Source organism: Brevundimonas sp. FV1ye7S (assembly GCF_058680995.1).
On record NZ_CM178726.1, the window covers coordinates 391,201 to 502,722 of the forward strand.

Here is a 111,522-nt window from a genome sequence, read left to right on the forward strand (position 1 = left end):
CTGGACGATGGCGTTGTCGTTCTCGCCCGAGTCGATCCAGGCGCCGTCTTCGCGCAGGGTGTGGGCCAGGGCCTCGAACCGGTCCTTGTCGGTCTTTTCGACGGCGGCGGCGGCGGGCACCAGCTTGGCGCCCGGCGTCATGCCCAGCTCCAGGAAGGCGTCGCGCGTGCCCGAGGTGGGCGGCGGGCCATAGACCTGGATCCGCTGGTTCGGCAGGCCCTTGTTGACCTCGTTCCAGGTCTTGGCCGGGTTGGCGACGAACTGGCCGTCGGGGCCGGGCACTTCCTTGGCCAGGCCTTCGTACAGGTCGTTCAGTTCGAAGTTGAAGCCGTTGCCGTTGCGGGCCGTGGCGACGACGATGCCGTCAAAGCCGATCTTGATCTCGACGATGTCGGTGACGCCGTTCTTCTGGCACAGGTCGAACTCCGACGCCTTCATCTGACGCGAGGCGTTGGCGATGTCCGGGGTGTTCGGGCCGACGCCCTGGCAGAAGGCCTGGATGCCGCCGCCGGTGCCCAGGGATTCGACGCGGGGCGCGGCGCCGCCGGCGGTGCGGGCGAAATTCTCGGCCACGCGGGTGGCGAAGGGGAAGACGGTCGACGAACCGGCCGACCAGATGCCCGAACGGGCGCTGGAGCCGCCGCCGGAACCGCCGTCGCCGCAGGCCGCCAGGGCCAGAAGGGCGGCGGCCGCCGTCGCCAGTTTCAGTGTGCGGATCATTTGAAGATCTCCCTGAGCATCGATTTCACGACGGTTAGACCAGACGAGTGTGACTGTTTTTCCTGCGTCCCGGGCACGGCGCCCACCGTTACAGCAGGCGTTTGCGCATGACCTGGGACAGGGTGTCGATCAGGGTCACGGCGACCACGATGACGATGGCGATGGCGGCGACCCGGCTGTAGTCGAAGGCCTGGATGCTCTCGAACAGGGTCTGGCCGATGCCGCCGGCCCCGATCAGGCCCAGCACGGTAGCCGCGCGGCTGTTGGATTCGAACCGATACAGGGCGAACGAGGTCCACAGCGGCGCCACCTGGGGGAAGACGCCCCAGACGATCTCGTGCAGCTTGCCGGCGCCGGTGGCGCGCACGCCCTCGACCGGCCCCTTGTCGATCGACTCGACCGCTTCGGAGAACAGCTTGGCCAGGACCCCGCCGGTGTTCAGCGCCAGGGCCAGCACGCCGGCCAAGGGGCCCAGGCCCACGGCGACGATGAACAGGGTGGCGATGACCAGGTCGGGGATCGACCGCAGCAGGTCCATGAACCGGCGCACGATGAAGACCATCCAGCCGGGCGCGATGTTGCGCGACGCCATCAGGCTGAGGGGCAGGGCGATGAAGACGGCCAGGAAGGTGCCCCACAGGGCGATCTGCACCGTCAGCCACATCTGGCCCGCCAGACTGGTCGTCGGCTGGGTGAAGACATGGGTGAACGACGTCCAGAAGTCTCCCGGCGGGAAGATGGCCCCCCAGTCGGGCCGCAGCAGGTCGGCGCCATAGGTGGAGATGTTCGACGAGCCCGAGAACAGCCGGCCGAAATTCTGCATGTCCACCTTGCCGAAGCTGGCGATCAGGATGATCGCCAGACCGCCCCACAGCATCAGGTCGAACAGGGTCGCCGACAGCGACTTGGTCGGCGCCGAGGGAATGGCGGTCGGGGCGACGCCCCCTTTGGCCGCCATGTCGAGGCTGGCTTCGGTCAAGGCTGGACCTCACGCTTGGCGCGCAGGGCGGCCAGGTCGCGTTCGGCGGCGGCGACGCCGGCCTGGTCGTTCTTGGCTCTGGCCTCGCTCAGCTTCTGGTCGGCGACCATTTCACGCACCGGGTCCAGGTAGGAATCGTCGGCGGCGCGGAACATCGAATAGTTCAGGCCCGCCAGCACCTGACGCTGGCGCTCGGCCTCGGGGCCCTGGCCCTGGCCGTAGGTCAGGAAGAAGCTGCGCAGCTTCTCCTTCAGCGCCGGATCCAGATCCTCGCGGATGACGATGCCGGATTCCGGGATCGGCGGCGACACCCAGATGTCCTCGATCTGCGACGCCAGCTGCGGGTTCTCGCGGCGCATGAAGACGGTGTTGACCGAGTTGGAGGTGGCCACGTCGACCACGCCGGTCGCGACGGCGAAGGCGTTGGCCTGGTGGCTGGCCGAGCGCACGGTCTTGAAGCACTGGGCCGGCACGATGCCGCGGGGATTGAACAGGAAGGTCAGCGGGGCGAGCGTGCCCGAGGTCGACTGGGCGTCGCCGATGCCGAAATCATACTGCTTGCCGCAGGCCAGCACCTTGTCCAGCGTGACGCCCGAGCCTTTGCGCACGATCAGGGTCGAGGTGTAGCTGTCGCGACCCTCGGGATCGACGATGCGGGCGATGACCTCGCCCTGGGCGCGGTCCACGGCTTCCAGGGCCGGCTTGGCCGAGAACCAGGCCACCTGGGTCTGGTTGAACCGCATGGCCTCGATCAGGACATTGTAGTTGCCCGCGAAGAAGGGCTTCACCGGCACGCCGACGGCCTTGGACATGTCGTCCAGCAGCGGCTGCCACAGCGGGCCCGAAGAGGCCTGGCCCTCGGCCGAGAGGATGGAGAAGGTCAGTTCCGACGGCATGGTCCCGGCCGCCGGCTTCTCGTCGCCCCCGCCGCACGAGGCGAGGCCCAGGATCATCGCGGCGCCCAGGGCGGCGACGCCGGCCTTCGCTACGAAGCGACGCGCCAAAGAAGCTTGAAACGGGCTCATGCCTTGGTCTCCCAGAACGCGTCCTCGAATTCAGGACCATAGATATCGATCAGGCGCTGTTGATCCAGGCCCGTGGCGGGACCGTCATAGACGATCTTGCCGCCCTGCAGCGCGATGACGCGGTCGCAGTAGCGGATGGCGTAGTCGACCTGGTGCAGGGTGACGATCACCCCCATGCCGTCGCGGCGGTTCAGCTCGACCAGCAACTCCATCACTTTGCGCGCGGACACGGGGTCCAGCGAGGCGACGGGTTCGTCGGCCAGGATGGCCTTGGCCCCCTGAACGATGGCGCGGGCGATGGCGCCCCGCTGCTGCTGGCCGCCCGACAGGGTGTTGGCGCGCTGCCCGGCGTAGTCGCTGACCCCGACCCGGTGCAGGGCCGCCATGGCGCGATCCTTGTCGGCCTGGGGCCACAGGCCCAGCAGGCCCTGCCAGGCCGGCAGCCGCCCCAGGGCGCCCAGCATGACGTTGGAGAACAGGCTCAGCCGCCCGACCAGATTGAACTGCTGGAAGATCATGCCCAGCTTGCCGCGCGCCTGGCGCACGGCGCCGGTGACGCGCCCGTCCTTCTGGACGGTTTCACCAAAGACGCTGATCGTCCCCTTGCCGGGATCGATCGACTGCAGGCCGGTGATGGAGCGCAGCAGGGTGGACTTGCCCGATCCCGACGGGCCGATCAGGGCGACCATCTCGCCCGAGGCCACGGAGATCGAGACGCCGTCCAGCGCCTTTCGCGATCCGAAGGTCTTCGACACGTCACGCGCCAGGACAAGCCCGGGGGCGACGGCGGCTGCGGATGAGGTCATGAACTCGCTGGGAGGCTGTGGCGAACGGGCGCCGCATGACGCGACAAAGGCTTCTGGGCAAGTCTTAATCGCACGGCAGGCGCAATCTCGTCCAGACCCGACCCGTTCAGCCGACCTCGGCCGCCGCCTCGACCCGTGCGACATCGGCGGCGATCGGCAGGGCGACGCGCGATCTGTCCAGCGCCTCGCGGGCCAGAACCTCCACCGCCCCGGCCAGGGCCGGCGTCGTCGCCAGAGTCTTCAGGCCCTTCTGAAGCCGCACGGCGACGGCGACGTCTCCGGCTCCGTAACGGGCCACCGGTCCGAAAACATCGTCAAGCAGGTCCGCGTCGGCGATTCCCGGCACGAACAGCCGGTCGCGATGCGGGGGCTGTTTTTCGGGACAGGCGTCGCCCGTCCAGACGTCCAGCAGGCGGACGCCCGCGCCGATGATCTGGATCGCCGTTCCGGGGTCGTTGACGCCGGGAGACAGGGCCTTGGCGGCGATCTCCCCCAGCACGATCAGGCCGAAACGCGGATCCTGATCATAGGACCGGGAATCGCCCAGGGCGAAGGCCGAGCAGAAGTCGGCCTGCGCCGTGTCGTCGCAGGCGGCGAGGCTGATGCGCGCCAGCACCCCGCCGCGCCGCACGAAGGCGCCCGGCGCAGCCACGACCTCGACCTTACAGTCGCGCGCCTCGGCCAGGGTCTGAAGCCGGTCGGGATCGACGTTCTGGACATAGCCGGTGGCGGGGGCGACGACGACGGCGCCGTTTTCCAGGCCGCCCGCCCGGCCGCCCAGTCGCGGCAGGTCACGGCGCTGTTCCAGCGCATCCCGCGCATAGGACTCGACCAGCTCGATCATGTGCCCGACCCGCGCCAGGCTGGACAGGCGGTTGATCCAGGCCAGCAGGCGAAACGCCACCAGCCCGACCATGGCCAGGCTGAACAGGAACAGGATGGCCCGGCCGTTCTGGCCGTAGTAATGGGCGTTGATCGCCGTCACCGACACGATGGCGTACAGGAAGGCGCCGACGAAGGTCGCCAGCGACTTCTGGGTTTCCTCGTCGCTGGTCACCAGGGCCGCGACCCTGGGGCTGGCGGCGGACGACACCGACGTATAGGCCGTCACCATGGCCCCGACCGAAAAGGTCGCGACGCCCAGCAGGCTGGACGCCAGTATGGTCAGGATGGATTCGACCGATTCTCCGCCCAGGCGCTCGGCCATGTCCTGGGGCACCCAGGGCGACAGGGCCGCCGCCAGCAGCGAGGCCGCCAGGCCGAAGACGGCGTAGGCGGTCGCCCGCACCCACAGTTGGCGCCGCGTCTTGCGCCACAGGAACAGCCATCGATTCATTCACGCCTCCCGTTCATCAACGGCGTGAAAAGGCCAAGGTTGCGCCCCTGGGGGGCTGTGACACTGTCGCGGGGGATTTGTGACAGTCCAAACCCAGGCCCCGCCACGAAAAAACCCCTTTACATGACAGTCCGATGCCCCCATATCGCGGCTTCCGGCGGACCCCGTGGTCTAACCGTTAAGCGCTGCTAACGCCGGTCTGGGTTTCACAATTAGCAGGGGGTTACGTGAATTGCGCACGTATCAGCTTCCCCTGGACCTGGTCCGTGAGCGGTCCCCTGAACGTCCCGTCGCCCTCGTGCGACCGCGTTCGGTATCCGTAGCGGCGCTTTGGTTCCAGGATAATCTAAAAGCCGACGTCTTCTATGCCGTGAAGGCGAATCCGTCGCGTTGGGTCATCGAGACCCTGATCGAGGCCGGGGTTCGCGGCTTCGACGTGGCGTCCATCGCCGAGATCGAACTGGTGCGTTCGGTCAGCCATGACGTTCGCCTGGCCTTCATGCATCCGGTCAAGAGCCGGTCTGCGATCACCAAGGCCTATTTCGAACACGGCGTTCGCACCTTCTCGCTCGACTGCGTGGATGAGCTGAACAAGATCCTCGACGCCACCGGCGGCGCGGACGACCTGAACCTGATCGTGCGCATGGCGGTTTCGGCCGACGGCGCCGCCTATACCCTGTCGGGCAAGTTCGGCGTTCCCGCCGACCAGGCCCCGGCCCTGCTGCTGGCAACGCGCCAGGCGGTCAAGGACGGGCTGATGGGCGTCAGCTTCCATGTCGGCAGCCAGTGCATGCGCCCGACCGCCTATCAGGCGGCCATGGCCCAGGTCGGCCGTTCGATCAGCCGCGCGGGCGTCATCGTGGACATCGTCGATGTCGGCGGCGGCTTCCCCTCGGTCTATCCCGGCATGGTGCCGCCGGACATGAGCGAATACGCCGACGCCATCCATCGCGGCTTCAACGAGATGCCGGTGTCGGAAACGACCGAGCTGTGGTGCGAACCCGGCCGGGCCATCGTCGCCGAATCCTCGTCGATCCTGGCCCGTGTGGACCTGCGCAAGGGCGACGCCCTGTATCTGAACGACGGCTCCTACGGATCGCTGTTCGACGCGACCCACTCGCGCTGGCCCTTCCCGACCAAACTGGTCCGGGACGGCGAGGCTGCGTCCGAGCTGAAGGCGTTCCAGTTCTATGGTCCGACCTGCGACTCGATCGACCATATGCCGGGTCCGTTCTGGCTGCCGGCCGACATCCGCGAAGGCGATTTCATCGAAATCGGCATGCTCGGCGCCTATGGCGTCGCCATGTCGACCGGCTTCAACGGCTATGGCGAACACGACATCGCCATCGTCGAAGACGCCCCGATGGCCTCGCTCTACGGCCTGGCGCCGCGCTCCATCCCCACCGTGCGCACCACGGCCGAGGAGAACGCCCGCAAGGTCGTGCGTCTGTCACGTCCGAAAGGTAAGGCCGGTCAGAGGAAGAAGTCGCGACGCTGATCGTGAGAGGTGAATCGTGAGTCGTGATTGTCAGCCATGACCGACTTGCGAACTCACCGCGATCTAGACGTCTGGAAGCTCTCGGTTGATTGGGTTGAAGCCGTTTATCGTTGCTCGGTCTCCTGGCCGTCTGACGAGCGGTTTGGCCTGATCCGTCAAGTTCGTCGTTCAGCCGTCAGCGTGGCCGCCAATATCGCGGAGGGCGCAGGCCGAAACGGAACGGGGGAGTTCGTCCACTTCCTCGGCGTCGCGCGCGGGTCGCTCGCGGAGGTCGAAACCCATCTCCTCATCGCCGCGCGTCTCGGCTATCTAACGACTGACAATCTCCAGCCTTTGCTTGCCGACATGGAGCGGATCGGGCGTATGCTCTCCGCCCTTTCGACGCGACTGAAGCAACGGCGGCACGACTGACCGCACTTCACCATTCACGCCTCACGATTCACGAGTCACCCATGACTGCCAACACCAAGGCCCAGCTGCTGCAGAATGTCGTCGAGCATGTCGACATCACCAGCTTCGACGCCCGCCCGATCATCGACTCGATGCGCAAGATGTCGTTCTCGAGCCGCGACACCGCCCGCGCCGCCGACATCTTCTCCATGGCCATCGAGGACAAGGACTGCTCGCCTTGGCTGATCCTGGCCGGCTCGACCTCGGCCGGCGGCTGCATGCACGTCTACCGCGACATGGTGAAGTTCGGCATGGTGGACGCGGTGGTCGCCACCGGCGCCTCCATCGTCGATATGGATTTCTTCGAGGCCCTGGGCTTCAAACACTATCAGGCCGCCGGCGAGGTGGACGACAACGTCCTGCGCGAGAACTACGTCGACCGGATCTACGACACCTATATCGACGAGGAAGAGCTTCAGGCCTGCGACCACACCATCCTGGAGATCGCCAACCGGCTGGAGCCGCGCGGCTATTCCAGCCGCGAGTTCATCTGGGAAATGGGCAAGTGGCTGAGCGAGGGCAACGCCAAGAAGCCCGGCTCACTGATCCAGACCGCCTATGAAGAAGGCGTGCCGATCTTCTGCCCGGCCTTCGTCGACTCATCGGCCGGCTTCGGCCTGGTCAAGCACCAGAAGGAACGCGCGGCCGCCGGTCAGCCCTATCTGATGCTGGACGCCATCGCCGACTTCCGCGAACTGACCGACATCAAGATCGCCGCCGGCGTCACCGGCCTGTTCATGGTCGGCGGCGGCGTGCCCAAGAATTTCGCCCAGGACACCGTCGTCTGCGCCGAAATCCTGGGCGTCGAGGCCGAGATGCACCGTTATGCGGTCCAGATCACCGTCGCCGACGTCCGCGACGGCGCCTGTTCCTCCTCGACGCTGAAAGAGGCCGCCTCCTGGGGCAAGGTCCAGACCACCCACGAGCAGATGGTCTTCGCCGAAGCCACCACCGTCGTCCCCCTGATCGGCTCCGACGCCTACCACCGCGGCGCCTGGAAGGCCCGCGACAAGCGCCGCTGGAACAAGCTGTTCGAGAGGGGCTGAGCCGAAGCGGCTGCCCATGAGAGAAAGGCCGGCGGAGCGATCCGCCGGCCTTTTTCTTACCCTCTCCCGCTTGCGGGAGAGGTGGCCCGCCGTTCGCGCAGCGAACCAGGGTCGGAGAGGGAAGTCTTCGTTCAGAAGAGACTTCCCCCATCGTCAGGCGTGTCGCTACGCGCCACGACCTGACACTTCCCCCGCAAGCGGGGGAAGGTCGTTCTAGGCCGCGCAACCCTCGAACCCGGCCCGCAGCGCGGCCTCGTCCAGTTCGCGGCCGATGAAGACGGCGCGGCTCCAGCGGCGTTCGCTTTCGCCCCATTCGCGTTGCAGATCGCCCTCCAGGATCATGTGGACGGCCTGGAAGACCAGGCGGCGGTTCTCGCCCTGGACGTCGATGATGCCCTTGGCGCGCAGGATGTTCTGACCCTGTTCGCCCAGCAGCCGGTCCAGCCAGGCGGTGAACTTGGCGCCGTCCATCGGCCGGTCCAGCGACAAGGAAATCCCCTTGATGTCGTCCTGGTGGGCGTGACCCCTCGCGCCATGGGAATGCGCGTCGTGGGAATGGTCGCCGTGCGAATGATCATGCCCGTGGTCGTGGTCATGATGGTGGTGGTCGTGGCCGCAGTGCTCGTCGTGCACATGGCCGTCCGCGCCGTGCGGCGGGTTGGCGAAGTCCGGCTGGACCTCCAGAATCCGCTCCAGATCGAAGGCGCCCAGGCCCAGCACCTGGTCCAGCGGCACGTTCGACCGTTCGGCGCGCACGATGGGCGCCAGCGGGTTCAGCGCCCGCAGCCGGGCCTCGACCGCGTCCAGCTCTTCCGGGGTCGCCAGATCGACCTTGTTCAGGATGATGCGGTCGGCGAAGGCCACCTGTTCGCGGGCCTCCTTGGAGTCGTCCAGCCGCGCCATCACGTGCTTGGCGTCGACCAGGGTGGTGACGCTGTCCAGCTGGGTCTTGGCCTTGACGTCCTCGTCGACGAAGAAGGTCTGGGCCACCGGGCCGGGGTCGGCGAGACCCGTCGTCTCGACGATGATGGCGTCGAAGGCCGGCTTTCCGGGGCGTTGGCGCTTCATCAGGCCGGCGACGACGCGGATCAGGTCGCCCCGCACGGTGCAGCAGACGCAGCCGTTGTTCATTTCGAACACGTCCTCGTCGGCGCCGACCACCAGGTCGTTGTCGATGCCGATCTCGCCGAACTCGTTGACGATGACGGCGTAACGCTTGCCGTGATCCTCGGTCAGGATCCGGTTCAGCAGCGTGGTCTTGCCCGCGCCGAGATAGCCGGTCAGGACGGTGACGGGGATCTTGCCAGTTGCGGCGGTCGAAACGGGGGCGTCGAGGGTGTCGGTCATAGGCCGCTAGATGGCGGCTGACGCCTCACTTGGGAAGAGGGCTCTATGCCTTCTTCACGAACTCGACGCGCAGGACCAGGCCGCGCACCTTGTCGACATTGGCCTCGATCTCGTCGGTGTCGCCGGTGAGACGGATGTTCTTGACCAGGGTGCCGCGCTTCAGCGTCACCCCGCCCGAGCCCTTGACCTTCAGATCCTTGATCAGGGTCACGCTGTCGCCGTCGGCCAGGATGTTGCCGTTCGAGTCTTTGGTCACGTCTTCGGTCATGGCGAAGCTTCTAGCGAGCGATGCCAGACGCGTCACGCAATATCCGCACTTCCGATGTGGATATGAGCGGTGTCGGGGTCTCAAGTAGCGCGAAGCGCGATAGCCCGAACAGGGAACCGACGCCGTCAGGCGTCGGGGACGTTGGCGTCCAGTTCGTCCAGCCACACCCGCGCATTGCCGTCCGACGGGGCGCGCCAGTCGCCGCGCGGGGACAGGGATCCGCCGGTGACGACCTTCGGGCCGTTCGGCAGGGCCGAGCGTTTGAACTGGGCGGTCTGGAAGAAGCGGATCAGGAACTTCCGCAGCCAGGCCTTGATGGTCGCCAGGTCGTATTCGACCTTTTCGTCGTCAGGGGTATTGGCGGGCCAATGTCCGGCGCCGGCGTCGCTCCAGGCTTGGTGCGCCAGGAAGGCGACCTTGGACGGCTTCAGGCCGAAGCGGCTGATGTAGAACAGGAAGAAGTCGTTCAGCGCATAGGGGCCGACCGTGCCCTCGGTGGACTGAATCACGCCGTCCTTGGCCGGCACCAGTTCGGGCGAAATCTCGGTGTTCAGGATGGCGTGCAGGGTCGGGCTCGCCTCGGCCCCGACCAGTTCGCGGTCGGCCACCCAGCGGATCAGGTGGCGGATCAGGGTCTTCGCCACCCCGCCGTTGACGTTGTAGTGGCTCATATGGTCGCCGACGCCATAGGTGGCCCAGCCCAGGGCCAGCTCCGACAGGTCGCCGGTGCCCAGGACGAAGCCCCGGTTCTGGTTGGCCAGGCGGAACAGATAGTCGGTCCGCAGCCCCGCCTGCACATTCTCGAAGGTGATGTCGTGAACCGGCTCGCCTGCCGCATAGGGGTGGCCGATGTCCTTGAACATCTGTTCGGCGGCGGGGCGGATGTCGATCTCGGCCCCGGTCACGCCCAGAGCCTTCATCAGGGCCCAGGCGTTGGACTTGGTCCCGTCCGAGGTCGCAAAGCCGGGCATGGTGAAGCCCAGGATCTGGGTCCGGGGCAGGTTCAACCGGTCGAAGGCGCGGCAGGCGACCAGCAGGGCCTGGGTCGAATCCAGCCCGCCCGACACCCCGATAACCAGCCGCTCGCCATTGGTCGCCGTCATTCGCCGCATCAGGCCCTGGACCTGGATGTTGAAGGCCTCGTAGCAGTCCTGATCCAGCCGTCCGGCCTCGTCCGGCACGAAGGGGAAACGGTCCAGCGGCCGGATCAGCTCGCTCTCGACCGCGTCCTCGCGCGCCATGAAGGGCACGACCGTCGCCGCCTCGCCCTCGACCCGCGCGCATTCGGAAAAGGTGCCGTTTCTCAGGCGATCCAGGCCGATCCGGTCCACGTCCACGTCGGCGAGGGTCAGGTGGTTCTCCAGGGCGAACCGTTCGCCCTCGGCCAGCTTCGACCCCAGTTCGTGGATGGTCGCCTGACCGTCCCAGGCCAGGTCGGTGGTGCTCTCGCCCCAGCCCGAGGCGGTGAAGACATAGGCCGACAGGGTGCGGGCCGAATGGCTGGCGCTCAGCATGGCGCGCTCGTCGGCCTTGCCGATCACGATGTTCGACGCCGACAGGTTCAGCAGGATCCGCGCCCCCGCCAGGGCCGCGCGGGTCGAGGGGGGCAGGGGCGCCCAATAGTCCTCGCAGATCTCGACCGCGAAGACGAAGCCCGGCCGGTTGACCGCCTCGAACACCAGGCCGGGGGCGAAGTCCACCGTCTCGCCGTTCAGCCGGATCACGTCCTCGGCGCGGGCCGTCGCCGGAGCGAACCAGCGTTTCTCGTAATATTCGCGGTAGTTGGGCAGATAGGTCTTGGGCACGACGCCCAGAACCTCGCCGGCGCCCATCACCACGGCGCAGTTGTACAGGGCGTCGCCGTTGCGGATCGGCGCGCCGACCACCGCGACCAGATCATGGTCGCCCGTCGCCTGGGCGATGACCGCGATCTGGCGCTCCACCTCGTCCAGCAGGGCCGCCTGCATATGCAGGTCGTCGATGGCGTAGGCCGACAGCGACAGCTCCGGAAACACCATCAGGTCCACGCCCTGATCGGCCGCCTGACGGATCAGGGCCAGGTGTTCCTCGGCGTTCGCCTTCGGGTCGCCCACATGGCTGACGGGCGTCGCCGCGGCCACCCGCACGAAGCCGTGGGTCTTGGGGGAATGGAAGGGCAGGGGCTCGGCCATCGGGTCGTCCGTTCATCCCGGCGCGCGCCGGTCGTCAGCGTCCATATAGGCCGGAATGACGACAGGAGAGAATCCCCTGCGCGCGTCGCCGCCTGTCGGCGCGCCTAGACCGCAGGCACGGCCGCGATCTCACCGGCGGTCTGGCGATGCAGCACCGAGACTTCCGTGCCGGGAGCCAGGTCCTTGACGGTGATCGACGCCTCCAACTGGGTAGCCAGGGCCTTGATGATGGCCGTTCCCAGTCCGGCTTCTGAATCGGCGGGGTTCTTGGGCATGCCGACGCCGTCGTCGGAGATCGTCAGATCCCAATCCTCGGACCGCGACTGGAAATCGACGTTGACCACGCCCTTTCGCCCGTTGGGGAAGGCGTGTTTCAGGGCGTTGATCACCAGTTCGGTGACGACCAGACCGATGCTGACCGAGACCTCGGCGTCCAGGGCGCTGGCGTCGCCGCTGACCTCGATCCGCACCAGATCATGGTCCGCGATCATCGAGGCGCCGATACTGCCGCACAACTGCGCCAGATAGGGTTTTAGCGCGACCTCGCCGACCTTGTTCAGGGACAGCTGGCGCTGGACCTCGGCCACCGACATGACGCGGTTGTGCGCCTCGGTCAGATGGGCGCGGCTTTCGATCGATTCCGTCTTCCGCGCGGTCTGAAGCAGCACGCTGGCGATGATCTGCAGGCTGTTGGCGGCGCGGTGCTGGACCTCCTGAACCAGAACCTCCTTCTGCCGCACCAGGTCGTCCATCTTCTTCTGGGCCGCCTTTGCGGCGGTGACGTCCACGATGGTCAGCAAAAGGCGCACGGGCTGGGTGTCGGAAAAGACCAGGCGCTTGGCGTTCAGTTTCAGGCTGCGGGTCGCGGCGGTCCGGAACGGCATTTCCAGCTGATAGTCGGGCACGTCCGCACCGCCGGAACCGACCGCGCCCAGCAGGGAGCGCAGCCGGGGCAGGTTCCATTCCCCGCCGCCCAGGTCGAAGATCGACCGCCCGACCACCGCATCGTCGTCCAGCCCGAATTCCATCAGGAAGGATTGGCTGGCGGCGACGATGTCGAACGCCTCGTCCATCAGCAGCAGCGGTGCGCTGGACACCGAAATGACCGCCAGGGCCAGGGCGGAGCCCAGATCTTCATCTTGAGATACGGGAGCCATGGGCCTCCCTTTCCGATCCCGTCGCGACGCTCAGTGTGAGCATCAAGCCTCGGGTTCAGACGCGTCTGAGCGTCTTTCGCCCCACTCTAGCATGCGGGGGCGCAACTGAGCATCGAAAGTGACGACTTCGCGCTAGGCCGCCCGCTTCTCCTCGGGCCGCAATGTCAGCACCCGCACCCCGTCCCCTGTCACCGCCACCGTATGCTCGAACTGGGCCGACAGCATCCCGTCCGCCGTCACCACGGTCCAGCCGTCGTCCTCGGTCCGCACCGTTCGGCGGCCCTGGTTCAGCATGGGTTCGATGGTGAAGACCATGCCCTCGCGCAGGGTCACGCCCGTGCCCGCCCTGCCGAAATGCAGCACCTGGGGGTCTTCGTGCATTTCGCGGCCGATGCCGTGGCCGCAATATTCGCGCACGACCGAATAGCCGGCCTTCTTGGCGTGCCGCTCGATGGCGAAGCCGATGTCGCCCAGCTTCGCCCCCGGCCGCACGGCCTGAATACCCTTCCACATCGCCTCATAGGTGGTGCGGACCAGCCGTCGCGCCCGGGGCCCCACGGTCCCGATCAGATAGGTCTTGCTGGAATCGGCGATGAAGCCGTCCTTCTCCAGGGTGATGTCCAGATTGACGATGTCGCCGCTTTTCAGCACCTCGTCCGTCGACGGCACGCCGTGGCAGACGACCTGATTGCGCGAACTGTTCAGCACGAACCCATAGCCGTACTGGCCCTTGCTGGCGGGCCGGGCCTGAAGTTCATCGACGATGAAGGCCTCGACGCGGTCATTGATCTCCATCGTGGTCATGCCGGCCAGCGCCAGCCCGTCCAGATGGGTGAAGACCGAGGCCAGCCGGCGCCCGGCCTCGGCCATCAACTCGACCTCGGCGGGGGTCTTGGTCATGCAGCCGCATCCGTCAGGGCCGTCGCGTCCACGCCTGCGGCCTTCAGCTCACGCGCCACCAGGTCCTGAAAGGTCAGGCCCGGATTGGTCTCGCACAACAGGCCGATCCTTATCCAGAAGGCCGCCTGGGCGTTGATGGACCGATAGGAGGCCTTGCTGGCGCGACGCAGCTGTTCGTGCAGCGCGTCCTCGATATTGACGATGCCCAAGGCCTGACTCCGGACTATATGATTCGTATATGCAATGTATATTCGTCGTTCTGGCGCCGCAAGCGGCCGTTTCCGCCGTGTCGGCGCCGCGCCCCATCCGCCAACTGTCACAATGACGCTGGTGATTCATCAGGGATTTCAAGGTCTTGCCGAATTTTCGGGATCTTTTCCCAGCCTGGGCTCCCGTCGGCCTCATAGTCTGCGCTCCAGAGGACGGACACGGCGGAGAGGGCGGATTTCAGACGATTTATACTATCTAGACTCTGTTTTTTTCCGCGAGAGTCTGAAATCCCCGCCCCGGCGCCCGATGACGCAGGCCGCCGTCTGCATGCGAATGCGGATGACGTCGGCCTCCGCCGCCGCTAAAGCCATCCGATGACCGATACGCCGAAAAAGGGCTGGTTCCAGCGCCTGTCCGCGGGGCTCTCGCGCTCCTCCAAACAGATGACCGACCAGGTCGTCGCCAGCTTCGTCAAGGAACCCCTGTCCGAGGCGGCGCTGGAGCGGCTGGAGGAGCATCTGCTGGAAAGCGATCTCGGCCCCGCCGCCTCGGCCCGGATCGTCGAACGCTTCCGCGCGCTGAAGTTCGGCAAGGACGCCCAGGAACATGAGGTCAAGGAGGCCCTGGCCGAGGCCGTGGCCGCCGAGCTGTCGCCGCGCCAGGCGGCCTTCGACCCGCTGAGCGGGCCCAAACCCTATGTCGTCCTGTTCGTCGGGGTGAACGGCTCGGGCAAGACCACGACCCTGGGCAAGATCGCCGCCGACCTGACGGCCAAGGGCGCCAAGGTCATGATCGTCGCCGGCGACACCTTCCGCGCCGCAGCCCGTGAACAGCTGAAGGTCTGGGCCGACCGGGCGGGGGCCGAGTTCGAGAGCCGTCGCGACGGGGCCGACGCCGCCGGCCTGGTCTTCGACGCCTACGCCAAGGCCCGGGCCGAGGGGTTCGACGTCGTCCTGGTCGATACGGCCGGCCGACTGCAAAACAAGTCGGCCCTGATGGACGAACTGCTCAAGATCGTGCGCGTGCTGAAGAAGATCGATCCGGCGGCTCCCCACGACACCCTGCTGGTGCTGGACGCCACGGTCGGCCGCAACGCCCTGGCCCAGGAACAGATCTTTGGCCGCACCGCCTTCGTCACCGGCATCGTCATGACCAAGCTGGACGGCACCGCGCGCGGCGGGGTGCTGGTGCCCGTGGCCCAGGCGTCCGACGCGCCCCTGATGCTGATCGGCGTGGGGGAGGGGATCGACGACCTGCAACCCTTCGACGCCCGCGCCTTTTCCCGCTCGCTGGTGGGACTGGAAGACTGACATGACCGACACGACCGCTTCTCCCGAACCGAAGAAGAACCGCCAGTGGATCCGCCAGCTCGTCGATTTCGGCGCCCTGGCCGCCTTCATGATCAGCTATTTCGTCAGCCGGGACATGATCCTGGCGACCTGGGTCCTGGTCGGCGCCTCGGGCCTGGCCCTGATCATCGGCTATGCGGTGGAGCGGCGGTTCGCCCCCCTGCCGCTGATCACCGGCCTGTTCGCCCTGGTGTTCGGCCTGCTGACCGTCCTCACCCATGACGACCTCTATGTGAAGCTGAAGCTGACGGTGCAGAACGGCCTGCTGGCGGTGATCCTGCTGGGGTCGATCCCGCTGAAGAAATATCCGTTCAAGGCCCTGCTGGGCTCGGCCATCAAGGTCAATGACGCCGCCTGGCGCACCCTGACCCTGCGCTACGGCCTGTATTTCCTGGCGGTGGCGATCCTGAACGAGATCTTCCGCAGCCCCGCCGCCGTGACCGCCCTCTGGCACGCCCTGGGCCGCGACACCCCAAATCCGAACGACGTCTGGACCAGTTTCCGGGGCGTCCTGTGGATCGCCGCCTCCATCTTCGGCCTGTCCCAGGTGCCGCTGATCATGAAGAACATGACGAAGGACGAGGAGCCCGGTCCCATTTCTCCCGACACGGGAATGTAGCGCGCGCACCTGACGGAACCACGGGAGCCTACAGACAGAATGTCGCGGAAGTGACATACGTGTCGCGTCAAATCGTAAAGCGCGGCTGGTACGCATGCGGACGAAAGACACTCGGGGGACGGTCGATATGGTCAAGTCTGGCAAGTCGTTACGCAAGGTCGGGCCTCTGGCCACCTCGCCCAGTCACCTGATGCACCGGGCCCTGCAACTGGCCCTGGACATCTATTCCGAGGAAATGGGCGCCGACGGCCTGACCCAGCGTCAGTTCGCCGTGCTTGAGGCCGCCTCGCTGAAGGCCGGTCTGACCCAGACCGAACTGGTGCGGATGACCGGCATCGACCGCTCGACCCTGGCCGACCTGGTCACCCGCATGACCGCCAAGGGCCTGCTGGAGCGCGAACGCTCGACCCTGGACGCCCGCGCCAAGGCGGTCCGTCTGTCCACGGAGGGCGCCGCCCGGCTTGAGGCCGCCCGCCCGCTGGTCGAGGCCGCCGACAAGCGGATCATGGCCCTGCTGCCCAAGGGCCAGCGCGAGACCTTCCTGGCCCAGCTGGCTGAACTGGCCGCCGCCGCCGACGCCGCCCCCGACGCCGCCAAGGCCGAGGCCAAGGCCGCCAAAAAGGCGCTGAAGATGGCCGAGAAGGAGGCCAAGAAGGCCGAAAAGGCCGCCAAGAAGGCGGTCCGCCCGGCCAAGACCTCCAAGCTCAAGAAGCCCAAACTGAAGGTGGTCGAGGTCGCCTGACTTCCCCGCCCGTCACCCTCTCGTCATCCTCGGGTCAAGCCCGAGGATGACGGCGGAGGATCAGCCGCGACGGTGGTCCCAATCGTGGCGTTCGTTGCGGATCTGGGCCGAGAGACGGTCGAAGCGACGGTCCAGGTCGGTGCGTTCCCAGGCGGTCAGGCCGCCGCGACGATAGTGGGCCTCAAGCCGCAGCAGGCCGTTGAACTCGCCGCGCAGACGGGTGGCCTCGCGGCGGCTGAGCTGGCCGGAACGGACGCCCTGGTCGATGCGGCGGTCCAGATTGGCCTGGCGGGCGTTGATCGACGACCAGTGTCCGTAGCCCGCATGATGGACAGGCGGTCGGGCGTGATGGGACGGGCCATAGGACTGGGCGGCGGCGGGCAGGGCGGCCGAGGCGGCGGCGAGGATCAGGGCGGGCAGGAAGACTTTCTTGTTCAGCATCGGATCGTTCCTTCTGGTGCGGGGCGCCCCGGCGGGGGCTGCGATGTCCCCAGAAAGCCATCTCCAGGCTGAGCCCGATCTGAACGCCGCGTTTCAGTCGCCGTTCATCTTTTCGGCGCAGGAAGACCCGTTCGCGCGATCTCTGTTATAGATGCGATGGACGTGCGGCTTTTCGGCCGTATCGCCCGTTTCCAAACACCCCGTTCAGCGGCTGTTCAGAGCCGGCCCCGTAGAAGCGACTTCATGAACCGCACCCGCGCCCTCCTGATCGCCGCCCTGATGGCCCTGGTCCCCGCGACCCAGGCCCTGGCGCAGTCGCGCGACCAGGACCGAGAGCGTCCGCAGCAGGATCAGCGCCGCGACGCCCCCTCGCGCGACCGACCCTCGGCCGACGGGCCGCGCGCCGATCTGGGCGCCGTGGTGCGCCGGGTCGGGGCCGGACGCGACGGACGCATGCTGGGCGTCAGCCCGCGCGGCGACACGGTGGTGGTGCGCTGGGAGTACCCCGGCGGGCGGGTCGCTGATATTCGCGTGGACGCCCGTTCGGGCCGCGTGGTGGGAGAAGACTGACGATGCGTGTCCTGCTGGTTGAAGACGACGCCGATCTGTCGCGTCAGCTGAAGGGCGCCCTGGCCGACGCCGGCTATGCGGTGGATCACGCCGCCGACGGCGAAGAGGCCTGGTTCCTGGGCGACACCGAACCCTATGACGTGATCGTGCTGGACCTGGGCCTGCCCAAGATCGACGGGGTCTCCGTACTGGAGCGCTGGCGGCGCGAGGGCAAGGCGACGCCGGTCCTGATCCTGACGGCGCGCGGCGCCTGGTCGGACAAGGTGTCGGGCTTCGACGCGGGGGCCGACGACTATCTGACCAAACCCTTCCATACCGAAGAACTGCTGGCGCGGTTGCGGGCCCTGCTGCGGCGCTCGGCCGGCATCGCTTCGGCCACCCTGTCGTGCGGCGGCCTGCGTCTGGACCCGCGCGCGGCCCGCGCCAATGTCAACGGCGAGCCCCTGCGCCTGACCTCGCTGGAGTACCGGCTGCTGCACTATATGATGATGCACCAGGGCCGGGTCATCAGCCGCACGGAGCTGGTCGAACATCTGTACGATCAGGACTTCGATCGGGATTCCAACACCATCGAGGTCTTCATCGGCCGGCTGCGCAAGAAGATCGGATCCGACCGGATCGAGACCGTGCGCGGCCTGGGCTATCGCCTGGCGCCCCTGACGGGCGAGTCCGAGGCGGCGTGATCACGCCGCAATGACCGAAGCGGGGGCTGGGGCGCGGCGGACGCCGCCCGGCGGCTGGGGCCGCTGGTTCGGGCGGCCGGGCAGGTCGCTGACGCGGCGGCTGATCTGGCTGGCCGCCGGCTGGATTCTGCTGGCCCTGGTGGCGACCGGTTTCGTCCTGACCAACCAGTTCCAGGAATCGGCCCTGCGCCGCCTGGGAAACGTGCTGAGCGAGACCACCGACGAGCTGGTGGTGCGCACGGTGACGGCGAGCGGCAAGGTGCTGACGCCCCAGATCATGGACGCCCCCACCCTGCGGGTGTTTTCGGGCAAGTACTGGATGACGGCCGAGCCGACCCTGGCCGGGGGGCTGCGGATCATCACCCGCTCGGACTCGCTGTACGGCGAGGACCTGACGGTGCCGGCGGACCTGCCGGGGCGGCTGGACGACGCCTATGGCCAGACCATCACCTATAACGCCACAGGCCCGGCGGGCGAGCCGCTGCGGGTGGCGGCCAGCATGAAGTCCCTGCCGGGACGGACCACGCCGGTGGTCTTCTTCGCGGCCATCGACCGGTCCAACGTCGATGTGGACACCCGGCAGTTCGCCACCCTGACCTGGGTCGCCCTGCTGATCCTGGGCTTCATCCTGGTGTCGGCGGTCTTCATTCAGGTTCAGGTGGGCTTGCGGCCCCTGTACGATCTGCGCAACGAGATCGCGGCCGTGCGCCACGGCCAGGCGGCGCGGATCGAACGGTCCTATCCGCTGGAGATTCAGCCCCTGGCCGAACAGGTCAACCGGCTGCTGGACCATAACCAGGAGGTGGTCGAGCGCCAGCGCACCCATGTCGGCAACCTGGCCCATGCGCTGAAGACCCCGATCTCGGTCATGCTGGCCGAGGCCGGGACCGCCGAAGGCTCGCTGCCGGAACTGGTGCGGCGCCAGACCCGGGTTATGCAGGGCCAGGTCGACCACCATCTGCGCCGCGCCCGCGCCGCCGCCCGCGCCGCCCACGGCCTGGGCGAGACCACGCCGGTGCCCGAGGTGCTGGACGAGCTGGCGGTCATGATCGAACAGGTCTTCCGCGACAAGGGCGCCGAGATCGACTGGCGCGCGCCCGACGACCTGGCCTTCCTGGGCGAGCGGCAGGACCTGCAGGAGATCCTGGGCAATCTGATCGAGAACGCGGCCAAGTTCAGCACCCGCCGCGTCCGCGTCTCGGCCGGCGAGAACGGCCTGGGCCAGATGGTGGTGGTGGTCGAGGACGACGGCCCCGGCCTGCCCGCCGACCAGCGCGAGACGGTGATGAAGCGCGGCGCCCGGCTGGACGAGAGCGCGCCCGGCTCGGGCCTGGGCCTGTCGATCGTCGAGGACCTGACGCGCGCCTACGGCGGGCGGCTGACCTTGGGCGACAGCGACATGGGCGGGCTGAAGGTCGTGCTGGAGCTGCCGGCGGCTCACGCCGCGCGCGCCTGAGCGCGGGAGCCATCGGCGGGCGGGGGCGTTGAACCGCTCCGCCGCGCTGGAGCCGCCATGTTCGCCCGTCTTCGTCACGCCGCCGCCGCCCTGGGCGAGGCCGTCCGCCGCCGCGTCCCCGCCGCGCGCCGTACGCCCCGGCTGTCGCGCCTGATCGAGGGGGCGGCGCGGGTCGGCTATGGGGCCCGGGGCTTCGTCTATCTGTCGGCGGGGGCCCTGACCCTGCTGGCGGCGACCGACAGGATCGGCGACGCGGTCGGCGCGGGCGGGGCGGCGGGGTGGCTGGCGGAGCAGCCGTTCGGGCGGGTCTGGCTGGTGCTGCTGGGGCTTGGGCTGTGGGCCTTCGTCGGCTGGCGCGTGCTGCAGGCCCTGTTCGACGCGGACCATGAGGGAACCGACCTGAAGGGCTGGGCCACGCGGGCGGGCCAGGCGGCCAGCGGCCTGTTCTACGGCCTGCTGGCGGCGGGGGTGTTCGAGTATCTGGACGAGGCGGGGGAGGCGACCAGCCAGGCGGCGGAACGGGCCGAGAGCATCGCCGAGAACCAGGAGAAGGCGGCCTGGATCCTGGACCTGCCGTTCGGCGGCCTGCTGCTGATCGCGGCGGGGCTGGTGGTGCTGGGCGTCGGGATCGGCAATATCGTCAGGGCCTTCCGGGACGACTTCGACGCGGCCCTGGCCTGTCCCGAGGCGGTGCGCCGGCCGGCGACGGCCCTGGCGCGGGCGGGGTATGGCGCGCGGGGCTTCGCCTATCTGCCGTTGGGGACCTTCGTGGTCCTGGCGGGGCTGCACGCGCGGTCGGGCGAGGTGACGACGACGGCGGCGGCGCTTGACGCGCTCGAGGCCCAGCCCGGCGGGTCGTGGGGGCTGGGGCTGACGGCGGCGGGGCTGATGGCCTTCGGCGCCTTCGCCTTCGTGGAGGCGCGCTGGCGCAGGATCCGGCCGCCGCGCGATCTGACGCTCGGCTGAGGCTTGGCGTCGCGCCCGCCCTCCCTATATTCCAGCAACACTCGCTGTTCCAGAAGGCTCCTCGCCATGACCAAGACCCTGAAGATCGACTTCGTCTCCGACGTGGTCTGCCCCTGGTGCGCGGTCGGCCTGGGCGGGCTGGAGACGGCGCTGGACGCCCTCAAGAGCGAGGGGATCGGCGCCGACATCGCCTTTCAGCCCTTCGAACTGAACCCCCAGATCGCGCCCGAGGGCGAGAACATCGTCGAACATATCGGCCGCAAATACGGCGCCAGCCCGGAACAGTCGGCCGCCAACCGCGCCATGATCCGCGAGCGGGCCGCCGAGGTCGGCTTCGACATGCGCATGACCGACGACAGCCGCATCTGGAACACCTTCGACGCCCACCGCCTGCTGCACTGGGCCCACGAGACGGCCCCTGAGAAGCAGAAGGCGCTGAAACAGGCCCTGTTCACGGCCCATTTCACCGAGAACCGCAACCTGACCGACGCCGGCGTCCTGACCAGCGCCGCCGAGGCCGCCGGGCTGGACCGGGCCGAGGCGGGCGAGGTCCTGGCCTCGGGCCGCTACGCCCAGGCCGTGCGCGCGGCCGAGGACCTGTGGCGGTCGCGCGGCATCAGCTCGGTCCCGGCCGTGGTGGTCGAGGGCAAATATCTGATCAGCGGCGGCCAGCCGGCCCAGGTGTTCGAAGAGGCGCTGAGGAAGATCGCGTCGGAGGTGTGAGGGGAGGGGGATTGGTGAGTCGTGATTGGTGATTGGTGAGCGCAGATCTTGCGCCGGTGCATCGCCCCGCTCGCCCCTTGCTCGCTAATCACCCCTCGCCAGTCACGATTCACCCCTCACGCCTTCGCTCACGCGCACGCCTCACCCGCCCCGATCACGGCGGCCCGGTTTCAGACTCTCCCTGCGAAAAAACACCGTCTGAATCGTCTAATTCGTCTGAAATCCCGGCCGGCTCCAGGTCGTCCAGCGCGTCGATCCGGGCCATCAGGGCGTCGCGGCCGGCGTAGTCGCCGGGCGTCAGGGCGGCGGCTTCCTGGGCGATGACGCAGATCTGCTGGGCGAGGGCTTCGGCGCGCGCGGCGAGGTCGGGTTCCTTCGGGGCGGGCGGCGGCGCTTCCGGCGTGGGGGGCGCAGGCGGCGGGGCCGGCGACACATCCCGGGCCAGGGCCGTCAGCCCCAGGTGCAGGCGCATCCAGCGCGCCGCCTCGACGGCGCGGCCGGCCTCCAGCGCGCGGTTCAGCCGCATCCGGGCCAGATCGGCCATCCGGCCATAGTCGGCCGGGCCGTCCGCCGCCGCCTCGTCCGGGTCCAGCGGATCATAGGGGGGATCGACCTGGTCCATGCGCCGCCAGCCCTTGTCCCGGGCGCGCAGGCGGAAGGTGCTGACCCCCATGCCGTAGCGGGCGCTGACCGTCTCGGCCGTGTCGCCGGCCAGATAGTCGTCGCGCGCCGCCGCCCACGCCTGGTCCGAGGCCCGGCGATAGCCGCCGCCCCGGTCATAGGGATCGCGCACGGGCCGCCCGTCATACAGCGGCCGCGTCGTGTGCGACGCCTCATCCTGCGGCGCCTCATCCCAGGACGACTTATCCCAGGACGGCCGGCCCGGCGGATCGACGAAGTCCTCGTTGGTCAGACGTCGGTCGAAATAGCCGCCCCCGCCCCCGCCGTCGCTCTCGCCATAGCCCCCGCCCTCGCCCTCGTCCCCATAGGGCCGGCGTCCCTCGATCCCATCCATACGCCCCTCCCGGGCCGATCCGCCCCGGAACGGGACCGGGGGATTATACGGCGGCGGGAAACCGTGCTGGGTAGATTGGCGCGTGAGCCGGAAAAGCTGAATATATTCAGAGGTCGGAACGACGGAATTAGGAGCGCAAAGGGGTGATCCCGCCTTCGTGACTCTCGGGCCGCCTCCCTTGCTTTCGTCATTCCGGGCGAAGGGCCGCTTGGCCCGCAGACCCGGAACCCAGCGGCGCGCGAGAGCGCGAACCTGTCGAGGATTCGATCTTCGGACATTCTGCGGCGGATGGATTTCGCCTTCGGCGCCGCTGGTTTCCGGGTCTCCGCTGCGCTGCGCCCGGAATGACGAAAGGAGGATTAGGCCCGTTTCTTCCGGGGCACGGCCGGAACGTCGGCGGCGGTGACCAGATGCCCCTTCCAGCCGGGCGGCGGCAGGAACTTGCCGGACTGTTCCTCGCGCGTGCCGTGCTTGGCGACCCAGGCGGCGCGTTTGCCCGCCTTCAGGATGGTTTCGTGATCGAAAAGCGGCTTGTTCATCGCGGTCCCCAATCTAGCAGTTCGAGCACCTCGCCGCCACTGGCGTAGATCCGCCAGTCGTCGGCCAGCGGCTTGTAGGTCGTCTCCAGGTACTGGAGGCTGAGCGGATAGCGACGGCGCAATGTCTCCTCGGGGATGCCGTGGCCGCCGCGTTCGACCCGATGCGCCACGCGAGCGATGGAGGCCTCGACCGAGGGCAGGCGCAGATAGATCAGTTCGAACCTGTATCCGGCGACCTTCCAGTCGCGGATGCGGCGGGCGTGGGTGCGCGTGGCCAGGGTGGTTTCCAGCACCACATCGGCGCTGGCGGCGATCAGGTCCTCCAACCGTTCCAGCACCAGCCGCCCAGCGGCCAGATCGCGACCCGAACCGGGAGCCAGGGGCCGCGCCACCTCGTCAGGATTGACGAACTGGAAGGTCTCGGCCCGTTCCCGCAGGAACTGGTTGATGAAGGTGGTCTTGCCGGCGCCGTTAGGTCCGGCGAGGAGGACGAGGGTGGGCATAGGGCCGCGAACCCCTGAAACTATGGCCGGACGGAATAGCCGTCCGTGGGGGAGACCCAGATCACCGGCTGATTCAGGTCGGGGCGGGGGTGGCCGTCGATGACGGCCTCGGCCAGCCAGCCCTCGCCCTGGGGCGCATAGCGGGTGCAGGCTTCCGTCCCCAGTTGGGCGAAGGCGGTGCTCACCTGACCCCGGATCATCTCTGCCGTCTGGGGGTCTGCCGGCTGGCCTTCGATGGTGAAGACGGCGTCTTCGAGCCCGGTCAGCGGCCCGCAGACGGCGCCGTCGCGGACCACGACAGGGGATTGGTCCCGCATGACGATGAGCGGCGAGGGGTTCAGCATCACCTCGGCCTGGTTCGAAATCGTTCCGTCCGCCGCGAAGGTGTAACCCGCCAGGGCGGCACAGGTCTTTCGCGCTGGATCGGGCGAATGGCACTGCAACTGACCCTCGCGCGCCGGACCCAGTGGGTCGGCGGGTTGCAGTGGGCCGGCTGCGGCGAAAGCGAGGGTAAGGGCGAGCGTGATCATGGGGTCAGGCTACGCCGTTCGGAGGCGGGCGGCGAGGGCTTGCTGCGCTGGGGTGGTCAGAGCGCGTGGCCTCCCTTCCTTTCGTCATCCTCCGGGCCGCGCAGCGGAACCGGGGGACCCAGCGGCGCCGAAGGCGAAATCCGTCCGCCGTATACTGTCTGAACACCGAGTCCGCGACAGGTTCGCGCTCACGCGCGCCGCTGGGTCCCCCGGTCTGCGCCGCGAAGGCGCGGCTTGCCGGAGGATGACGAAAGGAGAGGATCACGCCCCCGCGTCTGGGTTCACGAACCAAAATGCCTCCGCCCGCTGACGCAGGAAGCGGTTGATGAAGGTGGTCTTTCCGGCCCCGCTGGGTCCGGCGAGAAGGACGAGGGTGGCATGCGTTTACGTTGGGCCGGAAATGGCGAAGCGCGCCTTCCACTTTCTAGGACAGCAAACGTATAGAAGAGGTTCTCGCTATCCTAACCTGGTTTCTAAACAACATTGTTGAGCGCTTCGGACACGCGTCCGTGGTTCACTCCAAAATGTTCCGCAATGTCTTGTTGATGAGCGCGAGGGTTAGCGCGCGCGTAATCTCGAATTTCTTGGGCCAGTTCGGGGGTCAGCTTCGGGCTTCGAACGGGTGCTCGCGCTTTGGCAGGAGGGTTTCGATACATCTCGTCTGCAAGTTCCCGGAGCTCGTCCATATTATGCTGGACAGCCAGTTCACGGAGACGCTCGCGGATTTCTGGTATGCTACGCTTATTCGACGCCATAGATGCACCCTTCCACAACCTCAGAGCAGCGAGGGCTGTCTGGAGTTGTAATCGTTAAGCTTCTCAAGTTGTCTTCTGCAAGGGGGAATCCACACCACACGCGGATCATCTACTCGGTCATGTTCCCAGACCAACCAAGCATATCCCGTCGCGGTTGACGCCTTCTCGTCCAATCTGCCTTTGACCATTGGCACTCGTTCGACGAACTGCGCGAACTTGGTTGGAGGATTGGCCTGAAACAGCCGATTGTATCGCCCAACACTTTCCAAAAAAACGGTGCGCACAAGCATAGCGACGCCCTTGCGCGCTACATCAAACGACCGGTGTACAAAATCTTCTGCTAATCGAAACGGGGGGTTTGTTATTACCCAGTCAACCGCATTCGTCTCGTAAGGGTACGACAGAAAGTCTCGCACTGGCGCATATCCATAGTCGTATGCGTCCGAGCAGCGGACTTCGCCAAAATACTCTTTTAGCACCTTAGCCATGTGCCCAGCTCCACATGCCGGCTCCAAGCAGGTCAGCGTTTGTAGGTCGTTCGTTCCAATCACATGCTCGAGTAGCGCCCGCGTTGCCCAGGGAGGTGTAGGGAAGTCGTCGGGACTGTCTGCAGCTTCTACGCGTTGCGACATGACCGCATGGGATGTATTTTGCATTTGGAACTCACAGGCCTCTAACAGGCCTCTAGCGCGCAAATAACTGCGCCGATTTGGTTGACGCGCTGTTAACCATGCCTTGTGGTGGATTTGGGTCGCTAGACCTTCACCTCCACCACCCCGCCCCCCGCGCGGAACTTCGCGCTCATCTCCGCCATCCCGGCCTCCGCATCCGCCAAGCTCGCCCCCGCATCATTCTGCGCCATCGCATCGCGGCGGATGTCCTGGCTGATCTTCATGCTGCAGAATTTCGGGCCGCACATGGAGCAGAAGTGGGCGGTCTTGTGGGCTTCCTTCGGCAGGGTGGCGTCGTGGTATTTGCGGGCGGTTTCGGGGTCTAGGCCCAGGTTGAACTGGTCCTCCCAGCGGAACTCGAACCGGGCGCGCGACAGGGCGTCGTCATGGAGCCGGGCGGCGGGGTGGCCTTTGGCCAGGTCGGCGGCGTGGGCGGCGATCTTGTAGGTGATGACGCCGTCCTTGACGTCCTGACGATCCGGCAGGCCCAGATGCTCCTTGGGCGTGACGTAGCAGAGCATGGCCGTGCCGAACCAGCCGATCATGGCCGCCCCGATGGCGCTGGTGATGTGGTCATAGCCGGGGGCGATGTCGGTGGTCAGCGGGCCAAGCGTATAGAAGGGCGCCTCGTGGCAGTGTTTCAGCTGCTCATCCATGTTCGCCTTGATCTTGTGCATCGGCACATGGCCGGGGCCTTCGATCATCACCTGGCAGCCCTTGGCCCAGGCGATCTTGGTCAGTTCGCCCAGGGTGCGCAGCTCGGCGAACTGGGCCTCGTCATTGGCGTCGGCGATCGAGCCGGGGCGCAGACCGTCGCCCAGGCTGAAGCTGACGTCATAGGCCCGCATGATGTCGCAGATGTCCTCGAAATGCTCGTAGAGGAAGCTCTCCTTGTGGTGGGCCAGGCACCACTTCGCCATGATGGAGCCGCCGCGCGAGACGATGCCGGTGACGCGTTTCGCCGTCATCGGCACGAAGGGCAGGCGCACCCCGGCGTGGATGGTGAAATAGTCCACGCCCTGTTCCGCCTGTTCGATCAGGGTGTCGCGGAACACCTCCCAGGTCAGGTCCTCGGCTATGCCGTTCACCTTCTCCAGCGCCTGATAGATGGGCACGGTGCCGATGGGGACGGACGAGTTGCGGATGATCCAGTCGCGGATGTTGTGGATGTTGCGGCCGGTCGACAGGTCCATGACATTGTCGGCGCCCCAGCGGGTGGCCCAGACCAGTTTGTCGACCTCGTCGTCCACCGACGACAGGACGGCGGAGTTGCCGATGTTGGCGTTGATCTTCACCAGGAAGTTGCGGCCGATGATCATCGGCTCGACCTCGGGGTGGTTGATGTTGTGCGGGATGATGGCGCGGCCGCGCGCGATCTCGGAGCGCACGAACTCGGGGGTGACGAAGTCGGGGATGGAGGCGCCGAAGTCCTCGCCGTCGCGCTCCAGTGGCGAGTGGCGAGTGGCGAGTGGCGAGGAGGAAGAGGGGACAGGGACCGTCGTACCGTCGGCCAGGGTGATGGTGGAGGCGACGTCACTCGCCACTCGCCACTCGCCACTCGCCACTCCCCTGCGCAGGTTCTCGCGGATGGCGACATATTCCATCTCGGGCGTGATGATCCCGGCCTGGGCGTATTCGTACTGGGTGACGGGGCGGCCGGGCACGCCCTTGAAGACGCGGTGGTGCGAGGTGTCGAACCGGGGGGCCAGGTTCTTGCCGCTGGCGTGGCCGTTGTCCTCGGGCTTGACCTCGCGCGGCTCAGCGACGGGGGCGATGTCGCCGCGATCCAGTTGCCACGACGACTTCACGTGCGGCAGGCCGCGCTTGATGTCGATGGTCACGGTCGGGTCGGTGTAGGGGCCGGAGGAGTCATAGATGGTCACCGGCGGCTCATTGGCCGATGGATGGACGGCGACCTCGCGGAAGGGGACGCGGATGTCGGGGTAAAGCTCGCCGGCGACATAGACCTTGCGGCTGCCGGCGCGTTCGCCGGTGGGGATGGCGCCGGTCTCCTTCATCACCTGCTCGCGCGCGTCCTTGAGGGCGAGCTCGACGTTCGGCTCTTCAGGCAGGACGGGCGGGGTGACTTGGATGTTCATGGCGGCCTCAAACGGTTTGAGGTCCGCCGACGTCGGGCGCGAGGGTCCTGTAACGGGGACCGGAAAGCGTACTCATCCCTTCGCCGGCATGACCCGGATCAGGTTCGACGGGTCAGAGGAGAAACCTCTATCTCAGCCGCTCGATTGCGACCCCCCGGAGAACGAGGCTCAGGGTGACGCCGGGGGAGGCGGACGTCAAGCGGGCGCAAGCGTGGCTGGAAAAGGCGTCGGATTCGCGTGGGATAAGCGGTGAAACGGACTTGCCCGCCGGCGTCCGGAGCGTCAAACGAGGGATGTGTCTATCCAATCCCTGATCATCGATTGCGACCCCGGCGTGGATGACGCCGTGGCGCTGTTCCTGGCCTTTGCGGCGGCCGAGCCGACGCTGCTGGCCGTCACCACCGTGGGCGGCAACGTCCCCGCCCACTTGACCCAGCGCAACGCCCGGATGGTGCGCCAGATCGCCGGCCGTGAAGACGTGCCGGTGTTCGGCGGCGCCGAACGGCCGCTGAAACGCCCCCCGGCGGGCGCGGGCGACTTCCACGGGCCGGAGGGGCTGGGCGACCTGGAGCCCTTCGCGCCGACCGGCATCATCGGCGACGGACCCGCCGCCAACGCCATCGTCGACCTGGTGATGAAACGCCCGGCCGGATCGGTCGCCGTCGCCGTCCTGGGGCCGATGACCAACCTGGCCCTGGCGATGAAGCGCGAACGGCGGCTGGCCGAGCATCTGGGGCCGGTCGTGGTCATGGGCGGGGCGCGGTCGGAGGGCGGCAACATCACCGCCTCGGCCGAGTTCAACATCTGGGCCGACCCGGACGCGGCGGCGGTGGTGTTCGGCTCGGGCTGCGAGGTGATCGCCTTCGGCCTGGACGCGACCCATCAGGTGCGGGCCACCGAGGCCCGGATCCGCGCCGTCGAGACGATCCACACCGACCCTGCCCGCACCGTCGCCGCCCTGCTGCGCTTCTCGCAGCGGACCGAACGGCAGGTCGTGGGATCGGACGCCCCGCCCCTGCACGACCCCTGTCCCATCGCCTGGCTGATGAAGCCGGACCTGTTCACCCTGAAACCCTGCCGGATCGAGGTCGAGACGGGCTCGGACCTGACGCGCGGCCATACGGCGGTGGAGTTCCGCGTCGATCCCGCCACGGCGCGGCACCGCTGGGCGGTGGCGGCGGACGGGCAGGGGGTGTTCGACCTGCTGACCGAGACGCTGAAGGCGAAATGATGCGGATCACCGTCGTCGGCTCGATCAACCTGGACCTGGTCGCGACGGCGCCCCGGCTTCCGGCGCCGGGCGAGACGGTGACGGGGGCCAGCCTGGCCCGTTATCCGGGCGGCAAGGGCGCCAACCAGGCCTACGCCGCCGAGAAACTGGGCGCCGAGGTCAGCCTGATCGGCCGGGTCGGCAACGACTCCCTGGCCGGCGAGGCCCTGGCCCTGATGTCGGACCTGGGCGTCGATCTGGCGGGGGTCGAGACGGATGTGGCGGCGCCGACCGGCGTCGCCCTGATCGCCGTCGATCCGACGGGCGAGAACCAGATCGTGGTCGCGGCCGGCGCCAATCATATGGTCACGCCGGAGCAGTTGCCCCAGCGGATCGAGGGCGCCCTGATCGTCCAGCTGGAGCTGCCGGTCGAGACGGTCGAGGCGGCGGTGGGCCGGGCCACAGGCTTCGTCTGCGCCAATCTGGCGCCCGCCCAGCCGGTGTCGGAAATGCTGCTGCGCCGCGCCGACCTGATCGTCGTCAACGAGACCGAGGCCGCCTTCTACGGCGACGGCCTGCACCGGGGCGGCGGCCGGGTGGTGGTGACCAAGGGCGCCAGGGGCGCGGCGATGTACCAGCGCGGCGTCGAAATGGCCTGGGCGACCCCGCCGACCGTCGAGGCGGTCGACGCCACCGGCGCTGGCGACGCCTTCGTCGCGGCCATCACCGTGGCCCTGCTGGAAGGCATGGAGCCGACGCAGGCCCTGCGCTTCGCCTGCGCGGCGGGAGCGGTCGCAGCCACGCGCGCGGGGGCTCAGCCGTCGGCGCCGGAGCGGGGCGATGTTGAGGCGCTGCTGGCGGGTTGACAGCAACCCGATAGTGTCGCCAGGATTGCACCTGGCGGTTGTGTGTGGGGCGCTTATGCTGACGCGGCGATTTCTGGGTCTGTCGCTGATGGCGACGGCGGTCATGGCGGGACGAAGCGCGGCGGGGCAGGAGCGACTGACGGCGAGCGATCAGTATCAGGCCGAGGGCCGCTATCTGCCCCTCTATCTGGAACTGAAGGCCCAGGTCGAAGCCGGTGATGAGAATGCGCGCTTCTTTCTGCCCTGGTTCGCCGCCTTCGTCGGAGACGAGGCGACTGCGGTCGGGTTTGACGAGCGGACGCGGTCCCCCGACCGGCCGATGCCCGATCTGGCCGACGCCGAGGCCGAAGACGCTCTGGAGGCTATTGTTCGGGCGGCGGCGGACAGGCAGATCGTCATCCTGAACGAGGCGCACAACGTCTCGGGCCATCGCGGCTTTGCGGCGCGGGTGATGCGCGCCTTGCGTCCGCTGGGCTTCGACACCTTCGCGGCCGAGACCTTCGGCAGGATCGACTCCTATCGGACCGGCGCGCCCTTTCATCAGGGGCTGGGCTATTACATCGCCGACCCCGTCTATGCCGAGACGGTGCGCGAAGCGGCGGCCCTGGGCTATGTGTTCGCCGACTATGAGCAGCGGCCGGACCAGCAGCCGCCCGCCGAGGCCGACATGGATGCGCGCACGACCGCGCGGGAGGTCGCCCAGGCCAGGAATCTGATCGAAAATGTGCTGAAGCCGCGCCCCGACGCGCGGATCTTCGTCCTGTGCGGCTACAGTCACGCCATGGAGATCGAGGGGCTGGGCGGGCTGTGGTTCGCCGGCCAGCTGAAGGCGGCGACGGGGATCGACCCCCTGACCATCGAACAGTCGGGCCACTGGCCCGCGACCCGGCCTGAAGCGGATACGGCGGAGGTCGCCGCCGTATTGAAGCGGTTCGCACCGACGCGACCGATCGCGGTGTCACGCGCCGGACGGGCTTTCTCCGACAGGATTTTTGACGGCAAGGTCGATCTGAGCGTCTTTCATCCGCGCCTGCCCAAGGTCGCCGGGCGTCCGGGCTGGCTGGCGGCGGATCCGGCGCGCAAGGCCGTCGAAGTTTCGGTTCCGGCGTTCGAGGGACCGGCCCTGGTGCAGGCCCTGCATAGGGGCGAAGGGGCGGTGATCCCGGCCGATCATCTTTTGCTGGAGCCGGGACAGGCGCGGGCGACGCTGCTGCTTCGGCCGGGCGTCTATTTCCTGCGGCTGGAGACGACGCGGGGGATCGAGCCGGCGTTCGGGATGGTGACGGTCTGAGAGGGGCGTGTCGCGCGAGGGCCCGCTGAAGCCCGGAGCGTCGTCGCGCCCAAGCTGTGCTGTACCGGGTGTAACGTTTTTGACACAAATTTGTCCAGGCCGTTCGTAAGCCTATTGCAGTCGGGAAATAATACGGCACGGTGGCTCCCAGGATTTTGAGGGGAGTGCACGGCATGATTGAACGTATCGGGATGGGGCGGCGGCGCTGGTTGGCGACGGCGTCGGTGATCGGGCTGATCGCGGCGGCGGGGACGGCGGCGGCGGAGGTGCCCAATGACAACTTCAGCCCGAACGCGCCGCCGGTCCTGGCCGACCCCGATGCGATCAACGGCATCGGCAACATCATCGTCGACACCGGCGGCGGCTCGGTGGGGGTCTGCACCGGCAGCCTGATCAATCCGCGCACGGTGCTGTTCGCGGCCCACTGCGTCAACGACCTCCCCGACGTCGCCTACGGATCCCAGGGCCAGGGCAGACCGATCAGCATCGGGTTCAAGGGCGACGCCTTCGACGGCATCCTGAACTGGATCACCAGCGGCGACTACGCCACCAGCTATATCGACCAGCACTACAACATGAGCCGGGTCTTCTATGATCCCCGCTCGCTGGAGGACGCCCAGGGCGGCGGCTTCTATGAGGGCGATGTCGCCATCGGCGTGCTGGATTCGCCGGCCAAGGGCGTGCCGACCTGGGCCATGCTGTTCTCGCCCCTGACCGGCGACGAGGACCGGCACGTGATCACCGGCGGATACGGCCGCAGCGGGACGGGGTCCCTGGGTTCGGTTCAGGGGATCGACTTCCGCCGTCGGGCCGCCGAGAACATGATCGGCGCCCTGACGTCGCTGGACGACATCAACCTGTTCCTGTTCGGCGACGGCGCCCAGGGCGGGCTGAGCCAGAACCTCTATATGGTCGATTTCGACGATCCGGCCGGGACCGCGACCTTCGACTTCAACATCTTCGGCGACGACGTCGCGCTGGAGAACGAAGGCATGACGGCGGGGGGCGACTCGGGCGGTCCCCTGATCCTGGATCGGGCCTTCGACACGCCGGTGGTCGTGGGCGTCCTGTCGCTGGGATCGCGCTATTTCACCGGCCAGGGGGCGGCCAGCTACGGCACGACCGCGGGCTATCAGCCCCTGTATCTGTTCACCGACTGGATCGTCGCCAACAACCCCTACAAATACGTCACCACGACCGGCGGGAACGGCGACTGGTTCGATCCGACCCACTGGGTCCAGATGATGGATCCGAACTACAAGATTATCGACGCCAACGGCAATCTGGTCACGGGCCTGCCCGCCACGCCGGCCGAGGGCGTGGATTCGCGCGGCGGCGAATGGGGCAGCATCTGCTTCTTCGGCGATTGCGTCGATGCGGGGGAACTGGCCGACTACAACCATGACCGCGAGGACGGCTTGAGCGGCGGCGCTCAGCCGGTCAAGGCCGAGGTGACCGGCGGCCGCACGATCGTCGATATGAGCGGGATCGTCGCGGGCGGGGCCGGCGGGGCGGCCGGCAGTTCGCGCGGTCAGACCGCCTCCGGACTGGCGGTGCGGCACGAAGCCTCGGCGGTGGGCACGGCGCCGGGCGCGACCCTGCCGTTCGAGATCGTTCCGGGCGGACCGGGTTCGACGAATTTCGTGCCGTTCAACGTCCAGGGCGATGTGCTGGCCGGCGAGAAGCCGCTGTTCTACGACGTCAACCTGATGTCGGCGGGAACGACGACGCTGAACGCCCCCGCCGTCATCGACCGGTTGACCATCGGGACCAGCGGCGCGGTGCTGAACATCGGCGCGGACGGCCTGTTGTTCGCCCAGAACGACGTCGGCGTCTGGGCCGGTCAGCTGAACGTGGACGGCGCGCTGCTGACCTTTGAAATGCTGCTGGCGGGCGGGGTTCTGAGCGGTTCGGGCGTAGTCGATTCCACGGTCCTGACCTCGGCCATGGGCTCGATCGCCCCGGGCGGGCAGGGCGAGATCGGCGAACTGACCCTGTTGAGCGATCTGGTGCTGGCGTCGGGCTCGCGCCTGTTCATCGACATCGGCGGGGATCAATCCGACCGTCTGACGGTTCTGGCCGACAGTTTCGAGGGCACGGCCGGCGTGGCCTCGCTGGGCGGGCTGCTGGGGCTCAACTTCGTCAGCGCGCCGAAGTTCGGCCAGACCTATACGGTGCTGACGGCCCAGGGCGGGCTGGACGGCGAATTCGACGCCGTCACCGACATCTCGGGCGTGCTGTATCCGGTGCTGGACTACACCACGACCAGCGTGGAGGTGGAGATCGAGGCGGGGTCCTATCTGGACTTCATCAACCCGAACTCGCGCGCCCAACGCACCGTCGGCGGGATGCTGGATGCGGCGCGGGCCACGGATTATGCGGCCCTGGGCGACATCTACGCCCAGACGGACCTGCTGGAAGGCGAGGCCCTGGAGGTCGGGCTGGAGAGCCTGTCGCCTTTCGCCGCCCACTCCGGCGTGACCCTGCTGTCGGCCCAGACCGAGGCTCTGCGCGGCGTGGTGGACGGACGGATCGCGCGGGATCGCTCGGGCGGGGCGAGCGAAGGCCTGACCCTGATCGGGTCGGGCGTGGAGGTCGCGTCGCTGGATCCGGCGGCGACGGCCGCAGCGGCCGGCATGGCGACCCGCCAGGCCCAGGAACGGGCGCGCTGGGGCGGATGGAAACAGGGGGTTTCGGCCTATTTCGGCGCCGGCGCCATCGAGGGCGAGGCGGGCCAGTTGCGCGGAACCCTGGCGGACAGCCGCAGCGACGACCAGAGCGCCTGGTATGTCGTCGGCGGCCTGGAACGGACCATCGACGCCCTGACCGTGGGGGCCAGCCTGGCCTATGCCGAGGGCGAGTCCGACTTCGCCGAGGGGATCAGCACGGCCGACAGCCGTCAGGTTCAGGCGACCCTCTATGGGGCGGTGGACCTGGCGTACGGCGCCTATCTGGGGGCCAAGATCGGTTATGGCGCGGCGGATCTGGACACCGAACGGGCCTTCGCCATCGGCGGCGCCAGTTTCCGCGCCGACGGGGAGACGGACGGCAAGGTGGTCAGCGGCGGGGCCGAACTGGGCTTCAACCTGACGCGCGGCGGGCTCAAGCTGCAGCCGAACATCGGGCTGAACGCCTATTCGGTCGATCTGGACGCCTATCAGGAGACGGGCGGGGTCGCGGCCCTGAGCGTCGCCGACCAGTCGTTCGATTCGCTGCAGCACCATATCGGGCTGCGGGTCGGCGGCGAGACAAGTCGCGGCCGCTGGAGCATCAAGCCGGCGCTGGACGTGCGCTGGGTGCATGAGCTGGCGGGCGACACCCGCAATGTCGAGGCCGCCTTCGTCGCGGCCGACGGCTTCGGCGGGGTCTTCGCCGGCGCCAGCAATGACAGCGAATGGGCCGAGATCGGCGGTTCGGTCGCCATCGAGGGCGACCGGTTCGGCGTGACGCTGAAGGCCGCCTCGATGGTCGATCGCGAGGATCTGGACTACCAGACCTACAACGCCACGGTGACGATGAAGTTCTGATCCACCGGGTCGGGACGTGGAGACGGCGGCCCCGGCGGGGTCGCCGTTTTCGTTGAGCGGTCCATCGGGCCAGTAGAGCGACTGTGACAGTGTAACGTCAAAACGGCTTGGCGCCGCGCGTCGGGTGTCGTTAGGTCTCACGCTTGTAACTCGTGGGGGATTTCGGATGATGATGCGTGTTCGTGGGGCCGGCCTTGCGCTGGTGGCGGTGTTGATGGCCTCGACGGCGAGCGGGGCGCTGGCCCAGGGCGCCGCCGATCCGGCGGTTTCGGTCTATAAGCAGCCGCCGTCGCCGATCGCCGACATCCTGGACGCCAAGCCGACGCCGGCGCCGATGCTGAGCCCGGATCGCAAGACCCTGGTGCTGCTGGACCGGTCCAACCTGCCCAGCATCAAGGCGCTGGCCGAGCCGATGCTGCGGCTGGCGGGGACGCGGATCAATCCGCGCAACAACGGCATGGCCGAGAGCCGGGTGTCCTGGCTGATCGGGCTGAGCCTGCAGGCGGTGGACGGGGGACCGGCGCGGGTCGTGGCCCTGCCGGCCGAGGCGCGGTTCACGGCGCCGCGTTTTTCGCCCGACGCCAAGAGCCTGGCCTTCGTGCTGGACCGGCCGACGGGGCTGGAGCTGTGGGTCGTGGACGTGGCGACGGCGCGGGCGCGGAAACTGACCGAGCCGGTGGTCAATATGACGGGCGGGACGGGCTATGAGTGGCTGCCCGACAGCTCGGGCCTGCTGGTCGAGGCGGTTCCGGCCGGGCGGGGGCCGGCGCCCGATGTGACGACGGCGCCTACGGGGCCGAACATCGAGGAGACGGCCGGGCGCGTGGCGCCGGTGCGGACCTATCAGGACCTGCTGTCGAACCCCGGCGACGAGGCCCTGTTCGACCACTATTTCACGTCGCAGCTGACCCTGGTTCCGCTGAAAGGACGTGTACGGACGATTGGGGCGCCGGCCGTCTATCTGGACAGCGCCGCATCACCGGACGGGAAATACATCCTGCACGAGATCGCCAAGCGGCCTTACTCCTATGCGGTGCCGGACGACCTGTTCCCCACCGAGATCGTGGTGACGGACCTGAACGGGCGGGTGGTGCGCACCGTCGCCGATCTGCCGTTGCGGGACGATGTGCCCACCGCGTTTGACGCCGTGGCGCCGGGGCCGCGATCGGTGGGCTGGCGGGCCGATGCGCCGGCGACCCTGACCTGGGTCGAGGCCCTGGACGGCGGCGACCTCAAGCGCGAGGTGGAGTTCCGCGACCGGGTCTTCATGCAGGCCGCGCCCTTCACGGCCGAGCCGGTCAAGCTGATCGACCTGAAGGAACGGTTCGGCGGGATCGTGTGGGGCAGGGACGACCTGGCTGTGGTCAACAGCCGCTGGTTCAACACCCGGCACGAGACGCGGTTCGTGGTCGATCCGTCGAACCCCGGCGAGGGGCGGGTGCTGCTGGAGCGGAACTATCAGGCGCGCTACGACGATCCGGGCCAGCCGGTGACCCAGCCCAATGCGGCGGGCCGGTCGGTGATCCGGTTCGATCCCCAGGGACGCATCCTGATGTCGGGGGCCGGGGCGACGCCGCGGGGCGCCTTCCCCTTCCTGGCGGCCATGGACCCGGCGACGGGGCGCAGCGAGCGGCTATGGACCTCGGCCGACACGGACTATGAGGCGGTGGTCGGCTTCCTGGACGCGGACGGCAAGCGGGTGGTGACCCAGCGCGAGACGCGGCTGGATCCGCCGAATCTGCAGATTCGCGACCTGACGACGGGCCAGACCACGCAACTGACCCAGTTCCCCGATCCGGCGCCGCAGCTGGCGGGGGCGACGCGCCAGCTGGTGACCTATGAGCGGGCGGACGGGGTCAAACTGTCGGGGACCCTGTATCTGCCCGCTGGCTACGACAAGGATCGCGACGGGCCCCTGCCGATGCTGATGTGGGCCTATCCGGCCGAGTTCACCGATGCGGCGGTGGCGGGCCAGACGGTGGATGTGCAGAACCGCTTCGTGCGGCCGGGCGGGTCCAGCCACCTGTTCCTGCTGACCCAGGGCTATGCGATCTTCGACAACCCCTCCATGCCCATCATCGGCAAGGACGGGGCCGAGCCGAACGACACCTATGTCGAACAACTGGTCGCCGACGCGAAAGCCGCGGTCGATGCGGTGGTCGGCATGGGGGTGGCGGATCGCGACCGGATCGCGGTCGGGGGCCACAGCTACGGCGCCTTCATGACCGCCAACCTGCTGGCGCACAGCGACCTGTTCCGCACCGGCATCGCGCGGTCGGGCGCCTATAACCGCACCCTGACGCCGTTCGGCTTCCAGTCCGAGCAGCGCAACTATTGGGAGGCGACCGAGGTCTATACCGAGATGTCGCCCTTCACCTATGCGAACAGGCTGAACGAGCCGATCCTGCTGATCCATGGCGAGGCGGACGACAATTCGGGCACCTTCCCGGTCCAGTCCGAGCGGTTCTATGCGGCGCTGAAGGGGCTGGGGGCGACGGCGCGTTACGTCACCCTGCCGCTGGAGGCGCACGGCTATCGGGCGCGGGAATCGGTGGGCCATACCCTGTGGGAGATGACCCGCTGGATGGACCAGTATGTGAAGAACGCCCCGCCGCGCGCGGCGGAGTGACTTCAGGGCTGGTGGTCACGGCCTGACCACCAGCCGCACCACCTCGCCGGCGTGCAGGCGGTCGAAGCCGGCGTTGATGTCGTCGAGCGGGATGACGCCGCTCATCAGACGGTCCACCGGCAGGCGGCCCTGGCGGTAGAGGGCGACGTAGCGGGGGATGTCGCGGCTGGGGACACAGGTTCCGATATAGGAGCCCTTCAGGGTGCGCTCCTCGCCCACCAGGGAGACGATGTTGACGGCCAGGGCCGCCTCGGGCGGGGGCAGGCCGGCGGTGACCGTGGTTCCGCCGCGTCGGGTCATCTTCCAGGCGGCGTCGAGGGCGCGGGCCGAGCCGGCCATTTCGAAGGCGAAGTCGGCGCCGCCGTTCGTCAGGGCGCGGACCTGATCGACGGCGTCCGGGGCGGCGCCGTTGACGGTCTGGACCAAGCCTGAAGTGGCGCCGAGGGTGCGGGCCAGGGCCAGCTTGTCCTCCGACAGATCGACGGCGACGACGGGGGAGGCGCCGGAGGCGAGGGCGCCGAGGACGCTGGACAGGCCGACGCCGCCCAGGCCGATGACGACGACGCTCTGGCCCGCCTTGACCCCTGCGGTGTTCACCACGGCGCCGACGCCGGTCAGGACGGCGCAGCCGAACAGGGCCGCCTCCTCGAACGACAGGTCGGGATCGATCCGGACCAGGGACCGGCGCGAGACGACGGCGCGTTCGGCGAAGGCGGAGCAGCCGAGGTGATGATTGACCGGTTCGCCCTCGCGGAAGAGGCGGCGGGCGCCGGACAGCAGTTCGCCCTTGCCGTTGGCGGCGGCGCCCGGCTCGCACAGGGCGGGACGGCCGCCGGCGCACGGGTCGCAATGGCCGCAGGACGGCATGAAGACCATGACGACGTGGTCGCCGATGCTGAGGTCCGTGACGCCGTCGCCCAGGGCCTCGACCACGCCTGCGGCCTCATGCCCCAGGGCCATGGGCAGGGGGCGGGGACGGTCGCCGTTGATGACGCTGAGGTCCGAGTGGCACAGGCCTGCGGCCTTGATCGCGACCAGAACCTCGCCGGGGCCGGGCGGGTCCAGCGTCACGGTCTCGACGGAGAGTGGCCTGCTGTCGGCGTAGGGGGGCGCGGCGCCCATGGCGGACAGAACGGCAGCGCGGGTGGTGATGCTCATGGGTCAAGCCTTCGTCATCGATGCGCTATCGATAGGCGCTTGACGCAAGGGCGTCCAAGCCCGAGCCTCGCATCGAGAGCGACGCCGAATGTCGCCCAGGAGGAAGACCACAATGCCGAAGACGGAACTGGGCCCCTTGGCCGAACGCGCGACCTACAAGGCGTTTCACATGGTCTCGACGCGCTGGGCCGACAACGACCAGTACGGCCATATCAACAACGCCAAATTCTACGAGTTCGTGGACTCGGCGGTGAACGCCCATCTGATGATCGCCAACGCCCTGGACGAGTCCATCGGCCTGGTGGTGGACAGCGGCTGCCAATACACCTCGGCGCTGAAGTTTCCCGATGTGATCGAGGTCGGGATCAAGGTGGACCGGATCGGCACCTCCAGCGTCAGCTATGGCTTCGCCGTGTTCAAGCGCAGCGCCGACGTGCCCGCCGCCGTCGGCCATTTCGTCCACGTTTACGTGGACGCCGAGACGCGCCGGCCCAAGCCCCTGCCGGCCAAGCTGAGGGCGGTGGTGGAGAATCTGAAGGCGGGGTGAGGGAAGGGCGGCATCCTGGGGCGGGCGCGGCTTTCGGCGCAAGTGTCGATGACCGCCTTCGACCCGTTGCGGGCTTTCAGTGTGCTCGATAGTCGCCACTGGAGTATGTATCGACTATGGGCGAAATGCCGCCGTCCACTAAGGTAACCCACATGTTCGGTGTGCTCTTATCTCGAGCCTGCGTGGCGGCGATGGCTCTCACGGTCGCAGGCGCAGCTGTCGGACAGGATATCGAGGATTCGACGGTAACCGCTTCCAACGGCGTTCTGGTCAGCATCAAAACCATAGCACGCGCCAATCGCCGGGAGATTTACTCTCCAATGGTGGAGGGCGACAGCACCGACATCTACGCGGGACGGATCGACATTGGCGGGGCTGCAGGCGCTCTGTTTCTCCAAGGCTCCGCCTATTATCGGGGACGGGCTCACCTGTACGACCGAGCCGAGTTCTTGGACGGAGATTTGGCGGTCTTCAAGCGCGGACCAGTAATGGTTCGGGAGTGCATTCCCAAGCCTGACGCGCCCCAACCCGACTGCTTGTGGAGCGAAGATTTCACGGTCACTGTCACCCCGGATGAGGTCGCCCATCATTCAAATGATGGAATGCTCGAGGTCGAACTCTCGGGTGGCCCCACCCTAGAGAAAACCAAGCTTTCGATTCCGGTCGACCATATTTACGCGGTCGTTGAGGTCGCTAACGCGCACTAGTCGCCAGGTCCGCTTCCCACCCCTCTCAGACATTTCCGGCGTCTCCTCAAGGCGGCATCGCTCACCCTAGCCATTCCGCGCATCTCGTGAGAACGTTCTCAAAACGGAGCGTGGAGGAACGCCATGAAGACGGGATGGATCGCGGCTCTGGCCGTGACGGCGGCGCTGTGCGCGCCCTGTGCGGCCGAGGCGCAGACGGGCGGTTTCCTGAGGGCCGAGGGGACGCGGATCGTCGATGAGGCGGGCGAGCCGGTCATATTGCGCGGGATGGGGCTGGGCGGCTGGGTGCTGCAGGAAGGCTATATGCTGCAGCTGGGCGCCCTGGGTCCGCAGCATGTGATCCGGGCGCGGATCGCCGACCTGATCGGCGAGGAAAAGACCGAAGCCTTTTACGCCGCCTGGCGCGCCAACCACACGACCAAGGCCGATATCGACGCCATGGGGCGGTGGGGCTTCAACTCGGTGCGGCTGCCGATGCACTATGACCGGCTGACCCTGCCGGTCGATCAGGAGCCGGTCGCGGGGCGCGACACCTGGAAGGAAGAGGGCTTCGCCGAGATCGACGCCCTGCTGGCCTGGGTCAAGGCCAACGGGATGTATCTGATCCTGGACCTGCACGCCGCGCCGGGCGGGCAGGGGAGCGACCTGGCCATCTCGGACCGGGATCCGTCGAAACCGTCGCTGTGGGACAGCGCCGAGAACCGTCGCAAGACCGCGGCCCTGTGGCGGCGGCTGGCCGAACGCTACGCCGACGAGCCGGCCATCGGCGCCTATGACCTGATCAACGAACCCAACTGGGACTTCGAGAAGCCCGGCGGCGGCCATGGCTGCGAGGAGACGACCAACGCCCCGCTGCGGTCGCTGATGGTCGAGATCACGGCGGCGATCCGCGAGGTCGATCCGCGGCACATGATCGTCATCGAGGGCAATTGCTGGGGCAACAACTATCGCGGCGTCACGCCCCTGTGGGACGACAACACCGTCATCAGCTTCCACAAATACTGGAATGCGACGGACCGGGCCTCGATCGCCGACATCCTGCGGCTGAGGGACGAGACCGATGCGCCCGCGTGGCTGGGCGAATCCGGCGAAAACTCCAACACCTGGTTCACCGAGACCATCGCCCTGGTCGAGGACGAGGGAATCGGCTGGGCCTTCTGGCCGCTGAAGAAGATCGGCTTCAACCAGCCGCTGGAGATCACGCCCAACCCCGGCTGGCCCCGTCTGGTCGCCTATCTGACGGGCGAGGGGCTGCGGCCGTCGGCGCAGGAGGCGCAAGAGACGCTGATGCGGCTGGCGACCCACGACATCCGGTTCGAGAACAATGTCGAACACCGCGATGTGGTCGACGCCATGCTGCGCCAGCCCCGTTCGGACGCGACGGTTCCGTATACGGCGCATCGGATCGGGACGGCGGTCGCGACGCTCCGGGCGGCCGACTATGACCTGGGCCGGTCGGGCGTGGCGTGGAAGGACGTCTATGACGCCGACACCGACGGGCCGGGCGAGCGGATCCCCTGGTGGAACACCGGACGGACCTGGCGCAACGACGGCGTGGACATCGGTCTGGACGGCGGCGAGCCCGTGGTGGTCGAGTTCGAGACCGGGGAATGGCTTCGCTATACGGTGACGGCGCAAGCGGCGGGCGACCGGCGGGTGACGGTGGTCGGCGCGGGCGGCCGGGTGTCGGTTTCGCTGAACGGCGGGGCGGCGGCGGCGGTCGATCTGCCCACGGACGACGGATGGCGCGAGGGGCGGGCGGTGGAATTGCCCTTCATGGCGGGGACCAACACCCTGATCCTGAAAGCCGAGGACTGCGGCGCCTGTCGCGTGAAGGAAATCCAGGTCGGGGGCTGAGCTCGGCGCCCAGGGCGTCGAAGATGGGCTTGGCTCCAACATCCGAATTGCGCAGAAGCGGCGGTATGGTAGCGTTCACAAGGTGAAGAGGCGGGGGTCCATGTTCTTCGATAGCCGCATCTTCCGGCGATGGTATGTCGGCATGATGGTGGTGTGGGTCGCCCTGTTCGCGACGTTCAACAGCATCCCGTTCCTGGTCGAGCACTGGTATTACCCGGCCATCATGGTGCTGGGCGCCTTTGTGGCGGGCCTGACGCCTGAGGGCGGCGGCGCCGTGGCCTTCCCCGTGCTCAGCGTGTTTCTCGACATCGATCGGGGGATGGCGCGCGACTTCAGCCTGATGATCCAGAGCGTGGGCATGACCAGCGCGAGCATCTGGATCCTGTCCCGCAAACAGAACCGTCTCGCCTCCTACGCCCCGGTTCTCTGGTTCGTCCCGATCGCCTTCCTGGGCTTCGTGTTCGGGATGAACGTGATGCAGGGCATTCCGGTCTATATCATCCAGGCCCTGTTTCTCAGCCTGATCATGACCTTCGCCCTGGCCTATATCGCCAGCAAACACCGGGGGCACCGGGACAGGCTGCCGAACACGGGCCGCCTCGACAAACTGATGCTGGCCGCGATTCTCTTTGCGGGCGGCGTCTGCGCCAGCCTGTTCGGCACGGGCGCCGACATCGTCCTGTACACCCTCCTGGTCACTCGTTTCCGGATGGATGAGAAGATCGCCACGCACCAGAGCATCATGGTGATGGCGGCCATCAGCGTCCTGGGCTACGGCTATCGCGCCTTCTGGGATCAGGGGATCACGGACTATCAGGTTCGGACGTGGCTGTGCGCCTATCCGGTCGTTCTCCTCATGGCTCCGCTTGGAAGCTATGTGCTCAGCAAGCTCAAGATCGACTGGATGCTGCGCGGGATTGTGGCCCTCAACATCTTCCAGATGGTCTATTTCAACCTCAAGGCTCCGACGCCCGAAAAAATCGCCTGCTCGCTCGGCTTTTCCGCCGTCCTGTTCGCCGTGTTCTGGCTCACGCTCGCCCACATGGCCCGCTCGAGACAGCAGGGCTTTGGCGAGGCGACGACAACGCCGGTTGAGCCGGCGGAATGAGCGAGGGGCGGATGCGACCCGCCCCAGTCCGCCTCCGCCCGTCGCAGACATTCCCGGCGTCTCCTCAAGGCGGCATCGCTCACCCTAGCCATGAAGGAAGAGGGGTTCGCCGAGATCGACGCCTTACTGGCCTGGGTCAAGGCCAATGGGATGTATCTGATCCTGGACCTGCACGCCGCGCCGGACGGGCAGGGCAGCGACCTAGCCATCTCGGACCGGGATCCGTCCAAGCCGTCGCTGTGAGACAGCGCGGAGAACCGTCGCAAGACCGTGGCCCTGTGGTGCAAACTGGCCGAACGCTACGCCGACGAGCCGGTCATCGGCGCCTATGACCTGATCAACGAACCCAACTGGGACGTCGAGAAACCCGGCGGCGGCCATGGTTGCGAGGAGACCAATGCAACGCTGCGGTCGTTGATGAGGGAGGGGCGCGACGGCGGCCCTGCCGTTCATGGCCGGGACCAACACCCTGGTGCTGAAGGTCGAGGATTGCGCGGCGTGCCGGGTGAAGGCCGTCGAGGCCCGACCGCATCCCTGATCACATTGCCGAAGCTTCACTTGCGTGAGGTCGCGGTGCGGATAGCGTTCGCCGGCCCCTCCGGGCGGGAGACGGACTATGCGTCGATGGATGATGACGGGCCTGGCGATCCTGGCCGTGGCGACGCCGGCTTCGGCGGCGCCCGAGACCTGGCTGGTGTCGGTCGATCGGTGGGGCAACGCCGAACATACGCTACTGACCCTGGAGGCGACGGACGGGGCCTTGTCCGGCCGGTTCGGCGGCTGGGCGCTGGAGGGCCGCAGGGACGGCGATCACGTGGCTTTTTCCGCGACCGACAGCCATGACGTGGCCTACCGGTTCGACGGGACCGAGGCGGACGGCGTGCTGACGGGTTGGGCCGATTATCCCGACACCAGCAACGCCGGACCGCGCGTGCGGCACGGTTTCAGCGCACGGCGGCTGGAGATGCCGACCGGGGCGCCGGGGCGACGGACCTATTCGCCGGACCGGTATTCGAACACCTTCACGGCCGATCTGGCGCCGGTCATGGTGATCCAGCCGGGCGATGTGGTGGCGACGCGGACCATCGATTCAGGCGGGATCGACGAGCATGGGGATGTGGTCGCCCTGTATGGTAATCCGCAGACGGGGCCTTTCTTCGTGGCGGGGGCCAAGCCTGGCGACGTGCTGGCGGTGCATATCCGGCGGCTGCGGTTGAACCGCGACTTCGCCGACAGCCTGGACGGGGTGACGGGGCGGGCCATGTCGCTGGGGCTGGCGGCGCGGTCAGCGGATCTGGGCAAGCGGGTGCGCTGGCGGCTGGATCGCGCGGCGGGGACGGCGCGGCTGGACAACCCGCCCGAACGTTTGAAGGACTATGTCGTGCCGGTGCGGCCGATGCTGGGCGGGCTGGGGGTGGCGCCGGACTTTGGGTTCGCCGAACAGTCGGCCGGCGACACCGGCCGCTGGGGCGGCAATATGGATTTCAACCGGATCGGCGAGGGGGCGACGGTCTATCTGCCGGTGTTCCAGCCGGGCGCTATGCTGTTCCTGGGCGACGGCCATGCGCTGCAGGGCGACGGAGAGACGACGCAATGGGCGCTGGAGACCTCGCTGGACGTGGAGTTCAGCGTCGAGATCCTGCCGTCGCGGCCCCTGGCGGCGCCGCGCGTCGAGACCGAGGACCGGCTCACGGTCCTGGGTCAGTCGTCGTCGCTGGACGAGGCGGCGCGGGCCGCAACGGGAGCCATGATCCAGTGGCTGGAGCAGGACTATGGACTGAGCGTGTCGGAGGCGTCGCTGATCCTGGGGACGGCGGCCGAGTATCGGGTGGCGACGCTTGCGGGTCGCAATGCGGGACTGGCGCTCAGCCTCGAAAAGGCGCGGCTGCGCGACGTGCCGCGAAGGGCGCAGGCGGTCCAGTAGTTCAGTGTTCGATTAAGCATTGACTTAAGGGGCGAACGCGAAGCTAGAAGATGTACATGGGACGAGCCATGTTTTGAGTGGCAAGGAAAACCATGTCCCAAACAATCAGGCGGTCGCTGTTCGCAGCGGCGGCGGCTTGCGCCTTCGCCATTCCTCATGGCGCGCAAGCCGCCCACGTCGTCACCGTCGTCGAGAGCAGCGGTAATGTCGTCGCGACCGGCTCCGGGCCGATAAACCTTGCGGCGCTTACACGGAACCCGACAGGAATAGGGGGCGGGCCTACAGGCTACAGTCTGGATAATGCGATCATTATCGGCGGGCCGACGTGCAACCCATGGGGAACCGGAGTCATCGCCGGCCCCACGACGTTCAATGCGGGGGCAACCTATTTCGGCGCAAACAGCGGTAGCGGAGGGCCTATCGGATTCAGTCGCCTCGCCGGCATGGATGGGGTCTGCATCCCTGCCGGATATGTTTCAAATACCGCGCTTTCCACCACATCAACCTGGAATGGTCGCACGTTCGCCAGCATGGGGCTGGTTCCCGGCAGTTACGTCTGGACCTGGGGTTCGGGAGGCACGGCCGATAGTTTTACGCTCCAGATCGGAGCCCCTGCGGCTCCGGTTCCGACAATGTCCGAATGGGCGATGATCCTGATGAGTCTGATGCTCGCCGGCGGGGCTGCGCTCTACATCCAGCGTCGTCGTATGACCATCTGACCAGCCCCTCTCCGGGAGGGGCGTTTCCAAAGAGATTGGCGGCTTTGGAAACGCCGGGTCAGTCGTCCAGCCGACCGGTCAGGAACAGCACGCCGACGGCGGTCAGGGCGCCCAGGGTAAAGGCGGTGATGATGGATCCGGCGGCCACGGCGGTCGAGACGGTGACGGGGCGGGTCTCGTACCATTCGACGATGTCGGCCTCGTGCAGGTCGTCGTCGGCGCGGCCCTCGGCCTCATAGATGTCGGCGGTGTTCATCGGGGGCTCCATAGCAGCGTCAGGGATCAATACGCCCAAACGGCCGAGGTTCCACCCCCCCCCCCCCCCCCCCCCCCCCCCCCCCGACGCTCATCACGCCCGTACATCGTGACAGCCCGCCGCGCATCGGCTAGGAGGCGCGGCTCAGGTTTCAGACTCTCGAAGACGATCCCATGGCCGGCCACTCGAAATTCAAGAACATCATGCACCGCAAGGGGCGCGCCGACGCGGTGCGTTCCAAGCTGTTCTCCAAACTGTCGCGCGACATCACGGTGGCGGCCAAGTCGGGTCTGCCCGATCCGGCGGCCAATCCGCGCCTGCGTCTGGCGGTCAACAACGCCAAGGCCGAAAGCCTGCCCAAGGATGTGATCCAACGGGCCATCAACAAGGCCTCGGGCGGCGACGTCGATACGATGGAAGAAGTCCGCTACGAGGGCCGGGGGCCCGGCGGCGTCGGCATCATCGTCGAGGCCCTGACCGACAACCGCAACCGCGCGGCCTCGAACATCGGCGCGGCCTTCAAGAAGAACGGCGGCGCGCTGAGCGAGATGAACTCGGTCGCCTTCATGTGGGATAAGGTCGGCCAGATCATCTACAAGGCCGAGGCCGGGACCGAGGACGAAGTCATGGAAGCCGCCATTGAGGCCGGCGCCCAGGACGTCGAGAGCGATCTGGTCAAGCCCGACATCTACGAGGACGCGCCGGGCCACACGATCTGGACCGCCTTCGAGGACCTGAACGAGGTCGCCGAGGCCATGTCCAAGGTGCTGGGCGACCCCAAGTCGACCGCCATCGTCTGGAAGCCCCAGTCGGAAGTGACGGTCACGGGCGAGGCCGTCGGCACCCTGTTCAAGCTGCTGGACGCGCTGGACGCCGAGGACGATGTGCAGAACGTCTATTCGAACGAGGACATCTCGGACGAGGATGCGGCCAAGTACGCCGGATAATACGTACACGCGCTGATCGACGAACGGAGGTCTCGACACGTTCGTAACCCGCGATTAACCTCTGGTCATAGGACGGTGAGCGGTTCGATTCGCCTCTGGAGGCAGGGATCGAGGTCGCCCACCGCGATGCGGGCATACGACGCGGGGCGCGACCATGAGACTGACCAGAATCGATCGCGTGCTGTCACGCGGCAAGCCTGAACAGGCCAAGGACGAAGCGGCCGCGTCCGGGCGGTCCGAGCAGGACGTCGCAGGTCTGATCGGCGAGCGGTTCGAGACCATCCAGGACAGTCTGGACCAGCTGTCGGAGATGGCGCAGCGGTTCGGCACCTTCGAGACCCTGCTGGGACAACTGCGGGACCCGCTGGAAGCCGAGTTCCGCTCGCGCCGCGACAACCACGTGGAACTGGTCAATCTGCGCAACGCCAACAGCGCGGCGACGAAACAGGTCAGCCTGCTGACCGCCGAGGTCCGCAAGCTGTCGGACGCCCTGGCCGAGTCCGAGGCCAAGGCCGACGACCTGGCGGCGCGCGGCGGCGAGACCACGGTCAATCTGCAGGAGGCCCGGGTCGAACTGGGCCGGCTGCGCAACGAACTGGCTCAGGCGGCGACGCGGCTGGAAGGTCTTGAGACGGTCGAGCGCGCCTCCGCCCAGCGCATCCGCGAGCTGGAGCAGGACCAGGAGTCGCTGCGCAATCAGTTGAAACAGGCCGAGGTCGCCCGGTCGGAGTCCGACACCACGCGCGGTCAGGTCCAGCGCGATCTGGCCCTGGTGCTGGAAGAGAACACCGCCCTGCGCCGTCGTGTGGACGAGGTCGGGACCGAGGTGGCGGGTCTGGCCCGCGCCGCAGCCGCCGGCGAAGGCCAGCTGGCCACCGAACGCGCCCGCGCCGCCTCCGAACAGGCCGAGGCCGCCCGTTCGATCCGTTCGTTGGAAAGCCAGGTCGAATCGGCCCGCGCCGAGATCGCCGCCCTGACCGCCCGACTGGACACCGCCACGGCGCGCGCCAACGGGCTGGAGGTGCTGAACAGCGAACAGGCCTCGCGCCTGAACGAACTGCAGACCGGCGGCCACGCCGTCGAACGGCGCGCCGACACGCTGCAGGTCGCCCTGGACCGGGCGGTCGAGCGGGTGCGCGCGCTGGAAACCGAAACCGAGGACGCGCGTCAGCGTCAGGCGGCCATGGAGGTCGCCCGCGTCGCCGCCGTCGACCGCGCCGAGGCCCTGACCAAGGCGGCCATGGCCCACGACAAGGCCATCGCCCGCGCCGAGGAGCGGATGGTGAAGCTGCAGTCCAAGCTGGCCACCGCCCAGGACGAGCACGAGGCCCGGGTCCAGACCCTGAGCCAGCAGATCAGCGCCCTGCGCGAAGACCTGGAAAGCGCGCGCGCCGAGGGGGCCATGTCGGCCGCCGCCCTGGACGCCGCCCGTCGCGGCCGTGGCGGCCGGGCGACCATCGCGGACGCCGCCGCCCAGCTGCAGGCCATCGTCGGCTGACGACGGGGAACATTCGCCCGACCCCGGCGGTTGATCGGGCATGGTCGCGGATGTTCTCATCGATGCAGTTCCGCACGTCCTGGGCGCCGTCGTCGCCGGCGGGGTCATCGGACTGGAGCGCGAATGGCGCGGTCGGGCGGCCGGATTCAGAACCCATATCCTCGTCAGCCTGGCCTCGGCCCTGCTGATGCTGGCCGCCCTGTCCCAGGCGGACTGGGCGTTTCGCGCCCTGCCGAACGAGACCATCACCACCGACCCGACCCGGATGGCGCACGGGGTGCTGACGGGGATCGGCTTCCTGTGCGCCGGCGTGATCTTCCGCACCGGGTTTTCCGTTCACGGCCTGACCACGGCGGCGTCGCTGTGGATCACCTCGGCCATCGGCCTGTTGTTCGGCGTGGGCCTGTACGGACTGGGCGCGCTGGGCACGGTGGTGACGGCGGCGATCCTGGGCGGGCTGAGGTTGATCGACCAGCGCCTGCCGGGGCGGACCGTGATCGACGCCGTCGTCTGCTGGGAGCGGCGCGAGCCCTCGCCCGAGGCGGCGGTCCAGGCGGCCTTGCGGACGACGGACGCCGACGTGCGCCCCGGACGGTTCGAAATGACGGAGGACGGACGGGCGCGACGCACCTGGCGGCTGAAGGCGGCGAGCGAGACGGACCTGCAACGTCTGGCGGAGCAGCTGGGCGCCGTACCGGGCGTGACCGGCTATCGCCTGGATCCGCGCGACGATTGAAACCGTTCATTGCCCGATAACCCTCTTTGCGGCATGAGGGGAACGGATGGCGAACGAACCTGTCAGAATCATCGGGCTGGATCCCGGTCTGCGACGCACCGGCTGGGGGGTGATCGTCTCGGACGGCGCGCGTCTGCGGTGGGTGGCGCACGGGGTGGTGGCCCCGCCTGAGGCTGCGCCCTTTTCCGAACGCCTGCTGTTCCTGTTCGAGGCCCTGGGGACCATCTGCGCCGACCACGGCTGCGAGGAGGCGGCGGTGGAAGAGGTGTTCGTCAATGTGAACCCGTCCTCGACGCTGAAGCTGGGCCATGCGCGGGCGGCGGTGATGCTGGCCCCGGCCAAGCTGGGCCTGGCGGTCGCGGAATATTCGCCCAATCTGATCAAGAAGGCCGTGGTCGGGGCGGGCCATGCGGACAAGAGCCAGATCGCCTTCATGATCAAGCGGCTGTTGCCGACAGCGGGGGACGTGAAGGCCGACGCCGCCGACGCCCTGGCCGTGGCGGTCACCCATGCGCAACTGAGGAAACGGTCCTTGCTGGAAGCCATGCACCGGGGGGCGGCGTGATCGGGCGTCTGAGAGGCGTGCTGGCCGAGGTCGGGGAGGCGGACTGCCTGATCGACTGCGCCGGGGTGGGCTATGTCGTGTCGTGCGGGGCGCGGACCCTGGGGCGGCTGCCGGCGCCGGGCGACGAGGCCACGGTCCATGTCCATTCGCAGTGGAGCGAGGACGCGGGGCCGCGCCTGTACGGATTTCTGACGCGCGACGAGCGGCGGGCCTTCACCACCCTGTTGGCCATCCAGGGCGTGGGGCCGAAGGCGGCGCTGGCGGTGCTGGATGTGCTGCCGCCGGGTGAACTGGCGGGGGCCGTGGCGCGCGAGGACAAGGCGGCGGTGGCGCGGGCCAATGGGGTGGGCCCCAAGCTGGCGCTGCGGATCGTCACCGAGCTGAAGGGCAAGCCGCTGGGGGATGTCAGTTTTGCACCCACGGCGCCGGGCGTCCATGTCGAGATCGCGCCGCCCCCGCCGTCCCTGACCGGCGAGGCCGTCTCGGCCCTGCTGGGGCTGGGCGTGGCCGAGGTCAATGCGCGTCGGGCGGTGGATCAGGCCCTGATCCGGCTGGGCGACGAGGCCGAGCTGCCGGCGGTGATCCGCGCGGCCCTGCAGGAGTTGGGGCGGTGATTTTGGAGTGGCGAGTGGCTGCCGAGTGGGAGGTGGGGGCTGAGTGGCGAGTGACGAGTGGCGAGTGGCGAGTGAATAGTGAGCGCAGGGGTGAGCGATCCTGTGTGAACCTAGACCGGTCGTCGCTCACTTCTTGCTCACTAGCACTTCTCACTCCTCGCCACTCGCCACTCGTCACTCGCCACTCGGCCCCCACTCGCCACTGCGATCAACCATGACCCGCATCATCTCTCCAGAAGCCGAAACGGGCGAAGCCTTCGACCGCGCCCTGCGGCCGCAGACCCTGTCCGAGTTCGTCGGCCAGTCCCAGGCCAAGGGCAATCTGAAGGTCTTCATCGACGCCGCCCGCGGCCGGTCAGAAGCGCTGGACCATGTGCTGCTGTTCGGGCCGCCGGGACTGGGCAAGACGACTTTGGCGCAGATCGTGGCGCGCGAGCTGGGGGTGGGGTTTCGGGCCACATCCGGCCCGATCCTGGCCAAGGCGGGGGATCTGGCGGCGATCCTGACCAACCTCGAGCCGCGCGACGTCCTGTTCATCGACGAGATTCACCGGCTGAGCCCCAATGTCGAGGAGATCCTGTATCCGGCCATGGAGGACCATGTGCTGGACCTGATCATCGGCGAGGGGCCGTCGGCGCGGTCGGTGCGGATCGACCTGGCGCCCTTCACCCTGGTGGGGGCCACGACCCGGGCGGGCCTGCTGGCCACGCCGCTGCGGGACCGGTTCGGCATCCCTCTGCGGCTGGAGTTCTACACGCCCGACGAACTGACGGCGGTGGTGCGCGGCACGGCGCGCAAGATGGGCGCGGCCATCGACGAGGCCGGGGCGCGCGAGATCGCCTCGCGGGCTCGGGGCACGCCCCGGATCGCCGGGCGGCTGCTGCGCCGTGTGCGCGACTTCGCCTCGGCGGACGGCGCAGAGACCATCTCGAAACTGGTCGCGGCCAAGGCCCTGGCCCGGCTGGAGGTGGACGAGGCCGGGCTGGACAGTCTGGACCGGCGGTTTCTGAAGGCCCTGATCGAGAACTACGGCGGCGGGCCGGTGGGAATGGACACCCTGGCGGCCGCCATCGCCGAGGCGCGCGACGCGGTCGAGGACGTGATCGAACCCTATCTGCTGCAACAGGGCTTCATCATGCGCACCCCGCGCGGCCGCATGGCCTGCGCCAAGGCCTACGCCCACCTGGGGCTGAGCGCCCCGCCGCCGCCCGCCGCCGGTCCCGTGCCGGGCGACCTGTTTGAATGAAGTTCGCGTTCGATCCGGGCAAGGATGCGAGCAATCAGGAGAAGCATGGGCTGTCTCTGGCCGCCGTCGAGCAGGGAGACTGGACCGCCGCCTTCATCGCCCTGGACGACCGTTGGGACTACGGCGAGTTTCGGTGGTATGCTTATCTGCCGATCAAGGGTCGGGTTCACGTCGCCGTCTATACCGAACGAGACGATGTGATCTGGATGATCAGTCTCAGGCGGGCCAATCCCCGCGAGGTCAGAAAGTATGACGAACTCCGCACCGTTTGATCCTGTCGATGACGACAACCCCGAGCTGACCGACGCCGACATCGCGCGTATGCGTCCGGCGCGTGAGGTGTTGTCTCCGGAAACCTATGCCCGCCTGACCGGGCTGAGTGAGGTGGGGTTGAGGCTGCCCGCCGCAACCATTCAGGCTTTCGCCGAAGAGGGCGAGGATTGGCGCGAGCGGATGGCCGATGCGCTGACGGAAGCGGCGCGCAAGAAGCGGGCCGCCTGATCGGGGCCTGATCGCCGCCGATCTCCAATAGGCGGTTGCCAAGCGGGGCGGGCGGAGGTTTGCTGTCGGCGAACCGGAGCCGTCACATGATCCTGCGCACCCTGGCCGTCCTTGCGGTCGTCTCCGGCCTGACGGCCCTGGCCCCGCCTGTGAAGGCCGCAGCGCCCGTATTCACGGATACGGCCTGTCCGGCGGACTGGCCGACGGACGTGCGCGAGACGCGGTGCGGAACCCTGACGGTGGACGAGGCGCGCGACGGCTCGACCGACCGGCGTATCGGGGTGGCGGTGGTGATCCTCAAGGCCAGCACGCCCTACAAGGACGCCTCGGGCCAGGCCCTGCCGCCCATGGCGATGTTCCACGGCGGACCCGGCGGGGCGCTGACGTCGGGGGCGGGAAACATCCTGCGCGCCCTGTCGCGGCGTCCGGACCTGATGGCGGTCGATCAGGACGTGATCCTGTTCGACCAGCGCGGGGGCGGCGAGAGCGATCCGTCGATGGACTGTCCCGGCGTCGAACTGACCGACGCGGGGCCGCCGTCCGATGCGGATCGCGACGGGCTGATCGCCTGTCTGAAATCCTATCAGGCCAAGGGGGTCGATCTGCGCTGGTACAACGCCGCCGCCATCGCCGACGACGTGCGCGAAATGACCCAGGCGCTGGGGCTGACGAAGATCGACCTGTGGGGCGGCTCCTATGGGCCGCGCATCGAGGCCGCCGTCATCACCCACCAGCCCCAGATCGTGCGCGCTGCGGTGATGGACAGTCCCTGGCCGCCCGAAGGCAACTGGGCCGTGGGGACGCCGGAACAGGTTTCGACGGCGGTGCGGCTGGTCCTGGCCAAGTGCGCCGCCCAGGCCGACTGCGCCGCGCGGCATCCGGACCTTCAGGCGCGGTTCGAGGCCGAGGCGCGGCGTTGGCTGGCGGGACCGGTGACGGGCGAGGACGGCCAGACCTTTACGGTCGACGACCTGTCGGCCTTCCTGATGGACACGACCTACAGCGGCCGGGGCGTGCGGCGTCTGCCCGCCGATCTGGAGAAGATCATCGCCGGCGACCTGACGCCGGTGGCCGAGATCGCCGAAGACCGCACCTATTATTTCGAAGGCCAGCACATGGCGCACCTGTGCAAGGAGGAGCTGCCGTTCGAATCCAGGGCGCGGCTGGCGGCGGGCGCGGCTGGAGACCCCGTGGCGCAGGTGCTGGTCCCGTCGCTGTCGCGCCTGTTCGACGTCTGCGCGGCCGTGGACGTGGGCGCGGCCGATCCGGTGGAGAACCTGCCCGTCAGGACGGACATCCCGACCCTGTTCGTGGCCGCAGAGATCGATCCGGGCTGCCCGCCGGCCCTGACCCAGGCGGCGGCCCAGGGCTATGCGAACAGCCAGGTGGTGATCGTCACCAATGCGACCCATGGTGTGATCAACGCCAGCGCCTGCACCCGCCGCATGGCGCGCGACTTCCTGCGCGATCCGTCCGCGCCGGTGGATCGCACCTGCCTGCCGGCGGCGAATACGCCGCTGGATTTCATTGAGGACGACGCCCCGGCCGGATGATGCGACGCCGAATCCAGACCCACGAGACCTGGTTTGTTGTTGCAGCGGCGGTCGCCCTGATCGCCGCCGCCGTGGGCGTGTGGGCCATGACGCACGGGACGCGGGTCGCGCCGCCGGAAGCGCCGATCCACCGGGCTGAACGCCAGATCCGCCAGCAGCTGGGGGCGGGGGCCGAACTGCGCTATTCCGAGATCGGCCAGAGGCGGGCGGTGTGCGGCTATGTGGGGCGGACGCGGGGCGGGCAGGCGGTGGGCTTCGTGTCCCTGACCAGCCGCATCCTGTTCAGCGACGATCCGCTGCCGACCGAGTTCCGCGACATGCGCGAACGCTACTGTCCCGGCTTCCTGACCCGGCCGCCGACGCGCTAGACTGGGGGTATGACCGATCTTCCCACCGCCGGCCGTTTCGAAGGGCGCGCCCACCTGCTGCCGGTGCGCGTCTATTACGAGGACACGGATTTCACCGGCCTGGTCTATCACGCCAACTATGTCCGCTATTTCGAGCGGGGGCGGTCGGATTTTCTGCGGGCCGTCGGCGTGGGCCATTCGGTCCTTCTGGAGGAGGCCGAGCCGCTGGCCTTCGTCGTGTCCGAGCTGAACATCAAATACCTGAAGCCGGCGCGGATCGACGACGCCCTGGTGGTGCGGACCCTGTACGAGGCGGTGAAGGGCGCGCGGCTGATCATCCGCCAGACGGTGGAGCGGGCGGGCGAGGTGCTGTGCCGGGCCGAGGTCACGGCGGTCTGCATCCATCTGGACGGACGGCCGCGCCGGCCCACCAGGGCGCTGGTCGAAAAGGTCACGCCGTGGCTGGCAAGCGCCGGCGACGGCGACTAGAAACAGACGAACCGGGGAGGGTCGAACATGCAGAACCAGGGAATCACCGCCAGCGCCGTGATCGTGTCCTTTCTGCTGCTGGTCCTGGTGGTCGGCGGGGGACTGGTCGGCTGTCCGTATTACAAGGTCTGGGAACGCAAGATGGCGGGCCAGGCCGAGCTTCAGTACCAGCAGGGCGCGCGCCAGGCCCTGATCGCCCAGGCGGCGGCCGAGGACGAGGCCGCCATCAAGCGGGCCGAGGCGGCGACGCGCCGGGTGCTGGGCTGGACCGATGCGGCCAAGCGCGGCTGCGAGGCCCTGGGCCGCCCCGGCGACCGGGCCTGCGAGGAACAGCTGGTGCGCGACGCCGCCACCTATTCGATCGCCAAGGAAGGCCATGAGGGCGTGATCATCAGCGTCGGCGCGCCCGTCTCGGTGGCGGTCGATCCGACGCGCAGGACGACGACCGAGTAGGCTTTTATGACGCGCCTGTCAGATGACGCGCGTGCTCGGGAAGGCTAGAAGCCGCCCTCGCCACACAATGGTCACGCCCGCTCGGTCGAAGAGGGTGTCGCCAATCTCCAATCCGCAGCCGACCCCGCCCGGAGCGCCTGAATGACTACGCCCGTCGACGCCTCGATGATGAATCCCGTCGAACTGTTCCTGACCGCCGACTGGGTGGTGAAGACGGTGATGATCGGCCTGGCGGCGGCGTCGCTGTGGTCGTGGACCATCATCATCGACAAGGCCTTCCGTTTCACCGCCCTGAACAGGCAGGCGGGCGAGTTCGAAAAGGCGGTTCAGTCGGGGCGTTCGCTGGAAGACGTGGCGACCCAGGCCGGGCCGGCGCCGGAACATGCCCTGCCGCGCATGCTGGTGATCGCCCTGTCCGACTGGCGCGAGGCGCGTCAGCGCGGGGCGCTGAACGACCATCAGGGCGACCTGCTGATGACCCGGATCGACCGGGCGCTGAACAGCCTGATCTCGCGCGAGAGCCAGAGAATCGAGAACGGTCTGGGCGTGCTGTCGGTCGTGGCGACGGCCTCGCCCTTCATCGGCCTGTTCGGCACGGTCTGGGGCATCATGAACGCCTTCGGGCGGATCGCGGCGGCGGGCAACACCAATCTGACGACGGTGGCGCCGGCCATCGCCGAGGCCCTGTTCGCCACGGCCATCGGTCTGGCGGCGGCCATCCCGGCCTATATCGCCTACAACAAGTTCTCGATCGACGCGGGCAAGTTCGCGGGACGGCTGGACGCCTTCGCCGACGACCTGCAGGCGGCGGTCGCGCGGCGTCTGGGCAGTTCAGCGACGCCGCCGGCCCCGGCCGCGCCGTCGTCGGGCGTCAACCTGAACCGGAGCGTCTGAGCCATGGCCCTGGGCGGCGGTGCGAGCGGCGGCGGGCGTCGGGGACGGCGGGGACGCAGAGGCCCGCTGACCGAAATCAACGTCACGCCCCTGGTGGACGTGATGCTGGTGCTGCTGATCATCTTCATGATCTCGGCGCCGCTTCTGACCGTGGGCGTCCCTGTGGAGCTGCCCAAGACCGAGGCCAGCGCGGTCGAGACGGACAACGAGCCCCTGTCGGTCAGCATCGACCAGCAGGGCGCCATCTTCATCGCCGACAGCGAGACGTCGTTCGACGATCTGGCCGTGCGACTGCTGACCGAGGCGGGCGGATCGGACAAGGCGTCGGAGCGGCCGGTGTTCGTGCGCGCCGACGGGCGGGCGCCCTATCAGGCGGTGGCGCGGGTGATGGCGCGACTGTCGGCCTCGGGCTTCACCAAGCTGAACCTGATCACCGACACGGCGCCGGAGGCCTGATCGCTTGCGTCGGCCCAGCCCCGCCATTCTGGGATCCATCGCCCTGCACGCGGGTGTGGTCGCGCTCGCCTTCGTTTCGTTTTCGCACGAGGCGGACGAGCCCAAGCCGCTGGTGAACTCGGTGCCGGTGACCATCGTCTCGGAGACGGTGATCGCGGCGGCGCCGGCCGATAATCCGCAGCCGGAACCCTCGCCCGACGATGCGGCGACCGCCCCGGTCAGCGCGCCGGAAGAGCCGACGCCGCCCGCTCCGCAACCGACGCCCCCGCCGCCGACCCCGACGCCTGCGCCGCCGCGTCCCACGCCGCGCCCGACCCCGACCCCGCCGCGGCCCACGCCGCCCCGTCCGTCGCCGCCGACGCCCGAGAAGGCGCGCCCGACCCCGCCGCGACCGACCCCGCCGACGCCGGCCCGGCCCGCGCCGAAACGCAATGAGCCCAGTCTGGACCTGGACGCCCTGGCGGGACCGACGCGGCCGAACAATAATCGCGGCCGTCCGGCGACGGGTCAGCAGGGCGCAGGGACGGCGTCCCAGGCGACCGGGCCGCAGGTGACGGCCATCTTCAATCAGGTCTATCCGAACTGGGTCCTGCCTTGCGACATCCCCGGCGCCGACCAGCTGCGGATCCAGGTGGAGCTGACCCTGTCGGCCGACGGGCGGATCACGCGCGGGCCGTCGCTGATCAATCCGCAGTCGTCTTCGGTCTATCGCGCCGCCGCCGACGGCGCCCTGCGCGCCCTGCGCCAGACGGCTCCGTTCGACGTGCCCCAGGGCTTCCCCGGCGGGGCCTATCGCCCGACGTTCAACACCGAGCGGGCCTGCCGCAACCGGTGAAGGTCAGGCGTCGGTGACCAGGTGAAGGGCCGCTCGCCCGTCCCTGACCGCGTCCGGTGACAGGCGGCGATCCAGCGTCGCCAGCCGACCGCCGTTCGAGACGGCCAGAGCCAGCAGATAGGCGTCGGTGATCTGTTCGGGCGTCGTCAGGGCCGATGGATCGAACAACCGGTCGTCAGCCAGGCTGATGGCGTCCGGCCAGAAGACGTGACCCGCCATGTCCCGCAACAGTTCGAGAATCCGAACGACCTCGGACGGAGGCCCGACCGGATTGCGATAGCGACTGTTGCCGACAATCCGGACCAGGCCGTTCTCGGTTATCGGACAGGTGGCCCATGACCCGGCGGCCTCGCGCTGAAACCAACCGTTCGCCGTATCGTGAAAGACGTGACGCGGATCGACGAGGGCGATCAGCACATTGACGTCCAGCAGATAGGTCAAGGCAGTTCGTCGCGGAGCGCGTTGACGTCCTCTAGCGTGACCATTGGTCCCGGTCGATCTGGCAGAAGAGGAACGCCATTGCGAAAGCGGACGGTCGTCTCCCGCTTTTGCAGCGCCTGTCGCGCGAGCTCGGACACGACTTCGCCAATCGTGCGGTCTTGATGGACCGCGATAGCTCGTGCGGCGTTCAGCACGTCGTCGTCAATGGCGAGGGTGGTGCGCATGGGTGTAAGATAGTGCATCACGCATCACGCATCAATGTGATTAGGCCGTCCTGAAAGTCGCCCCATTCGGCTTGAAGCTGGCGAATGTCACACGACCCGGCGATAAGGGGCGGCGATCCTTCGAGACTTACGGGAGCATTCCATGCGTCTGAACCTTCTTCTGGCCTCGGCCGCCGTCGTGGCCATGAGCGTGTCCTCGGCCCAGGCCCAGGGCCAGACCGCTCCGGCGCAGGCGGGCCAGCCGGTCGAGGTCGAGATCGATCAAGGCGTACTGAAACCCCTGCAGATCGCCATCGTGCCCTTCACCGGCGATCATGGGGCGGATATTTCCAATGTGGTCAGCGGCAATCTGCGGCGGTCGGGCTTCTTCGAGCCGCTGAACCCTGCCGGCTTCATCGAGACCGGCCTGACCCTGGCCAATGCGCCCAACTTCCCGCAGTGGACCCAGATCGGGGCGCAGGCGGTGCTGTACGGCGGGGTGACGCCGCGCGGCGACGGCCGGCTGGACGTCGGCTTCCGCCTGTATGACCCGTATCGTCAGTGCCAGCTGGTCAGCTATCAGTTCACCGCCACCCAGGAGCAGTGGCGCCGGATCGCGCACAAGATTTCGGACGTCATCTATCAGCGGATGACCGGGGAGACCGGCTTCTTCGATTCCCGGGTCGTCTTCGTCTCGGAAGAGGGGACGCAGTTGAACCGGATCAACCGCCTGACCATCGCCGACCAGGACGGGTTCAATCCCACCTATCTGACCCAGGGCGACGAGATCATCATGTCGCCGCGCTTCTCGACCTCGCAGCCGGACGAGATCACCTATGTGGCGCTGGGCAAGGACTATAGCCGGATCTATCTGCGCAACCTGACCACGGGCCGCACCGAAAGCCTGGGCGAGTTCGACGGCCAGGTGCTGGCGCCGCGGTTCTCGAACGACGGCAACAAGATCGCCTTCTCGATCATCCGCGGCGGCAATACCGACATCTATGTGATGGACCTGCGCAGCCGGCAGCTGTCGCGCCTGACGTCGGACCCCGGCATCGACACCTCGCCGTCGTTCAGCCCGGACGGCAGCCAGATCGTGTTCAACTCGGACCGTTCGGGCCAGGCGCGCTTGTATGTGATGCGGGCCGACGGCTCGGGCCAGCGGCCGATCTCGCGCGGCGGCGGCACCTATACGGCGCCGGCCTGGAGCCCGACGGGCAATCTGATCGCCTTCACCAAGAGCGGCGGCGGCCGGTTCTCGACCGGGGTGATGAACGCCGACGGTTCGGGCGAACGCATCCTGTCGTCCAGCTATTTCGAGGAAGGCCCGAACTGGGCCCCCAACGGCCGCTATGTGATGTTCGCGCGCCAGACGCGGGGCGGGGACACACGGCTGTGGACCGTGGACCTGTCGGGGCGGGTTGTGGCCCAGGCGGGCTATAACGGCCGCGGCACCGACCCGGCCTGGTCGCCCCTGCTGGACACGCCGCCGTCGAACCTGGGCTATGGCCAGGGGGCCGACAGCTGCCCGAGCTGAGCCCGTTCGGCTCAACAGTGTGTTATTCCGTCTGGCGCTCGAAATCGGGCCCGGGCAAACTGTATGGCCAAGCTTTAGGCCTCCGTCCTAATTTCAAAGTGTCAGGAGACGACCCCATGAAGACTTCACGCATCATCACCCTGGCCATGGTCGGCTGCGCCGTCGCCGCCATGGCCGCCTGCGCCCGCAAGCCGGTCGAAGGCGTCGTGCCCGCCGCTCCGGAAACCGCGCCGACCGGCCCGGCCTATCCGACCGCCCCGACCGGTCCGGTGACGGGCGGCAACATGGGCGCCGCCGCCCCCGGCACGGAACAGGACTTCGTCGTCAACGTCGGCGACCGCATCTATTTCGACCTGGATTCCTATGACGTCCGTTCGGAAGCCATGCCGCGCCTGGACGCCCAGGCCCAGTGGCTGCAGCGCTATCCGCAGGTGACCGTCCGCATCGAAGGCAACGCCGACGAACGCGGCACCCGCGAATACAACCTGGCCCTGGGCGCCCGCCGCGCCGAGGCCGTGCGCACCTATCTGATCAATCGCGGCGTGCCGGCCGGCCGCATCGACACCATCAGCTACGGCAAGGAGCGTCCGATCGCCGAGGGGGCCAGCGAGGACAGCTGGGCGCGCAACCGCAACGCCCATACCGCCATCGTCTCGGGCGCCCCGCGCTGAGACGACTGACCGGACGAGACGGATGGAGGCGTCGGCCAAGGCCGGCGCCTCTTTCTTTTTGCCTGCCGGGTGATCAAGGTGGCGGCGGATTCGATCGGGGGATTGGCGTTTGGATATCGAAGGGGCCGGTGGCGCGATCACCGGGGGATTGATCGCGGGGGCGGTCGAGAAGCCGACAGGGCATGCGGGCGAGGCGGGACATGGCGTCTGTTCCGACTGCGGCGCGGCGACCAGCGGAAACTTCTGCGCCAACTGCGGCCAGGCGACCCATGTGCACCGCACCCTGCTGCACCTGGGCGAGGAGCTGTTGCACGGGGTCATGCATTTCGACGCCCGCGTCTGGCGGACCCTGCCGCTGCTGGCCTTCAATCCCGGCCGGCTGACGCGGGAATGGGTGGAGGGCCGGCGGACCCGCTATGTGTCGCCGCTGGCGATCTTCCTGTTCACCCTGTTCGTCATGTTCTTCGCGCTGAGCTTCATGCCCCAGCCGTCGGCGCCCGTGGTGCTGGCCGGCGACATTCAGGAGCAGCGTCAGGAACTGCTCGAGGCGGAGCGCGGTCTGGCGGAGGCCCGCGCCGAAGCCGCCAGCGACCCCTCCGGCATGGCCGACATGGGGATCAAGGCCGGCGAGGCCCTGGTGGCGCAGAAGCGCGCGGCGCTGGCGCGACTGGAAACCGAGCAGAGCCAGGGGCGGGCCGACGGGCTCAAGCCGGGCAGCTGGCAGGCCAGCATCAAGGACATCGCCTCGGGCGAGGATGTGTCGGGCGGCACGACCAAGCTGAAGGTCATGGGCCACGAGGCCGACAAGGATGACGGGTTCGGGGCTACGGTCTTGAAAAAGCTACAGAACCCGGACCTGGCCCTCTACAAGCTGCAGCAGACGATGTACAAGTTCGCCTTCCTGCTGGTGCCGTTCTCGATCCCGTTCCTGGCCTTGCTGTTCCTGTGGCGACGCGGCTTCACCCTGTATGACCATGGGGTGTTCGTGCTGTATTCGCTGACCTTCATGGCCCTGCTGTTGATGGTCATCGTCCTGGCCAGAACGATAAACGGCCCGCTGGGGGGACTGGTCACCGCGATCGGCGTGGCCGCCATCCCCGTCCATGTGTTCGCCCAGCTGAAGGGGGCGTACAGTCTGTCGATCTTTTCGGCCCTGTGGCGGACGGTCCTGCTGCTGTTCTTCTGCAACATCGTGATCGGCCTGTTCGTCATGGCCATCGTCTATCTGGGGCTGGGGCACTGACCCTGCCTTGCGGCGGCCCCAAATCGGTGGAACCTAGCGACCCATGACCTTCAAGCTCTCCTTCATGCGCAGCCGCGCCTTCGCCGCCACGGCCGTCGGCCTGGTCCTGATCGCCGGGGGCGCCGTCGCCCAGCAGGCGGCGCCGAACATCATGCAGCCGATCGAATGGGACAAACGCCGGCTGGATCAGCTGGACCGCAATGTCCGTCGGCTGGAGCGCGCCCTGACCCAGCGCAACGCCGCCGGCGAGCCGGTGCTGGTCGAGCCCGACCCGGAGGTCGTCACCCTGCAGGGCCAGTTCGGCCTGATGAACCAGCGTCTCGAGGACCTGGAAGCCACGGTGCGCCGCATCAACGGCGACAACGAGCGGCTGACCTTCCAGCTGGACGAGGCCCAGCGCGACACCGCCGCCCTGCGCGCCCGGCTGCTGGACGCCGAGGCCCGGATCGAGAAGCTGGAGACGGCGGCCGAGCTGAACGCCCCCATCGAAGCCCATTCTCCGACCGGCGACGCGGCCCAGGATCTGGCGGCGGCGGTGCAGCTGATGAGCAGCGACCGGGCGCGCGGCGCGCGGGCGCTTGAAACCGTGGTCGCCGCCTGGCCCGACACGCCCCAGGCGCGCGAGGCCAATTCCCGTCTGGGCGACATCCGCGCCTCGTCGAACGACAAGGCCGGCGCCGTGCCCTTCTACGCCGCCGCCCTGAAGGACTGGCCGCGCATCGGCTGGGCCGCCGACACGACGCTGAAACTGGCCGACGCCCTGTTCGCCACCGAGCGCAAGACCCAGGGCTGCGCGGCTCTGGGCGAGTTCACGCGCCGCTATGCGCCCGCCGCCTCGGACACGCTGAAGGCCCGCGCGACCCAGATGAAGACCGCCAACGGGTGCAGCTGAGGCCCGGGATCGACGGAACCGATACGGGCCTTGTCGCTCGGGTCTTTGCGCGGCTGGATCGGCGGCTGAGTTCTGACGCCCCCCAGCCGGTCGCCCTGGCCCTGTCGGGCGGGGGGGATTCCATCGCCCTGTTGATACTGGCCGCCGCCTGGGCCAGGGCGCGGGGGCGGCCGCTGACGGCCTTGAGCGTCGATCACCGACTGAACCCGGCCAGCGCCGACTGGACCCGGTTCGCGGGCGAGGCGGCGCGGGCGGCGGGCGCGGACTGGCGCGGACTGGTGTGGGACGGGGACAAGCCCGCGACCGGACTGACGGCGGCGGCGCGGGCGGCGCGTCATCGGCTGATCGCCGGGGCGGCGCGGGCGGCCGGGGCGCGGGTCGTGCTGTTCGCCCATACGGCCGACGACATCGCCGAGGCGGATCTGATGCGGTCCGAGGGCTCGACCCTGGGGCGGGTGCGCGAATGGTCGCCGTCGCCGGTCTGGCCCGAGGGGCGGGGCCTGATGCTGTTGCGGCCCCTGCTGGATGAACGCCGCGAGACCTTGCGGGCCTGGCTGGCCGGGCAGGGGGCGGACTGGATCGAGGATCCGGCCAACGCCGACCCCCGCTTCGGTCGCAGCCGCGCGCGGCGGGCGCTGGCGGGCACGGTTCCGGACGGGGCGGCGGCGGGGCGGGACCGCTCGTCGTCCGAAGGGATCACGGCGAACCGCGACGGGACGGTGCGGATCGCGCGCGACGTGCGGGCCAGGGGGCTGGCGGCGGCCCTGGTCTGTGTCGGCGGCGGGGCGACGCCGCCGCGCGGGGATCGGCTGGACCGGCTGATGCAAAGGCTGCGGGCGGGCGAGGATTTCGCCGCCGCCCTGTGCGGGGCGCGGGTCGAGGCGGACGGCGAAACGGTTCTGCTGATGCGCGAGGCCGGGGAACTGGCGCGGCGCGCGCCGCCGCCGCTGTTGCTGCATCCCGGCGTCGAGGCGGTGTGGGACGGACGGTTCGTCTTTCGGGCGTCGCAGGCCGGTTGGTCGGTCGCGCCGGCGCGGGGGCGGCTGTCGGCCCTGTCGGCGGCGGATCGAGCGGCGGTGAACCGGGCGCCGGCGGCGGCGCGCGGCGCGGTCCCCGTCCTGATCCGGGACGGGCAGGCCGGGCCGGTTCTTGCACAGGCCGGGGTCGAACGGCGCGATCTTGTCGCGGAACGGCTCAGGCTGGCGCTGGACGAAACGACGCATGAAGACGATCTGATTGCGTCGCCATGGCGTAACGGAGCCGAAGCGCCTATTTTCGGTGACAGACAATCCAGACCGTGGGCTCAATCCGGGCCGGCGGACGACCGAGGACCTCAATGAACCTGCGAAATCTGGCGATCACGGGCGTTATCATCCTGGCCCTGCTCGCGGCCTACGCCGCCGTGTCGCAAGGCGGAGCCGTGACCGGCATGGGCGCCCAGGGCGCTCAGGGCGCCGGCCGCCCCGAACAAATCACCTATTCCCAGCTGGTGCAGCGGGTCGAGGCCGGCGACGTCAAGGAAGCCACCATTCGCGGCGACCAGGTGAACGGCGTCTACAAGAACAACGGCCGCTTCACCGCCACCACCCCCTATCCGAACGAGCAGCTGGTCAATTCCATGCTGGCCGCCAACGTCAATGTCGACGCCAAGACGACGCGCCAGTCGATCTGGATGAGCCTGCTGATGGGGATCCTGCCGATCGCGCTGCTGGTCGGGGTGTGGATCTTCTTCATGCGCCAGATGCAGGGCGGGGCGCGCGGCGCCATGGGCTTCGGCAAGTCCAAGGCCAAGCTGCTGACCGAGCACAAGGGCCGCAAGACCTTCGACGACGTCGCCGGCGTGGACGAGGCCAAGGAGGAACTGCAGGAGGTCGTCGACTTCCTGAAGGATCCGGGCAAGTTCCAGCGCCTGGGCGGCAAGATCCCCAAGGGCGCCCTGCTGGTCGGCCCTCCCGGCACCGGCAAGACCCTGCTGGCCCGCGCCGTGGCCGGTGAAGCCGGCGTGCCCTTCTTCTCGATCTCGGGCTCGGACTTCGTCGAGATGTTCGTCGGCGTCGGCGCGTCGCGGGTTCGCGACATGTTCGAACAGGCCAAGAAGAACGCGCCCTGCATCATCTTCATCGATGAGATCGACGCCGTCGGCCGCCATCGCGGCGCCGGCCTGGGCGGCGGCAATGACGAGCGCGAACAGACGCTGAACCAGCTGCTGGTCGAGATGGACGGGTTCGAGGCCAATGAAGGCATCATCCTGATCGCCGCCACCAACCGTCCCGACGTGCTGGACCCCGCCCTGCTGCGTCCCGGCCGTTTCGACCGCCAGGTGGTGGTGCCGAACCCCGACGTCTCGGGCCGCGAACGCATCCTGCGCGTCCACATGAAGGACGTGCCCCTGGCCGCCGACGTCAACGTCAAGACCATCGCGCGCGGCACGCCCGGCTTCTCGGGCGCCGACCTGGCCAATCTGGTCAATGAGGCGGCCCTGACGGCGGCCCGCAAGGACCGTCGCATGGTCACGCACCGCGACTTCGAGGACGCCAAGGACAAGGTGATGATGGGCTCGGAACGTCGCTCGATGGCGATGAACGAGGAAGAGAAGCGCCTGACCGCCTATCACGAGGCCGGTCACGCCATCGTCGCCATGAACGTCAAGATGGCCGACCCGGTGCACAAGGCGACCATCGTCCCGCGCGGCCGCGCCCTGGGCATGGTGATGCAACTGCCGGAAGGCGACCGCTATTCGATGAAATACCAGCAGATGATCGACCGGATCGCGATCATGGCCGGCGGTCGGGTGGCCGAGGAGCTGATCTTCGGCAAGGAGAACATCACCTCGGGCGCCAGTTCCGACATCGAACAGGCGACCAAGCTGGCCCGGGCCATGGTCACGCGCTGGGGCTTCTCCGAGAAGCTGGGCACGGTGGCTTACGGCGACAATCAGGAAGAGGTCTTCCTGGGCCACTCCGTCGCGCGCAGCCAGAACGTCTCGGAAGAGACGGCCCGCACCATCGACGAGGAGGTCCGCCGTCTGGTCGCCTCGGGCTGGGACGAGGCCCGCAAGATCCTGACGACCAAGGCCGATCATCACGAGAAGCTGTCGCAGGCCCTGCTGGAGTACGAGACCCTGTCGGGCGAGGAGATCAAGGATCTGCTGGAGAAGGGCGTCGCCCCGAACCGTGACGAGAACAACTTCCCCAACGCCGGGCCCTCGGTCTCGGTGCCGGTGACGCCGGTGTCGGACGGAACCACGGTCGAGATTCCGGTCGCCGCTCCGGCCGCGACCAGCGTGCCGACCGTGCACTGAGCCGAGGCGAGGTCTGAAAGCAGAAGCCCGCCGGGAGAGCGATCTCCCGGCGGGTTTTCTTTGTCGGCGTCACGACGGCGCTCCGAGCAGGTCGCTGGTCGAGCGAGAAGGCTAAAGACATGCGCGGGCTTGCCGTCCGGCTCTCGACGACTGGTGGCGCAAGAGGCGTCCCTAACCTGCTCATTCGCCCGGTATCTGGAGGCGCTGGGCGGGCTGATCGGGCGTTAGTCGCCGCCGGGGGTTTCCGGATCCTCGATCATGACCGGGGTCAGGCGGCGGTCCGCGCCCGATGGATCGGTCCAGGCGATGGTGTGGCCCTCCACAAGGCCGATCAGGCCGGCGCCGACGTAGGACAGGACGGACACCTTGCCCGCGTCGATGTCCGCCTCGTTCGGCAGGACGATCTGGATGCGGCGCGGCTGGGGCGAGCGGCCATCGACATAGTGCAGCCAGCGGTGAAGCGGCGCCGCCCCCTTGGGCCGATCGCCGGGCTCGCAGATGACGGCGCGTTCCAGCTCCTCCTGCAACAGGCCGGCGACGCCTTCAGCAGGCATGTCGCCCACCAGGCGCGACAGGGTCTGGTGGTCCTTGGCGCTGAGAAAGATGTCGGGGCGCGAGGGATGCGCGGTTCGGGCGGTGAATTGGGTCATGGTCGGCTCTTTGATCGCAAACGCCTGCAGACGCGCGTTGCGCGCGTCACATCAAGGCTGAGGATAATCGGGTTTCAGATCGTCGCCCGGAACGGGGCGAAAGGCGCGCGGCCGTTCCGGGTCAGTGGCCTGCGACGAGGCGTCCTGCGTAAGAAAGGCGTCGAGCCTGGCTGACGAGCGGGGTGATCACGTCTAGAGGCTGATCTCATGAAGCGTGAAAGTCAAACCTCGCCGATGTCCGTCTTGTCGCAGGTCATGGGGATCGTGAACGTCACGCCCGACAGTTTCTCGGACGGGGGGCGGTGGGCCTCGAAGCAAGCGGCGGTGGATCATGCGCTGCGGCTGGTCGCGCAGGGGGCGGCGGTGCTGGATATCGGCGGAGAAAGCACCCGGCCGGGGGCGGAGCCGGTGGGCGAGGCCGAGGAGATCGACCGGGTCGCGCCGGTGATCGCTGCGGTTCGCGCGCGGTGGGGCGGGCCGATCAGCGTCGATACGATGAAGCCCGCCGTGGCTCGCGCCGCCGTCTCCGCCGGAGCGACGATGTGGAACGATGTGACGGCGCTGAGCCAGGCGCCCGATAGTCTGGCGGTCGCGGCCGAGCTGGGCTGCGACGTGGTGCTGATGCACATGAAGGGCGAACCGCGCACGATGCAGGCCGACCCCCGCTATGGCGACGTGGTGGGCGAGGTGCGGGACTATCTGCGCGGCCGGGCCGAGGCGGCGATGGCGGCGGGGGTGGCGCGTGAGCGGATCTGGCTGGATCCGGGCATTGGGTTCGGCAAGACCCTGGCGCACAATATGGCGCTGACGGCGCGGCTGGACGTGCTGGTCGCGCTGGGGTTCCCGGTCCTTTATGCGGCCAGCCGCAAGCGGACGATCCAGGCCATAGATCCGACGGCGGTCGAGGCGACGGATCGGCTGGGCGGCTCGGTGGCCCTGGCGCTGGAGGGGGCGCGACGCGGGGCGCGGATGGTGCGGGTTCACGATGTGCGCGAGACGGTTCAGGCGCTGAAGGTGCAGGCGGCCGTAGCGGCGGGCTGAAGACCCGCGACGGGACGTCGCGGGCGGTGTAGGGCGGTTTCAGCAACAACCTCGATCGCCGCCCCATGCCCCTGACCCCCTATATCGCCCCCATCGTCATGCTGGCCCTGTCGAACGTCTTCATGACCTTCGCCTGGTACGGCCATCTGAAGTTCGATCACAAGCCGCTGTGGCTTCTGGTCATGGCCAGCTGGGGCATCGCCTTCTTCGAATACTGGCTGGCGGTGCCGGCCAACCGGATCGGCCATCAGGTCTATTCGGCGGCGGAGCTGAAGACGATCCAGGAGGTGATCACCCTGCTGGTCTTCGCCGGCTTCTCGGTGCTGTACCTGGGCGAAAAGCTGACGGTGAACCATCTGGTCGGGTTCGGCTTCATCGGCCTGGGCGCCTTCTTCATCTTCAAGGGACCGCTTGGGGCGTGAGGTCGCGCTTGTGCGGAACAGCGGGCTGGGCCATCTGGTCGCCATGTCCTGGATCATGTCGATCAATCCGTGGGTGACGCTGGTCGTCGCCGGTCTGCTGGAAGTGCTGTGGGCGTCCGGCCTGAAGAACGTCAGCCTGCAAAGGCCGCTGACGTCGCTGGGCGTGCTGGTCGCGCTGGCGGCGAGCATGGTCCTGCTGTGGGTGGCGACGCAGAAGCTGCCGATCGGCACGGCCTATGCGATCTGGACCGGGATCGGCGCGGTGGGCGCGGCCCTGGTCGGGATCGTCGTCTATGGCGAGCCGGCGACGGCGTTGCGGGCGGTGTGCATCCTGCTGATCGTGTCGGGGATCGTGGGCCTAAAGCTGTTCTCGGGGGCGCAGGCATGAGTGGGCTCTATCAAGGACGGGTGCTGATCCTGGCCGGGTCGGACAGCGGCGGGGGCGCGGGCGTTCAGGCCGATATCAAGGCGGTGACGATGATGGGCGGGTTCGCCGCCACGGCGATCACGGCGATCACGGTGCAGAACACCCTGGGGGTTCACGGGGTCTATCCGCTGCCGCTCGAGCTGATCGCGGCCCAGGCGCGGGCGGTGCTGGAGGACATCGGGACCGACGCCTTCAAGACCGGCATGCTGGGCTCGGTCGAGGTGGTCGAGACGGTGGCGGCCCTGCTGGACGAGGCCGATGCGCCGGCCGTGGTCGATCCGGTCATGGTCGCCAAGGGCGGGCATCCGCTGCTGCCGGACGCAGCGGTGGAGGCGGTGAAGCGGCTGATGATCCCGCGCGCGACCCTGCTGACCCCCAATGCGCCCGAGGCCGAGGCCCTGACCGGGCTGGCGGTGCGCGACATTGACGGCCAGCGGCGGGCGGGCGAGGCCCTGCTGCGGCTGGGCGCCCGGGCGGTGCTGATGAAGGGCGGTCATGTGGACGGGCCGACGGTGATCGACCTCTTGATGACGACCGACGGGGAGACGGTGCTGGAAGCCGAACGGATCGACACCCGCCACACCCACGGCACCGGCTGTACTCTGGCGAGTGCGTGCGCCGCGGGCCTGGCCCTGGGCCGGCCGCTGGAGGTCGCGGTGGCCGAGGCATGGGCCTATGTCGGCGAGGCGATCCGCCGGGCGCCCGGCCTGGGCGGTGGACACGGGCCGCTGGATCACGGCTGGCCGGTGCGGGGATGAACGACGCCCTGACCGAGGAACTGATCGCTGTCGTCCGCGCCGATCCCGGCCTGATGCGCGTCTTGCGGACGGTCCGGGCGCTGGACCTGCCCGACTGGCGGCTGGTGTCGGGCGCCGTCTATCAGGCGGTGTGGAACGCCAAGACGGGGCGGCCCGCCGGTTACGGGATCAAGGACTATGACCTGGCCTATTTCGACGGTTCGGACCTGTCCTACGAGGCCGAGGACGTCGTGATCCAACAGGTCGCCGCCGCCTTCGACGAACCCTTCCGCAGCCAGGTCGAGGTGCGCAATCAGGCGCGGGTGCACCTGTGGTTCCAGAACCGGTTCGGCGAACCCTATGAGCCGTTGCACTCGACCGACGAAGCCCTGGGCCGGTTCGTGGCCCCGACCTTCGCCGTCGGGGTGCGGCTGGAGGCGGACGACACGATCACCGTGGCGGCGCCGTTCGGGCTGGAGGATGTATTCGCAATGGTCGTGCGGCCGAACCCCAACCGGCCGCTGGCCAGGGGCTGGGCCAAGACCATCGAGAATGCTCGGGGGCGGTGGCCGGAGCTGACGGTCGTCGAGCCGGACTGAGTCTCAGGCCGCGATGGGCTGAAGTTTTTTGATGCCTGCAACGATCTCCCTTTTACGGGCGCGGGCTTCGGCGAGATCGTATTCGTTTTGAGCCTTGGTCAGCATTTCAGCAGACACGCCGGTCAGGGCTTCGATCTTGAGCGCCATTTCGTGGGTCAGCGCCCGTTTGCCGTTCAACATCGTGTTGAAGCCGGGACGCGCGACGCCCAGAGCTTCGGCCGCGCTCACGATCGTCAGGCCGAATGCGGGAAGAATGTGGTCCCGAATGATCTCCCCCGGGTGTGTGGGAGCGGTCATCTTGGTCATGGGCGCTGCCTACATGCTGCGACGAGGGCCTCGTCACGCGATATGTGACATTTGTATCCTTAGACGATACATCTGAGGGTCGATCCCGTCAAGGCGAGGGCGCTCAAGTCTGACGGCGGACAGCCAAATAGGCTTCCTGTTCTGCGAATTGGCTCTCTGTGAAGGGGCAATCCGTAACTCCTGGAACGGCTTTGTAGGGCCCCCAGCCGTTTCGCTGATGGCGATAGTTCATCGCCTCCCCGTGCGTGGAAGCATAGAACGCTTCGACGAACTGGGCATCCTTGTCACGGAGACGATCCCAACTCTCGCTGACGGCGCTGCACTCCTCCGAGTGTGGCGTTTCCCAGATTTCAAATCTCAGTCTGACCATCGTCTCAGTCGCAGCAGCAAACGCGCGACTTAAATATAGCGAGGGAAGGGAGGCGAATACACCGGAAGAGTTGCGCACCCTCGTGGCTCTATGGAGCCCATGGGCGGCGTAGCGTCGGGATCCGGCGGGCGTGGCGGGGCGTATCAGGGCATGACCGACATCCTCATTCTGCTGGGACTGAACCTGGCCCTGATCGTGGCCGTGATGCTCGGGCTGTGGCTGGTCGCCCTGAAGCTGAAGGACGTCAGCTTTATCGATGCGGTCTGGCCGTTGGGCATGTTGCTGCTGGCGGTGGCGACCCTGCCGCGCGCCGACGGCGATCCGGCGCGCAAGGCGCTGCTGGTCGGGCTGTGCGCGGTCTGGGCGCTGCGGCTGGGCTGGCATCTGTTCCGGCGCTGGCGGGCCAGCGGGGCGGATGGGCGGTATGTGCAGATCGTCGAGGATCAGGAACGCAACAAAGGCTGGTCGTTCGCCAAGACGGCCTTGTTGTTCGTGTTTCTGCCCCAGGCCGTGCTGGCCTGGCTGACGTCGTTGCCGGTGCAGATGGGTCAGGTGGAGGCTCAGCCGGGCTTGGGCGTTATAGCCGGGCTCGGGGCGGTGCTGGCGGTGGTCGGGATCGTGTTCGAAAGCGTCGGCGACGCCCAGCTGGCGGCGTTCAAGCGCGATCCGGCGAACAAGGGCAAGGTGCTGGACACCGGCCTGTGGCGCTACACCCGGCATCCGAACTATTTCGGCGACGCCTGCGTCTGGTGGGGGCTGTGGCTGATCGCGGCGGAGACGGGCGTCGGCCTGTGGTCGATCGCGGGGCCGATCTTCCTGACCTTCACCCTGACGCGCTGGTCGGGGATCGGGATTACCGAGAAGGCGATCAACAAGTCGCGTCCGGGATATGCGGACTATGTGAAGCGGACGAGTGCGTTTGTGCCGTGGCCGCCCTCCCGTCATCCTCGGGCCTGACCCGAGGATCAGATGATCCGCCGCTGGTGCGAAAACGCGAAGCACAGACCGCCCCGCGCCCGGTCCTCGGGTCAAGCCCGAGGATGACGGACGGCGGGGCGGGAAGACGGATCGCCTAGGCGCCGACCCTAGTTGGTGGTCGGGGTGTTGTGGGTGGTCATGCCGCGGTCTGCGTCGCCGCCCTGTTGTTCGATTTGGTCGGCGCGACGGTCGGCGTTTTCCTCGACCTGATCGGCTTGGCGGTTCAGGGCGTCTTCTCGGGCGTCGGTCGGGGCGGCGTCGGCCTGGGCTTCCAGCTGGTCGGCGCGGGCTTCGCCCGTGGCCTCGACGGCGTCGGCGCGGCTTTCGGCGGCCCGGTCGGCGGCGCTTTCACCGCAGGCGGCGACGCCCGAGAGCACGAACAGCGAGGCTGCGGCGATGGCGAACTTCTTCATGGCGTTTCCTTCCGTTTTTGGAGCGGGGGAAACGTCACGGCGGCGGATGGGTTCACGCCGCCGTGATATTTTCGTGAGGCCTCAGCCCTCGGCTTCGGCGAAGGCGACGCGGGCGGCGCCCAGCAGGGCCGCATGTTTGTGCATGATCACCTTGGTCGGAATCTCGGCCATATAGTCCTTGAACCGACCCTTGCGCTCGAACCGCTGGCGGAAGGGGCTGGCCTTGATGAAGGGCAGGATGCGCGGGACGATGCCGCCGGCGATATAGACGCCGCCGCGCGCGCCGGTGGTCAGGGCGATGTCGCCGGCGACCGCGCCCAGGATGGCGCAGAAACGGGCCAGGGTGGCGCCGCACGGGCTGTTGGGGTCCTTCATGGCCGTCTCGGTGATCTGGGCCGGATCCTCGATATGGGTCTCGCGGCCGTCGATCTCGGCCAGGGCGCGGTGCATGTTCAGCAGGCCGGGGCCGCAGATCAGGCGTTCGATGGAGACGCGGTCATAGCGGCGGCGCAGGATGCGCAGGATCTCGTCCTCGACCGGATCGCCGGGCGGGAAACAGGCGTGGCCGCCTTCCGACGGCATGGCCATCTCCTTGCCGTGGGCGTCGCGCACCAGGGCGGAGACGCCGAATCCGGTGCCGGGGCCGAGCACCGCGACGGTGCAGTGGGGGTCGCCGTCGACGGGGCCGCCCAGGCTTTCCAACTGGTCCTCGGGCACCACGGGGGCGCCCCAGGCCAGGGCTTCAAAGTCGTTGATCAGCTTGACCGGCTTCAGGCCCAGGGTCTGAAGCTCGTTCTCGGACACCTGCCAGGGCGAGTTGGTCAGGTCGATGGCGCCGTCGGTGACGGGGCCGGCCACGGCGATGACGCCGCCGGTCGGCTTGATCTCGCAGCCGTCAATGAAGGCGGCGACGCCTTTCAGGAAGGTGGGATAGCGCTCGGCCGGGAAGCTCTCATGGTGGTCCAGCACGGGCTTGCCGTCCACCATCCGGGCCAGGGCGAAACGGGCGTTGGTGCCGCCGACGTCGCCGACGAGGAGGGTCTTGTCATTCATGGGGTCGTTTCCTGCGGTCGGTTCGGTGGATCAGGCGTCCACGGTCCGGTCGACGAAGTTGGGATCGGGCGGCGTGTCCGTATGCGATTGGGCGCCGCTGGGGAAGGCGAAGCAGACGGTGGCGCCTTCTTCTGCCGTGGTGACGACGTGGCGGAAGGCCGCGAACAACTCGCGGCCATAGCCCCAGGCCGTGCCCGCCGCGTTGGCGTCGGAGCGGGCGGCGGCGGGACGGGCCGACAGATCGCCGACGCCCACCGTGGTCAGAACCCCGGCCTCGGCGTCCAGACGGATGACATCCCCGTCCTTCACATGGGCCAGGGGGCCGCCGGCCAGGGCCTCGGGCGAGACGTGGATGGCGGCGGGGGTCTTGCCGCTGGCGCCCGACATGCGGCCGTCGGTGACGAAGGCGACCTTGAACCCCTTGTCCTGGATGACGGACAGGGCCGGCGACAGGCTGTGCAGTTCGGGCATGCCGTTGGCCTTGGGGCCCTGGAAGCGCAGGACCACGACGACGTCGCGGAACAGCTTGCCGTCCTTGAAGGCTTGCAGCGCGTCTTCCTGGGTCTCGAAGACGGCGGCGGGGGCCTCGACGATGCGGTTCTCGGGCTTGACCGCCGAAACCTTGATGACGGCGCGGCCCAGGTCGCCCTTGACGAGGCGCAGACCGCCCTCCTTGTCGAAGGGGTTGGAGGCGGGACGCAAGATGTCGAGGTCCAGGCTTTCCTTGACCCCGTCGCGCCAGACCAGCTGGCCGTCCACCATCGACGGCTCCTGGAAATAGGGCTCGATTCCCTTGCCCATGATGGTGGTCACGTCCGAGTGGATATGGCCGGCCTGGGCCAGTTCGCGGGCGACGAAGGCGACGCCGCCGGCGGCCTGGAAGGCGTTCACATCGGCCGAGCCGTTGGGGTAGACGCGGGCCAGCAGGGGGGTGACGGAAGACAGCTCGTCCATGTCGGTCCAGTCGATCAGCACGCCCGCCGCCCGGGCCATGGCGACCAGGTGGATGGCGTGGTTGGTCGAGCCGCCGGTGGCCAGAAGGGCGACGATGGCGTTGACGATGGACTTCTCGTCGATGACGTCGGCCATGCGGCTCTCGCCGCTGCGGGCAAGTTCGACGGCGCGCTGGGCGGCGGCGGCGGTCAGGGCGTCGCGCAGGCCGGTGTCCGGATGGACGAAGGCGGTCGAGGGCATGTGCAGGCCCGCCAGCTCCATCATCATCTGGTTGGAGTTGGCCGTGCCGTAGAAGGTGCAGGTGCCGGGCGAGTGATAGGAGCCGATCTCGCTTTCCAGCAGGGTCTGGCGATCGACCTTGTTCTGGGCGTACTCGGCGCGGACGCGGGCCTTCTCCGCGTTCGGGATGCCGGACGGCATCGGACCGGCGGGGGCGAAGACGACGGGCAGATGGCCGAAGGCCAGGGCCCCCATGAACAGGCCGGGCACGATCTTGTCGCAGACGCCCAGCATCAGGGCGGCGTCGAAGGCGTCGTGCGTCAGGGCTACGCCGGTGGACATGGCGATGACGTCGCGGCTGAACAGCGACAGCTCCATGCCCGGGCGGCCCTGGGTGACGCCATCGCACATGGCGGGGGTGCCGCCGGCGACCTGGGCCGTGGCGCCGACCTGACGCACCGCTTCGCGGACTACGCCGGGGAAGCGTTCGAACGGCTGGTGGGCCGACAGCATGTCGTTATAGGCGGTGACGATGCCCAGGTTGGGCTTGGACCCGTCCATGGCGGTCAGCTTGTCGGCGATGGTCTGGCCGGCGAAGGCGTGGGCCCAGTTGGCGCAGGACAGTTTGGCGCGGCCGGTCCCGCTGTCGCGGGCGGCGTCCATGCGACGGATGTAGTCGGCGCGGGTCGCGCGGCTTTTCTCGACGATCCGGGCGGTGACCGCGGCCACCGTGGGGTGCAGGGTCATGTCAGCTGGCTTCCGTGTACAGAACTTCAAGGGGAACGCCGGCGGCGATCAGGGCGGCGATGGGCTGGATCCTGGGATCGCCCTGGGCCTCCTGCTCGAAGACGCGGCGCTTGGCCTCGCCCTTCAGGCCCAGGATCACCCGGCCGGCGGACATCAGATAGGGCAGGTTGATCGACAGGCGCTCGATCGTCGGCGCCGCGCCGTCGCGGCCGTGGGGCACGCCCAGGACGGTCGGTTTCAGCGTCGGGGTCAGCAGGGTCTTCAGGGTGGGGCTGTTGGGGAACATGGAGCAGATATGGCCATCCTCCCCCATGCCGAGAAGGACCGCGTCGAAACGCCCGCCCGCATCGGCCAGGGCGTGGGCCGCGACGATGGCGGCGCGGTCGACCGTGACCTCGGGCGTATAGAGGGGGATGAAGCGGCCGGCGGCGGCCTTGTCCTGCAGCAGGACGTCGCGGATCAGCCGGGCGTTGGACTCAGGCGAGGTCTCGGGGACATAGCGTTCGTCCACCAGGGTGACGGCGATCCTGGCCCAGTCCAGATCGGTCGCGGCGAGGCGGCGATAGACGGGGGCGGGGGTCGTGCCGCCGGGGCCGGCGAACACAGCCCCGCCCTTGTCGCGGACGGCGGCGGCCAGGGTCTCGGACAGGCGGGAGGCGATGGCCTTGGCCCAGGCGTCGACAGTCGGGAAGGTTTCGATCACGGGCGTCTCAGACATCGGTGGTGTTCCAGTCGCGGCCGGTGCGCATCATCAGCATGTCGGCGCTGTCGGGGCCCCAGGTTCCGGCGACATATTCGTCGGGCTTCTGGCCGGATTCGGCCCAGGCCTCGGCGACCTCGTCGACCCATTTCCAGGCCTGTTCGGCTTCGTCGCGGCGGACGAACAGGGTGGAGTCGCCGGCCATGGCGTCCAGCAGCAGACGTTCATAGGCGATGCGACGGCGCGGCGGGGCGGCCGACTTGCCGTCGACGCCCCAGGACAGGCTCATGGTGATGGGTTGAAGCTGCATCCGCTTGTCCAGGCCGGGGCGCTTGTTCATCACCGTCAGCGAGATGTCTTCCTCGGGCTGAAGCTCGATGATCATGCGGTTGGCCGGCGCCTCGCCTTCTTCATTGTCGAAGATCGAGTGGGGAACAGGCTTGAACTGGATGACGATCTCGGTGCGCTTCTCGGGCAGACGCTTGCCGGTCCGCATGAAGAAGGGCACGCCGGCCCAGCGCCAGTTGTCGATGTCGGCGCGGATGGCGACGAAGGTCTCGGTGTCGGAATCCGCGCCGCGCTCCTCGTCATAGCCCTTGACCGGCTTGCCCTCGGACACGCCCGCCACATACTGGCCGCGCACGCTGACGCGTTCGGCTTCTTCGGGGGTGATGGGCCGCAAGGACCGCAGCACCTTGACCTTTTCGTTGCGCAGCGATTCCGGATCCAGGTCCGACGGCGGCTCCATGGCCACCAGGCACAGCAGCTGGAGCATGTGGTTCTGGAGCATGTCGCGCAATGCTCCGTACTCGTCATAATAGGGCCAGCGGTCGCCGACGCCCACCGTCTCGCCGATGGTGATCTGGACGTGGTCGATCGTCAGATTGTTCCACAGCGGCTCGAAGATGGTGTTGCCGAAGCGCAGCGCCGTCAGGTTCTGGACCGTCTCCTTGCCCAGATAGTGGTCGATGCGGAACACCTGGTCCTCGCTGAAGGCGTGGGACACGGCGTCGTCGATCTCGCGGAAGGACTTGAGGTCGCGGCCGACCGGTTTCTCCAGCACGATGCGGCAGTTGCGTTCGGCCAGACCCGCCGTCTTCATCGCCGTGACGATGCGGCCGTACAGCGAGGGCGAGACGGCCAGGAAGGAGGTGACCTCGCCGTCGCCGACGCGGTCCTTCAGGCCCTTCAGACTGGCGGGATCGGTGGCGTCCACGGCCAGATAGTCGAGCCGGGCCTTCATCTTGGCCCAGGAGTGGTCGTCCCAGGCCCTGTCCGCCTCGGCCTTGGCCTTCACGGCGTCATGGACCTTGGCCACATATTCGTCGGGGGTCTCCTCGGAGCGGGCCGCGCCGATGATCTTCAGATCCTCGGGCAGGAGGCCGTCATGCTCCAGGAAATAGAGCGAAGGCAGCAGCATGCGCATCGCCAGATCGCCGCCGCCGCCGAACAGAATGAGAGCCGCCATCGCAATTTCCTCGATCATCCCCGGGGCGGGAATGCACGTCCTTAGGGTTCGGCCTCGTCTTGGTGGGCCTTAGCCGGGGGCTTTGCCCGCTTCCGCACGCGAGGCCAACACGTCCAGCACATCCTGAAACACCATGTTACGGGCGTGGAGAAGCACCAAGAGGTGATAGATCAAATCCGCAGCCTCGCTGGCGAGTTCCTCGTCCGGGCCGGCGACGCCGGCCAAGGCGGTCTCCACGCCCTCCTCGCCGACCTTCTGGGCGATGCGTTTGACGCCCTGGGCCATCAGTTTGGCGGTCCAGCTTTCGGACGGATCTGCGGCGGCGCGTTCGGCGATGGTCTGTTCCAGCCGGGCGATGCGGCCTAGGCCCGGCGCGTCGGCCGCGCCGAAACAGCTGGTGCGGTGCAGGTGGCAGGCGTCGCCGACCGGGTTGACCGACAGGACCAGGGCGTCGCTGTCGCAGTCGGCCGTGATGCCGACGACGTGCAGCCGGTCGCCCGAGGTCTCGCCCTTCCTCCAGCGCCCGCCGCGCGAACGCGAGAAGAAGGTGGCCTCGCCGGACTGGATCGTCTCGTCCAGGGCGGCGCGGTCCATATAGGCCAGGGTCAGGACCTGAAGCGTGGCGGCGTCCTGCACCACGACGGGAACCAGGCCGTTCCCTTTTTCGAAGTCGATGGCAGCGGGGTCGATCATGGGATCCTCTCCTCAAAAATCCTCCCCCTCTGGGGGAGGGGGACCGCCCGAAGGGTGGTGGAGGGGGTAAGGGCGTGCGGGGTGTTGGACGTCGGGCGGCGGCGCGCGGGCGGGCCCCCTCCACCACCGCGCAAGAGGCGCGGCGGTCCCCCTCCCCCAAGGGGGGAGGATTGCGGGTCAGGAATCATATCCGCATCTCCAGGCCTTCGCCCGCCAGATAGGCCTTGAGGTCCGGGATGGCGATGGCGCCAGTGTGGAAGACGCTGGCGGCGAGGGCGCCGGAGACGTCCGACTGTTCGAATACGGCCTTGAAATGCTCGGGCGCGCCGGCGCCGCCCGATGCGATCAGGGGGATGGTCAGGCGCGTGCGGGCGGCGGACAGCTGTTCGATATCGTAGCCGCGTCGAACCCCGTCCTGGTCGATGCAGTTCAGCACGATCTCGCCGGCGCCCAGGCTCTGCGCCTCGTCCAGCCAGTCCAGGGTGCGTTTGCCGGCGCGGCGGCGCGCGTCGGGATCGCCGGTGTATTTGTGGACCACCCATTCGCCGTCCTCCAGACGGCTGTCGACGCCGACGACGACGCACTGCCCGCCCAGGCGGGCGGCCATTTCGGCGATCAGTTCGGGGCGTTCCAGGGCGGGGGAGTTGATCGACACCTTGTCCGCGCCGTGATCCAGGCAGCGGGCCGCCTGATCGACGCTGCGGATGCCGCCGGCGACGCAGAAGGGGATGTCCAGCAGCCGGGCGATATCCTTGATCCAGCCATAGTCCAGGGTCCGGCCCTCGGGGCTGGCGGTGATGTCGTAGAAGACCAGTTCGTCGGCGCCCGCATCGCGGTATCGGGCGGCCAGTTCGGCGGCGTCGCCCATGTCGGTGTGGCCGACGAACTTCACGCCCTTGACCACCCGGCCGTCCTTGACGTCCAGGCAGGGGATTATGCGCCGGGCGGTCATTGGGCCGCCCTCCTGGCTGAAGACTGGGCCGTCATGCCGCCGTCGCTATGGCGTCGGGCAGGGTGAAGCGGTTCTCGTAAAGGGCGCGGCCGACGATGGCGCCGTTGCAGCCCAGCGACTTGACCGCCGCAATGTCGTCCAGCGACGAGACCCCGCCGGAGGCCTGGAGCACCAGGTCCGGCCGCCGCCGCCGGATTTCGGCCAGAAGCTCCAGATTGGGGCCGGTCATGGCGCCGTCACGGCCCACGTCGGTGACCAGCAGGTGTTTGAAGAGTCCCTTGGGATAGCGGTCGAGGGCGGTCCACAGATCGACGCCCGATGACTGGGTCCAGCCCTTCAGGGCGGGCACCGGCACGCCGTCCTCGATCTTGACGTCGAAGGCCAGGGTGATGTGCTCGGCGCCGAACCCCTTCAGCCAGGCGGCGACATCATTCGGCTGGGTCACCGCCAGCGAACCGACGACGACGCGCGAGACGCCCGAGTCCAGCAGTTTGGCGACGTCGTTGGCGCTGCGCACCCCGCCGCCGGACTGGATCTTGACGTCGATGGCCTTTGTCAGTTCGCCGATCAGGGCGTGCTGCACGGCTTCGCCGGCCTCGGCGCCGTCCAGATCGACGACGTGGATCCATTCCGCCCCCTCTGCGGCGAAGGCGCTCAGACGGGTGGCCGGCTGTTCGTCATAGCGGGTCACCTGGTCGAACTTGCCGTGCATCAGGCGCACGCAGACGCCGTCCTTCAGGTCGATGGCGGGATAGATCAGCATGATGGATCCTCGGGCAGGCCCAGGAAGTTCCTGAGGATGGTCGCGCCGGCCTCGGCCGAGCGTTCGGGGTGGAACTGGCAGCCCCAGCGGTTGGCGGCGCGGACCACGGCGGGCACCGGGCCGCCATAGTCGGCGCGGGCCAGGGTGGCGAGGCCGTCGGGACAGACATAGCCGTGGACGAAATAGGCGTAGGCGCCGTCGGCGACCCCCTCCAGCAGCGGATCGTCACGGTCGCGCGTCAGCCGGCTCCAGCCCATATGCGGCACAGGCAGGGCGCCCGCCGGCTCCAGCCGGGACACGGCGCCGGGGATGAAGCCCAGCAGATCGACGCCGTCGCCCTCCTGACTGGCTTCGAACAGCAACTGCTGGCCCAGGCAGACGCCTAGCAGGGGGCGGGGGAAGGCGCGGATCGGCTCGACCAGACCCAGTTCGGACAGGCGCGCCATGGCGTAACCGGCCGCGCCGACGCCGGGCAGGATGACCCGTTCGGCCTCGGCGATCACGGCGGGATCGTCGGTCAGGCGCACGGTCGCGCCCAGACGCTCGAGCGCGAACTGGACCGAGGCGATATTGCCGGCGCCATAGGCGATGACGGCGACTTCGGTCATGCGATCCTTCCCCCTTGGGGGAGGGGGACCGCGCGTAGCGTGGTGGAGGGGGCGAGGGCGCACGAGGTGCGGAGCGTCGGACGTCGGCGCGCGGGCCGGCCCCCTCCACCGCTTCGCGGTCCCCCTCCCCCGACGGGGGAGGATTTCATCACAACACCCCCTTGGTGGACGGCACGGCGTCGCCCTCGACCCGGATGGCCTGGCGCAGGGCGCGGCCGAAGGCCTTGTAGACGGCCTCGGTCTTGTGGTGGTCGTCCTGGCCCGTGACCGAGATGTGTACGGCGGCGCCCATGGCCTCGGCCAGGGAGCGGAAGACGTGGGCCGTCAGGTCGGTGCGATAGTCGCCGATGAAGGGGGTGTCGAACGTGCCCTCGAACAGCGGATAGGGACGGCCGGACAGGTCGATGGAGACGGTCGCATTGGCCTCGTCCATCGGCAGAACGAAGCCGTAGCGGGCGATGCCCTTGCGTTCGCCCAGCGCCTGTTTCAGCGCCTGGCCCAGGGCGATGGCGCTGTCCTCGATGGTGTGGTGGGGGTCGGTGTGCAGGTCGCCCTCGCACTGGAGGCGCAGGGAGAAGCCGCCGTGGGCCGCGATCTGCTCCAGCATGTGGTCGAAGAAGCCGACGCCGGTCTCGATCTTGATCGGGCCGGGGGCGTCCAGATCGACGGCGCAGACGATGCGGGTCTCCTTCGTGTCGCGCACGGCCTGGCCGACGCGGGCGGGGCGGCGTTTGGCGGGCGTCAGGCCGAAGGCCGCCAGCAGCCGGTCGTTGACCTCGGGCTTGATCGAGACCGGCAGGCGCAGGCGCTCGCCGGACAGGTCGGCCGCGACGCCATAGGTGGCCAAGGCGGCCAGGGCGGCGGCGGGGTCTTCGGGCCGGGCCATGACGATGGGGCCGACGCCGGGCTCGACCGGCATCTGGCGGCCCAGCTCGCGGGCGATCCGCTCGCGCTCGCGTCGGACCGAGGCGATGCGCTCGGCGGTCTCGATCATCCGCGACGGGTCCAGCGCCTGTTGCGCCAATCGCACCAGGGGTTCGGGCAGGGCGTAGGGCTCCAGCACCGAGGCGAGGCGGGCCAGGGTCGAGGCCTGGGCGATGGCGGCGCCGACGCGGGCGCCGGCCAGGCCATAGGCCAGGGACAGGCTGCGTAGCACGACCAGGTTCGGCTGATCGGCGACGACGGTGGCGGCCGAGACGCTGTCGGAGAACTCGATCAGGCCCTCGTCCACCACCAGCAGGGCGGGGGCGACGCGGGCGGCCATTTCGGCCACGGCCTCGGGCGAACCGAGGGCGCGGATGACCACGACTGCGGGTTCGCCCTTGGCCGGATAGATGGCGGCGAGACTGTCATAGGGTTCGGCCTTGGGCGCCTCGACCGAACCGCCGTCGCGGGCGGCGAGGCGATAGGCCAGCTCCAGCCCGTGGGTCAGGCCGCGCACCGGCAGAACCTGGTCGGCGGGCACGGCGTAGATCGCGGCCATTCGGGCGGCGAGGGCCGAGGCGTCGCCGGGATAGCGGTCCAGGCCCTCGCCGCCCGAGACCAGCGGGGGATAGGGGGCGGGCAGGGTCATTGGGCGCCTCCGCTGAGACCTTCCCCCGCTTGCGGGGGAAGTGTCAGGTCGTGGCGCGCAGCGACACGCCTGACGATGGGGGGAGTTTTGCGACTTGGCGAAACTCCCCTCTCCGACCCTGGTTCGCTGCGCGAACGCCGGGCCACCTCTCCCGCAAGCGGGAGAGGGTTCTTGAGGACGACGCTCATCCCTCGCTCCTCAGGTCGGCGGCGCGGGCGTGGGCTTCCAGCCCCTCCATCCGGGCCAGGCGGGCGGCGATGGGGGCCAGGGCGCGGGCGCCGGCCTCGGAGACCAGCTGGACCGACATGGTGGTCATGAAGCTGGCGGTGGTGACGCCGCCCAGGGTGCGGGCGCCGCCGTCGGTCGGCAGGACGTGGCTGGGGCCGGCGGCGTAGTCGCCCAGGGTCTCGGCGGCGAACCGGCCGACGAAGACGGCGCCGGCGGCCTTGATGGAATCCACCAGGGGCTCGGGATCGTCGACCTGGATCGCCAGGTGTTCCGGACCATAGAGGTTGGCGACTTCTGCGGCGGCGTCGAGGTCGCGGACCAGGATGGCGCGGGCCTCGTTCAGCGAGGCGCGGGCGATGGCTTCGCGCGGCAGGGTGGCGACCTGAACCTCAACCTCCGACAGGATGTAGTCGATGGTGGCGCGGCTGGTGGAGACCAGGATGACCTGGGCGTCGGCGTCGTGTTCGGCCTGGCTGAGCAGGTCGGCGGCGGCGATCTCGGGTGCGGCGTCGCGGTCGACGATGACCATCAGTTCGGACGGGCCGGCGGGCATGTCGACGGCGGGGCCGCCGGGAAGGGCGGAGGCCTGTTTCTTGGCTTCGGCGACATAGGCGTTGCCGGGGCCGAACAGCTTGTCGCAGGCGGGGATGACGCCGTCCTCCAGTTCGACGCCGAAGGTCAGGGCGGCGATGGCCTGGGCCCCGCCCATCAGCCAGAGGGCGTCCAGGCCGGCCTCGGCCGCGGCCAGGATCATGGCGGGGTGGACGCCGCCGTCCTTGTTCGGCGGCGTGACGGCGACGCGCTGGCCCACGCCGGCGACGCCGGCCGGGATGGCCAGCATCAACAGCGACGAGAACAGGGGGGCGGTGCCGCCGGGGATATAGAGACCGGCCGAGGCGATGGGCCGCCAGGCCAGTTTGGAGCGCACGCCGGGGGTGGTCTCGATGAAGGGGGTGTCCTCCGGCTTGGTCGCCTGGTGGAAGACGCGGACATTCTCGGCCGCCATGCGCAGGGCGCGGACGTCGCCGGGGGGCAGGGCGTTGCGGGCCTCGGCCACGGCCTCGGGCGTGATGGCGATGCGGCGGGGCGGGGCCTTGTCCAGCTTGACGCACCAGTCGGTGACGGCCGCGCCGCCGCGTTCGCGCACGTCGTCCAGGATGGTGCGGACCACCTCGGTCACGTCGCCGGCGGTGCGCTGGGCCGGGCGGGCGAGGGCCGCCTTCTTGCCGGCGGCGTCGAGGGAAGACCAGTCGATCAGCTTCATCACATCATCTTCTCGATAGGCAGGACCAGGATGGCCGAGGCGCCGGCGGCCTTCAGCTTCTCCAGCGTCTCCCAGAAGACGGCCTCCTGGCAGACGGCGTGGACGGCGACGGCGTCGTCGCGGCCCATCAGGGGCATGACGGTGGGCGAGCCGGCGCCGGGCAGAATGGCCTTGATCTCATCAAGCGCCGAACGCGGGGCGTTCAGCATGACGTATTTGGCGCCCTGCGAGGACACCACGCCCGACATCCGCTCGATGATGCTGTCCAGCAGGTGCTGTAGAGCGGGCTCGGGCGCGACGGGGGACTGGATCAGGACGGCCTGGCTTTCCAGCACCGTGTCCTTGGCGCCCAGGCCGTTGGCCTCCAGCGTCGCGCCGGTCGAGACCAGGTCGCATATGGCGGCGGCCAGTTTCAGCCGGGGCGCGACCTCGACGGCGCCGCGCATGACGACGATGTCCGCCTTGACCCCGCGCTCGTCCAGGAAGCGGCGCAGGATCTTCGGATAGGAGGTGGCGATGCGCAGTCCGTCCAGCGAGGCCGGGCCGTCATAGGCCAGGGTCGGGGGCGTGGCGATCTTCAGGGTGCAGCGGCCGAAGCCCAGGGGCATGACGACCGAGGCGTTGGGACCGCCGTTGCGGCCCTCCTCCAGCACGTTCTCGCCGACGATCCCCAGATCGCAGACGCCGTCGGCCACGAAGGTGGGGATGTCGTCGTCGCGGACGCGCAGCAGGTCGATCGGATAGTTCTCGACCCGATACAGCAGATCGTTGTGGCCCTTGACCCATTTCAGACCCGCGTCGCGGATCAGGTCGAGGCTGCGGTCGGCCAGACGGCCGGATTTCTGGACGGCGATGCGAAGCCGGCCCTGGGCGGTGCTCATGTTCGGATACTCAGTTCGTGTTCTTCAGGCGGTCCAGGGCGAGGCGGTAGCCCTGGTGCGGCATGTCTTTGAGATAGCGGGCGACGCGGACGACGGTGGTGGGGCTGGCGTGGGCCTCGGCCGCGATCTCGCGATAGGATTTGCCGCCGGCGTCGAGCAGGCGGGCCACCTGCCAGCGCTCGGCGAAGGCGCGCAGTTCCGCCGGGGTGCAGAGATCGGCCAGAAAGGCGTCGATCTCGGCGCGCGTCTGCATCGACAGCAGGGCGTCATGGAGGGCGTCGCGGGCGGGCGGGGTCGTCATGCGCGTTCCACTATGCTGTAACAGTGGAACGGTCAAGGGGTGTGAATCGTGAGTCGTGACTCGTGATTGGGCGCGCGCGGGCTCCAGTCACGGCTCACGATTCACCAATCACGACTTACGCCCGCCCGCGCACCGCTCTATCTGTCCGGCCATGACCAAGATCCTGATCATCGGCGCCGGGCACGCCGGCGGCTCCGTCGCGGCCTTTCTGCGGCAATACGGCCATGAAGGCCCCATCGTGCTGGTGGGCGAAGAGGATGCGCCGCCGTATCAGCGGCCGCCCCTGTCCAAGGCCTGGCTGAAGGGCGAGGCGGATCTGGAGGCGCTGCTGCTGCGGCCGCTGAGCTTCTATGAAGAACAGGGGATCGAGTTTCGGCCGTCGACTGTCGCCGTGTCCGTGGACCCGGAGGCGAAGACGGTCGCCTTCCATGAAGGATCGAGCGAGACCTATGACGTGCTGGTCCTGGCGACGGGATCGACGGCGCGGAAACTGCCTGTGCCGGGCGGGGATCATCCCGAACTGCTGGAGCTGCGGACGCTGAAGGACGCGGAACGGCTGAAGGCCGTGCTGGGGCCGGGCAAGCGGCTGGCGGTTGTCGGCGGCGGCTATGTTGGCTTGGAGGCGGCGGCTTCGGCTCGGGCCCTGGGCGCCGAGGCGGTGGTGATCGAGCGGGCGCCGCGCGTGCTGGCGCGGGTGGCGTCCGAGACCCTGTCGAACTTCTTCACCGCCCAGCATCGGGCGCACGGGGTCGAGATCCTGACCGGGGCCGAGGTGGTCGCCGTGGCCCATGACGGCGTGACCCTGGCGGATGGATCGGTGGTGCAAGCGGATGCGGTTCTGGTCGGGGTCGGGGCGCTGGCGTGCGAAAGCCTGGCGCGGTCGGCGGGCCTGCGCTGCGACGACGGGGTGGTGGTGGACGAGCAGGCGCGGACCAGCGATCCCGCCGTCTTCGCCGTCGGCGACATGACGCGGCGGCCGATTCCGGTTCACGGCGGCGTTTCGCACCGGCTGGAGAGCGTGCCCAATGCGCTGGAACAGGCGAAACAGGCGGCGGCGGCTATCGTCGGGCGGCCGGGGCCGGCGCCTGAGGTGCCGTGGTTCTGGTCCGATCAGTACGACTTCAAGCTTCAGATCGCGGGCCTGCCGTTCGATGCGGACCGGCAGGTGGTGCGCGGTGATCCCACGGCGGGGGGCTTTGCGGTGTTTCACCTGAACGGGGACCGAGTGGTCTGTGTGGAGGCGGTCAATGCGCCGCCGGAGTTCATGGCGGGCAAACAGCTGATCGGGAAGGCGACGCCGGTGGATGTGGCGAAGCTGGCGGACCAGACGGTGTCGATGAAGGCGGTGGGGGTGTGACACAGGCCTTATCCCTCCCCCTGCGGGGGAGGGCGGTCGCGGAGCGACCGGGTGGGGGCGGCTAGGCGGGGTCGCACGGGTTCTGCTTCGCGAGATATGTCCCGTGTCGCCCTGCCGCCCCCACCCGGCTTCGCCTTCGGCTCAGCCCCCCTCCCCCGCAGGGGGAGGGAGAGGCGCTCCGCCGCTTCGTCGTCGCCGCAGTGCAACAAAACTGTTGCGCTTTTCGTTGGGTAGCGATCAAGCTGCGAACTCAACGCGGCGGGGGCGAATGACGAGAGCTTTCGACGAAATGAACGGCGGCGGATCGGGGACGATCCGCGACAGCTACAAGACGCTGGCGGCCTGGCTGGAAAACGCCCCGCCGGATCTGCTGCAGGCGCGCTCGCGCCAGGCCGAGCTGTTCTTCCGCCGGATGGGCGTGACCTTCGCTGTCTATGGCGACGAGGAATCCAACGAGCGGCTGATCCCGTTCGACGTGGTGCCGCGCATCATCGGCGCCGACGAATGGGGCGGGCTGGAGAAGGGGCTGAAGCAGCGGGTCACCGCCATCAACGCCTTCCTGAAGGACATCTACGGACCGCAGGACTGTATCCGCGCCGGGATCGTGCCCGCCGACCTGATCCTGACCAATCCACACTATCGGCCCGAGATGCAGGGCCGCCGGCCGCCGGGCGACGTCTGGTGCCATATCGCCGGCGTCGATCTGGTCCGCACGGGCGAGGACGGCTTCTATGTGCTGGAGGACAATGTCCGCACGCCGTCCGGGGTCTCCTATATGCTGGAGAACCGCGAGATGATGATGCGGCTGTTCCCCGACCTGTTCGCCGAACATGCGGTGCGGCCGGTCGAGATCTATACCGACATGCTGTTGCGGTCCTTGCAGGCCTCGGCCCCGTCGGGGGCGGGCGAGGATCCGACCATCGTCGTGCTGACGCCCGGGCCGTTCAACTCGGCCTACTACGAACATAGCTTCCTGGCGGACAAGCTGGGGGTCGAGCTGGTCGAGGGCGGCGACCTCTTCGTCAATGACGACACCGTCTATATGCGCACGACCGAGGGCCCCAAGCGGGTCGACGTCATCTATCGCCGCATCGACGACGACTTCATCGACCCCCTGACCTTCATGCCGGATTCGGCGGTCGGGGTGCCGGGGCTGATGTCGGCCTATTTCGCCGGGCGGGTGACCCTGGCCAATGCGGTCGGGACGGGGGTGGCCGACGACAAGGCCGTCTATACCTACATGCCCGAGATCATCCGCTTCTTCACCGGCGAGGACGCGATCCTGAAGAATGTGCCGACCTGGCGCTGCCGCGAGGCGGACGCGCTGAAGGAGGTGCTGGGCAGGCTGGACGAACTGGTGGTCAAGGAGGTCGGCGGATCGGGCGGTTACGGCATGCTGGTGGGGCCGACCTCGACCAAGGCCGAGATCGAGGCCTTCCGGGCCAAGCTGATCGCCGATCCCGACGACTTCATCGCCCAGCCGACGCTGAGCTTGTCGACCGCCCCGACCCTGAACGGCGGCGCCCTGTCGCCGCGGCACGTCGATCTGCGGCCGTTCGTCCTGTCCAGTCCGGCGGGGGTGCGGGTCGCGCCCGGCGGGCTGACGCGGGTGGCGCTGAAGGAGGGGTCGCTGGTGGTCAACTCCAGCCAGGGCGGCGGAACCAAGGACACCTGGGTGCTGGATGTTTAAGCGGACGAAAATCCTCCCCCGTCGGGGGAGGGGGACCGCGTGTTCACGGTGGAGGGGGCTCGCCCCGGACACCCTGTTTGCGTTTGGCCCCCTCCACCACCCTTCGGGCGGTCCCCCTCCCCCAACGGGGGAGGAATAGATGCTCTCACGCACTGCAGACAGCCTGTACTGGACCGGCCGCTATATGGAGCGGGCGGACTTTCTCGCGCGCATTCTGGAGGCCGCCATTCGCCTGGCCGCCCTGCCGGCCAAGGACCAGGCCACGGTCACGGCCTGGGCCGGCGCCATCGCCTCGTCGGGGGTCAAGAGCGGCTTCGACGCCTCGGGCCGGACCATCTCGGAGAAGTCGGTCCGGGAATATCTGGCCTTCGGCTACGACAACTCGACCTCGATCAAGGCCTGCATCACCAAGGCGCGGACAAATGCGCGCTCGGTGCGGACGGCCCTGACCATCGAGCTGTGGGAGGCGATCAACGGCGCCTGGAACGGGCTGAACGAACTGGGCGAGCCGACCAAGCGCGACGACTTCACCAACTTCCTCGACTTCGTGAAATCGACGTCCCTGGCGGTCGAGGGCGCCTCGTCGCGGACCATGTTGCGCAACGACGCCTACTGGTTCCTGCGATTGGGGATGGCGATCGAGCGGGCCGACAACACCGCCCGCCTTCTGGACGTGAAATATCACTTGCTGCTGCCACCCGGCGAACGGGTGGGCGGACAGCTGGACTATTTCCAGTGGACGACCCTGCTGCGCGAGGTCTCGGCCCTGACCGCCTATCGCTGGGTCTATCGCGAGAGCGTGCGGCCGTGGCTGGTGGCGGACCTGCTGGTGCTGAACCGGCAGATGCCGCGCTCGCTGGCCAGCTGCCAGGGAATGATCGTCAGCTATCTGGAGAAGCTGGCCACCGATTACGGCCGGCGTGGACCGGCGCAGCGGCTGGCGTCCAACCGTCTGACCCAGTTCAACGAGGCCAAGATCGAGGACATCTTCCAGTCGGGCCTGCACGAATACATCCAGGGCTTCCTGAACCAGAACAACGCCCTGGCCGCCGCCATCCACGAACAGTATCTGGTCTGACCATGCGGATACGGATCGACCATTCCACCCGCTACGCCTACGCCCGGCCGGCGCGGTTCATCGTGCAGATGCTGCGGCTGACGCCCCGGTCCTGCGAGAGCCAGCAGGTGCGCGAATGGCGCATCGAGACCGACGTGGATGCGCGGCTGCGACGCAGCGAGGACGCCTTCGGCAATATCGTCCACAGCCTCTATACCGAGCGCCCGACCGACGCCCTGACCATCCGGGTGACGGGCGAGGTTTCGACCATGGACACCGGCGGGGTGATCCGGGGCCAGAACGAGCGGCTGCAGCCCGGCGTCTATCTGCGCGACACCCGCCTGACCGAGGCGGACGCGGCCCTGGTCGATTTCGCCAGGGAGATCGGCGAGGGTGCGCCGCTGGAGCGGATGCACCGGCTGATGGGGGCCATCCACGGCGGGGTGGCCTTCGAGGTCGGCGCCACGTCCGCGACCCATACGGCGGCCGAGGCCTTCGCCATCCGGCGCGGGGTCTGCCAGGACCACGCGCAGATCTTCATCGCCTGCGCCCGGACGCTGGGCGTGCCGGCCCGCTATGTCTCGGGCCATCTGAACCGCTCGGACGGACAGCATGACCAGGACGCCGCCCACGCCTGGGCCGAGGCCTGGATCGAGGGGCTGGGCTGGGTCGGGTTTGATGCGGCCAACGGAATCTGTCCGACCGACAACTATGTCCGCATCGCCACGGGCCTGGACGCCCTGGGCGCGACGCCGATCCGGGGCACCAGCTACGGCGGCGGGATCGGGACGCTGACGGTCGCCCTGCATGTGCGGCCTGTGCAACAGAGTCAGCAGCAACATCAATCCAGGGGATGGTCGTGATCGCCATGGCCGGGGAATCTGCTAGCGTCGAACGATTCGCGGAACCGGGAGCGGATAGAGCGAAGTGACCTATTGCGTGGGCATGCTGGTGGACGAGGGGTTGGCGATGATCGCCGACACCCGCACCAATGCGGGCGTGGACAACATCTCGTCCTATCGCAAGCTGCATATCTTCAAGACCACCGGCGAGCGGATCCTGGCGGTGGCGACGGCCGGGAATCTGTCGGTCACCCAGACGGCCCTGGCCATGGTGGCGGAGGGGGTGAAACTGCCCGACTCGACCGCGCTGGAGACGCTGGAGACCGCCCCGACCCTGTTCCGCGCCGCCCAGATCCTGGGTCATGCCCTGGCCATGGTGCGGGCCACCATCAACACGCCCGCCTCGCCGACCGCCGACGCCCTGAACGTCAACGCCTCCATGCTGCTGGGCGGCCAGATCGCCGGCGGAAAAATGGGTCTGTATCTGATCTACGGGCAGGGCAACTTCATCGAATGCGGGCCGGACACCCCCTATCTGCAGATCGGTGAGCTGAAGTACGGCAAGCCGATCCTGGATCGCGCGCTGCACAATTCCACCCCCCTGTCCGAGGCGGTCAAACTGGGGCTGATCTCGTTCGATTCGACGATTCGCTCGAACATCGCCGTGGGGCCGCCGCTGGACCTGATCGTCATTCCCCGCGACCACCTGACGGGGATGGAGCGCCGGATCGACGTGGACGATCCCTATTTCCGCGACCTGGGCCGGCGCTGGTCGGAAGCCCTGGCCTCGGCCCACAAGGCCATGCCCGATCCCACCTGGCTGGATCTCGATCTGTCGCCGCCGATGCGGAACATGAGCATCGTCATCTGAGCCAGGGGCGGTCCCGCCGCCGTCTCAGGCCGTCTCGCGGAGGGTTGAGGCGACCACCGCCACAGCGCGCACCCGCCAAGGCAACCGTGCGTCTGCGATTAAGTCGCAATTCCTCTTGTGCGAACTTGTTAAGCTGGCTATTGCGACCGCATCGCAAAATCAGGCCAAAAGGTCGCCTCAATATGTCCGAGTCCCGCGCCGCCGCGCTCCGATCGCTTCTGTTCGCCTCCAGCGCCGCCGGCATGCTGGTCGCCGCGCCGGCCCTGGCCGCCGATGTAACGTCCGAGGGCGGCGTGATCGTCACCGCCGATCAGCAACAGCAACCGGCCAATCTCGGCACGATCGACGTCAACGGCCAACTGAAGAAGCGTCAGCCGGAAAGCCCCGAGTTCGTGGCGCCCCTGCTGGACACGCCCCGCTCGGTGACGATCATCCCGGAACAGGTCATCACCCAGACGGCGGCGACCTCGCTGGAAGACCTGCTGCGCAACTCCCCCGGCATCACCTTCGGCGCGGGCGAAGGCGGCCAGCCGCTGGCCGACCGGCCCTTCATCCGGGGCCAGTCGTCGGGCAACAACATCTTCGTCGACGGCGTGCGCGACGCGGGCGGCCAGCAGCGCGAGGTCTTCGACCTGGAGCAGGTCGAGGTCATCAAGGGCGCCGATTCCGTCTATTCGGGTCGCGGCTCGGGCGGCGGCAGCATCAATCTCAGCTCCAAGCAGCCGCGCCTGGCCGACGCCGTCAGCGCCAGCCTCGGCGCCGGCACGGACAGCTATTACCGCGCCACCGTGGACGGCAACTGGCGCCTGAACGACACCAGCGCCTTCCGTCTGAACCTGATGGCGACCGAGGGCGACGTCCCGGGCCGGGACGCGGTGGACTTCGAGAAGTACGGCCTGGCCATGGCCCTGGGCGTCGGCCTGGGAACCGACACTTCGGCCACGATCAACTACTACCACCTGACCGCCGACTCGATGCCGGACTACGGCATTCCGCTGGACCGAAAGCTGGACAACAACTGGGCGATCAAGACGACGGACAGCCGGATCCTGAACGTGCCCTACGACACCTTCTACGGCCTGAAGGCGCGCGACTACATGCGCAACGAGGTCGACAGCGTGACGGTCAAGCTGGAGCACAAGTTCAGCGACACCCTGACCCTGCGCAACCTGACCCGCTATTCCGAGACGCTGAACGACTATGTGCTGACCAATCCGGGCGACGGCGGCACGGCGGTTCTGGTCGGCGACACCTGGTGGATGAAGCGGGGTCTCAAGTCGCGCTGGAACCCAGCCGAGACCTTCGCCAATGTCACCGACCTGTACGGCAGTTTCACCACGGGCGGGCTGAAGCATGATTTCGACCTGGGCGTGGAATATTCGCGCGAGATCAACCGCAACGCCTCCTACAACATCACCACCACCAGCGGCTCGGCCTGTCCGACCGGCCTGACCGGCTTCGACTGCACGCCGGTCTATGATCCCAACCCGAACGATCCGTGGACCGGCTCGATCGCGCGCGGAGCCGAAACCCACTCCAACACCACCAGCTGGGGCGTCTATGGCGCCGACTCCATCGCCTTTGGGCCGAAGTGGTTGCTGAACCTGGGCCTGCGCTACGACCGTTACGAGACCGAAGGCACGTCCATCGCCCGCGGCGCCGCCACGCCGACCTTCCACGAGGGCGAGTGGGACTTCGTCAACTATCAGGTCGGCCTGGTGTACAAGCCCACCTCCAACACCAGCGTCTATGCGTCCTACGCCACCTCCTCGACGCCGCCCACCGTGTCCGGCGGCGACCAGAACGGCGCGAGCGGCGGCGAGGGCAGCGGCAATCTGGCGGGCCAGCTCCTCGATCCGGAAGACACCGAGAACTATGAGGTCGGCGCCAAGGCCGAACTGTTCGGCCAGCGGCTGACCCTCAGCGGCGCCCTGTTCCAGACGACGCGCAAGAACGCGCAAGTGCTGGTCGACACCGACCAGTACGCTCAGGTCGGCGAGGTCAAGGTCGAAGGGCTGGAGCTCGGCTTCTCGGGCAGCGTCACGCCGGCCTGGACCGTGTTCGGCGGCTATACCTATATGGACTCCGAGCTGGTTCGGGGCGCCGTCACCATCGTGGACGGCGCGCCTGTTCCGAGCGCCTTCGAAGGCGATCCGCTGGCCAATACGCCCAAGAACAGCTTCAGCCTGTTCACCACCTATCGCGTCCTGCCCAAGTTGAGCCTGGGCGGCGGTGTCTATTATGTGGACGACCGGTTCGGCGGAAACCAGGGCGGGGCCGGCGGCGGTTCGGCCGCCGTCTATGCGCCCAGCTACACCCGCCTGGACCTGTTCGCCTCCTATGACGTGACAGACCGCGCCAGCCTGCAGCTGAACGTCAAGAACGCCACGGATGAGGAATACATCATGCGGACCAACGGGGTTCACCATGCCGACCCCGCTCCGGGGCGGCAGGCGATCCTGGCGCTGAACCTGCGCTTCTAGAGGCCACGATCCCCGGCCTATATCTGGCGGCCCCGTCCTTCCGGCGGGGCCGTCTTTTCTTTTCGAGCGAGACCCGACCGTGCTGCTCCAGATCCCCGAAGTCTTTTCCAAGGCGGAAGTGAAGGCCCTGCGCGAGCGGCTGGACGCCGGTCCCTGGGCCGACGGCAATATGACTTCGGGCCACCAGTCGGCGACGGCAAAGCGGAACCAACAACTGCCGGAAGACTCGGACGTGGCGAAGGAGGTCTCGGCCCTGATCGTCCAGGCGCTGAACGCCAATCCGATGTTCGTGGCCGCCGCCCTGCCGCACACGATCTTTCCGCCTCTTTTCAACCGCTATGAGGGCGGGGGCGAGTTCGGGCTGCACGTGGACAACGCCATTCGCCAGCAGCGGGGCGGGGGTTCGGTCCGCATCCGCAGCGACCTTTCGGCCACCCTCTTCCTGTCGGAGCCCGAGGATTACGACGGCGGGGAACTGATCATCGAGGAGATGTATGGGCCCCAGTCGGTCAAGCTGCCGGCGGGGGATCTGGTGCTGTATCCGTCCAAGAGCCTGCACAAGGTCATGCCGGTGACGCGCGGGGCGCGGGTTTCATCCTTCATGTGGATGCAGAGCCTGATCCGCGACGACGGCGACCGGGAAATGCTGTTCCGGCTGGACGTGGCGACCCAGCGGGTGGCGACGGAGAAGGGGCCGAAGGATCAGGCGGTGATCGAACTGACCGGCGTCTATCACAACCTGCTGCGGCGCTGGTCCGAGGTTTGACGCCGGCCCGGTCCTTGTGACCTCGGGGCCTCAATCGGAGTTATAAGGTCGCAGCCGTGAACCAAGGCGGAGCTGGTCTATTGTGACCGGGATGTTCCAAGACACGCCCCCCGCACCGCCCGCCCAATTGTCTGAAATCACGGTGACGGCCGCCCGTCTGCCGCCCGCCGCCGCCGACGCCGCCTTTTCGGTGGTGCGGCTGGACCAGAGGGTGCTGGAGCGATCCGCCCGGCTGGACGAGGCCCTGCGGACCGTGCCGGCCGTGTCCCTGTTCCGCCGCACCTCCAGCCTGGCCGCCAATCCGACGACCCAGGGGATTTCGCTGCGGGCCATCGCGCCGTCCGGCGCGGGTCGGACCCTGGTGACGCTGGACGGGGTTCCGCTGAACGATCCGTTCGGGGGTTGGGTGATCTGGTCCCAGGTGGCGCCGGAATCGCTGGAGCGGGTGGATGTGGTGCGCGGCGCGGGGGCGGGGCCCTATGGCGCCGGCGCCCTGACCGGGGTCATCGGTCTGACGGAACGGGACAGCGGCGGGGTGTTGGACCTCTCGGTCGCCGAGCGCGGCGGGGCCAGGGTCGCGGGCTCCGGCTCCACCCGGATGGGCCTGTTCGGCGTGACCTTGTCGGGTCTGTACGAGACCAGCGACGGCTATACGCCGGTGCGCGGGCCGGCGGCGGGGGCGGCGGATAGGCCGCTGGACCTGGACAGCCGCAGCGCGGCCCTGCGGGTCGATGCGCCGCTGGACGGGCTGAACCTGCAAGGGGCGAACCTGTCGCTGCGGGCGGCGACCTGGGAGGAGGATCGCGGGTCCGGTCTGCTGAACACTCGGTCCAACGCCAGCGGGCACAGCCTGAGCGCCACGGCGGCCAAGGCGCCGCCCGTCGACGGGTACGGCTGGCGGCTGCAGGCCTGGCGGATCGAGAGCAATTTCGCCAACAGTTCGGCCTCGGTGGCGGCGGACCGGTCGACCACGACGCCGGCCAATAGTCAGTACAAGACCCCCGCCACGGGCTGGGGGCTGAACGCGGCCCTGCGCCGCCGCACCGCCGACGTCGCCGGCGGGCGGCTGGAATGGGAGGTCGGCGCCGACGCCCGGTTCAACGAGGGCGCGACCAACGAATTCTTCAGCAATTCCACCGGCGCGGGCTTTGCGCGCGGGCGTCGGGCGGGTGGCGAGACCTCGGTGGCCGGCGGTTATGTGGACGGGTCGTGGACCGGCGGGGACTGGTTGATCGCGGGCGGGCTGCGTTACGACCAGTGGAAGAACGAGGCGGGCTTCCGCTACGAATACACCCTGGCGACCGGCGCGCCGATCCTGGACGAGACGGACGAGGACCGGTCGGGCGAGGTGTTCAGCGCCCGTTTGGCGGCGCGACGGGATCTCAGCGGTCTGCTGGGCGCCGGCTACGCCTGGCGCGCGGCGGCCTATTCCGGTTTCCGGCCGGCGACGCTGAACGAACTGCACCGGCCGTTCCGGGTCGGCAACGACATCACCGAGGCCAATTCGGCGCTGGAGCCCGAGACCCTGCGCGGGATCGAGACAGGCCTGGCCTACGACCGTGCCGGAATCGCCTGGGGGGCGACGGTCTTCTGGAACGAGATCGAGGACGCCATCGTCAATGTCACGATCGGCGAGGGGCCGGGGACCTTCCCCCGCGCGGGCTTCGTGCCCGCCGGCGGGGTGCTGCGCCAGCGCCAGAACGCCGGAACCATCGAGGCCTGGGGCGTCGAGCTGAACGGGTCCGTCCAGGCGACCGAGGCCCTGTCGCTGAACGCGGCCTTGTCGTGGACCGACGCCGAGGTGGACGGCGGGACGGCGGCGCCGCAGCTGACCGGCCTGCGCCCGGCCCAGGCGCCGGAGTGGAGCGCGACAGCGGGCCTGGACTGGCGTGCGACGGAGCGGCTGAGCCTGGGGCTGGCCGCGCGCTATGAGTCGGCGCGGTTCGACGATGACCTGAACAGCCGGTCGCTGGATCCCGCCCTGACCCTGGACGCCCGGGCGGAGTGGGCGGCGCGCGAAGGCGTCATGGTCTGGGCCGCCTTGGACAACGCCTTTGATGAAGAGGTCGAGGTGTCGATGACCGGGACCGACGTCGCCGGCTACGCCCCGCCGCGCACGGTGCGGGCCGGGGTGCGATTCAGCTATTGACGCTCTCTGCGGCGAAATCGTCGCACGGACTGCTATTGAAAACGGTTCGCAACAGTGGCACAGCCACCTTGTGACCGAACGCGCCGCACACCCTCAGGCCGAGCTCCCCGCCAAGGACTCGAAGAAGCCGAAGGCGGCGCTGAACGGCGCGCGGTCCTTCTGGCTGAAACAACTGCATTCCTGGCACTGGATTTCGGCGGCGGTCAGTCTGGTCGGACTGATCCTGTTCGCGATCACCGGCGTCACCCTGAACCACGCGGCCTCGATCCCCGCCGATCCGGTGACGGTCGAACAGACGGCGGCCCTTCCGGCGCCCCTGGTGGCGCGTCTGGCCGACTTCCCCGAGGAGACGACCGATCCCGTCCCCGACGCCGTGGCGCGCTGGTCGGCGCAGACGCTGAAGGCCGAGATTGCCGGCAAGCCGACCGAAACCACGGCCGAAGAAATCTATGTGGCCCTGCCCACGCCCGGCGGCGACGGATGGGTGACCATCGACCGTTCAACGGGTGATGTGCTGCACGAGACGACGACACGGGGATGGATCGCCTACCTCAACGACCTGCACAAGGGGCGCAACGCCGGGGCGGTCTGGTTCTGGTTCATCGACGTCTTCGCCATCGCCTGCCTGATCTTCGCCCTGACGGGGCTGGGGCTGATGTGGCTGCACGCCAAGGGGCGGCCCTCCACCTGGCCGCTGGCGGCCCTGGGGCTGCTCGTGCCCGTCGTCATCGCCCTGATCTTCATTCATTGAGCTGAACTTCGCTGAGAGTGTCCCGGATGCGCCTTCTCCCTATCGTCGTCACCACCGTCGGCCTGGCCGCCGCCGCGCCCGCCCTGGCTGCGGACCTGTCGGTCACGGTCGATGTGCCGCGCCTGAACACCGCCTCCTATCACCGGCCCTATGTGGCGGTGTGGATCGAACGGCCGGACCAGACGGCGGTCCAGACCCTGGCGGTCTGGTACCAGCAGACCCGCAACAACGAGGGCGACGGCAAGGACTGGCTGAAGGACCTGCGCACCTGGTGGCGCAAGGGCGGCCGGGCCATGAGCCTGCCGGCCGACGGCGTCTCGGGCGCCACCCGCGCGCCGGGTCGCCAGACCATCACCGTGCCCGCCGCCCGCCTGCGCGGCCTGCAGCCGGGCCAGTACACCGTCGTTGTCGAGGCGGCGCGCGAACTGGGCGGCCGCGAGGTCGTGCGCGTGCCCTTCCGCTGGGGCGGCGCCAATACCGCCAACGCCTCCGGCTCCACCGAACTGGGCGCCGTGCGCGTCACCGTCTCTCGCTGAGGAACAGATCCATGAAAAAGACGATCACGCTTCTGGCCTTCGCCGCCGCCCTGGCGGCCCCGATGGCCGCCCAGGCCCACCGCGCCTGGATGGCGCCGACCTCGACCAGCCTGTCGGGCAATGACGCCTGGGTCGGATTCGACGCCGGCATGTCGAACGGGGTCTTCATCCCCGACCACGCCGCCATGCGGATGGGCGGTCTGGTGGTGACGGCGCCGGACGGCTCGGCCGTTCAGCCCGAACACCTGATGCAGGGCCAGTACCGCACCACCTTCGATGTCCATCTGACGCAGAACGGCACCTACAAGGTCGCCAATGTGATGAACGGCATCATGGCCAGCTACACCTTGAACGGTGAACAAAAGCGCTGGCGCGGCTCGGCGGCCGAGTTCCCTTCGGCCTTGCCGCAGGGCGCGACCAACGTGCAGGCGACCCGTACATCAAGCCGGATCGAGACCTTCGTCACCCTGAACAACCCGACCGACACGGTCTTCACCAATGCGCGGGACGGTCTGGAGATGATCCCGGTCACCCACCCGAATGATCTGGTGGCGGGCGAACCGGCGACCTTCAAACTGTCGAAAGACGGGTTGCCGGCCGCCGGCCTGGAAGTGACGGTGGCGCGTGGCGGCCTCCGCTATCGCGACAATCCCGAGGAATCGACGGTGACCACCGGCGTCGACGGCGCCTTCACCGTCACCTGGCCGGAAGCGGGCCTGTACTGGCTGAACGCTTCAGTCCGCACCCCGGCTGAGGGCGACACGATAGCTTCGAACGCTTCCTATGTGGCGGTGATGGAAGTCCTGCCCTAAGCCACGGGCATGTCCGACACCCCCTTCTCGCGCGGATCCCGCGCGGCCCCGCCCACGGTCTCCCTCGGCGACCCGGTTCCGCTTGCGGACCGGGCCGACAACGGGGTGCTGATTCCGCCGATGGATGGGGTTCCGCCCCGTCCGCCCGGCGACCGGATCCTGTCGCTGGGCGGCCCGACCATGGGAACGACCTGGAGCGCGCGGGTGATCGGCCCGCCGGGTCTGAGCGAGGCGGCGGTCCAGGCGGCCGTGGAGGAAGAACTGGCGGCGGTGATCGCGGTCTTCAGTCCGTGGGAGCCGTCCAGCGAGATCAGCCGCTTCAACGCCGCGCCCGAAGGCGTGTGGGCGGTTTCCCAGCCCTTCTGGGACCTGCTGGACGCCGCCATGGACCTGGGCGACGAGACGAACGGCGCGGTCGATCCGACCCTGGGCGCCCTGGTCGACCTGTGGGGGTTCGGCCCGCCCGGACCGCGTTCGCCCCTGCTGCCCGTGCCCTCGGACGAAGAGGTCGAGGCGGCGCTGAAATTGTCCGGTTGGCAAAAGCTGCGGCTGAACCGCGAGGCGCGGGCGGTCATGCAGTTGGGCGGCATGAGGCTGGACGTCTCCGGCATCGCCAAGGGGCATGCGGTGGACCGGGTCTCGGACCGGCTGACGGCCATGGACGCGACCTCGCACCTGGTCGAGATCGGCGGCGAGTTGAAGGGGCGCGGCGTTAAGCCAGACGCCCAACCCTGGTGGGTCGAGATCGAGCGGGTCGAGGGCTCGACCGCGCCGCGCACAGTGGCGGCCCTGTACGATCTGGCCATGGCGACCAGCGGCGACTATCGCCGCGCCTTCGAACATAACGGCCGCCTGTATCCGCATACGCTGGACGGATCGACCGGGCGGCCGGTGAGCAACGCCCTGGCGTCGGTGACGGTGCTGCACGCCTCGGCCATGAAGGCCGACGCCTACGCCACGGCCCTGACGGTCATGGGGCCGTTCGAGGGGTCGGACTATGCCGAGGCGGTCGGCCTAGCCGCCCATTTCGTCGAGCGGACCGAGCGTGGCCTGGTCGAACGGATGACGCCCGCCTTCGCCGCCATGATGGACGACCCCGCCCTGGAGGGGCCGGGGTGACGCACGAGCCGGCGCGTTGGCTGTGGGCCGCCGGAGCGACGGTCCTGTGGTTGGTCCTGACCGGCTTCATCGTCTGGCGCGAACGCCGGGCGAAGGCGGCGGCGCGCGCCCAATCGGACGCCATGGCCGGAGACGGCGAGAGCGTGCTGGTCGCCTTCGCCAGCCAGACGGGTTTCGCCGAGCAACTGGCCTGGATGACGGCCAGGGCCCTGCAGGACGGCGGGGTGGGGGCGCGGGTTTTGTCCTTCGCCGATCTGGACAGCGCGACGCTGAAGGCCGCAGGCCGGGCCTTGCTGATCGTGTCCACGACGGGCGAGGGCGATCCGCCTGACGCGGCGGCGCGGTTTGTGCGCAAGACCATGGGGCAGGGGGCGGATCTGACGGGCTTGCGCTTCGGCCTGCTGGCCCTGGGCGACCGAAGCTATGACCAATTCTGCGGCTTCGGCCATGCGGTGGACGGCTGGCTGCGACGGTCGGGCGCCGAACCCCTGTTCGACCTGGTCGAGGTCGACAACGGCGAGGCCGGGGCCATCCGCCGCTGGCAGCACCAGTTGAACCAGATCACCGGCCGTCTCGCGGCGCCCGACTGGGCGCCGGCGGTCTTCTATCCGTGGCGGCTGGTCGAACGGACCCTGGTCAATCCGGGCAGTCCGGGCGGGCCGGCCTATCACCTCGCGTTCGAACCGGTCGGGTCTGCGCCGGACTGGGCGGCGGGCGATATCGCGGAAGTGGGCCTGCCGGAACGCGACGGGGCGACGCCTGGCGCGCGCGAATATTCCATCGCCTCCCTGCCGTCTGACGGGCGGGTCGAGTGCCTGATCCGGCTGATGCGCCATCCGGATGGGACGCCGGGTCTGGCGTCCGGCTGGCTGACCCAGGATCTGGCGGTCGGCGACGAGATCGGCATGCGGCTGAGGACCAACCGCAGCTTTCACGGGCCGGCGGACGAGACGCCGATGATCCTGATCGGCAACGGCACGGGAATCGCGGGATTGCGGGCGCATCTGAAGGCGCGGAGCCCGGCCGGGGGCGGGGCCTGGCTGTTGTTCGGCGAGCGGACGCGGGCGCACGACGCCTTCTTCGACGCTGAGCTTCAGGGATGGCTGGAGTCGGGCGTACTGCGTCGGCTGGATCGCGCCTTCTCGCGCGATGCGGGCGACGGCCGCTATGTGCAGGATCTGGTCGCCGGGGCGGCGGACGAACTGCGCGACTGGATCGGTCGCGGTGCCACCATCCATGTCTGCGGCAGTCTGGAGGGCATGGCCGCAGGCGTTCATGCGGCGCTGGAGACCGCCTTGGGCGCCGAGGCTCTGCTGGACCTGCTCGAAACCGGTCGTTACCGCCGCGACGTCTATTAGGGCTGCCGCCCGCCGGGCCTTCCTGCCATCAATGGCGCAATGAATGGGAGGAACCGATGATTTCCATGCTGCTGGCGGCGGCGCTTTCGACCCTGCCGCAAACGCCCGCCGCTCCGGCTGGGTACGCCCTGACCTGGTCCGACGAATTCTCTGGCGACGGCCTGCCCGACGCCTCGAGGTGGCGATACGACACCCAGGCCAACAAGACCGGCTGGTATAACGAGGAACTGCAGTACTATTCCGCCGCGCGGCCCGAGAACGCCCGGATCGAGGACGGCGTCCTGATCATCGAGGCGCGGCGAGAGACCCTCAACCCGCCCCCGGCCGACTGGGGCGGACAGGCCTACACCTCGGCGCGGATGATCTCGACCTCCGCCTGGTCACGCGGTTTCATCGAGACGCGCGCCAAGATCCCTTGCGGACGCGGCAGTTGGCCGGCCATCTGGATGTTGCCCGAAAAGGCGGTCGGCTGGCCCATCGGCGGCGAAATCGACATCATGGAGCACGTCGGCCATCGCCCCGGCGTGGTGCACGGCTCGATCCACACCGAGGCCTACAACCATGTGAAGGGCACCCAGAGCACGGCGACGCGCCAGGTCGCGGACGCCTGCGACGCCTTTCACCGCTATCAGGTGCGCTGGACGCCGGACGAGATCGTCTTCCTGATCGACGACCAGCCCTTCCACCGCTTCGCCAACGACCAGGCGCGCGATGTGGAGACCTGGCCGTTCGACAAGCCGTTCCACCTGATTCTGAACGTCGCCGTGGGCGGAACCTGGGGCGGCGAGGAGGGCGTCGAAGACGCCGTCTTCCCGCAGCGGATGGAGGTCGACTACGTCCGGGTCTATCAGCCGGCCGACTGATCCAGTCGGCCCAGCAGGTCGACCGCGAAGCTGGACAGGGTGTCGTCGCGGGCGCCCATGACGATGATCCGGTCGCCCGGTTGCGCCATCTCCACGATCCGGTCGCCGCATTCGGCGCGGGTCGGCAGGGCCTGTGCCTGACGGCCGGCGGCGCGGACTCCGGCGGCGATGTCCTCCGAGCCCACGCTGCGGTCGGTGGTGCCGCCGTAGTAGACCGGCTCAGGCATCAACAGGACGTCGTCGGGACGCATCAGGCCGGCGAAACCGTCGATGAACTCGGACTTCATCAGCTTCAGCGGACCGAAGCCGTGGGGCTGGAACAGGATCAGCAGGCGGCCGTCGAAGGCGTGCAGGGTCTTGAGCGTGGCGGCGATCTTGTCCGGGTTATGGGCGAAGTCGTCGATGACGGTGATGTCGTTGACAGTCCCGACCACCTCCATCCGGCGACGGATGCCGGCGAAGGTCTCCAGCGCCTTGACCGCCTGGCCCGTCGGCACGTCCAGCGCCTTGACCGCACCCAGGGCCGCAAGCGCATTGGCGACATTGTGGGCGCCGGGGACGTTCAGGACGACGTCGTATTCGCTCCAGCCCTCCATCAGGCGGAACTTCATGCCCGTGGGCGTCGGCTGAAGGTCGTAGGCGGACAGGTCGGCCTTTTCCTCGCCAAGGGCGAAGGTGATCGCTTTCCCGGCCGGAAGCGTCTGGACCAGGGCGGCGGTCTCGGGATTGTCGAGGTTCAGCACCGCCGTGGTCGCGCGGCCGGTGAAGCCGCCGAACAGGTCGCGCAGCTCCTCCATCGACTTGTGATCCAGCGAGATGTTGGAGACGACGGCGACGGTGGGGTCATAGCCGGCGATGGAGCCGTCGGACTCGTCCACCTCGGCGACAAACAGGTCGGAGGCGCCAACCAGGGCGCTGGCGAACGGATGGTCGGCGTCGGCGAAATTCTTCATCACCGCGCCGTTGACCACGGTGGGGTTGCGGTCGGTCTGGCTCAGGATCCAGGCGATCATGCCGGTGATGGTGGACTTGCCGCTGGTGCCCGCGACGCCGACCGAGGTCGGGGCGGCGTTGAACAGCTGGCTGAGCAGCTGGGGCCGGGTCTTGATGACGGCGCCGACGCGGCGGGCGGCGCCTATGTCGGGCACGGTGTCTTCAATCGCGCCGGTGGCCACCACGGTCTGGGCTGAACGGGTCACGCCGGAACCGTCCTGGGGATGCAGGGTCACGCCATGGGCGCGCAGCCAGTCGAACTTCTCGGGCGTGCGGCCCTGGTCCAGCGCGCGGTCGGAACCTTCGATACGGTGGCCCTGGGCCTGGACGATCAGGGCCAGGGGCAGCATGCCCGACCCGCCGATGCCGCAGAAGAAATAGGAGGCGTCTTGGTTCATGCCCCCTTAGAACAGGGGATCGGGCCGGTCCGCCAGTGCAGGATCGCAATATTCGACGAAGAAGACGGACGTGACGAGCAACACCTTCAAGATCGGCGTCGTCTGCGCCAGTTCGCGCTTCTCCAAGGAGCGCGCCGAGACCGTCGAGGCCTGGATGGCCGAGCATCATCCCGACGGGGATGTGGCGGTGGTTTTCCACCCCGCCTGTTTCCTGAAACACGGCCACTTCGCCGGGGACGACCGGGCGCGGGCCGACGCCTTCGTCGAGTTCGCCAATGACCCGCGCATTGATGCGATCTGGTTCGCGCGCGGCGGCTATGGATCCTGCCGCATCGCCGAGTCGGTCATTCCGCGCCTGAACGCCGTGGCCCGAAAGAAGCGCTATATGGGCTATTCCGACGCAGGAAGCCTGCTGGCCGGAATGTACAGGGCCGGGTTCGAACACCTGGCCCACGGCCCGATGGCCTCGGATGCGGTGCGCCGCGACGAGGCGGCGCGCGGCGCCCTGGCCTGGCTGACGACCGGACGCACCGACTGGATCGAACCCTCGCTGGCGATCGATCCGCGACCCGCCGTCGCCTTCAACCTGACCATCCTGGACCAACTGGTCGGCACGGCGCTGGAGCCCGATCTGTCGGGCCACGTCCTGATGCTGGAGGAGGTGTCGGAGGCCGCCTATCGGATCGACCGGATGATGTTTCACTTGACGGGGCAGGAGTCCATCCGACGTGTTGCCGGAATTCGCCTGGGACGTGTTTCCGATGTCACGCCAAACGATCCCGATTTCGGACAGACTCCGGAGGAGATTGTTCGATACTGGTGCCTGAGATCCGGCATAGAATTCCTGGGACCGGCCGATATCGGGCACGACGACGCCAACAAGGTAGCGCCCTTCGGTCGCGGCTGAGGCGAACCGCTCGAGACGCAAAAGACACAGTCTCGCCTTGATCTGCCGGCCCGCGCCTGACGCCCTCTCGACACGTCCTGCGTCTGCACGTCAGATGCAGGTCCGCGAGGCGTTAGGACTTCGTTAAGCCAAGGCGTTGGGGGACGCTGCGGTTTACGCCTTCTGCGATGCGGCGGTTCGTTCGGACTTCGGGGGATGCCCGGACGAACCGCCTGATCGTTCTCCGATCATCGACGGGCCCGATCATCGACGTGAAGCGCCGCAAGGCTTATGGATCGCCCGGTGCGTTTCGACGAAAGATTCATCGATGAACTGAAGGCCCGCCTTCGGCCGTCCGACGTGATCGGGCGGACGGTGAAGCTCAAGCGGCAGGGGCGGGAATATGTCGGCCTGTCGCCCTTCTCGAAGGAGAAGTCGCCGTCCTTCTTCGTCAATGACGACAAGGGCTTCTTCCACGACTTCTCGTCCGGCAAACACGGCGACATCATCTCCTTCCTGCAGGAGACCGAGCGGCTCAGCTTCGTCGAGGCGGTGCAGCGGCTGGCCGGCGAGGCGGGGATGCAACTGCCGGCCGAAGACCCCAAGGAGGCCGAGCGCGAACAGAAGCGCCTGGGCCTGTCCGAGTGGATGGACCTGGCCCAGAAGTGGTTCGCCGCCAATCTGAGGCGCACGCCGGGCAAGGCGGCGCGCGAATATCTGGAAAAGCGCGGCCTGCCCGAGGATCAGTGGGAGCGGTTCGGCCTGGGCTATGCGCCCAATGACCGCGAAGGGCTGAAACAGGCCCTGGTCCAGCGCGGGGCGCGACCGGCCGAGCTGGTCGAGGCCGGGTTGCTGATCTCGCCGGAAAGCGGAGGGCAGCCCTATGACCGGTTCCGCGACCGGCTGATGTTCCCCATCCTGGACGCGCGCGGCCGGATCGTCAGCTTCGGCGGCCGGGCCATGAACCCCGACGACCGGGCCAAATATCTGAACGGTCCCGAAAGCCCGCTGTTTCACAAGGGGGCGACGCTGTACGGCCTGCCCGAGGCGCGGCGTATCCTGGGGGCGGAGAGCCGGAACGACCAGACCATCATCGTGGTCGAAGGCTATATGGACGTCATCGCCTGCCAGCGCGCGGGCCTGCCGGCCGTGGCGCCCATGGGCACGGCCCTGACGGAAGAGCAGATGGAGCGGCTGTGGCGGGTCAGCCATGAGCCGGTGCTGTGTTTCGACGGCGATGCGGCGGGGCTGCGGGCGGCCTATCGCGCCATCGAACGGTCGCTGCCGCTGCTGAAGCCGGGGCGGTCGTTCCGGTTCTCTCTGCTGAGCGGCGGTCAGGACCCCGACGACATCCTGCGCGACAAGGGGGCGCCGGCGCTGCGCCAGGCCCTGGCCGACACCCACGGCTTCGCCGAGGTGCTGTTCCGTCGCGAGCAGGATCTGGAGCCGCTGGACACGCCGGAGCGCAAGGCCGGTTTCAAGGCGCGGCTGCGTAACACCGCCTCGGCCATTCAGGACAAGGATCTGGCGGAGCAGTACCGCCGCGACCTGTTCGACCGGTTCGACGCCCTGTTCCCGCGCTCGCCGGCGCGGGCGCCCTGGACGCCGGGGCAGGGGCGCGGCCGCTTCGGCCCGCCGCCGAAACTGGGTCAGACGGTCGAGGGCGCCCAGGCGATGCAGTCGCTGTTTCGGGCGGTCAGTCCGGTGGCGGCGGCCCTGGCCTATGCCGCAATCGACGACATTGAGCGGCTTGACGACCATCTGGAGGAGGTCAGCGTCCAGGGCTTCGGAGACGCCTCGCTTGAGGGGCTGGCCCAGGAACTGGTGCGGCTGCGCCTGTCCGGTCAGGCGTCGGATGCGGCCGTGGTGCGGCATCGGTTGCGCGACTCCGGCTTCGATCCGCTGTTGAAAGAGATCGAGAAGGCGGCGTCCAAGTCGGGCGCCTCCTTCCTGTCGTCGGACCTGACCGTGGCGGAATCACGCGCCCACTGGCTGAAGGTGTTTGGTCTAATGACGCATCTGGCCGCCCTGTCGCGCGCCATCGAGACGGCCAAACAGGATATGGGCCAGGGCACGGGCATCGACTCCCTGGTGCGTCTGAAGGCCGAGCGCGACGCCATCATCCGGTCGTTCGCAGCGCCCGACTTCTGGACCACCCTGGTCTGAGGCGCGCCGATTGGCGGGCTTCACGATCTGGAGTAGTCTCGCCGCCATGGATGGTTCCCAGCCTGTCAGGATCACACGCGAAGGCGACCATCAGGTCGTCCACCTGCCGAGCGGCGTCGCCGTTCCGGCGGACGCCGTAGTGCGTCAGGACGGAGAGCGGCTGATCATCGAACGGGCGGGGCCGCGGATGGGGTCGTCCGCTCGTCTTCTGGCGCGTCTCGCGACGATGGAGCCGATTGATGAGGAGTTGGGGGAGATCGACGATCCTCCGCCTGAGCCGGTCGATCTTTGATCCAGTATCTGCTCGACACCAACATCGTCTCCGACCTTTTGAAGGATCCGGCGGGTCGATCCTCGCAGCGTATGGCGTTGATCGACCCCAGCGCCATTTGCATCAGCGTCGTTGTGTTGGCGGAACTGCGCTTCGGGTTTGCAAAGAAGAAGTCGTTTCGGCTCATGTCACGGCTCGAAAGCCTGTTGGACGATTTCGCGGTTCAGGCCTGGGCCGAGCCGGCGGACCGACAGTACGCTGAGGTTCGCTCCGCACTCGAACGCGCCGGAACGCCCATCGGGGGCAACGACCTGCTGATCGCCGCCCACGCCCTGGCGATGGATTGCATCCTCGTCACCGACAATGAACGCGAGTTCGCGCGCGTGCCGGGTTTGCGGGTCGAGAACTGGCTGCGCGCGGATTGAGGCGGATACGCTTGACTCTGCCCGCCTGCGACGCCATCTGGCGCAATCGGGTCATGATGCCTTAGTGCGCGAGGTCGAGAAGGCGGCGGCGAAGTCCGGCGCGCCATTCCAGGCCGCAAATGCGCCCCTCGCCGAGGCAAGGGTCCGATGGTCGCAGGCGTCGATGACGCCTCGGTCCTGGCGTGAGATGCGCCGGGGCAGGATGAAGAGTTCCGCCGGCTAGGGTCGAGCGGGATGTGCTTCGTCGTGCGATCAAAGCCGGGACGATTTGGGAAGACAGCGCGGGCGCGTAACCTTACGCCTCGCCAGGCATTGTATTTTTCGCCGGGGTGGATTGATCACCCCCTCCGGCTGGAGACGAACTGACTATGAACGCACAGACCGAGACGCAGGACGCCGAGGTTACGACCGACGGGCCCCTGCTCGATCTGACCGACGCCGGCGTCAAGAAATTCATCAAACAGGCCAAGGCGCGCGGCTATGTGACGATGGAGGAGCTGAACAAGGTCCTGCCTTCGGAAGAAGTCACCCCCGACGCCATCGAAGACACCCTGGCTATGCTGTCGGAAATGGGCGTCAACGTCGTTGAGGCCGAAGAGGACGCGCAGGAGCAGCAGTCCACCGACGTCGCCGCCACCGCCTCTACGGGCGTGGCCGAAGCGCCCGCCAAGGCCGCCTATGACCGCACGGACGACCCGGTGCGGATGTATCTGCGAGAGATGGGTTCGGTCGAACTGCTGAGCCGCGAGGGCGAAATCGCTATCGCCAAGCGGATCGAGGCCGGTCGCGACGCCATGATCTCGGGTCTGTGCGAAAGCGCCCTGACCTTTGAGGCCATCATGGTGTGGCGTGACGAGCTTGAGAACAACCGCATCCTGCTGCGCGAGGTCATCGACCTTGACGCCACCTACGGCGTGCTGAACCCCTCGTCCCTGCCCGGCGCCGTCCAGCCCGAGGCGGAAGAGGAAGAAGAGGCCGAAGAAAAGCCGGCCGCTGAAGAAAAGCCCGAGTCAGACGACGACGATGACGATGATTTCGACGACGGCGGCGGCATGTCCGTGTCGGCGCTGGAAGCCGAGCTGCGCGACGGGGTGATGGAGGTGTTGAACCTCATCGCCGCCGACTTCAGCGAGTTCCGGGGGCTGCAGGACAAGCTGGTCCAGACCCGCCTGAAGGGCGAGGTGCTGAGCGCCAAGGACTCCAAGGCCTATCAGACGCTGACGAAATCCATCTCGGATCGTCTGAAGACGATGAAGCTGAACAACAACCGTATCGAGGCCCTGGTCGAGCAGCTTTATGCGATCAACAAGCGCCTGATCGGTCTGGAAGGGCGCCTGCTGCGCCTGGCCGACAGCTACGGCATCTCGCGGCCTGAGTTCCTGAAGGCCTATTTCGGCGCCGAACTGGACCCGACCTGGACCGAGCGGATCAAGGAACAGGGCGTGCGCTGGACCAAGTTCAGCGACAACGAAGCCAGCCAGATCTCCACCATCCGCGCCGACGTCGCCGCCGTGGCCCTGGAAGCCGGCCTGCCGATCGACGACTATCGCCGCATCGTCCAGACGGTGCAGAAGGGCGAGCGCGAAGCCCGTCAGGCCAAGAAGGAAATGGTCGAGGCCAACCTGCGCCTCGTGATCTCCATCGCCAAGAAATACACCAACCGCGGCCTGCAGTTCCTGGACCTGATCCAGGAGGGCAACATCGGCCTGATGAAGGCGGTCGACAAGTTCGAGTACCGCCGCGGCTACAAGTTCTCGACCTATGCCACCTGGTGGATCCGTCAGGCGATCACTCGGTCCATCGCCGACCAGGCGCGGACTATCCGCATCCCGGTGCACATGATCGAGACGATCAACAAGATCGTCCGCACCAGCCGCCAGATGCTGCACGAGATCGGCCGCGAGCCGACCCCGGAAGAACTGGCCGAGAAACTGGCCATGCCGCTGGAGAAGGTGCGCAAGGTCCTGAAGATCGCCAAGGAGCCGATCTCGCTGGAAACCCCGATCGGGGACGAGGAAGACAGCCACCTGGGCGACTTCATCGAGGACAAGAACGCCGTCCTGCCCATCGACGCCGCCATCCAGTCGAACCTGCGCGAGACCACGACCCGCGTGCTGGCGTCGCTGACGCCGCGCGAGGAACGGGTGCTGCGGATGCGGTTCGGCATCGGCATGAACACTGACCACACGCTGGAAGAAGTCGGCCAGCAGTTCTCGGTGACGCGCGAACGGATCCGTCAGATCGAGGCCAAGGCGCTGCGCAAGCTGAAACACCCCAGCCGGTCGCGGAAGCTGCGGTCCTTCCTGGACAGTTGAAGACGATCAGGGGCGGCGCCGAAAGGGCCGCCCCTTTTGCCGTCAGCTGGGCGTTTCGACGACCAAGCCGACGATGCGCCGAACCAGCGGCAGGATCAGCAGCAGCACTGGGAAGGCGATCAGCCAAGACAGGCCCCAAGCCTGCATCCAGGCGGAGGGGAAGGCCGGAACGAAGCCCAGATTGCGCGCCGTGGCGATGGCCGAGACCACGAAAGTCATGAACAGTGACAGGATCAGGGGCATGATGACCGGCGCATAGCGCGCGGGCAGTCGGCGGAAGCGGATGATCGCAGGGTGAGGGTGCATGTGTGCGTCTCTCAATTTGGTCTTCGGCAATGGGCATCCGCCGGAAAGTCCGGCCCCGGCCGAAAACCGGGATGGATGCGTTGCCTGACGTGAGACGCTTACGATCGCCTGGGCGACGGGGCGCATATATCAGTTTGCGGGGTGGTCGCAACAGGCCCGACCTTTCTCTGGAACGGCTACCAGGGGCGCAGGAATAGGTCGGACTTGCCGTCGTCCTGAATTGCTGGTCTGGGGTCTGATGGGTCGAAAACACGTCAATCTGGGCTGCGCGCCCGACAAGGCCGACCTGCCGCAAAAGCGCTGCGTCGCCTGCGGCCTGTCGTTCGCGTGGCGCAGGAAGTGGGCGCGGGACTGGGATCAGGTGCGGTTCTGTTCGGATCGGTGTCGCGCGGCCGGCGCATCGCCGGAACGGCGATAGGCGGCTCTCCGCCTCGTGACCGACGCGCCATCGGGAATCGGATAGGATTCGAGCGATGGCTTCCAATGTCCTGATGATGCGTGTGTCGGTCGGTCTGGCGGTCCTGCTGATCCTGAGCGGCTGCGTGCGGCGCGCGCCCGAGCCGCTGCGGCCGTCGCCCTATCCGGGACGGACGCCTGCGCCCCTGGTCGGGGGGCTGATCGACCGGCCTGTCGATGGGGGAACCCAGGGGGCGGTGGTGCGCGTGGGCGCGGACCTGGGGCGATGCCTGGCCGAACTGAGCGCCGCGCGCGTGACGTTCAGCCCCGCCCCGGATCGAACCAACAGCGCCAGTTGCGGCCTGAGACAGGGCGGGGTGCTGGGCGCCGACATGGGCACGGTGGCGCGGATGGCGCCGGGGGATGTGCAGATGACCTGCCAGACGGCCCTGGCCCTGAGCATCTGGCGGCGGCAGTCGCTGGAGCCGGCGGCGCGCCAGATTCTGGGCTCGGACGTGGTCCAGATCGACCATATGGGGGCCTACGCCTGTCGCAATGTGAACAACGGTGTGGGGTCCAGCCGGGTCAGCGCCCACGCCCAGGCGGCGGCGCTGGATTTCGCCGGGGTTCGGCTGCGCGACGGGCGGCGCATCACGGTCACGAACGACTGGAACGGCGACGCGCCCGAGGCCCGTTTCCTGCGCCGCATCCGCGACGACGCCTGCCGCATCTTCGGCACGACCCTGAGCCCCGATTATAATGCGGTGCATTTCGACCATCTGCATCTGGAAGCCACCGACACGCGTTTCTGCCGCTAGGCGGCGAGCCATTCCGGCGTCCGCCCGGTCAGGGACAGACGCATGGCGCCGAGGTTGAAGGTCTTTACCTGGTCGGACGGATTTCACGCCTTCACCGTCGCCGCGAGCTCGCGCCCCAAGGCGCTGGAGGCCTGGGGGTCGAAGCAGGACCTGTTCGCCACGGGCCTGGCCAGCCAACTGAGCGGCGGCCCCGACCATGACGCCGCCCTGGCGGCGCCGGGCGAGGTGATCGAGCGCGGCCTGGCGATCGATGTCGGCAAGATCGGAAAGGCGGCCAGGCCGAAGGCTGCGGGACCGTCGAAAGCCCGGCGTGCGAAGCTGGAAAGACTGCAAGCCGAGCTGGACCGGCTGGACGCCGACCATCAGGCCGCCTCGTCGTCCCTCGACGATCAGCTTGAAGCACTGAAGGCGAAGCGGGCGAACCTGGAACAGGCCTATGGCGCGCGCCGCAAGACGCTGACCCGGAACCTCAAGGCGGCCCGGGGCTGATCAGGCGGTGGCGCGGCCGCTTTCCGTCAGATGCGCGCCCTTTTGGCCCACCGTCTCCAGGGCCGAGATCAGGGCGCGGACGTCGATGGGTTTGGCGACGACGGCGTCCATGCCATGGGCCAGGCACTCGTCGCGCTGATGCGGCATGGCGTTGGCGGTCAGGGCGATGATCGGAGTACGGGGCAGACCCTGGGCGGCCTCGCGTTCGCGGATGGCGCGGGCGGCGCCGAAACCGTCCAGGACCGGCATCTGCACGTCCATGAGGACCATGTCCCAATCGCCGCCCAGCCAGGCCTCGACCGCCTGGGCGCCGTTTTCGACGATCGTCGGCTCGATGCCGAATTGACCCAGCAGGGTTTGCAGGACCAGGCGGTTGATGGCGTTGTCCTCGGCGGCCAGAACCCGCAGACCGGCGTCGCCCTGTCTGACGTCGGAGGCGGACGGGGCGGGCGTTCCGACCGCTGGGCCGAGCCAGGGCAGGGGAAGGACGACGGTGAAACGGGACCCCTCGCCCGGCCGGCTGTCGACGTCGATCCGGCCCTGCATCAGCCGGGTCAATTCGTGCACGATCGACAGGCCCAGTCCCGTGCCGCCGAACTGGCGCGTGGTCGAGGCGTCAGCCTGGGCGAACGGATTGAAGATGCGCGCGATGACCTCGGTCGTCATGCCCACGCCTGTGTCGGCGACGGTCAGGACCAGGGTCTGGCCGTCGCGGCGCGCCGCGATGTCGATGCGGCCCTGAGCCGTGAACTTGAGGCTGTTGGAGATCAGGTTCGACAGGATCTGCCGCAGGCGGGTCGGATCCCCGCGATAAAGGCCGGCGGCGTCGCCGAGATCCAGCGCCAGGATCAGGCCCTGATCGTCGGCGGTGGACGCATAGGTCGAGCGGAGATTGCCCAGCAGGATCCCCAGATCGAAGGCCACGCTTTCCAGCTCCATCTTGCCGGCCTCGACCTTGGACAGGTCAAGGATGTCGTTGAGGATGGTCAGCAAGGCGGCGCCGGACTCGGCGACGATGTCCAGGCGTTCGCGTTGCAGGGCCGGCAGGGGATCGGCCTGCATGGCCTGGGTCATGCCGAGTATGCCGTTCATGGGCGTCCGGATTTCGTGGCTCATCACCGCGAGGAACTGGGACTTGGCGCGACTGGCCGCCTCGGCCCGTTCGGCGAGCCGCCGCATTTCCGTGACGTCCCAGTTGGCGCCGACCAGCCTGTCCGGCGCGCCGCCGACGCCGCGTTCCAGGCTGCCGAATCCCTTGATGTGCCGGATCTCTCCGTCCGTCCGGCGTATGCGGAACTCGGTGTCCAGCAGAAGGCCGTTCAGGGCGGCGGCGGTGTCTCTTTGGAGCGTTTCGCGGTCATCCTCCAGAACGAAACTGGTGAAGAAATCGAGGTCCAGGACGTCAGGCGCCGGGGTGAGGAAGAGGTCGAACATCTCCGGCGACCACGACAGGGCGTTGGTGTTCAGGTCCAGTTCCCAGATTCCGATCTGGGCGGCGCGGGCGGCCAGGGTGGCGCGGTCGGCCAGCTTGAGCCGCTCGGCTTCCGCCGCCTTGCGGCCGGCGATATCCTGGACGTGAGAGATATAGAACAGGGGCTCGCCCGCCGCGCTGCGAACCAGGGAGACGGTGCGAGCCGCCCAGGCGACGCCGCCATCCTTGCGGATATAGCGTTTCTCGATCTCGTAGGACGGGATGCGGCCGGAGGTCAGTTGTTCGAACAGGACGAGATCGGCGTCCAGATCGTCGGGATGGGTCACGTCCCGGAAATTGACCGTCCTGAGTTCGTCGCTGCTGTACCCCAGAAAGCGACGCAGGGCGGCGTTGCCGTTCAGCCAGACGCCGTCCAGCCCGAATACGGCCGTGCCGATGGGCGAATGTTCGACCGCCTGACAGAACTGCGCCACATCGAATGTGGCGATGTCCGTCGTCTGACCGCTCGGCATGGGCAGCTTCCCCGTGGAAGACCAAGTCTGCCGCGAAGATATTGCAACGGGGTGAACGGACGGTCGCGGAGGGCGACCGACCTCAGGCTTCGAAGATCGTCTCGAAGCCGCCGACGACCATCCGCCTGCCGTCGAAGGGCATCTCCATCTCGTGGAAACGCGGGTCCTCCATCATCTTCTTCTCGGCGGCGTCGCCGGTCGCCTTGTCGGGCCAGATGATCCAGGACAGGACCACGGTTTCGTCGGGCTCAAGCTTCACCGCCATCTTGAAGTCGGTGTGCTTGCCGTCGCGAATATCGACGCCCCAGTTCTCGACGAC

At 68.2% G+C, this 111,522-nt stretch carries 113 protein-coding genes and 1 riboswitch (2 of these 114 cut by a window edge); of the genes, 72 read left to right on the plus strand and 41 right to left on the minus strand.

From position 1 onward, the window contains the following. From ACW18C_RS01865 to ACW18C_RS01885, 5 genes are all read right to left on the minus strand, one after another. Positions 1-720: the 5' portion of a substrate-binding domain-containing protein gene (locus ACW18C_RS01865; RefSeq protein ID WP_492072487.1), read on the minus strand. Its footprint begins 348 nt before the window's first position; 720 of the gene's 1,068 nt are visible here — the first part of the coding sequence; its start codon is at positions 718-720; its stop codon lies beyond the left edge, outside the window. A gap of 88 nt (positions 721-808) precedes the next feature. Further along, complete coding sequence (phnE, locus tag ACW18C_RS01870; RefSeq protein WP_008258633.1) at positions 809-1,699, minus strand: phosphonate ABC transporter, permease protein PhnE; 891 nt, start codon at positions 1,697-1,699, stop codon at positions 809-811. After that, on the minus strand, positions 1,696-2,724 hold the full coding sequence (gene phnD / locus ACW18C_RS01875; protein ID WP_008259855.1) for a phosphate/phosphite/phosphonate ABC transporter substrate-binding protein: 1,029 nt from the start codon (positions 2,722-2,724) through the stop codon (positions 1,696-1,698). The genes phnE and phnD overlap by 4 nt, the downstream gene beginning before the upstream one ends. Next, the gene (gene phnC, locus ACW18C_RS01880) at positions 2,721-3,530 is read right to left on the minus strand and encodes a phosphonate ABC transporter ATP-binding protein (RefSeq protein WP_008264302.1); all 810 of its coding nucleotides are present in this window, start codon (positions 3,528-3,530) and stop codon (positions 2,721-2,723) included. Before phnC ends, phnD begins: the two co-directional genes overlap by 4 nt. 106 nt (positions 3,531-3,636) lie before the next feature. Then, positions 3,637-4,866 (minus strand): DUF2254 domain-containing protein, encoded by a 1,230-nt coding sequence (locus ACW18C_RS01885; protein ID WP_492072489.1) that lies wholly within the window; start codon positions 4,864-4,866, stop codon positions 3,637-3,639. Between the two features lie 232 nt (positions 4,867-5,098). Between ACW18C_RS01885 and ACW18C_RS01890 the strand changes: the two genes are divergently transcribed. Genes ACW18C_RS01890 through ACW18C_RS01900 form a run of 3 tightly spaced genes read left to right on the plus strand, consistent with a single transcriptional unit; the run spans position 5,099 to position 7,860 of the window. Then, positions 5,099-6,364 (plus strand): type III PLP-dependent enzyme, encoded by a 1,266-nt coding sequence (locus ACW18C_RS01890; protein ID WP_035307304.1) that lies wholly within the window; start codon positions 5,099-5,101, stop codon positions 6,362-6,364. A 36-nt stretch (positions 6,365-6,400) separates the two neighbouring features. Continuing rightward, entirely contained in the window at positions 6,401-6,775 is a 375-nt protein-coding gene (locus ACW18C_RS01895) for a four helix bundle protein (protein WP_492072491.1), read from the plus strand. Between the two features lie 41 nt (positions 6,776-6,816). After that, on the plus strand, positions 6,817-7,860 hold the full coding sequence (locus ACW18C_RS01900) for a 1,9-bis(guanidino)-5-aza-nonane synthase (protein WP_292148752.1): 1,044 nt from the start codon (positions 6,817-6,819) through the stop codon (positions 7,858-7,860). Positions 7,861-8,073: 213 nt separating this feature from the next. Here ACW18C_RS01900 and ACW18C_RS01905 read toward each other — a convergent pair whose 3' ends face one another. The 6 genes from ACW18C_RS01905 to ACW18C_RS01930 form a co-directional block, all read right to left on the minus strand. After that, the gene (locus tag ACW18C_RS01905; RefSeq protein WP_492072493.1) at positions 8,074-9,207 is read right to left on the minus strand and encodes a CobW family GTP-binding protein; all 1,134 of its coding nucleotides are present in this window, start codon (positions 9,205-9,207) and stop codon (positions 8,074-8,076) included. 43 nt (positions 9,208-9,250) lie between these two features. Continuing rightward, the gene (locus ACW18C_RS01910; protein WP_008263608.1) at positions 9,251-9,475 is read right to left on the minus strand and encodes an alkylphosphonate utilization protein; all 225 of its coding nucleotides are present in this window, start codon (positions 9,473-9,475) and stop codon (positions 9,251-9,253) included. Between the two features lie 125 nt (positions 9,476-9,600). After that, positions 9,601-11,646: an NAD(+) synthase gene (locus tag ACW18C_RS01915; protein ID WP_492072494.1), complete on the minus strand. Its 2,046-nt coding sequence runs from the start codon at positions 11,644-11,646 to the stop codon at positions 9,601-9,603. 104 nt (positions 11,647-11,750) lie between these two features. Then, positions 11,751-12,803, minus strand: coding sequence for a sensor histidine kinase (locus tag ACW18C_RS01920; RefSeq protein WP_492072495.1), 1,053 nt, complete (start codon positions 12,801-12,803; stop codon positions 11,751-11,753). 132 nt (positions 12,804-12,935) lie between these two features. Then, on the minus strand, positions 12,936-13,703 hold the full coding sequence (map, locus tag ACW18C_RS01925) for a type I methionyl aminopeptidase (protein WP_492072497.1): 768 nt from the start codon (positions 13,701-13,703) through the stop codon (positions 12,936-12,938). Continuing rightward, the gene (locus ACW18C_RS01930) at positions 13,700-13,912 is read right to left on the minus strand and encodes a ParD-like family protein (protein WP_008258854.1); all 213 of its coding nucleotides are present in this window, start codon (positions 13,910-13,912) and stop codon (positions 13,700-13,702) included. The genes map and ACW18C_RS01930 overlap by 4 nt, the downstream gene beginning before the upstream one ends. A gap of 375 nt (positions 13,913-14,287) precedes the next feature. Here ACW18C_RS01930 and ftsY point away from each other — a divergent pair, with 375 nt between their 5' ends. From ftsY to ACW18C_RS01945, 3 genes are all read left to right on the plus strand, one after another. Beyond that, the gene (gene ftsY / locus ACW18C_RS01935) at positions 14,288-15,223 is read left to right on the plus strand and encodes a signal recognition particle-docking protein FtsY (protein ID WP_008262203.1); all 936 of its coding nucleotides are present in this window, start codon (positions 14,288-14,290) and stop codon (positions 15,221-15,223) included. 1 nt (position 15,224) lies between these two features. After that, positions 15,225-15,881 carry an inner membrane-spanning protein YciB gene (locus ACW18C_RS01940; protein ID WP_008264172.1) on the plus strand — a complete coding sequence of 219 codons (657 nt, stop codon included), beginning with the start codon at positions 15,225-15,227 and terminating at the stop codon, positions 15,879-15,881. Positions 15,882-16,008: 127 nt separating this feature from the next. Further along, on the plus strand, positions 16,009-16,623 hold the full coding sequence (locus tag ACW18C_RS01945; protein WP_008259635.1) for a MarR family winged helix-turn-helix transcriptional regulator: 615 nt from the start codon (positions 16,009-16,011) through the stop codon (positions 16,621-16,623). Between the two features lie 60 nt (positions 16,624-16,683). On the opposite strand, the gene ACW18C_RS01950 is transcribed toward ACW18C_RS01945, so the two are convergent. Then, complete coding sequence (locus ACW18C_RS01950; protein ID WP_492072500.1) at positions 16,684-17,064, minus strand: hypothetical protein; 381 nt, start codon at positions 17,062-17,064, stop codon at positions 16,684-16,686. A 243-nt stretch (positions 17,065-17,307) separates the two neighbouring features. On the opposite strand from ACW18C_RS01950, the gene ACW18C_RS01955 reads away from it, so the two are divergent. The 5 genes from ACW18C_RS01955 (at position 17,308) to ACW18C_RS01975 (ending at position 21,462) form a co-directional block, all read left to right on the plus strand. After that, entirely contained in the window at positions 17,308-17,634 is a 327-nt protein-coding gene (locus ACW18C_RS01955; RefSeq protein ID WP_008259736.1) for a hypothetical protein, read from the plus strand. Positions 17,635-17,636: 2 nt separating this feature from the next. Then, complete coding sequence (locus ACW18C_RS01960; protein WP_008263586.1) at positions 17,637-18,317, plus strand: response regulator transcription factor; 681 nt, start codon at positions 17,637-17,639, stop codon at positions 18,315-18,317. A 10-nt stretch (positions 18,318-18,327) separates the two neighbouring features. Then, complete coding sequence (locus ACW18C_RS01965) at positions 18,328-19,773, plus strand: sensor histidine kinase (RefSeq protein WP_008262714.1); 1,446 nt, start codon at positions 18,328-18,330, stop codon at positions 19,771-19,773. A gap of 57 nt (positions 19,774-19,830) precedes the next feature. Continuing rightward, the gene (locus ACW18C_RS01970; protein WP_492072502.1) at positions 19,831-20,739 is read left to right on the plus strand and encodes a DUF1206 domain-containing protein; all 909 of its coding nucleotides are present in this window, start codon (positions 19,831-19,833) and stop codon (positions 20,737-20,739) included. 66 nt (positions 20,740-20,805) lie between these two features. Beyond that, positions 20,806-21,462, plus strand: a complete 657-nt coding sequence (locus ACW18C_RS01975; RefSeq protein WP_492072503.1) for a DsbA family oxidoreductase — start codon at positions 20,806-20,808, stop codon at positions 21,460-21,462. Between the two features lie 154 nt (positions 21,463-21,616). Here the strand turns inward: ACW18C_RS01975 and ACW18C_RS01980 are convergent, their stop codons facing one another. The 6 genes from ACW18C_RS01980 to thiC all read right to left on the minus strand — a co-directional run bounded on the left by ACW18C_RS01980 (position 21,617) and on the right by thiC (position 27,574). Continuing rightward, entirely contained in the window at positions 21,617-22,477 is an 861-nt protein-coding gene (locus tag ACW18C_RS01980) for a hypothetical protein (protein WP_492072505.1), read from the minus strand. Between the two features lie 359 nt (positions 22,478-22,836). After that, complete coding sequence (locus ACW18C_RS01985) at positions 22,837-23,016, minus strand: hypothetical protein (RefSeq protein WP_492072506.1); 180 nt, start codon at positions 23,014-23,016, stop codon at positions 22,837-22,839. After that, on the minus strand, positions 23,013-23,519 hold the full coding sequence (locus ACW18C_RS01990; protein WP_492072508.1) for an ATPase: 507 nt from the start codon (positions 23,517-23,519) through the stop codon (positions 23,013-23,015). Before ACW18C_RS01990 ends, ACW18C_RS01985 begins: the two co-directional genes overlap by 4 nt. Before the next feature lie 20 nt (positions 23,520-23,539). Further along, a complete protein-coding gene (locus ACW18C_RS01995) occupies positions 23,540-24,049 on the minus strand; it encodes a hypothetical protein (protein WP_492072509.1) in 510 nt (169 codons plus the stop codon). A gap of 775 nt (positions 24,050-24,824) precedes the next feature. Further along, the gene (locus ACW18C_RS02000) at positions 24,825-25,292 is read right to left on the minus strand and encodes a hypothetical protein (RefSeq protein ID WP_492072511.1); all 468 of its coding nucleotides are present in this window, start codon (positions 25,290-25,292) and stop codon (positions 24,825-24,827) included. Positions 25,293-25,558: 266 nt separating this feature from the next. Then, a complete protein-coding gene (gene thiC / locus ACW18C_RS02005) occupies positions 25,559-27,574 on the minus strand; it encodes a phosphomethylpyrimidine synthase ThiC (protein ID WP_492072512.1) in 2,016 nt (671 codons plus the stop codon). Between the two features lie 57 nt (positions 27,575-27,631). After that, positions 27,632-27,741: riboswitch (TPP riboswitch) on the minus strand. Positions 27,742-27,869: 128 nt separating this feature from the next. On the opposite strand from thiC, the gene ACW18C_RS02010 reads away from it, so the two are divergent. The 5 genes from ACW18C_RS02010 (at position 27,870) to ACW18C_RS02030 (ending at position 37,097) form a co-directional block, all read left to right on the plus strand. Beyond that, on the plus strand, positions 27,870-28,805 hold the full coding sequence (locus ACW18C_RS02010; protein ID WP_492072513.1) for a nucleoside hydrolase: 936 nt from the start codon (positions 27,870-27,872) through the stop codon (positions 28,803-28,805). Continuing rightward, positions 28,802-29,650, plus strand: a complete 849-nt coding sequence (locus tag ACW18C_RS02015; RefSeq protein WP_492072514.1) for a ribokinase — start codon at positions 28,802-28,804, stop codon at positions 29,648-29,650. Before ACW18C_RS02010 ends, ACW18C_RS02015 begins: the two co-directional genes overlap by 4 nt. A 55-nt stretch (positions 29,651-29,705) precedes the next feature. Next, entirely contained in the window at positions 29,706-30,941 is a 1,236-nt protein-coding gene (locus ACW18C_RS02020; protein WP_492072516.1) for a hypothetical protein, read from the plus strand. A gap of 173 nt (positions 30,942-31,114) precedes the next feature. Continuing rightward, positions 31,115-34,468, plus strand: coding sequence for an autotransporter domain-containing protein (locus ACW18C_RS02025; RefSeq protein WP_492072518.1), 3,354 nt, complete (start codon positions 31,115-31,117; stop codon positions 34,466-34,468). A gap of 166 nt (positions 34,469-34,634) precedes the next feature. Next, entirely contained in the window at positions 34,635-37,097 is a 2,463-nt protein-coding gene (locus ACW18C_RS02030; RefSeq protein WP_492072520.1) for a S9 family peptidase, read from the plus strand. Between the two features lie 15 nt (positions 37,098-37,112). Here ACW18C_RS02030 and ACW18C_RS02035 read toward each other — a convergent pair whose 3' ends face one another. Next, on the minus strand, positions 37,113-38,255 hold the full coding sequence (locus tag ACW18C_RS02035; RefSeq protein WP_492072522.1) for a zinc-dependent alcohol dehydrogenase family protein: 1,143 nt from the start codon (positions 38,253-38,255) through the stop codon (positions 37,113-37,115). Between the two features lie 112 nt (positions 38,256-38,367). On the opposite strand from ACW18C_RS02035, the gene ACW18C_RS02040 reads away from it, so the two are divergent. The 7 genes from ACW18C_RS02040 to ACW18C_RS02070 all read left to right on the plus strand — a co-directional run bounded on the left by ACW18C_RS02040 (position 38,368) and on the right by ACW18C_RS02070 (position 45,117). Further along, positions 38,368-38,802 carry an acyl-CoA thioesterase gene (locus tag ACW18C_RS02040; protein WP_008258890.1) on the plus strand — a complete coding sequence of 145 codons (435 nt, stop codon included), beginning with the start codon at positions 38,368-38,370 and terminating at the stop codon, positions 38,800-38,802. 152 nt (positions 38,803-38,954) lie between these two features. Then, positions 38,955-39,509 (plus strand): hypothetical protein, encoded by a 555-nt coding sequence (locus tag ACW18C_RS02045; protein WP_492072524.1) that lies wholly within the window; start codon positions 38,955-38,957, stop codon positions 39,507-39,509. 123 nt (positions 39,510-39,632) lie between these two features. Next, complete coding sequence (locus tag ACW18C_RS02050) at positions 39,633-41,366, plus strand: cellulase family glycosylhydrolase (protein ID WP_492072526.1); 1,734 nt, start codon at positions 39,633-39,635, stop codon at positions 41,364-41,366. Positions 41,367-41,466: 100 nt separating this feature from the next. Further along, on the plus strand, positions 41,467-42,474 hold the full coding sequence (locus tag ACW18C_RS02055; RefSeq protein WP_492072528.1) for a sulfite exporter TauE/SafE family protein: 1,008 nt from the start codon (positions 41,467-41,469) through the stop codon (positions 42,472-42,474). Positions 42,475-42,564: 90 nt separating this feature from the next. Then, positions 42,565-42,717 (plus strand): hypothetical protein, encoded by a 153-nt coding sequence (locus tag ACW18C_RS02060; protein ID WP_492072529.1) that lies wholly within the window; start codon positions 42,565-42,567, stop codon positions 42,715-42,717. A gap of 373 nt (positions 42,718-43,090) precedes the next feature. Then, entirely contained in the window at positions 43,091-44,398 is a 1,308-nt protein-coding gene (locus ACW18C_RS02065) for an acetamidase/formamidase family protein (RefSeq protein ID WP_492072531.1), read from the plus strand. Between the two features lie 92 nt (positions 44,399-44,490). After that, positions 44,491-45,117: an IPTL-CTERM sorting domain-containing protein gene (locus ACW18C_RS02070; protein ID WP_492072533.1), complete on the plus strand. Its 627-nt coding sequence runs from the start codon at positions 44,491-44,493 to the stop codon at positions 45,115-45,117. Positions 45,118-45,175: 58 nt separating this feature from the next. Here the strand turns inward: ACW18C_RS02070 and ACW18C_RS02075 are convergent, their stop codons facing one another. Continuing rightward, entirely contained in the window at positions 45,176-45,373 is a 198-nt protein-coding gene (locus tag ACW18C_RS02075) for a hypothetical protein (RefSeq protein WP_008260485.1), read from the minus strand. Positions 45,374-45,546: 173 nt separating this feature from the next. On the opposite strand from ACW18C_RS02075, the gene ACW18C_RS02080 reads away from it, so the two are divergent. The 15 genes from ACW18C_RS02080 (at position 45,547) to ACW18C_RS02150 (ending at position 56,507) form a co-directional block, all read left to right on the plus strand. Beyond that, complete coding sequence (locus ACW18C_RS02080; protein WP_008262780.1) at positions 45,547-46,320, plus strand: YebC/PmpR family DNA-binding transcriptional regulator; 774 nt, start codon at positions 45,547-45,549, stop codon at positions 46,318-46,320. 154 nt (positions 46,321-46,474) lie between these two features. Continuing rightward, a complete protein-coding gene (locus ACW18C_RS02085; protein WP_492072536.1) occupies positions 46,475-47,818 on the plus strand; it encodes a hypothetical protein in 1,344 nt (447 codons plus the stop codon). A gap of 40 nt (positions 47,819-47,858) precedes the next feature. After that, entirely contained in the window at positions 47,859-48,554 is a 696-nt protein-coding gene (locus ACW18C_RS02090) for an MgtC/SapB family protein (RefSeq protein ID WP_492072537.1), read from the plus strand. A 46-nt stretch (positions 48,555-48,600) separates the two neighbouring features. Then, entirely contained in the window at positions 48,601-49,119 is a 519-nt protein-coding gene (gene ruvC / locus ACW18C_RS02095) for a crossover junction endodeoxyribonuclease RuvC (protein ID WP_008259243.1), read from the plus strand. Beyond that, positions 49,116-49,733 carry a Holliday junction branch migration protein RuvA gene (ruvA, locus tag ACW18C_RS02100; RefSeq protein WP_008261054.1) on the plus strand — a complete coding sequence of 206 codons (618 nt, stop codon included), beginning with the start codon at positions 49,116-49,118 and terminating at the stop codon, positions 49,731-49,733. The genes ruvC and ruvA overlap by 4 nt, the downstream gene beginning before the upstream one ends. Before the next feature lie 214 nt (positions 49,734-49,947). Then, complete coding sequence (gene ruvB / locus ACW18C_RS02105; RefSeq protein WP_426025502.1) at positions 49,948-50,979, plus strand: Holliday junction branch migration DNA helicase RuvB; 1,032 nt, start codon at positions 49,948-49,950, stop codon at positions 50,977-50,979. Then, positions 50,976-51,251: a BrnT family toxin gene (locus tag ACW18C_RS02110; protein ID WP_035311033.1), complete on the plus strand. Its 276-nt coding sequence runs from the start codon at positions 50,976-50,978 to the stop codon at positions 51,249-51,251. The genes ruvB and ACW18C_RS02110 overlap by 4 nt, the downstream gene beginning before the upstream one ends. Beyond that, positions 51,229-51,480 carry a BrnA antitoxin family protein gene (locus ACW18C_RS02115; RefSeq protein WP_035311027.1) on the plus strand — a complete coding sequence of 84 codons (252 nt, stop codon included), beginning with the start codon at positions 51,229-51,231 and terminating at the stop codon, positions 51,478-51,480. Before ACW18C_RS02110 ends, ACW18C_RS02115 begins: the two co-directional genes overlap by 23 nt. 86 nt (positions 51,481-51,566) lie before the next feature. Continuing rightward, a complete protein-coding gene (locus ACW18C_RS02120) occupies positions 51,567-53,033 on the plus strand; it encodes an alpha/beta hydrolase (protein ID WP_492072540.1) in 1,467 nt (488 codons plus the stop codon). Beyond that, a complete protein-coding gene (locus tag ACW18C_RS02125; protein WP_492072542.1) occupies positions 53,030-53,401 on the plus strand; it encodes a hypothetical protein in 372 nt (123 codons plus the stop codon). The genes ACW18C_RS02120 and ACW18C_RS02125 overlap by 4 nt, the downstream gene beginning before the upstream one ends. A gap of 9 nt (positions 53,402-53,410) precedes the next feature. Next, on the plus strand, positions 53,411-53,869 hold the full coding sequence (ybgC, locus tag ACW18C_RS02130) for a tol-pal system-associated acyl-CoA thioesterase (protein ID WP_492072543.1): 459 nt from the start codon (positions 53,411-53,413) through the stop codon (positions 53,867-53,869). A 27-nt stretch (positions 53,870-53,896) separates the two neighbouring features. Next, a complete protein-coding gene (locus ACW18C_RS02135) occupies positions 53,897-54,322 on the plus strand; it encodes a hypothetical protein (protein WP_008262994.1) in 426 nt (141 codons plus the stop codon). Positions 54,323-54,463: 141 nt separating this feature from the next. Beyond that, complete coding sequence (tolQ, locus tag ACW18C_RS02140; RefSeq protein WP_492072545.1) at positions 54,464-55,216, plus strand: protein TolQ; 753 nt, start codon at positions 54,464-54,466, stop codon at positions 55,214-55,216. A gap of 3 nt (positions 55,217-55,219) precedes the next feature. Next, positions 55,220-55,672, plus strand: a complete 453-nt coding sequence (tolR, locus tag ACW18C_RS02145) for a protein TolR (protein ID WP_008260741.1) — start codon at positions 55,220-55,222, stop codon at positions 55,670-55,672. Positions 55,673-55,676: 4 nt separating this feature from the next. Beyond that, on the plus strand, positions 55,677-56,507 hold the full coding sequence (locus tag ACW18C_RS02150; protein WP_492072547.1) for a hypothetical protein: 831 nt from the start codon (positions 55,677-55,679) through the stop codon (positions 56,505-56,507). 3 nt (positions 56,508-56,510) lie between these two features. Here ACW18C_RS02150 and ACW18C_RS02155 read toward each other — a convergent pair whose 3' ends face one another. Then, positions 56,511-56,948 carry a TA system VapC family ribonuclease toxin gene (locus tag ACW18C_RS02155; RefSeq protein ID WP_492072549.1) on the minus strand — a complete coding sequence of 146 codons (438 nt, stop codon included), beginning with the start codon at positions 56,946-56,948 and terminating at the stop codon, positions 56,511-56,513. Then, on the minus strand, positions 56,945-57,172 hold the full coding sequence (locus ACW18C_RS02160) for a CopG family transcriptional regulator (RefSeq protein WP_154726421.1): 228 nt from the start codon (positions 57,170-57,172) through the stop codon (positions 56,945-56,947). Before ACW18C_RS02160 ends, ACW18C_RS02155 begins: the two co-directional genes overlap by 4 nt. Before the next feature lie 142 nt (positions 57,173-57,314). On the opposite strand from ACW18C_RS02160, the gene tolB reads away from it, so the two are divergent. The 6 genes from tolB (at position 57,315) to ftsH (ending at position 64,795) form a co-directional block, all read left to right on the plus strand. Continuing rightward, positions 57,315-58,688 carry a Tol-Pal system beta propeller repeat protein TolB gene (gene tolB, locus ACW18C_RS02165; RefSeq protein ID WP_008264114.1) on the plus strand — a complete coding sequence of 458 codons (1,374 nt, stop codon included), beginning with the start codon at positions 57,315-57,317 and terminating at the stop codon, positions 58,686-58,688. Between the two features lie 116 nt (positions 58,689-58,804). Further along, positions 58,805-59,359: a peptidoglycan-associated lipoprotein Pal gene (gene pal / locus ACW18C_RS02170; RefSeq protein ID WP_492072551.1), complete on the plus strand. Its 555-nt coding sequence runs from the start codon at positions 58,805-58,807 to the stop codon at positions 59,357-59,359. Positions 59,360-59,468: 109 nt separating this feature from the next. Next, positions 59,469-60,602, plus strand: coding sequence for a DUF3667 domain-containing protein (locus ACW18C_RS02175; protein ID WP_492072553.1), 1,134 nt, complete (start codon positions 59,469-59,471; stop codon positions 60,600-60,602). Positions 60,603-60,645: 43 nt separating this feature from the next. Continuing rightward, positions 60,646-61,494, plus strand: a complete 849-nt coding sequence (locus ACW18C_RS02180; RefSeq protein WP_492072554.1) for a tol-pal system protein — start codon at positions 60,646-60,648, stop codon at positions 61,492-61,494. Further along, entirely contained in the window at positions 61,485-62,834 is a 1,350-nt protein-coding gene (gene tilS / locus ACW18C_RS02185) for a tRNA lysidine(34) synthetase TilS (RefSeq protein WP_492072555.1), read from the plus strand. Before ACW18C_RS02180 ends, tilS begins: the two co-directional genes overlap by 10 nt. Further along, positions 62,831-64,795 (plus strand): ATP-dependent zinc metalloprotease FtsH, encoded by a 1,965-nt coding sequence (gene ftsH / locus ACW18C_RS02190; RefSeq protein WP_035310714.1) that lies wholly within the window; start codon positions 62,831-62,833, stop codon positions 64,793-64,795. Before tilS ends, ftsH begins: the two co-directional genes overlap by 4 nt. A 224-nt stretch (positions 64,796-65,019) precedes the next feature. Here ftsH and ACW18C_RS02195 read toward each other — a convergent pair whose 3' ends face one another. After that, positions 65,020-65,445, minus strand: coding sequence for a GreA/GreB family elongation factor (locus tag ACW18C_RS02195; protein ID WP_492072557.1), 426 nt, complete (start codon positions 65,443-65,445; stop codon positions 65,020-65,022). Between the two features lie 234 nt (positions 65,446-65,679). Here ACW18C_RS02195 and folP point away from each other — a divergent pair, with 234 nt between their 5' ends. From folP to ACW18C_RS02220, 5 genes are all read left to right on the plus strand, one after another. Further along, positions 65,680-66,486: a dihydropteroate synthase gene (gene folP / locus ACW18C_RS02200; protein WP_492072558.1), complete on the plus strand. Its 807-nt coding sequence runs from the start codon at positions 65,680-65,682 to the stop codon at positions 66,484-66,486. A gap of 65 nt (positions 66,487-66,551) precedes the next feature. Further along, complete coding sequence (locus ACW18C_RS02205) at positions 66,552-66,908, plus strand: DMT family protein (RefSeq protein WP_492072559.1); 357 nt, start codon at positions 66,552-66,554, stop codon at positions 66,906-66,908. Between the two features lie 43 nt (positions 66,909-66,951). Further along, a complete protein-coding gene (locus ACW18C_RS02210) occupies positions 66,952-67,296 on the plus strand; it encodes a DMT family transporter (protein ID WP_492073954.1) in 345 nt (114 codons plus the stop codon). After that, positions 67,293-68,093, plus strand: coding sequence for a bifunctional hydroxymethylpyrimidine kinase/phosphomethylpyrimidine kinase (thiD, locus tag ACW18C_RS02215; RefSeq protein WP_492072561.1), 801 nt, complete (start codon positions 67,293-67,295; stop codon positions 68,091-68,093). The genes ACW18C_RS02210 and thiD overlap by 4 nt, the downstream gene beginning before the upstream one ends. Continuing rightward, the gene (locus ACW18C_RS02220) at positions 68,090-68,671 is read left to right on the plus strand and encodes a nucleotidyltransferase family protein (RefSeq protein WP_492072563.1); all 582 of its coding nucleotides are present in this window, start codon (positions 68,090-68,092) and stop codon (positions 68,669-68,671) included. Before thiD ends, ACW18C_RS02220 begins: the two co-directional genes overlap by 4 nt. A 3-nt stretch (positions 68,672-68,674) precedes the next feature. On the opposite strand, the gene ACW18C_RS02225 is transcribed toward ACW18C_RS02220, so the two are convergent. Next, a complete protein-coding gene (locus ACW18C_RS02225) occupies positions 68,675-68,977 on the minus strand; it encodes a HigA family addiction module antitoxin (protein ID WP_426025485.1) in 303 nt (100 codons plus the stop codon). Between the two features lie 520 nt (positions 68,978-69,497). Here ACW18C_RS02225 and ACW18C_RS02230 point away from each other — a divergent pair. Beyond that, a complete protein-coding gene (locus ACW18C_RS02230; RefSeq protein ID WP_492072564.1) occupies positions 69,498-70,304 on the plus strand; it encodes a DUF1295 domain-containing protein in 807 nt (268 codons plus the stop codon). 128 nt (positions 70,305-70,432) lie between these two features. On the opposite strand, the gene ACW18C_RS02235 is transcribed toward ACW18C_RS02230, so the two are convergent. The 13 genes from ACW18C_RS02235 to ACW18C_RS02295 all read right to left on the minus strand — a co-directional run bounded on the left by ACW18C_RS02235 (position 70,433) and on the right by ACW18C_RS02295 (position 83,142). After that, complete coding sequence (locus tag ACW18C_RS02235) at positions 70,433-70,738, minus strand: hypothetical protein (protein ID WP_492072565.1); 306 nt, start codon at positions 70,736-70,738, stop codon at positions 70,433-70,435. 81 nt (positions 70,739-70,819) lie between these two features. Beyond that, a complete protein-coding gene (gene glk, locus ACW18C_RS02240; protein ID WP_492072566.1) occupies positions 70,820-71,791 on the minus strand; it encodes a glucokinase in 972 nt (323 codons plus the stop codon). A 30-nt stretch (positions 71,792-71,821) separates the two neighbouring features. Next, entirely contained in the window at positions 71,822-73,711 is a 1,890-nt protein-coding gene (gene edd / locus ACW18C_RS02245; RefSeq protein WP_492072567.1) for a phosphogluconate dehydratase, read from the minus strand. A 1-nt stretch (position 73,712) separates the two neighbouring features. After that, complete coding sequence (gene pgl / locus ACW18C_RS02250; RefSeq protein ID WP_492072569.1) at positions 73,713-74,429, minus strand: 6-phosphogluconolactonase; 717 nt, start codon at positions 74,427-74,429, stop codon at positions 73,713-73,715. Beyond that, positions 74,422-75,879 (minus strand): glucose-6-phosphate dehydrogenase, encoded by a 1,458-nt coding sequence (gene zwf / locus ACW18C_RS02255; protein WP_035310040.1) that lies wholly within the window; start codon positions 75,877-75,879, stop codon positions 74,422-74,424. The genes pgl and zwf overlap by 8 nt, the downstream gene beginning before the upstream one ends. A 69-nt stretch (positions 75,880-75,948) precedes the next feature. Next, positions 75,949-76,572, minus strand: coding sequence for a bifunctional phosphoribosyl-AMP cyclohydrolase/phosphoribosyl-ATP diphosphatase HisIE (gene hisIE, locus ACW18C_RS02260; protein ID WP_492072571.1), 624 nt, complete (start codon positions 76,570-76,572; stop codon positions 75,949-75,951). Between the two features lie 184 nt (positions 76,573-76,756). After that, positions 76,757-77,524, minus strand: coding sequence for an imidazole glycerol phosphate synthase subunit HisF (gene hisF, locus ACW18C_RS02265; RefSeq protein ID WP_492072573.1), 768 nt, complete (start codon positions 77,522-77,524; stop codon positions 76,757-76,759). A 31-nt stretch (positions 77,525-77,555) separates the two neighbouring features. Beyond that, positions 77,556-78,287 (minus strand): 1-(5-phosphoribosyl)-5-[(5-phosphoribosylamino)methylideneamino]imidazole-4-carboxamide isomerase, encoded by a 732-nt coding sequence (gene hisA / locus ACW18C_RS02270; protein WP_154726402.1) that lies wholly within the window; start codon positions 78,285-78,287, stop codon positions 77,556-77,558. Continuing rightward, entirely contained in the window at positions 78,281-78,895 is a 615-nt protein-coding gene (gene hisH, locus ACW18C_RS02275) for an imidazole glycerol phosphate synthase subunit HisH (RefSeq protein ID WP_492072574.1), read from the minus strand. The genes hisA and hisH overlap by 7 nt, the downstream gene beginning before the upstream one ends. Before the next feature lie 148 nt (positions 78,896-79,043). Beyond that, positions 79,044-80,468 (minus strand): imidazoleglycerol-phosphate dehydratase HisB, encoded by a 1,425-nt coding sequence (gene hisB, locus ACW18C_RS02280; RefSeq protein ID WP_492072576.1) that lies wholly within the window; start codon positions 80,466-80,468, stop codon positions 79,044-79,046. A 184-nt stretch (positions 80,469-80,652) separates the two neighbouring features. Continuing rightward, positions 80,653-81,960: a histidinol dehydrogenase gene (gene hisD / locus ACW18C_RS02285; protein WP_492072577.1), complete on the minus strand. Its 1,308-nt coding sequence runs from the start codon at positions 81,958-81,960 to the stop codon at positions 80,653-80,655. Further along, positions 81,960-82,841: an ATP phosphoribosyltransferase gene (gene hisG, locus ACW18C_RS02290; protein ID WP_492072579.1), complete on the minus strand. Its 882-nt coding sequence runs from the start codon at positions 82,839-82,841 to the stop codon at positions 81,960-81,962. Before hisG ends, hisD begins: the two co-directional genes overlap by 1 nt. A 10-nt stretch (positions 82,842-82,851) precedes the next feature. Next, positions 82,852-83,142 (minus strand): YerC/YecD family TrpR-related protein, encoded by a 291-nt coding sequence (locus tag ACW18C_RS02295; RefSeq protein WP_492072581.1) that lies wholly within the window; start codon positions 83,140-83,142, stop codon positions 82,852-82,854. A gap of 151 nt (positions 83,143-83,293) precedes the next feature. On the opposite strand from ACW18C_RS02295, the gene ACW18C_RS02300 reads away from it, so the two are divergent. The 14 genes from ACW18C_RS02300 to ACW18C_RS02365 all read left to right on the plus strand — a co-directional run bounded on the left by ACW18C_RS02300 (position 83,294) and on the right by ACW18C_RS02365 (position 99,796). Beyond that, on the plus strand, positions 83,294-84,499 hold the full coding sequence (locus ACW18C_RS02300; protein WP_492072583.1) for an NAD(P)/FAD-dependent oxidoreductase: 1,206 nt from the start codon (positions 83,294-83,296) through the stop codon (positions 84,497-84,499). 268 nt (positions 84,500-84,767) lie between these two features. Next, positions 84,768-86,189 carry a circularly permuted type 2 ATP-grasp protein gene (locus ACW18C_RS02305; protein ID WP_426025472.1) on the plus strand — a complete coding sequence of 474 codons (1,422 nt, stop codon included), beginning with the start codon at positions 84,768-84,770 and terminating at the stop codon, positions 86,187-86,189. A gap of 139 nt (positions 86,190-86,328) precedes the next feature. Further along, on the plus strand, positions 86,329-87,267 hold the full coding sequence (locus tag ACW18C_RS02310) for an alpha-E domain-containing protein (protein WP_492072586.1): 939 nt from the start codon (positions 86,329-86,331) through the stop codon (positions 87,265-87,267). Between the two features lie 2 nt (positions 87,268-87,269). After that, positions 87,270-88,109 (plus strand): transglutaminase family protein, encoded by an 840-nt coding sequence (locus ACW18C_RS02315; RefSeq protein ID WP_292150143.1) that lies wholly within the window; start codon positions 87,270-87,272, stop codon positions 88,107-88,109. A gap of 64 nt (positions 88,110-88,173) precedes the next feature. Beyond that, complete coding sequence (locus ACW18C_RS02320) at positions 88,174-88,959, plus strand: proteasome-type protease (protein ID WP_154725632.1); 786 nt, start codon at positions 88,174-88,176, stop codon at positions 88,957-88,959. 182 nt (positions 88,960-89,141) lie between these two features. Continuing rightward, the gene (locus tag ACW18C_RS02325; protein ID WP_492072589.1) at positions 89,142-91,442 is read left to right on the plus strand and encodes a TonB-dependent receptor; all 2,301 of its coding nucleotides are present in this window, start codon (positions 89,142-89,144) and stop codon (positions 91,440-91,442) included. 79 nt (positions 91,443-91,521) lie between these two features. Then, on the plus strand, positions 91,522-92,208 hold the full coding sequence (locus ACW18C_RS02330; protein WP_492072591.1) for a Fe2+-dependent dioxygenase: 687 nt from the start codon (positions 91,522-91,524) through the stop codon (positions 92,206-92,208). A 91-nt stretch (positions 92,209-92,299) separates the two neighbouring features. After that, the gene (locus tag ACW18C_RS02335; protein WP_492072593.1) at positions 92,300-94,357 is read left to right on the plus strand and encodes a TonB-dependent receptor; all 2,058 of its coding nucleotides are present in this window, start codon (positions 92,300-92,302) and stop codon (positions 94,355-94,357) included. Positions 94,358-94,427: 70 nt separating this feature from the next. Beyond that, positions 94,428-95,108, plus strand: a complete 681-nt coding sequence (locus tag ACW18C_RS02340; RefSeq protein ID WP_492072595.1) for a PepSY-associated TM helix domain-containing protein — start codon at positions 94,428-94,430, stop codon at positions 95,106-95,108. A gap of 26 nt (positions 95,109-95,134) precedes the next feature. Further along, positions 95,135-95,644: a DUF2271 domain-containing protein gene (locus ACW18C_RS02345; protein ID WP_008262166.1), complete on the plus strand. Its 510-nt coding sequence runs from the start codon at positions 95,135-95,137 to the stop codon at positions 95,642-95,644. 11 nt (positions 95,645-95,655) lie between these two features. After that, on the plus strand, positions 95,656-96,456 hold the full coding sequence (locus ACW18C_RS02350; protein WP_492072597.1) for a DUF4198 domain-containing protein: 801 nt from the start codon (positions 95,656-95,658) through the stop codon (positions 96,454-96,456). A 9-nt stretch (positions 96,457-96,465) separates the two neighbouring features. Then, on the plus strand, positions 96,466-97,575 hold the full coding sequence (locus ACW18C_RS02355) for an FAD:protein FMN transferase (protein WP_492072599.1): 1,110 nt from the start codon (positions 96,466-96,468) through the stop codon (positions 97,573-97,575). Continuing rightward, the gene (locus tag ACW18C_RS02360; protein WP_492072601.1) at positions 97,572-98,933 is read left to right on the plus strand and encodes a sulfite reductase subunit alpha; all 1,362 of its coding nucleotides are present in this window, start codon (positions 97,572-97,574) and stop codon (positions 98,931-98,933) included. Before ACW18C_RS02355 ends, ACW18C_RS02360 begins: the two co-directional genes overlap by 4 nt. Positions 98,934-98,989: 56 nt before the next feature. Continuing rightward, complete coding sequence (locus tag ACW18C_RS02365; RefSeq protein ID WP_492072603.1) at positions 98,990-99,796, plus strand: glycoside hydrolase family 16 protein; 807 nt, start codon at positions 98,990-98,992, stop codon at positions 99,794-99,796. Here the strand turns inward: ACW18C_RS02365 and ACW18C_RS02370 are convergent. Further along, positions 99,781-101,187, minus strand: coding sequence for a UDP-N-acetylmuramate--L-alanine ligase (locus ACW18C_RS02370; RefSeq protein ID WP_492072605.1), 1,407 nt, complete (start codon positions 101,185-101,187; stop codon positions 99,781-99,783). The two genes, ACW18C_RS02365 and ACW18C_RS02370, sit on opposite strands and share 16 nt — an antisense overlap. A 70-nt stretch (positions 101,188-101,257) precedes the next feature. Here ACW18C_RS02370 and ACW18C_RS02375 point away from each other — a divergent pair, with 70 nt between their 5' ends. The 5 genes from ACW18C_RS02375 (at position 101,258) to rpoD (ending at position 107,250) form a co-directional block, all read left to right on the plus strand. After that, positions 101,258-102,094 carry an LD-carboxypeptidase gene (locus tag ACW18C_RS02375; RefSeq protein WP_492072607.1) on the plus strand — a complete coding sequence of 279 codons (837 nt, stop codon included), beginning with the start codon at positions 101,258-101,260 and terminating at the stop codon, positions 102,092-102,094. Between the two features lie 282 nt (positions 102,095-102,376). Next, a complete protein-coding gene (gene dnaG / locus ACW18C_RS02380; RefSeq protein ID WP_492072609.1) occupies positions 102,377-104,239 on the plus strand; it encodes a DNA primase in 1,863 nt (620 codons plus the stop codon). Positions 104,240-104,285: 46 nt separating this feature from the next. Then, a complete protein-coding gene (locus tag ACW18C_RS02385; protein ID WP_492072611.1) occupies positions 104,286-104,531 on the plus strand; it encodes a hypothetical protein in 246 nt (81 codons plus the stop codon). A gap of 38 nt (positions 104,532-104,569) precedes the next feature. Beyond that, on the plus strand, positions 104,570-104,935 hold the full coding sequence (locus tag ACW18C_RS02390; RefSeq protein ID WP_492073956.1) for a type II toxin-antitoxin system VapC family toxin: 366 nt from the start codon (positions 104,570-104,572) through the stop codon (positions 104,933-104,935). Between the two features lie 368 nt (positions 104,936-105,303). Continuing rightward, positions 105,304-107,250, plus strand: a complete 1,947-nt coding sequence (gene rpoD / locus ACW18C_RS02395) for an RNA polymerase sigma factor RpoD (protein ID WP_492072613.1) — start codon at positions 105,304-105,306, stop codon at positions 107,248-107,250. A gap of 42 nt (positions 107,251-107,292) precedes the next feature. Here the strand turns inward: rpoD and ACW18C_RS02400 are convergent, their stop codons facing one another. Then, on the minus strand, positions 107,293-107,556 hold the full coding sequence (locus ACW18C_RS02400; RefSeq protein WP_081836160.1) for a DUF2798 domain-containing protein: 264 nt from the start codon (positions 107,554-107,556) through the stop codon (positions 107,293-107,295). Between the two features lie 238 nt (positions 107,557-107,794). Between ACW18C_RS02400 and ACW18C_RS02405 the strand changes: the two genes are divergently transcribed. From ACW18C_RS02405 to ACW18C_RS02415, 3 genes are read left to right on the plus strand one after another with little or no spacing between them, the layout of a single operon-like run. Further along, positions 107,795-107,974 (plus strand): DUF2256 domain-containing protein, encoded by a 180-nt coding sequence (locus ACW18C_RS02405; RefSeq protein WP_492072615.1) that lies wholly within the window; start codon positions 107,795-107,797, stop codon positions 107,972-107,974. Between the two features lie 55 nt (positions 107,975-108,029). Then, entirely contained in the window at positions 108,030-108,770 is a 741-nt protein-coding gene (locus ACW18C_RS02410; protein WP_492072617.1) for an extensin-like domain-containing protein, read from the plus strand. A 42-nt stretch (positions 108,771-108,812) separates the two neighbouring features. Continuing rightward, positions 108,813-109,259 (plus strand): hypothetical protein, encoded by a 447-nt coding sequence (locus ACW18C_RS02415; RefSeq protein ID WP_492072619.1) that lies wholly within the window; start codon positions 108,813-108,815, stop codon positions 109,257-109,259. Here the strand turns inward: ACW18C_RS02415 and ACW18C_RS02420 are convergent, their stop codons facing one another. Both ACW18C_RS02420 and ACW18C_RS02425 read right to left on the minus strand, forming a co-directional pair. Beyond that, on the minus strand, positions 109,260-111,203 hold the full coding sequence (locus ACW18C_RS02420; protein ID WP_492072621.1) for an ATP-binding protein: 1,944 nt from the start codon (positions 111,201-111,203) through the stop codon (positions 109,260-109,262). It abuts the gene before it with no gap. Positions 111,204-111,285: 82 nt separating this feature from the next. Then, positions 111,286-111,522 carry the 3' portion of a DUF1428 domain-containing protein gene (locus tag ACW18C_RS02425; protein ID WP_035307799.1) on the minus strand. 111 nt of this gene lie beyond the right edge of the window, so 237 of the gene's 348 nt are visible here — the last part of the coding sequence; the start codon falls outside the window, past its right edge; the stop codon is at positions 111,286-111,288.

Coding starts and splice junctions, on each gene's coding strand:
- ACW18C_RS02035 (WP_492072522.1), bottom strand. CDS start 38,255: ATGAGCATCACCACCCGCGCTGCCGTTCTGTCCGCCATGGGCGCCGCG.
- ACW18C_RS02355 (WP_492072599.1), top strand. CDS start 96,466: ATGTCCGACACCCCCTTCTCGCGCGGATCCCGCGCGGCCCCGCCCACG.
- ACW18C_RS01985 (WP_492072506.1), bottom strand. CDS start 23,016: ATGAACAAGCCGCTTTTCGATCACGAAACCATCCTGAAGGCGGGCAAA.
- glk (WP_492072566.1), bottom strand. CDS start 71,791: ATGAATGACAAGACCCTCCTCGTCGGCGACGTCGGCGGCACCAACGCC.
- ACW18C_RS02205 (WP_492072559.1), top strand. CDS start 66,552: ATGCCCCTGACCCCCTATATCGCCCCCATCGTCATGCTGGCCCTGTCG.
- ruvB (WP_426025502.1), top strand. CDS start 49,948: ATGACCCGCATCATCTCTCCAGAAGCCGAAACGGGCGAAGCCTTCGAC.
- ACW18C_RS02220 (WP_492072563.1), top strand. CDS start 68,090: ATGAACGACGCCCTGACCGAGGAACTGATCGCTGTCGTCCGCGCCGAT.
- ruvC (WP_008259243.1), top strand. CDS start 48,601: ATGGCGAACGAACCTGTCAGAATCATCGGGCTGGATCCCGGTCTGCGA.
- ACW18C_RS01885 (WP_492072489.1), bottom strand. CDS start 4,866: ATGAATCGATGGCTGTTCCTGTGGCGCAAGACGCGGCGCCAACTGTGG.
- ACW18C_RS02090 (WP_492072537.1), top strand. CDS start 47,859: ATGGTCGCGGATGTTCTCATCGATGCAGTTCCGCACGTCCTGGGCGCC.
- ACW18C_RS02195 (WP_492072557.1), bottom strand. CDS start 65,445: ATGACCCAATTCACCGCCCGAACCGCGCATCCCTCGCGCCCCGACATC.
- edd (WP_492072567.1), bottom strand. CDS start 73,711: ATGACCCTGCACCCCACGGTGGCCGCGGTCACCGCCCGGATCGTCGAG.
- ACW18C_RS02420 (WP_492072621.1), bottom strand. CDS start 111,203: ATGCCGAGCGGTCAGACGACGGACATCGCCACATTCGATGTGGCGCAG.
- folP (WP_492072558.1), top strand. CDS start 65,680: ATGTCCGTCTTGTCGCAGGTCATGGGGATCGTGAACGTCACGCCCGAC.
- rpoD (WP_492072613.1), top strand. CDS start 105,304: ATGAACGCACAGACCGAGACGCAGGACGCCGAGGTTACGACCGACGGG.
- ACW18C_RS02295 (WP_492072581.1), bottom strand. CDS start 83,142: ATGACGACCCCGCCCGCCCGCGACGCCCTCCATGACGCCCTGCTGTCG.
- tolB (WP_008264114.1), top strand. CDS start 57,315: ATGCGTCTGAACCTTCTTCTGGCCTCGGCCGCCGTCGTGGCCATGAGC.
- phnC (WP_008264302.1), bottom strand. CDS start 3,530: ATGACCTCATCCGCAGCCGCCGTCGCCCCCGGGCTTGTCCTGGCGCGT.
- hisG (WP_492072579.1), bottom strand. CDS start 82,841: ATGAGCACCGCCCAGGGCCGGCTTCGCATCGCCGTCCAGAAATCCGGC.
- ftsY (WP_008262203.1), top strand. CDS start 14,288: ATGACCGATACGCCGAAAAAGGGCTGGTTCCAGCGCCTGTCCGCGGGG.
- ACW18C_RS02075 (WP_008260485.1), bottom strand. CDS start 45,373: ATGAACACCGCCGACATCTATGAGGCCGAGGGCCGCGCCGACGACGAC.
- ACW18C_RS02125 (WP_492072542.1), top strand. CDS start 53,030: ATGATGCGACGCCGAATCCAGACCCACGAGACCTGGTTTGTTGTTGCA.
- ACW18C_RS02040 (WP_008258890.1), top strand. CDS start 38,368: ATGCCGAAGACGGAACTGGGCCCCTTGGCCGAACGCGCGACCTACAAG.
- ACW18C_RS01910 (WP_008263608.1), bottom strand. CDS start 9,475: ATGACCGAAGACGTGACCAAAGACTCGAACGGCAACATCCTGGCCGAC.
- phnD (WP_008259855.1), bottom strand. CDS start 2,724: ATGAGCCCGTTTCAAGCTTCTTTGGCGCGTCGCTTCGTAGCGAAGGCC.
- ACW18C_RS02210 (WP_492073954.1), top strand. CDS start 66,952: ATGTCCTGGATCATGTCGATCAATCCGTGGGTGACGCTGGTCGTCGCC.
- ACW18C_RS02345 (WP_008262166.1), top strand. CDS start 95,135: ATGCGCCTTCTCCCTATCGTCGTCACCACCGTCGGCCTGGCCGCCGCC.
- hisA (WP_154726402.1), bottom strand. CDS start 78,287: ATGCTGATCTATCCCGCCATCGACCTGAAGGACGGCGTCTGCGTGCGC.
- ACW18C_RS01970 (WP_492072502.1), top strand. CDS start 19,831: ATGTTCGCCCGTCTTCGTCACGCCGCCGCCGCCCTGGGCGAGGCCGTC.
- ACW18C_RS02325 (WP_492072589.1), top strand. CDS start 89,142: ATGTCCGAGTCCCGCGCCGCCGCGCTCCGATCGCTTCTGTTCGCCTCC.
- hisD (WP_492072577.1), bottom strand. CDS start 81,960: ATGAAGCTGATCGACTGGTCTTCCCTCGACGCCGCCGGCAAGAAGGCG.
- ACW18C_RS02300 (WP_492072583.1), top strand. CDS start 83,294: ATGACCAAGATCCTGATCATCGGCGCCGGGCACGCCGGCGGCTCCGTC.
- ACW18C_RS02410 (WP_492072617.1), top strand. CDS start 108,030: ATGGCTTCCAATGTCCTGATGATGCGTGTGTCGGTCGGTCTGGCGGTC.
- hisH (WP_492072574.1), bottom strand. CDS start 78,895: ATGACCGAAGTCGCCGTCATCGCCTATGGCGCCGGCAATATCGCCTCG.
- ACW18C_RS02225 (WP_426025485.1), bottom strand. CDS start 68,977: ATGACCAAGATGACCGCTCCCACACACCCGGGGGAGATCATTCGGGAC.
- ACW18C_RS01960 (WP_008263586.1), top strand. CDS start 17,637: ATGCGTGTCCTGCTGGTTGAAGACGACGCCGATCTGTCGCGTCAGCTG.
- tolQ (WP_492072545.1), top strand. CDS start 54,464: ATGACTACGCCCGTCGACGCCTCGATGATGAATCCCGTCGAACTGTTC.
- ACW18C_RS01955 (WP_008259736.1), top strand. CDS start 17,308: ATGAACCGCACCCGCGCCCTCCTGATCGCCGCCCTGATGGCCCTGGTC.
- ACW18C_RS02405 (WP_492072615.1), top strand. CDS start 107,795: ATGGGTCGAAAACACGTCAATCTGGGCTGCGCGCCCGACAAGGCCGAC.
- ACW18C_RS02015 (WP_492072514.1), top strand. CDS start 28,802: ATGATGCGGATCACCGTCGTCGGCTCGATCAACCTGGACCTGGTCGCG.
- hisIE (WP_492072571.1), bottom strand. CDS start 76,572: ATGATCGACCCCGCTGCCATCGACTTCGAAAAAGGGAACGGCCTGGTT.
- ACW18C_RS02160 (WP_154726421.1), bottom strand. CDS start 57,172: ATGCGCACCACCCTCGCCATTGACGACGACGTGCTGAACGCCGCACGA.
- ACW18C_RS01920 (WP_492072495.1), bottom strand. CDS start 12,803: ATGGCTCCCGTATCTCAAGATGAAGATCTGGGCTCCGCCCTGGCCCTG.
- ACW18C_RS02370 (WP_492072605.1), bottom strand. CDS start 101,187: ATGAACCAAGACGCCTCCTATTTCTTCTGCGGCATCGGCGGGTCGGGC.
- map (WP_492072497.1), bottom strand. CDS start 13,703: ATGACCAAGACCCCCGCCGAGGTCGAGTTGATGGCCGAGGCCGGGCGC.
- ACW18C_RS01995 (WP_492072509.1), bottom strand. CDS start 24,049: ATGATCACGCTCGCCCTTACCCTCGCTTTCGCCGCAGCCGGCCCACTG.
- ACW18C_RS01900 (WP_292148752.1), top strand. CDS start 6,817: ATGACTGCCAACACCAAGGCCCAGCTGCTGCAGAATGTCGTCGAGCAT.
- ACW18C_RS01975 (WP_492072503.1), top strand. CDS start 20,806: ATGACCAAGACCCTGAAGATCGACTTCGTCTCCGACGTGGTCTGCCCC.
- ACW18C_RS02350 (WP_492072597.1), top strand. CDS start 95,656: ATGAAAAAGACGATCACGCTTCTGGCCTTCGCCGCCGCCCTGGCGGCC.
- ftsH (WP_035310714.1), top strand. CDS start 62,831: ATGAACCTGCGAAATCTGGCGATCACGGGCGTTATCATCCTGGCCCTG.
- hisF (WP_492072573.1), bottom strand. CDS start 77,524: ATGACCGCCCGGCGCATAATCCCCTGCCTGGACGTCAAGGACGGCCGG.
- ACW18C_RS02415 (WP_492072619.1), top strand. CDS start 108,813: ATGGCGCCGAGGTTGAAGGTCTTTACCTGGTCGGACGGATTTCACGCC.
- ACW18C_RS02235 (WP_492072565.1), bottom strand. CDS start 70,738: ATGAAGAAGTTCGCCATCGCCGCAGCCTCGCTGTTCGTGCTCTCGGGC.
- ACW18C_RS02020 (WP_492072516.1), top strand. CDS start 29,706: ATGCTGACGCGGCGATTTCTGGGTCTGTCGCTGATGGCGACGGCGGTC.
- ACW18C_RS01980 (WP_492072505.1), bottom strand. CDS start 22,477: ATGGATGGGATCGAGGGACGCCGGCCCTATGGGGACGAGGGCGAGGGC.
- ACW18C_RS01990 (WP_492072508.1), bottom strand. CDS start 23,519: ATGCCCACCCTCGTCCTCCTCGCCGGACCTAACGGCGCCGGCAAGACC.
- ACW18C_RS02025 (WP_492072518.1), top strand. CDS start 31,115: ATGATTGAACGTATCGGGATGGGGCGGCGGCGCTGGTTGGCGACGGCG.
- ACW18C_RS01945 (WP_008259635.1), top strand. CDS start 16,009: ATGGTCAAGTCTGGCAAGTCGTTACGCAAGGTCGGGCCTCTGGCCACC.
- ACW18C_RS01950 (WP_492072500.1), bottom strand. CDS start 17,064: ATGCTGAACAAGAAAGTCTTCCTGCCCGCCCTGATCCTCGCCGCCGCC.
- ACW18C_RS01940 (WP_008264172.1), top strand. CDS start 15,225: ATGACCGACACGACCGCTTCTCCCGAACCGAAGAAGAACCGCCAGTGG.
- ACW18C_RS02080 (WP_008262780.1), top strand. CDS start 45,547: ATGGCCGGCCACTCGAAATTCAAGAACATCATGCACCGCAAGGGGCGC.
- ACW18C_RS02070 (WP_492072533.1), top strand. CDS start 44,491: ATGTCCCAAACAATCAGGCGGTCGCTGTTCGCAGCGGCGGCGGCTTGC.
- ybgC (WP_492072543.1), top strand. CDS start 53,411: ATGACCGATCTTCCCACCGCCGGCCGTTTCGAAGGGCGCGCCCACCTG.
- ACW18C_RS02065 (WP_492072531.1), top strand. CDS start 43,091: ATGCGTCGATGGATGATGACGGGCCTGGCGATCCTGGCCGTGGCGACG.
- ACW18C_RS02000 (WP_492072511.1), bottom strand. CDS start 25,292: ATGGCTAAGGTGCTAAAAGAGTATTTTGGCGAAGTCCGCTGCTCGGAC.
- ACW18C_RS02045 (WP_492072524.1), top strand. CDS start 38,955: ATGTTCGGTGTGCTCTTATCTCGAGCCTGCGTGGCGGCGATGGCTCTC.
- ACW18C_RS02120 (WP_492072540.1), top strand. CDS start 51,567: ATGATCCTGCGCACCCTGGCCGTCCTTGCGGTCGTCTCCGGCCTGACG.
- ACW18C_RS02230 (WP_492072564.1), top strand. CDS start 69,498: ATGACCGACATCCTCATTCTGCTGGGACTGAACCTGGCCCTGATCGTG.
- ACW18C_RS02115 (WP_035311027.1), top strand. CDS start 51,229: ATGACGAACTCCGCACCGTTTGATCCTGTCGATGACGACAACCCCGAG.
- thiD (WP_492072561.1), top strand. CDS start 67,293: ATGAGTGGGCTCTATCAAGGACGGGTGCTGATCCTGGCCGGGTCGGAC.
- ACW18C_RS02060 (WP_492072529.1), top strand. CDS start 42,565: ATGAAGGAAGAGGGGTTCGCCGAGATCGACGCCTTACTGGCCTGGGTC.
- ACW18C_RS02055 (WP_492072528.1), top strand. CDS start 41,467: ATGTTCTTCGATAGCCGCATCTTCCGGCGATGGTATGTCGGCATGATG.
- ACW18C_RS02385 (WP_492072611.1), top strand. CDS start 104,286: ATGGATGGTTCCCAGCCTGTCAGGATCACACGCGAAGGCGACCATCAG.
- ACW18C_RS02310 (WP_492072586.1), top strand. CDS start 86,329: ATGCTCTCACGCACTGCAGACAGCCTGTACTGGACCGGCCGCTATATG.
- pgl (WP_492072569.1), bottom strand. CDS start 74,429: ATGTCTGAGACGCCCGTGATCGAAACCTTCCCGACTGTCGACGCCTGG.
- ACW18C_RS02050 (WP_492072526.1), top strand. CDS start 39,633: ATGAAGACGGGATGGATCGCGGCTCTGGCCGTGACGGCGGCGCTGTGC.
- ACW18C_RS02305 (WP_426025472.1), top strand. CDS start 84,768: ATGACGAGAGCTTTCGACGAAATGAACGGCGGCGGATCGGGGACGATC.
- ACW18C_RS02030 (WP_492072520.1), top strand. CDS start 34,635: ATGATGATGCGTGTTCGTGGGGCCGGCCTTGCGCTGGTGGCGGTGTTG.
- ACW18C_RS02135 (WP_008262994.1), top strand. CDS start 53,897: ATGCAGAACCAGGGAATCACCGCCAGCGCCGTGATCGTGTCCTTTCTG.
- pal (WP_492072551.1), top strand. CDS start 58,805: ATGAAGACTTCACGCATCATCACCCTGGCCATGGTCGGCTGCGCCGTC.
- ACW18C_RS01915 (WP_492072494.1), bottom strand. CDS start 11,646: ATGGCCGAGCCCCTGCCCTTCCATTCCCCCAAGACCCACGGCTTCGTG.
- ACW18C_RS01905 (WP_492072493.1), bottom strand. CDS start 9,207: ATGACCGACACCCTCGACGCCCCCGTTTCGACCGCCGCAACTGGCAAG.
- ACW18C_RS01965 (WP_008262714.1), top strand. CDS start 18,328: ATGACCGAAGCGGGGGCTGGGGCGCGGCGGACGCCGCCCGGCGGCTGG.
- ACW18C_RS02400 (WP_081836160.1), bottom strand. CDS start 107,556: ATGCACCCTCACCCTGCGATCATCCGCTTCCGCCGACTGCCCGCGCGC.
- ACW18C_RS02180 (WP_492072554.1), top strand. CDS start 60,646: ATGACCTTCAAGCTCTCCTTCATGCGCAGCCGCGCCTTCGCCGCCACG.
- ACW18C_RS01895 (WP_492072491.1), top strand. CDS start 6,401: ATGACCGACTTGCGAACTCACCGCGATCTAGACGTCTGGAAGCTCTCG.
- tolR (WP_008260741.1), top strand. CDS start 55,220: ATGGCCCTGGGCGGCGGTGCGAGCGGCGGCGGGCGTCGGGGACGGCGG.
- ACW18C_RS02110 (WP_035311033.1), top strand. CDS start 50,976: ATGAAGTTCGCGTTCGATCCGGGCAAGGATGCGAGCAATCAGGAGAAG.
- hisB (WP_492072576.1), bottom strand. CDS start 80,468: ATGACCCTGCCCGCCCCCTATCCCCCGCTGGTCTCGGGCGGCGAGGGC.
- ACW18C_RS02315 (WP_292150143.1), top strand. CDS start 87,270: ATGCGGATACGGATCGACCATTCCACCCGCTACGCCTACGCCCGGCCG.
- thiC (WP_492072512.1), bottom strand. CDS start 27,574: ATGAACATCCAAGTCACCCCGCCCGTCCTGCCTGAAGAGCCGAACGTC.
- ACW18C_RS02365 (WP_492072603.1), top strand. CDS start 98,990: ATGATTTCCATGCTGCTGGCGGCGGCGCTTTCGACCCTGCCGCAAACG.
- ACW18C_RS02335 (WP_492072593.1), top strand. CDS start 92,300: ATGTTCCAAGACACGCCCCCCGCACCGCCCGCCCAATTGTCTGAAATC.
- ACW18C_RS02085 (WP_492072536.1), top strand. CDS start 46,475: ATGAGACTGACCAGAATCGATCGCGTGCTGTCACGCGGCAAGCCTGAA.
- zwf (WP_035310040.1), bottom strand. CDS start 75,879: ATGGCGGCTCTCATTCTGTTCGGCGGCGGCGGCGATCTGGCGATGCGC.